The organism is Pseudomonas sp. TH31, from assembly GCF_016650815.1.
Lineage (GTDB): Bacteria > Pseudomonadota > Gammaproteobacteria > Pseudomonadales > Pseudomonadaceae > Aquipseudomonas.
Window position 1 is genome coordinate 122,843 of sequence record NZ_JAEKEZ010000005.1, and the last position, 115,343, is coordinate 238,185.

General features: G+C 60.5%; 85 protein-coding genes, 2 tRNA genes and 21 pseudogenes (2 of these 108 running past the window's edge). 64 read left to right on the forward strand and 44 right to left on the reverse strand.

Annotation, left to right across the window (positions count from 1 at the left end):
* The 4 genes and pseudogenes from speA to JFV26_RS02260 all read right to left on the reverse strand — a co-directional run.
* Positions 1 to 1,084, reverse strand: partial view of an arginine decarboxylase gene (gene speA / locus JFV26_RS02245; RefSeq protein WP_201189362.1) — the 5' portion only. 830 nt of this gene lie to the left of the window's left edge; only the first 1,084 of its 1,914 coding nucleotides appear in the window; the start codon lies at positions 1,082 to 1,084; its stop codon lies beyond the left edge, outside the window.
* A gap of 218 nt (positions 1,085 to 1,302) precedes the next feature.
* Positions 1,303 to 1,674: a translation initiation factor Sui1 gene (locus JFV26_RS02250; RefSeq protein WP_201189364.1), complete on the reverse strand. Its 372-nt coding sequence runs from the start codon at positions 1,672 to 1,674 to the stop codon at positions 1,303 to 1,305.
* 395 nt (positions 1,675 to 2,069) lie between these two features.
* Positions 2,070 to 2,627: an NUDIX hydrolase gene (locus JFV26_RS02255; protein ID WP_201189366.1), complete on the reverse strand. Its 558-nt coding sequence runs from the start codon at positions 2,625 to 2,627 to the stop codon at positions 2,070 to 2,072.
* Between the two features lie 3 nt (positions 2,628 to 2,630).
* Positions 2,631 to 3,697, reverse strand: a pseudogene (locus tag JFV26_RS02260) (DUF2333 family protein).
* Between the two features lie 454 nt (positions 3,698 to 4,151).
* On the opposite strand from JFV26_RS02260, the pseudogene gcbA reads away from it, so the two are divergent.
* The 15 genes and pseudogenes from gcbA to JFV26_RS02330 all read left to right on the forward strand — a co-directional run bounded on the left by gcbA (position 4,152) and on the right by JFV26_RS02330 (position 22,799).
* Positions 4,152 to 5,821, forward strand: a pseudogene (gcbA, locus tag JFV26_RS02265) (diguanylate cyclase GcbA).
* Positions 5,822 to 5,873: 52 nt separating this feature from the next.
* Positions 5,874 to 6,479 (forward strand): hypothetical protein, encoded by a 606-nt coding sequence (locus JFV26_RS34655; RefSeq protein WP_446739892.1) that lies wholly within the window; start codon positions 5,874 to 5,876, stop codon positions 6,477 to 6,479.
* A gap of 296 nt (positions 6,480 to 6,775) precedes the next feature.
* Entirely contained in the window at positions 6,776 to 7,819 is a 1,044-nt protein-coding gene (locus tag JFV26_RS34660) for a methyl-accepting chemotaxis protein (RefSeq protein WP_446739894.1), read from the forward strand.
* A 209-nt stretch (positions 7,820 to 8,028) separates the two neighbouring features.
* Positions 8,029 to 9,792 carry a protein-disulfide reductase DsbD gene (locus JFV26_RS02275; protein ID WP_201189368.1) on the forward strand — a complete coding sequence of 588 codons (1,764 nt, stop codon included), beginning with the start codon at positions 8,029 to 8,031 and terminating at the stop codon, positions 9,790 to 9,792.
* Positions 9,793 to 9,923: 131 nt separating this feature from the next.
* Complete coding sequence (gene aroQ / locus JFV26_RS02280) at positions 9,924 to 10,376, forward strand: type II 3-dehydroquinate dehydratase (RefSeq protein WP_201189370.1); 453 nt, start codon at positions 9,924 to 9,926, stop codon at positions 10,374 to 10,376.
* Positions 10,377 to 10,422: 46 nt separating this feature from the next.
* A complete protein-coding gene (gene accB, locus JFV26_RS02285; protein ID WP_140669630.1) occupies positions 10,423 to 10,881 on the forward strand; it encodes an acetyl-CoA carboxylase biotin carboxyl carrier protein in 459 nt (152 codons plus the stop codon).
* 17 nt (positions 10,882 to 10,898) lie between these two features.
* Positions 10,899 to 12,256: pseudogene (accC, locus tag JFV26_RS02290) on the forward strand (acetyl-CoA carboxylase biotin carboxylase subunit).
* Positions 12,257 to 12,484: 228 nt separating this feature from the next.
* Positions 12,485 to 13,363, forward strand: coding sequence for a 50S ribosomal protein L11 methyltransferase (gene prmA / locus JFV26_RS02295; RefSeq protein WP_201189373.1), 879 nt, complete (start codon positions 12,485 to 12,487; stop codon positions 13,361 to 13,363).
* A 30-nt stretch (positions 13,364 to 13,393) separates the two neighbouring features.
* Positions 13,394 to 14,614 carry a DUF3426 domain-containing protein gene (locus JFV26_RS02300; RefSeq protein WP_201189375.1) on the forward strand — a complete coding sequence of 407 codons (1,221 nt, stop codon included), beginning with the start codon at positions 13,394 to 13,396 and terminating at the stop codon, positions 14,612 to 14,614.
* 185 nt (positions 14,615 to 14,799) lie between these two features.
* Positions 14,800 to 15,810: a tRNA dihydrouridine synthase DusB gene (gene dusB, locus JFV26_RS02305; protein ID WP_201189376.1), complete on the forward strand. Its 1,011-nt coding sequence runs from the start codon at positions 14,800 to 14,802 to the stop codon at positions 15,808 to 15,810.
* The gene (fis, locus tag JFV26_RS02310; protein WP_007907419.1) at positions 15,807 to 16,127 is read left to right on the forward strand and encodes a DNA-binding transcriptional regulator Fis; all 321 of its coding nucleotides are present in this window, start codon (positions 15,807 to 15,809) and stop codon (positions 16,125 to 16,127) included. The genes dusB and fis overlap by 4 nt, the downstream gene beginning before the upstream one ends.
* Before the next feature lie 81 nt (positions 16,128 to 16,208).
* Positions 16,209 to 17,815 (forward strand): annotated as a pseudogene (gene purH, locus JFV26_RS02315) (bifunctional phosphoribosylaminoimidazolecarboxamide formyltransferase/IMP cyclohydrolase).
* 148 nt (positions 17,816 to 17,963) lie between these two features.
* Positions 17,964 to 19,259, forward strand: a complete 1,296-nt coding sequence (purD, locus tag JFV26_RS02320; RefSeq protein WP_201189378.1) for a phosphoribosylamine--glycine ligase — start codon at positions 17,964 to 17,966, stop codon at positions 19,257 to 19,259.
* Positions 19,260 to 19,358: 99 nt separating this feature from the next.
* Entirely contained in the window at positions 19,359 to 22,136 is a 2,778-nt protein-coding gene (locus JFV26_RS02325) for a response regulator (protein WP_201189380.1), read from the forward strand.
* 66 nt (positions 22,137 to 22,202) lie between these two features.
* Positions 22,203 to 22,799, forward strand: a complete 597-nt coding sequence (locus JFV26_RS02330; protein WP_054044032.1) for a MarC family protein — start codon at positions 22,203 to 22,205, stop codon at positions 22,797 to 22,799.
* Between the two features lie 97 nt (positions 22,800 to 22,896).
* Here the strand turns inward: JFV26_RS02330 and cobJ are convergent, their stop codons facing one another.
* The 4 genes and pseudogenes from cobJ to cobG all read right to left on the reverse strand — a co-directional run bounded on the left by cobJ (position 22,897) and on the right by cobG (position 27,259).
* Entirely contained in the window at positions 22,897 to 24,603 is a 1,707-nt protein-coding gene (gene cobJ, locus JFV26_RS02335; protein ID WP_201189630.1) for a precorrin-3B C(17)-methyltransferase, read from the reverse strand.
* Positions 24,603 to 25,334, reverse strand: coding sequence for a precorrin-2 C(20)-methyltransferase (locus tag JFV26_RS02340; protein ID WP_201189631.1), 732 nt, complete (start codon positions 25,332 to 25,334; stop codon positions 24,603 to 24,605). The genes cobJ and JFV26_RS02340 overlap by 1 nt, the downstream gene beginning before the upstream one ends.
* Positions 25,334 to 25,960: a precorrin-8X methylmutase gene (locus JFV26_RS02345; protein ID WP_201189382.1), complete on the reverse strand. Its 627-nt coding sequence runs from the start codon at positions 25,958 to 25,960 to the stop codon at positions 25,334 to 25,336. Before JFV26_RS02345 ends, JFV26_RS02340 begins: the two co-directional genes overlap by 1 nt.
* Positions 25,953 to 27,259, reverse strand: a pseudogene (gene cobG / locus JFV26_RS02350) (precorrin-3B synthase). The gene JFV26_RS02345 and the pseudogene cobG overlap by 8 nt, the downstream one beginning before the upstream one ends.
* A gap of 144 nt (positions 27,260 to 27,403) precedes the next feature.
* Between cobG and cbiE the strand changes: the two are divergent.
* The 24 genes and pseudogenes from cbiE to ureC all read left to right on the forward strand — a co-directional run bounded on the left by cbiE (position 27,404) and on the right by ureC (position 52,357).
* On the forward strand, positions 27,404 to 28,615 hold the full coding sequence (gene cbiE, locus JFV26_RS02355) for a precorrin-6y C5,15-methyltransferase (decarboxylating) subunit CbiE (RefSeq protein WP_201189384.1): 1,212 nt from the start codon (positions 27,404 to 27,406) through the stop codon (positions 28,613 to 28,615).
* Positions 28,608 to 29,705: a cobalt-precorrin-5B (C(1))-methyltransferase gene (locus JFV26_RS02360; RefSeq protein ID WP_201189386.1), complete on the forward strand. Its 1,098-nt coding sequence runs from the start codon at positions 28,608 to 28,610 to the stop codon at positions 29,703 to 29,705. Before cbiE ends, JFV26_RS02360 begins: the two co-directional genes overlap by 8 nt.
* Positions 29,702 to 30,448, forward strand: coding sequence for a cobalt-precorrin-6A reductase (locus JFV26_RS02365; RefSeq protein WP_201189388.1), 747 nt, complete (start codon positions 29,702 to 29,704; stop codon positions 30,446 to 30,448). Before JFV26_RS02360 ends, JFV26_RS02365 begins: the two co-directional genes overlap by 4 nt.
* Positions 30,449 to 30,493: 45 nt before the next feature.
* Positions 30,494 to 30,784: an addiction module antidote protein gene (locus tag JFV26_RS02370; RefSeq protein WP_201189391.1), complete on the forward strand. Its 291-nt coding sequence runs from the start codon at positions 30,494 to 30,496 to the stop codon at positions 30,782 to 30,784.
* A gap of 98 nt (positions 30,785 to 30,882) precedes the next feature.
* Positions 30,883 to 31,281, forward strand: a complete 399-nt coding sequence (locus tag JFV26_RS02375; RefSeq protein ID WP_201189393.1) for a DUF2946 domain-containing protein — start codon at positions 30,883 to 30,885, stop codon at positions 31,279 to 31,281.
* Between the two features lie 48 nt (positions 31,282 to 31,329).
* Positions 31,330 to 31,808 (forward strand): annotated as a pseudogene (locus tag JFV26_RS02380) (copper chaperone PCu(A)C).
* 21 nt (positions 31,809 to 31,829) lie between these two features.
* Entirely contained in the window at positions 31,830 to 32,255 is a 426-nt protein-coding gene (locus JFV26_RS02385) for a DUF2946 domain-containing protein (protein WP_201189397.1), read from the forward strand.
* Between the two features lie 248 nt (positions 32,256 to 32,503).
* Positions 32,504 to 34,620, forward strand: a pseudogene (locus JFV26_RS02390) (TonB-dependent copper receptor).
* Between the two features lie 147 nt (positions 34,621 to 34,767).
* Entirely contained in the window at positions 34,768 to 36,147 is a 1,380-nt protein-coding gene (locus tag JFV26_RS02395; protein WP_201189399.1) for a PepSY-associated TM helix domain-containing protein, read from the forward strand.
* A gap of 151 nt (positions 36,148 to 36,298) precedes the next feature.
* Complete coding sequence (locus tag JFV26_RS02400; RefSeq protein WP_201189401.1) at positions 36,299 to 38,419, forward strand: TonB-dependent receptor; 2,121 nt, start codon at positions 36,299 to 36,301, stop codon at positions 38,417 to 38,419.
* 273 nt (positions 38,420 to 38,692) lie between these two features.
* A pseudogene (locus tag JFV26_RS02405) lies at positions 38,693 to 39,480 on the forward strand (ABC transporter ATP-binding protein).
* Positions 39,477 to 40,424, forward strand: a complete 948-nt coding sequence (locus JFV26_RS02410; protein ID WP_201189403.1) for an ABC transporter substrate-binding protein — start codon at positions 39,477 to 39,479, stop codon at positions 40,422 to 40,424. Before JFV26_RS02405 ends, JFV26_RS02410 begins: the two are co-directional and overlap by 4 nt.
* Positions 40,421 to 41,431, forward strand: a complete 1,011-nt coding sequence (locus JFV26_RS02415; RefSeq protein WP_201189405.1) for a FecCD family ABC transporter permease — start codon at positions 40,421 to 40,423, stop codon at positions 41,429 to 41,431. Before JFV26_RS02410 ends, JFV26_RS02415 begins: the two co-directional genes overlap by 4 nt.
* A 396-nt stretch (positions 41,432 to 41,827) precedes the next feature.
* Positions 41,828 to 43,093, forward strand: a complete 1,266-nt coding sequence (urtA, locus tag JFV26_RS02420) for an urea ABC transporter substrate-binding protein (RefSeq protein ID WP_201189407.1) — start codon at positions 41,828 to 41,830, stop codon at positions 43,091 to 43,093.
* A 163-nt stretch (positions 43,094 to 43,256) separates the two neighbouring features.
* Entirely contained in the window at positions 43,257 to 44,759 is a 1,503-nt protein-coding gene (gene urtB, locus JFV26_RS02425; RefSeq protein ID WP_201189409.1) for an urea ABC transporter permease subunit UrtB, read from the forward strand.
* Positions 44,759 to 45,838, forward strand: coding sequence for an urea ABC transporter permease subunit UrtC (urtC, locus tag JFV26_RS02430; RefSeq protein ID WP_201189411.1), 1,080 nt, complete (start codon positions 44,759 to 44,761; stop codon positions 45,836 to 45,838). The genes urtB and urtC overlap by 1 nt, the downstream gene beginning before the upstream one ends.
* Complete coding sequence (gene urtD / locus JFV26_RS02435) at positions 45,835 to 46,704, forward strand: urea ABC transporter ATP-binding protein UrtD (RefSeq protein ID WP_201189413.1); 870 nt, start codon at positions 45,835 to 45,837, stop codon at positions 46,702 to 46,704. The genes urtC and urtD overlap by 4 nt, the downstream gene beginning before the upstream one ends.
* Positions 46,705 to 46,956: 252 nt before the next feature.
* Positions 46,957 to 47,654: pseudogene (urtE, locus tag JFV26_RS02440) on the forward strand (urea ABC transporter ATP-binding subunit UrtE).
* 30 nt (positions 47,655 to 47,684) lie between these two features.
* Positions 47,685 to 48,522: pseudogene (locus tag JFV26_RS02445) on the forward strand (urease accessory protein UreD).
* Between the two features lie 211 nt (positions 48,523 to 48,733).
* Positions 48,734 to 49,036 (forward strand): urease subunit gamma, encoded by a 303-nt coding sequence (ureA, locus tag JFV26_RS02450; protein ID WP_008085431.1) that lies wholly within the window; start codon positions 48,734 to 48,736, stop codon positions 49,034 to 49,036.
* A 9-nt stretch (positions 49,037 to 49,045) separates the two neighbouring features.
* Positions 49,046 to 49,579: a GNAT family N-acetyltransferase gene (locus tag JFV26_RS02455; protein WP_201189415.1), complete on the forward strand. Its 534-nt coding sequence runs from the start codon at positions 49,046 to 49,048 to the stop codon at positions 49,577 to 49,579.
* A 6-nt stretch (positions 49,580 to 49,585) separates the two neighbouring features.
* On the forward strand, positions 49,586 to 50,122 hold the full coding sequence (locus JFV26_RS02460; RefSeq protein ID WP_201189417.1) for a GNAT family N-acetyltransferase: 537 nt from the start codon (positions 49,586 to 49,588) through the stop codon (positions 50,120 to 50,122).
* Complete coding sequence (locus JFV26_RS02465; RefSeq protein ID WP_201189427.1) at positions 50,119 to 50,427, forward strand: urease subunit beta; 309 nt, start codon at positions 50,119 to 50,121, stop codon at positions 50,425 to 50,427. Before JFV26_RS02460 ends, JFV26_RS02465 begins: the two co-directional genes overlap by 4 nt.
* A 230-nt stretch (positions 50,428 to 50,657) precedes the next feature.
* A pseudogene (gene ureC, locus JFV26_RS02470) lies at positions 50,658 to 52,357 on the forward strand (urease subunit alpha).
* 57 nt (positions 52,358 to 52,414) lie between these two features.
* Here the strand turns inward: ureC and JFV26_RS02475 are convergent.
* Positions 52,415 to 52,591, reverse strand: coding sequence for a hypothetical protein (locus tag JFV26_RS02475; RefSeq protein ID WP_201189429.1), 177 nt, complete (start codon positions 52,589 to 52,591; stop codon positions 52,415 to 52,417).
* A gap of 138 nt (positions 52,592 to 52,729) precedes the next feature.
* On the opposite strand from JFV26_RS02475, the pseudogene JFV26_RS02480 reads away from it, so the two are divergent.
* The 4 pseudogenes from JFV26_RS02480 to JFV26_RS02495 all read left to right on the forward strand — a co-directional run.
* A pseudogene (locus JFV26_RS02480) lies at positions 52,730 to 53,853 on the forward strand (sensor histidine kinase).
* 168 nt (positions 53,854 to 54,021) lie between these two features.
* Positions 54,022 to 54,195, forward strand: a pseudogene (locus JFV26_RS02485) (ATP-binding protein); the annotation flags it as partial.
* Positions 54,196 to 54,363: 168 nt separating this feature from the next.
* A pseudogene (locus JFV26_RS02490) lies at positions 54,364 to 54,537 on the forward strand (ATP-binding protein); the annotation flags it as partial.
* Between the two features lie 168 nt (positions 54,538 to 54,705).
* Positions 54,706 to 54,879 (forward strand): annotated as a pseudogene (locus tag JFV26_RS02495) (ATP-binding protein); the annotation flags it as partial.
* 145 nt (positions 54,880 to 55,024) lie between these two features.
* Here the strand turns inward: JFV26_RS02495 and JFV26_RS02500 are convergent.
* Both JFV26_RS02500 and JFV26_RS02505 read right to left on the reverse strand, forming a co-directional pair.
* A complete protein-coding gene (locus JFV26_RS02500; protein WP_201189431.1) occupies positions 55,025 to 55,330 on the reverse strand; it encodes a chaperone modulator CbpM in 306 nt (101 codons plus the stop codon).
* Positions 55,331 to 55,357: 27 nt separating this feature from the next.
* On the reverse strand, positions 55,358 to 56,305 hold the full coding sequence (locus JFV26_RS02505; protein ID WP_201189432.1) for a DnaJ C-terminal domain-containing protein: 948 nt from the start codon (positions 56,303 to 56,305) through the stop codon (positions 55,358 to 55,360).
* Positions 56,306 to 56,759: 454 nt separating this feature from the next.
* Here JFV26_RS02505 and JFV26_RS02510 point away from each other — a divergent pair, with 454 nt between their 5' ends.
* On the forward strand, positions 56,760 to 58,034 hold the full coding sequence (locus tag JFV26_RS02510) for an Hsp70 family protein (protein ID WP_201189434.1): 1,275 nt from the start codon (positions 56,760 to 56,762) through the stop codon (positions 58,032 to 58,034).
* A gap of 116 nt (positions 58,035 to 58,150) precedes the next feature.
* Here JFV26_RS02510 and JFV26_RS02515 read toward each other — a convergent pair whose 3' ends face one another.
* From JFV26_RS02515 to JFV26_RS02525, 3 genes are all read right to left on the reverse strand, one after another.
* On the reverse strand, positions 58,151 to 59,164 hold the full coding sequence (locus JFV26_RS02515; RefSeq protein ID WP_201189436.1) for an AI-2E family transporter: 1,014 nt from the start codon (positions 59,162 to 59,164) through the stop codon (positions 58,151 to 58,153).
* Between the two features lie 171 nt (positions 59,165 to 59,335).
* Positions 59,336 to 59,641 (reverse strand): PsiF family protein, encoded by a 306-nt coding sequence (locus tag JFV26_RS02520; protein WP_201189438.1) that lies wholly within the window; start codon positions 59,639 to 59,641, stop codon positions 59,336 to 59,338.
* A 72-nt stretch (positions 59,642 to 59,713) separates the two neighbouring features.
* The gene (locus tag JFV26_RS02525) at positions 59,714 to 60,502 is read right to left on the reverse strand and encodes an AraC family transcriptional regulator (RefSeq protein ID WP_201189440.1); all 789 of its coding nucleotides are present in this window, start codon (positions 60,500 to 60,502) and stop codon (positions 59,714 to 59,716) included.
* Between the two features lie 98 nt (positions 60,503 to 60,600).
* On the opposite strand from JFV26_RS02525, the gene JFV26_RS02530 reads away from it, so the two are divergent.
* On the forward strand, positions 60,601 to 61,488 hold the full coding sequence (locus JFV26_RS02530) for a DMT family transporter (protein WP_201189442.1): 888 nt from the start codon (positions 60,601 to 60,603) through the stop codon (positions 61,486 to 61,488).
* Positions 61,489 to 61,576: 88 nt separating this feature from the next.
* Here the strand turns inward: JFV26_RS02530 and JFV26_RS02535 are convergent, their stop codons facing one another.
* A complete protein-coding gene (locus tag JFV26_RS02535; RefSeq protein WP_201189444.1) occupies positions 61,577 to 62,467 on the reverse strand; it encodes an esterase/lipase family protein in 891 nt (296 codons plus the stop codon).
* Positions 62,468 to 62,573: 106 nt separating this feature from the next.
* Positions 62,574 to 62,775, reverse strand: a pseudogene (locus tag JFV26_RS02540) (DMT family transporter); the annotation flags it as partial.
* On the opposite strand from JFV26_RS02540, the pseudogene JFV26_RS33270 reads away from it, so the two are divergent.
* Together JFV26_RS33270 and JFV26_RS02545 are read left to right on the forward strand one after the other, a co-directional pair.
* Positions 62,765 to 62,992, forward strand: a pseudogene (locus JFV26_RS33270) (LysR family transcriptional regulator); the annotation flags it as partial. The pseudogenes JFV26_RS02540 and JFV26_RS33270 sit on opposite strands and share 11 nt — an antisense overlap.
* A gap of 136 nt (positions 62,993 to 63,128) precedes the next feature.
* Positions 63,129 to 63,659 (forward strand): ferritin-like domain-containing protein, encoded by a 531-nt coding sequence (locus JFV26_RS02545; protein ID WP_201189446.1) that lies wholly within the window; start codon positions 63,129 to 63,131, stop codon positions 63,657 to 63,659.
* 100 nt (positions 63,660 to 63,759) lie between these two features.
* On the opposite strand, the gene JFV26_RS02550 is transcribed toward JFV26_RS02545, so the two are convergent.
* A complete protein-coding gene (locus tag JFV26_RS02550; protein WP_201189447.1) occupies positions 63,760 to 65,835 on the reverse strand; it encodes an AsmA family protein in 2,076 nt (691 codons plus the stop codon).
* A gap of 387 nt (positions 65,836 to 66,222) precedes the next feature.
* Between JFV26_RS02550 and JFV26_RS02555 the strand changes: the two genes are divergently transcribed.
* The 8 genes and pseudogenes from JFV26_RS02555 to JFV26_RS02585 all read left to right on the forward strand — a co-directional run bounded on the left by JFV26_RS02555 (position 66,223) and on the right by JFV26_RS02585 (position 71,525).
* A complete protein-coding gene (locus JFV26_RS02555; protein WP_201189449.1) occupies positions 66,223 to 66,732 on the forward strand; it encodes a hypothetical protein in 510 nt (169 codons plus the stop codon).
* 157 nt (positions 66,733 to 66,889) lie between these two features.
* Positions 66,890 to 67,522: a TetR family transcriptional regulator gene (locus JFV26_RS02560; RefSeq protein ID WP_201189451.1), complete on the forward strand. Its 633-nt coding sequence runs from the start codon at positions 66,890 to 66,892 to the stop codon at positions 67,520 to 67,522.
* Between the two features lie 252 nt (positions 67,523 to 67,774).
* Positions 67,775 to 68,275: an urease accessory protein UreE gene (gene ureE, locus JFV26_RS02565; protein WP_201189453.1), complete on the forward strand. Its 501-nt coding sequence runs from the start codon at positions 67,775 to 67,777 to the stop codon at positions 68,273 to 68,275.
* 77 nt (positions 68,276 to 68,352) lie between these two features.
* Positions 68,353 to 68,753 (forward strand): annotated as a pseudogene (locus JFV26_RS34665) (urease accessory protein UreF); the annotation flags it as partial.
* 6 nt (positions 68,754 to 68,759) lie between these two features.
* Positions 68,760 to 68,945 (forward strand): hypothetical protein, encoded by a 186-nt coding sequence (locus tag JFV26_RS34670; RefSeq protein WP_446739895.1) that lies wholly within the window; start codon positions 68,760 to 68,762, stop codon positions 68,943 to 68,945.
* A 38-nt stretch (positions 68,946 to 68,983) separates the two neighbouring features.
* Positions 68,984 to 69,598, forward strand: a complete 615-nt coding sequence (gene ureG, locus JFV26_RS02575) for an urease accessory protein UreG (RefSeq protein WP_201189455.1) — start codon at positions 68,984 to 68,986, stop codon at positions 69,596 to 69,598.
* Positions 69,599 to 69,633: 35 nt separating this feature from the next.
* Entirely contained in the window at positions 69,634 to 70,206 is a 573-nt protein-coding gene (locus tag JFV26_RS02580; RefSeq protein WP_201189456.1) for a HupE/UreJ family protein, read from the forward strand.
* Between the two features lie 182 nt (positions 70,207 to 70,388).
* Positions 70,389 to 71,525, forward strand: a complete 1,137-nt coding sequence (locus JFV26_RS02585) for an AGE family epimerase/isomerase (protein ID WP_201189458.1) — start codon at positions 70,389 to 70,391, stop codon at positions 71,523 to 71,525.
* 112 nt (positions 71,526 to 71,637) lie between these two features.
* Here JFV26_RS02585 and JFV26_RS02590 read toward each other — a convergent pair whose 3' ends face one another.
* The 10 genes and pseudogenes from JFV26_RS02590 to amaB all read right to left on the reverse strand — a co-directional run bounded on the left by JFV26_RS02590 (position 71,638) and on the right by amaB (position 83,411).
* Positions 71,638 to 72,543, reverse strand: coding sequence for a cation diffusion facilitator family transporter (locus JFV26_RS02590; protein ID WP_201189459.1), 906 nt, complete (start codon positions 72,541 to 72,543; stop codon positions 71,638 to 71,640).
* A gap of 204 nt (positions 72,544 to 72,747) precedes the next feature.
* The gene (locus tag JFV26_RS02595) at positions 72,748 to 73,518 is read right to left on the reverse strand and encodes an SDR family oxidoreductase (protein ID WP_201189461.1); all 771 of its coding nucleotides are present in this window, start codon (positions 73,516 to 73,518) and stop codon (positions 72,748 to 72,750) included.
* 104 nt (positions 73,519 to 73,622) lie between these two features.
* Positions 73,623 to 74,099, reverse strand: coding sequence for a hypothetical protein (locus tag JFV26_RS02600; RefSeq protein WP_201189463.1), 477 nt, complete (start codon positions 74,097 to 74,099; stop codon positions 73,623 to 73,625).
* 954 nt (positions 74,100 to 75,053) lie between these two features.
* Entirely contained in the window at positions 75,054 to 75,770 is a 717-nt protein-coding gene (locus JFV26_RS02610) for an ABC transporter ATP-binding protein (protein ID WP_201189464.1), read from the reverse strand.
* A complete protein-coding gene (locus JFV26_RS02615; RefSeq protein ID WP_201189466.1) occupies positions 75,767 to 76,639 on the reverse strand; it encodes an ABC transporter ATP-binding protein in 873 nt (290 codons plus the stop codon). Before JFV26_RS02615 ends, JFV26_RS02610 begins: the two co-directional genes overlap by 4 nt.
* Positions 76,636 to 77,919, reverse strand: coding sequence for a high-affinity branched-chain amino acid ABC transporter permease LivM (livM, locus tag JFV26_RS02620; protein ID WP_201189468.1), 1,284 nt, complete (start codon positions 77,917 to 77,919; stop codon positions 76,636 to 76,638). Before livM ends, JFV26_RS02615 begins: the two co-directional genes overlap by 4 nt.
* Before the next feature lie 3 nt (positions 77,920 to 77,922).
* Positions 77,923 to 78,837 carry an ABC transporter permease subunit gene (locus JFV26_RS02625; protein WP_201189469.1) on the reverse strand — a complete coding sequence of 305 codons (915 nt, stop codon included), beginning with the start codon at positions 78,835 to 78,837 and terminating at the stop codon, positions 77,923 to 77,925.
* Positions 78,838 to 79,008: 171 nt separating this feature from the next.
* Entirely contained in the window at positions 79,009 to 80,142 is a 1,134-nt protein-coding gene (locus JFV26_RS02630) for a branched-chain amino acid ABC transporter substrate-binding protein (RefSeq protein WP_201189471.1), read from the reverse strand.
* 361 nt (positions 80,143 to 80,503) lie between these two features.
* The gene (gene amaA / locus JFV26_RS02635) at positions 80,504 to 81,787 is read right to left on the reverse strand and encodes an L-pipecolate oxidase (protein ID WP_201189473.1); all 1,284 of its coding nucleotides are present in this window, start codon (positions 81,785 to 81,787) and stop codon (positions 80,504 to 80,506) included.
* A gap of 135 nt (positions 81,788 to 81,922) precedes the next feature.
* Positions 81,923 to 83,411 (reverse strand): annotated as a pseudogene (gene amaB / locus JFV26_RS02640) (L-piperidine-6-carboxylate dehydrogenase).
* A gap of 185 nt (positions 83,412 to 83,596) precedes the next feature.
* Between amaB and JFV26_RS02645 the strand changes: the two are divergent.
* The 3 genes and pseudogenes from JFV26_RS02645 (at position 83,597) to nadE (ending at position 86,834) form a co-directional block, all read left to right on the forward strand.
* Positions 83,597 to 84,499 (forward strand): LysR family transcriptional regulator, encoded by a 903-nt coding sequence (locus JFV26_RS02645; protein WP_201189475.1) that lies wholly within the window; start codon positions 83,597 to 83,599, stop codon positions 84,497 to 84,499.
* Between the two features lie 280 nt (positions 84,500 to 84,779).
* Positions 84,780 to 86,002 (forward strand): annotated as a pseudogene (pncB, locus tag JFV26_RS02650) (nicotinate phosphoribosyltransferase).
* Positions 86,003 to 86,006: 4 nt separating this feature from the next.
* Positions 86,007 to 86,834, forward strand: coding sequence for an ammonia-dependent NAD(+) synthetase (gene nadE, locus JFV26_RS02655; RefSeq protein WP_201189483.1), 828 nt, complete (start codon positions 86,007 to 86,009; stop codon positions 86,832 to 86,834).
* A 238-nt stretch (positions 86,835 to 87,072) separates the two neighbouring features.
* On the opposite strand, the gene azu is transcribed toward nadE, so the two are convergent.
* Positions 87,073 to 87,519, reverse strand: coding sequence for an azurin (gene azu / locus JFV26_RS02660; protein ID WP_201189485.1), 447 nt, complete (start codon positions 87,517 to 87,519; stop codon positions 87,073 to 87,075).
* A gap of 343 nt (positions 87,520 to 87,862) precedes the next feature.
* Here azu and JFV26_RS02665 point away from each other — a divergent pair, with 343 nt between their 5' ends.
* On the forward strand, positions 87,863 to 88,450 hold the full coding sequence (locus JFV26_RS02665; protein WP_201189486.1) for an LOG family protein: 588 nt from the start codon (positions 87,863 to 87,865) through the stop codon (positions 88,448 to 88,450).
* Positions 88,451 to 88,518: 68 nt separating this feature from the next.
* Complete coding sequence (locus tag JFV26_RS02670; protein WP_046044817.1) at positions 88,519 to 88,710, forward strand: hypothetical protein; 192 nt, start codon at positions 88,519 to 88,521, stop codon at positions 88,708 to 88,710.
* A gap of 73 nt (positions 88,711 to 88,783) precedes the next feature.
* Here the strand turns inward: JFV26_RS02670 and JFV26_RS02675 are convergent, their stop codons facing one another.
* The 12 genes and pseudogenes from JFV26_RS02675 to rnr all read right to left on the reverse strand — a co-directional run bounded on the left by JFV26_RS02675 (position 88,784) and on the right by rnr (position 106,169).
* On the reverse strand, positions 88,784 to 89,161 hold the full coding sequence (locus JFV26_RS02675) for an NUDIX hydrolase (RefSeq protein WP_201189488.1): 378 nt from the start codon (positions 89,159 to 89,161) through the stop codon (positions 88,784 to 88,786).
* Positions 89,162 to 89,297: 136 nt separating this feature from the next.
* Complete coding sequence (locus JFV26_RS02680; RefSeq protein ID WP_201189490.1) at positions 89,298 to 90,188, reverse strand: transglutaminase family protein; 891 nt, start codon at positions 90,186 to 90,188, stop codon at positions 89,298 to 89,300.
* Entirely contained in the window at positions 90,188 to 92,674 is a 2,487-nt protein-coding gene (locus JFV26_RS02685; protein WP_201189492.1) for a circularly permuted type 2 ATP-grasp protein, read from the reverse strand. The genes JFV26_RS02680 and JFV26_RS02685 overlap by 1 nt, the downstream gene beginning before the upstream one ends.
* Before the next feature lie 88 nt (positions 92,675 to 92,762).
* On the reverse strand, positions 92,763 to 96,038 hold the full coding sequence (locus tag JFV26_RS02690) for a transglutaminase family protein (RefSeq protein WP_201189494.1): 3,276 nt from the start codon (positions 96,036 to 96,038) through the stop codon (positions 92,763 to 92,765).
* Positions 96,039 to 96,340: 302 nt separating this feature from the next.
* A pseudogene (locus JFV26_RS02695) lies at positions 96,341 to 98,646 on the reverse strand (YgiQ family radical SAM protein).
* A 232-nt stretch (positions 98,647 to 98,878) separates the two neighbouring features.
* Positions 98,879 to 100,273 carry a replicative DNA helicase gene (gene dnaB / locus JFV26_RS02700; RefSeq protein WP_201189496.1) on the reverse strand — a complete coding sequence of 465 codons (1,395 nt, stop codon included), beginning with the start codon at positions 100,271 to 100,273 and terminating at the stop codon, positions 98,879 to 98,881.
* Positions 100,274 to 100,395: 122 nt separating this feature from the next.
* Positions 100,396 to 100,842 (reverse strand): 50S ribosomal protein L9, encoded by a 447-nt coding sequence (gene rplI / locus JFV26_RS02705; protein ID WP_054044100.1) that lies wholly within the window; start codon positions 100,840 to 100,842, stop codon positions 100,396 to 100,398.
* Between the two features lie 19 nt (positions 100,843 to 100,861).
* A complete protein-coding gene (locus JFV26_RS02710; protein ID WP_201189498.1) occupies positions 100,862 to 101,755 on the reverse strand; it encodes a hypothetical protein in 894 nt (297 codons plus the stop codon).
* A gap of 36 nt (positions 101,756 to 101,791) precedes the next feature.
* Entirely contained in the window at positions 101,792 to 102,022 is a 231-nt protein-coding gene (gene rpsR / locus JFV26_RS02715) for a 30S ribosomal protein S18 (protein WP_002551829.1), read from the reverse strand.
* Between the two features lie 28 nt (positions 102,023 to 102,050).
* A complete protein-coding gene (rpsF, locus tag JFV26_RS02720; RefSeq protein ID WP_054595362.1) occupies positions 102,051 to 102,473 on the reverse strand; it encodes a 30S ribosomal protein S6 in 423 nt (140 codons plus the stop codon).
* A 298-nt stretch (positions 102,474 to 102,771) separates the two neighbouring features.
* Positions 102,772 to 103,533, reverse strand: coding sequence for a 23S rRNA (guanosine(2251)-2'-O)-methyltransferase RlmB (gene rlmB, locus JFV26_RS02725; RefSeq protein WP_201189500.1), 762 nt, complete (start codon positions 103,531 to 103,533; stop codon positions 102,772 to 102,774).
* Positions 103,530 to 106,169, reverse strand: coding sequence for a ribonuclease R (gene rnr / locus JFV26_RS02730; RefSeq protein ID WP_201189502.1), 2,640 nt, complete (start codon positions 106,167 to 106,169; stop codon positions 103,530 to 103,532). Before rnr ends, rlmB begins: the two co-directional genes overlap by 4 nt.
* 226 nt (positions 106,170 to 106,395) lie before the next feature.
* Here rnr and JFV26_RS02735 point away from each other — a divergent pair.
* From JFV26_RS02735 to JFV26_RS02750, 4 genes are all read left to right on the forward strand, one after another.
* Positions 106,396 to 106,482: transfer RNA gene (locus JFV26_RS02735), tRNA-Leu, on the forward strand.
* Positions 106,483 to 106,647: 165 nt separating this feature from the next.
* A tRNA-Leu gene (locus JFV26_RS02740) sits at positions 106,648 to 106,734 on the forward strand.
* 326 nt (positions 106,735 to 107,060) lie between these two features.
* The gene (locus JFV26_RS02745; RefSeq protein WP_201189504.1) at positions 107,061 to 108,071 is read left to right on the forward strand and encodes an extracellular solute-binding protein; all 1,011 of its coding nucleotides are present in this window, start codon (positions 107,061 to 107,063) and stop codon (positions 108,069 to 108,071) included.
* Complete coding sequence (locus JFV26_RS02750) at positions 108,071 to 109,636, forward strand: ABC transporter permease (protein ID WP_201189506.1); 1,566 nt, start codon at positions 108,071 to 108,073, stop codon at positions 109,634 to 109,636. The genes JFV26_RS02745 and JFV26_RS02750 overlap by 1 nt, the downstream gene beginning before the upstream one ends.
* Before the next feature lie 110 nt (positions 109,637 to 109,746).
* Here JFV26_RS02750 and JFV26_RS02755 read toward each other — a convergent pair whose 3' ends face one another.
* From JFV26_RS02755 to hflC, 4 genes are all read right to left on the reverse strand, one after another.
* Positions 109,747 to 111,681, reverse strand: coding sequence for a methyl-accepting chemotaxis protein (locus JFV26_RS02755; RefSeq protein ID WP_201189508.1), 1,935 nt, complete (start codon positions 111,679 to 111,681; stop codon positions 109,747 to 109,749).
* Between the two features lie 148 nt (positions 111,682 to 111,829).
* Positions 111,830 to 113,122: an adenylosuccinate synthase gene (locus tag JFV26_RS02760; RefSeq protein ID WP_201189510.1), complete on the reverse strand. Its 1,293-nt coding sequence runs from the start codon at positions 113,120 to 113,122 to the stop codon at positions 111,830 to 111,832.
* Positions 113,123 to 113,176: 54 nt separating this feature from the next.
* Entirely contained in the window at positions 113,177 to 114,364 is a 1,188-nt protein-coding gene (locus JFV26_RS02765; protein WP_201189512.1) for an ATP phosphoribosyltransferase regulatory subunit, read from the reverse strand.
* A gap of 315 nt (positions 114,365 to 114,679) precedes the next feature.
* A protein-coding gene (gene hflC / locus JFV26_RS02770) for a protease modulator HflC (protein ID WP_201189514.1) crosses the window boundary here: on the reverse strand, positions 114,680 to 115,343 show its 3' portion. Its footprint extends 206 nt past the window's final position; 664 of the gene's 870 nt are visible here — the last part of the coding sequence; the start codon falls outside the window, past its right edge — the gene reads right to left on this strand; it ends in the stop codon at positions 114,680 to 114,682.

The window sequence follows — 115,343 nt, forward strand, 5'->3', positions numbered from 1 at the left end:
CATCGGTCACCTGCACCACCAGCATCGCGTGATGGGCCGTCAGGGAGCGCCCGCTCTCGGAGAAGATGTTCGGGTGCGGCAGGTTCTGCGCGTCGCAGAATTCCTTGAGCATCCCGACCACGACACCGGCGTAATCGTCCATGTCGTAGTTGATCGAGCTGGCGTTACGCGAGTGCGTACCGTCGTAGTCCACGCCCAAACCGCCGCCGACGTCGATGTGGTCCACCGGCAGGCCGAGGTTGCGCAGTTCGCCGTAGTAACGAATCGCTTCCTTGAAGCCGTGCTGGTAGTCCGCCAGGTTGGCGATCTGCGAACCCATGTGGAAATGCAGCAGGCGAATGCCCTGGTCCAGACCGGCCGCGCGGAAACGCTCGACCACCGACAGCAGTTGCGCCGCCGACAGACCGAATTTGGATTTTTCGCCACCGGTGTCAGCCCATTTGCTTGAGGCCAGGGACGACAGACGCACGCGCAGGCCAACCTGAGGCTTGACCTTCAGCGAGGCGGCCTCTTCGATCACCAGGCCAACTTCGGATTCTTTCTCGATCACGATGAACACGTTGTGGCCGAGCTTCTGGCCCATCAGCGCCAGACGGATGAACTCGCGATCCTTGTAACCATTGCAGACGATGGTGCCGCCCTTCGGTGCCAGGGCCAATACAGCCAGCAGCTCAGGCTTGGAGCCGGCTTCCAGGCCGATGGAGACGTCCTGGGTGGCGATGATGTTCTCGATCACCGCTTCTTGCTGGTTAACCTTGATCGGATACAGCGCGGTGTACTTGCTCTGGTATTCCAGGCGTTCGATGTTGGCATCGAAAGCGCCGGTCAACTGACGCACGCGGTCTTGCAGGATATCGGGGAACCGCACCAGCAATGGCAAGGACAAACCGCTTTGGCGCAGTAGGTCGACTTGCTCGAACAGGTCGATAGGCGAACTGGTCGGACCGTTCGGACGAACTTCGACGCGACCGGCGTCATTGATCGCGAAATATCCGGCCCCCCAATGGCGAATCCCGTAAACACTGCGGCTGTCCGCAACTGTCCATTGGCTGCCATCGTCTTTGCGTGTGCGTCTTACGGACATTGAAGTCCCCTATAAAGAAGTCATAGAGCGTCGCCTGGGTTCAGGCCGGCGCAGTCTAAAGAATGAAAATGACGGTTCGTCAACGAGGGGATAGACCTCGCTGACCGCAGTGAGTTTAGAAACCGGTCAGAACAGGCTCTGTGAAAACCATGTAGGCGACGCCAGGCCAGTATGAAATCGGGACTGGATCAAGCCGAGGGTGGTTTTCACAGAGGCTGCTAGCCGCCGGACTTCTTCGCCTTGAAACCCAGTTTGATCAGCTCGGCCAAGAGTAGCTCGACATGATCGCCCTGGATTTCGATGATGCCGTCTTTCAACGCCCCGCCGGTGCCGCAACGTTTCTTCAACGTGGTGGCCAGGGCCGTGAGCGCATCGAGGGCCAACGGCACGCCAGTGATGGTGGTCACCGTCTTGCCGCCACGGCCCTTGCTTTCGCGACGCACGCGAGCAATACCATCGCCGGCCGGGATCACGGTTTGTTTGCAGATACAGTCATCCACCGGTTTGCTGCAATCCGGGCAATGACGACCTGCGTCGGTGGAAAATACCAGGCCACCAAGGGCGGCGAAGGATGCGGCTTTTTTGGCCACCGGCAATCCTCTTGGGAGGACAAAGACTGGTCGCAGCACTTAGGCAAGGCTATCGACCGCGAAGCCCCACTCAGGCAGGGGCAGCGCTACTGAACCGTTACACATCTGTGTATGAGCGTCGGACCCGTAGGACCGTGGGACCCGTGGGACCGTGGGACCGTAGGAGCTGTCGAGTGCAACGAGGCTGCGATCTTTTGACTTTTCTTTGAATCAAGATCAAAAGATCGCAGCCTCGTTGCACTCGACAGCTCCTACGGTCCTACGGTCCTACGGTCCTACGGTCCTACGGTCCCACGGGTCCTACGAGTCCTACACAAGCAATACCGGTTCAGCTTGAAAAGGTCGCGCAGTGTAACGGCAAAAAGCCGACTTGCTAAGAGCCAATCGGCGCCAATTCATGCCTTCTTTGCGACGTCGCTTTGCTGAGCCTTCAGATAACGCTTCAGCGCGGCCAAAGAGTCCGGGCAGTAAGGCTTTTGGGTGATTTCCTGCATGACCTGATCAATCGGAATAAAGCGCGCTTCAAGCACCTCTTCCGGCTGCAGGATCAACGGACCGTCCCACACGGCCGAAAACGCCGAACACCACAGCCGATTGTCGGTGTCCTCGAAGAAAAAGTGATCATGGGCGGTCAGTTCCACACCGCTCACGCCCAATTCTTCTTCCAGTTCACGGGCGGCCGACTCGGCGTAACTCTCATCAGCCTGCACCATGCCCCCCGCCGCCACGTCCCAATAACCGGGATAAATGGCTTTGCTGAGGGTGCGGCGGTGCACGCAGAGCTCGCCGGCCGAGTTGAACAGCATGATGTAGGTGCCGCGTCCGATCAGCCCGCGCTCACGCAGGTCGCTGCGGACCAGGGCGCCGAGCAGGTTGTCCCGCTCGTCGACCCAGGCGATGTGCTCGGCATCCGAGGCCGCGCGGTGGGCGGCCTCTTTGGCGCTATCGACCATGACTCAGCCCTGATTGAGCAGTTGACGCAGATCGATCACGGCAGCGTTGGCCCGGATATGTAGTTGGCCATGACCAGCGAGTGGTTGGCCAAGATCCCGAAGCCGCTGCCATTGAGGATCATCGGGCTCCAGACCGGTGCTTGCGAAGCTTCCAGTTCACGGATGATCTGGCGCACGCTGACGGTAGCGTTTTTCTTCGCCAGCACATCGGCAAAGTCGACTTCAACGGCGCGCAGCAGATGGGACAACGCCCAGGCCTGACCGCGGGCTTCGTAGAACACGTTGTCGATCTGCATCCACGGAGTTTCGACGATTTCTTCGTCAACCTGCGGCACCTGGCCCGGCATCACCACTTCGGTTTTCAGCGCGGTGTTAAGCTTGACCCGGCCAACGCTGGCCGACAGGCGTTGCGACAACGAACCCAGACGGGTGCCGACATCGCCCAGCCAGTTGTTCAGGTTGTCGGCGCGGGCATAGAACAACGCATTCTTCTGCGCCGGATCGGACAAACGGGCCTGGTAGCGACTCAGGGAATTGATGCCTTCCTGGTACTCCGACTCGCTGGATGGCAGGACCCAGCTCTTGTTATCGAAGTTGAAACGCGGCTCGGCCTTGGCCAGATCAGCGTCTTCGGCCGATTGCGATTGCGAGCGCGCAAAGTCTTTACGCAGGGCGCGGGTCATGTCGCGGACCTGGACCAGCACGCCATATTCCCAACTCGGCATGTTGTCCATCCACAGGCCCGGCGGGAAGCGGTCATTGGAAATGTAGCCGCCCGGCTTGCTCAGCAAGGTGCCGGCGACGGTCTTGAGGGTTTCCACCGTGGTGTAGCCGACGACCATCTGCTTGCCTTCTTTCTCGGCAGCGACCTGGGCGTTTTGTTGAACCGGGAACAAGGCAGGCTCTTCACTCCAGTACCATCCGAGGCCAATGGTCACCAACAGGTACAGGCCGATCAAAGTGGCCAGCGCCCGGCTGAACAGCAGGCCACCGAAATAACTGCGGGTGGCCGATTTCGGTTCAGCGGCACGTTCGGGTGCGCTGCCCGCGCGGTTCTTCCAGTCCAGCATGGCGATATCCTTTCAATCACTTGAGTTCATCGGTTCGACCACAACCCTACGCCATCGTGCCTCAATTTGCCGCGCATTAATCTGCGCGAAACAACGAGCCATACAATCGCATCGATCGAGGCGACACTATAAATGAAGCTAGGATTTGTAGCAGCTGCCGCAGGCTGCGTTCGGCTGCGAAGCAGTCGTGAAATCAGGCGCCGCGGTGTTTCAGAAAGAACTCACACTCAGGTTTTACGACTGCTGCGCAGCCGAACGCCGCCTGCGGCAGCTGCTACACGAGCCGCGCACAGCCTGCGGCAGCCGCTACACAGATCCTGCGCGACCGACTGGTCATAAACTGAATGATGTCGCTTTGCAGATTATTGACATACGACACTGATGTGACTGAAAAGAGGTGCTAGCATAGAGCCACCAGTCGATCTCAGCATGCACCCTAACTAGTAGTCAGGATATGACCGAGCCAGAAGACCCCAGCCGTGAGCGCCTCAAGCACCACTTTGCCCAGCGGGTAATTCATCAGGCACGTCAGATTCTTGAGATATGGCAGCGCCTGCAGCGCAGCGAGTGGTCCACCACCGATTTGTCCGAACTGAGCGAGGCCAACCTGCGCCTGCTGCGCTTTGCCGAACGCTTTGAACAACCGGAACACTCGCAACTGGCGCGTCACATCGGCCAGTCACTGGAGGCTGTCGACGCCAATCGCGGACGCCTGAGCAGCGGCCTGATCACTGACCTCAACCGGTTGATGCAGCGCCTGTCCCGCACCGGCCTGCGTCACGGCGATCAGTTGGACCAAACCTTCCTGCCGTCGCTGCGCAAGCCGATCTACGTGATGCTGCAAGATCACGATCGTGCCGAGCGGCTGGCCAAGCAACTGGAGTTCTTCGGGCTCAGCGCCCAGTCGCTGGACAGCGTTTCGGCCTTTCGCTCCTCGATGATCGAGCGACTGCCGGCGGCGATTGTCATGGACGTGGACTTCAGCGGCCCGGGCATCGGCTTGAAACTGGCCGCCGAAGCCCAGGTCGGCCTCGATGAACCGTTGCCGTTGCTGTTCTTCAGCCTGCATGAAACCGACACCCCGACCCGCCTCGCCGCCGTGCGCGCCGGCGGCCAGGAATTCCTCACCGGCACCCTCGAAGCGTCGAGCCTGCTGGAGAAGATTGAAGTCCTGACCTGCGTCGCCCAGTACGAACCGTATAAAGTGCTGATCATCGACGACTCCCGCGCCCAGGCCTTGCACACCGAGCGCTTGCTCAACAGCGCCGGGATCGTCACGCGCACGCTGATCGAGCCGATCCAGGCCATGGCCGAACTGGCGGACTTCCAGCCCGACCTGATCATCCTCGACATGTACATGCCGGCCTGCACCGGTACGGAACTGGCCAAAGTGATCCGCCACAACGATCGTTACGTCAGCGTGCCGATCATTTACCTGTCGGCCGAAGACGACCTGGACAAGCAGCTTGACGCCATGAGCGAGGGCGGCGACGACTTCCTGACCAAGCCGATCAAGCCGCGGCACCTGATCACCACCGTGCGCAACCGCGCGGCCCGGCGCGCAACCTGAAAGCGCGGATGGTCCGCGACAGCCTCACGGGTTTGTACAACCACACCCACATTCTGCAGTTGCTCGAAGACTGCTCGTTCCGCGCCCGCCGCGAGAGCAAGCCGTTGAGCTTTGCGATGCTCGACATCGACCACTTCAAACGGGTCAACGACAGCCACGGCCACCCGATGGGCGACCGGGTGATCAAGAGCCTGGCACTGTTCCTCAAGCAACGCTTGCGCAAGACCGATTTCATTGGCCGTTACGGCGGTGAAGAGTTCGCGATTGTCATGCCCGACACCGATGTCGAATCGGCCCGCAAGGTGCTCGACGAAATCCGTCAGCGCTTTGCCGAAATTCACTACCCGGCCCAGCCGCAGGACCTTTGGTGCACGTTCAGCGCTGGCGTGGTCGAGCTGCGCGAAGATTCCGACAGCCTGATGATGGCCAGCCAGGCGGACGAGGCGCTGTACCGCGCCAAGGACGCCGGACGCAATCGCGTGCAAGCAGCGCGGGAGTCAAAGCAAAGTGCCACTTTTTCATCGAAATCCACCGACTCGGTCATAACGCTGTAACGCAAACGCAATAAATTCAGTCGCTTACCATTCTGCCGTTGGTAGACCCGTTATGCGCCTGAAGCTGCTGACCAACCTCAATACCCTCCTGCTCGTTGCCGTGTGCGTCGCCCTCGGTGCCACGCTGTGGTGGTCGCAAAAAGCCCTGGAGCGGCCCTATCTGTTGATGGAGCGCTACCTGGGTCTGTCCCAGCAATTTCAAAATCAAGTGGCGCGTAACGTCGAGGATTATCTGTCCAGCGGCGACGCCCTGCGCTTGAGCAGCGCCAGCCAGGCCATCGACGGCCTGCAAGAAGAACTCACTGAACTGCCCCCGGCACTGGCCGAGACCTTGCGCCCGAGCCTGTCCAGTCTCGAAGATTTCAGCAAGACCGAGCTGCTGGCCGCCGGCAAACTCGCCGGCGATCCGCAGGCGCTGTTGCTCCAGGCCGAACGGGAGTTGGGCGCCAGCCTCGATCAGCTCAGCCAATACGCCAGCGCAAACGCAACCTATTTGACACCGTTGCTCGCTGCCTCCCAGCACCTGGGCAAACTGTCCCTGGCCCGGACAAACTGGTCAGCAGCGGCCGCAGCGAACTGGCCGCCGATGTTGAGCGAGAAGTCGCCAGCATCCGCGCCCAAGCGACGCAACTGGATGCCTTGCCGCTGCTCGGCGTGACCGCCAGCACGGCATCGAGCACCGACGATTTCGCCTCGATGATGGGCCTGGAGAACACCGAAAAAGCCGCGACCGAAGATGCCGGGGTCGGTTTCAAGCGCGAACTCGACAGCCTGCTCACGCGCTATCCGGCTGAACTGGCGCGCACCCGCGATCAAATCCAGAAGCGCGCCGACCTGAGTGCCGCGACACACCTGAAAATCACCGCGGTGCAACAGGCCATCGCCGGGCTGGAACCGGTGGTGCGTGCCCAACACGGGCAGATCCAGGGCGAAGTTCGACTGATGCAGGGACTGATGATCGGCCTGATTCTGCTGATCGCGCTGCTGATCGACACCTTGCAGCGACGCCTGGCCCGAACCCTGACCAACCTGGCACCCGCGCTGTCGACCTGGGCCGAGGGCGACTTCAGCCAGGACATTCAGCTGGGCAAGACCAACCGCGAACTGCATGACATTCAAGCTTCGCTGAATCGCTTGCGGGCGTACCTGGTGGATTTGGTGGGGACCATTCGCCTCAACGCTGAACAGGTTGCCGGCAGCAGCCGCACATTGGCCGAGCTGAGTAACGACTTGCACAGCGGCGCCGAGCATCAGGCCGGCGACACGGCATTGATCCGCGACTCTCTCGGTGAGCTGGAAGCGACGATTCAACAAGTGGCCGGCGATGCCAGCCAGGCTGCCGACGCCAGTCGCAACGCCGGGCTGGCGGTGGAACATGGCCAGAAAGTCATCGGTTTGAGCCTCACCGGGCTGCATGCGTTGGTGGGCGAAGTCCAAGGCAACGCGCAGATGATCGAACACCTGGCCGAAGAGTCAGCGACCATCGGCGGCGTGCTGACGGTGATCCGTTCGATTGCCGACCAGACGAACCTGCTGGCCCTGAACGCCGCCATCGAAGCCGCCCGCGCCGGGGAAATGGGCCGAGGTTTTGCGGTGGTGGCTGAAGAAGTGCGCTCATTGGCGCAACGTACCGCCGGCGCCACGGCCGAGATCCAGACCTTGATCGCCGGCCTGCAAACCGCGGCACGGCAATCGGTGGAAGGCATGCGCGCCCAGGTCGAGCACGCCGAAGCCACGGCCAATCAGGCACAAGACGCAGATGGCGCGCTGGATAAAATTGTCGGGGCGATCCAGACCATTGCCGACACGGCGGTGCGCATTGCCGATGTCACGGCCCAGCAAAGCGGTGCCGTCAGCGAGATCCGTGATCACAGTGAGCGGATTCACCAGTTGGGCGGGGATAACTTGTTGCGTATTGGCCAGGGGCGTGAGCAAGGGGAGCATTTGTTGGTGCTGGGTGGGCGACTGCATACAGCCGTCCAGGCCTTCCGCGTCTGACAGAACCCCCATTTCTCCGGCCCCCATCACAATCCGCCGTAGGAGCTGCCGAAGGCTGCGATCTTTTGATCCTGATTTTGGCCGACTATTACATGGCCGAAGATCAAAGGATCGCAGCCTTCGGCAGCTCCTACGGGGTCGGGGTCGGCGTAGACGCATACGTTGCGCACTCAGCTATCATGCCCCCACTTCCGATACGCGAGATTGTCATGCGCCGTTTGCTCTGCCTGCTGCTTTTAGTGCTCGCCCTGCCGGCCTCCGCCACCGGGTTGCTGGACAGTCGGCCCAGTTCCACGCTGGGTTCGATCAATAACAGCGCCGACTTCCTGCCGGTGCGCGAAGCCTTTCAATTAAGCCTGGTAGAAAGCACGCCACAGTCGATCAAGCTGCGTTTCGTCGCCACCGAGGGCTACTACCTCTACCGTCACCGCTTCCAGTTCCGCGCCGATCCGGCCGATGTCGGCCTGGGCGCAGCGCAACTGCCCGACGGTGAAAAGAAGCACGATGAGTACTTCGGCGATGTCGAGGTTTACCACGGGATTCTCGATGTCGAGTTGCCGCGCACCCATCAACGCGCGTTCACCCTGGCGGTGACCTACCAGGGCTGCGCCGACCAAGGCCTGTGCTATCCGCCTGAAACCGAGCAATTGAGCATCGACGGCAGCGACATGGCTGTCGCCGACAAGGTCACCGCTGCGACGGCGAACTGGAGCTGGCGCGAACTGGCGCTGTTCTTCCTCGCCGGTATCGGCCTGACGTTTACCCCCTGCGTATTGCCGATGCTGCCGATCCTCTCCGGCGTCGTGTTGCGCGGCCAGGTTGGCGGGGCGCGTGGTTTCAACCTTTCCCTGGCTTACGTGCTGTCCATGGCGGCCTGCTTCGCTCTGCTCGGCGCGTTGATGGGCATGTTCGGCGCGCAGCTCAATCTTCAGGCACGCCTGCAATCGGCCTGGGTTCTGGTGCCGTTCGCGACGTTTTTTGCGGTGTTTGCGCTGGCGATGTTTGGGGTGTTCGAACTCAAGCTGCCCAACGCCATCAGCCATCGACTGCACCACATCGCCGGGCGCACCGAAGGTGGTTCACTGTGGGGCGCTGCGGTGTTGGGCGTGGTGTCCAGCCTGCTGGTTTCACCCTGTGTGTCGGCGCCACTGGCCGGGGCCCTGCTGTACATCAGTGCCAGCGGCGATGCCTTGGGCGGCGGGCTGAAACTGTTCTTGCTCGGCCTGGGCATGGGCACGCCGCTGTTGCTGGTGGCGACTGGCGGCGCGGCGTGGTTGCCGAAAAGCGGCCCGTGGCTGGTCTATGTGAAAAACGCCATTGGCGTGCTGCTGCTCGCGCTGGCGATCGGTCTTCTGAGCCGCGTACTGCCGGGCCAGGTGACGTTGTTGCTGGTCGGCTTGTTGTGGGGCGGCGTCGGCTTGTTTCTCGGCGCGCTGGAGTTTGTGTATAAACCACCGAGAAAACGTCTTGGCCAATTGCTCGGCCTGTTCCTGCTGTTTTATGCGATGGCCTGCTGGTACGGCGCTTTCAGCGGACAGAGCGACCTGCTGAACCCACTCGGCAGAACCACCGTCGTTGCCACCGGCAATCCGCTGCAAAACACCAGCACCTGGCAAACCGTCAGCACCCCGGCCGACCTCGACCGCGTCCTCGCCGACGCCAAAACCTCGGGCAACCCGCTGCTGCTGGACTGGTACGCCGACTGGTGCATCAGTTGCAAGGTCATCGAACACGAAGTGCTTAACGACGCCAAAGTCGTCGAACGGCTCAAGGGTTATCGGCTGATCCGCTTCGACATCACCGCGAGCAATGCCGAACAGCGCACCCTGCTCGACCGGTACAAGCTCTTCGGTCCGCCCGCGCTGATGTTTTTCGGCAAGGACGGCATCGAACGTGCCGATGTGCGGGTGATTGGCGAGATCAATGCGGCCGACTTCGCCGAACGTGTTGCGAAAGCAAATGACCGGATTTAATCACTCGGTCACAAATTTCGCGCAAACATCGGCCATCGTGCTGGCTATTGCATAGAACTGGACAGTCACAAAGGCTTTGCGGCATAGTCGCCGGGTTCTGACAATTGCACACGGATAACAAGGAACAGCAGATGGCGACGCTACTGGTTCTGCACGGACCCAACCTGAACTTGCTCGGCACCCGCGAACCGGGCACCTATGGCGCTACGACACTGGCGCAGATCAACCAGGACCTGGAACGCCGTGCCCGTGAAGCCGGCCATCATTTGCTGCACCTGCAAAGCAACGCCGAGTATGAATTGATCGACCGCATCCACGCCGCACGCGGCGAAGGTGTGGACTTCATTTTGATCAACCCAGCAGCTTTTACGCACACAAGTGTCGCATTACGTGACGCGCTGCTGGCGGTGAGCATCCCATTCATCGAAGTGCATTTGTCTAACGTGCACAAACGCGAACCTTTCCGCCATCACTCTTACTTCTCCGATGTAGCGGTGGGAGTGATCTGCGGCCTTGGCGCCAGCGGTTATCGACTGGCCCTGGAGGCTGCCCTGGAACAGCTTGAAAGACAGGCAACAGCTTGAACAACAAGCGTTACGCCCCTGACCGACCCTTGGGAGTTGATGATTCATGGATATCCGTAAAGTTAAGAAACTAATCGAATTGCTGGAAGAGTCCGGCATCGACGAGCTCGAGATCAAGGAAGGCGAAGAGTCCGTACGCATCAGCCGTCACAGCAAGACCCCGGCTCAGCAGTACTACGCTCCGGCTCCGATGCACGCTCCGGCGCCTGCGCCTGTTGCTGCAGCTCCCGTTGCTGCCGCACCTGCTGCTCCGGCCGCACCGGTTCTGAATGGCACCGTTGCCCGTTCGCCTATGGTCGGCACCTTCTATCGCAAATCTTCCCCGTCCTCGCCGTCCTTCGTTGAAGTTGGCCAGACCGTGAAGAAAGGCGACACCCTGTGCATCGTCGAAGCCATGAAGATGATGAACCACATCGAAGCTGAAACCAGCGGTGTGATCGAATCCATCCTCGTCGAAGACGGCCAGCCGGTTGAGTACGACCAACCGCTGTTCACCATCGTTTGAACCGCGGAGAGACTTTGATGACTGCGAAGTTGGAAAAAGTTCTGATCGCCAACCGCGGTGAGATCGCCCTGCGGATCCTGCGTGCCTGCAAAGAGATGGGCATCAAGACCGTCGCCGTTTATTCCACGGCTGACAAAGAGCTGATGCACCTGGGTCTGGCGGACGAATCCGTCTGCATCGGTCCGGCATCGGCTGCAAAGTCTTACCTGCACATCCCTGCGATTATCGCCGCTGCTGAAGTGACTGGCGCTACCGCCATTCACCCAGGCTACGGTTTCCTCGCGGAAAACGCCGATTTCGCCGAACAGGTCGAGAATTCCGGTTTCGCCTTCATCGGCCCGAAAGCCGACACCATTCGCCTGATGGGCGACAAGGTATCGGCCAAGCACGCCATGATCGCTGCTGGTGTTCCAACCGTTCCGGGCTCTGACGGCCCACTGCCGGAAGACGAAGAAACCGCTCTGCGCATCGGTCGCGAAGTCGGTTACCCGGTGATCATCAAAGCCGCTGGCGGCGGTGGTGGTCGCGGCATGCGCGTTGTGCATAAAGAAGAAGACCTGATTTCTTTCGCAAAACTGACCCGCACCGAAGCAGGCGCGGCGTTCGGCAACCCGATGGTCTACCTGGAAAAATTCCTGACCAACCCACGTCACGTGGAAGTCCAGGTGCTTTCCGACGGCCAGGGCCACGCCATCCATCTGGGCGACCGCGATTGCTCGCTGCAACGTCGTCACCAGAAGGTTCTCGAAGAAGCGCCGGCACCGGGCATCGACGAGAAGGCACGAGCTGAAGTCCTCGCACGCTGCGTCAAGGCGTGCATCGACATCAACTACCGTGGCGCAGGCACATTCGAGTTCCTGTACGAGAACGGCGCGTTCTATTTCATCGAAATGAACACCCGCGTTCAGGTTGAGCACCCGGTTTCGGAAATGGTCACCGGCATCGACATCGTCAAGGAGATGCTCAGCATCGCCGCTGGCAACAAGCTGTCGTACACCCAGGATGACGTTGTCATCCGCGGTCACGCACTGGAATGCCGGATCAACGCCGAAGACCCGAAAACCTTCATGCCAAGCCGGGTACGGTCAAGCATTTCCACGCGCCAGGCGGCAACGGCGTTCGCGTCGACTCGCACCTGTACAGTGGCTATGCCGTTCCGCCGAACTACGATTCGTTGATCGGCAAGCTGATCACCTACGGCGCAACCCGTGACGAAGCCATGGCGCGCATGCGCAATGCGCTGGACGAAATCGTTGTCGACGGGATCAAGACCAACATCCCGCTGCACCGCGACCTGGTCCGTGATGAAGAATTCTGCAAAGGCGGAGTCAACATCCACTACCTGGAACACAAGCTGGCTGGCGACAAGCACTAAGCTTTAGCTGGTAATCAACCAAGCCGCCTTCGGGCGGCTTGGTTGTTTCAGATCAAAAGATCGCAGCCTTCGGCAGCTCCTACAGAGGAAGGTGAACTCCTGTAGGAGCTGCCGAAGGCTGCGATCTTTGATTTTGCAGATGGTCGTCATCGGCCGCGCGCTCGCGTAAACTTGCGCGCTTCTCGCAGCCCGCTAGGCTGCAATCAATATTTTTCAAAGGTGCCCGCCATGCCTTGGCTGCAAGTCCGTCTCGCCATCAGCCCAGAACAAGCCGAAACCTACGAAGACGCTTTCCTTGAAGTGGGCGCCGTGTCGGTGACCTTCATGGACGCCGAAGATCAGCCGATCTTCGAACCGGAACTCAACACCACCCCGCTGTGGTCCCACACCCATCTGTTGGCCCTGTTCGAGGACGGCACCGAAGCCGCCAGCGTGCTGGCCCACATGGAATTGCTGACCGGCGGTCCGCTGCCCGAGCATCACAGCGAAATCATCGAAGACCAGGACTGGGAACGCAGCTGGATGGACGGCTTCCAGCCGATGCGTTTCGGTGAGCGCCTGTGGATTGTCCCGAGCTGGCACGCCGCGCCTGAACCCGACGCCGTGAACCTGCTGCTGGACCCAGGCCTGGCGTTCGGCACCGGCACCCACCCGACCACCGCGTTGTGCCTGGAATGGCTCGATGGCCAGGATCTGAAGGACTGCAACGTGCTGGACTTCGGCTGCGGCTCGGGGATTCTGGCGATTGCCGCCCTGCTGCTGGGCGCCAAGGAAGCTGTCGGTACCGATATCGACGTGCAAGCCCTGGAAGCCTCCCGCGACAACGCCGGGCGCAACAACATCGCCGAAGCGCTGTTCCCGCTGTATCTGCCGCAAGATCTGCCGCAAGTTCAGGCCGACGTGCTGGTCGCCAACATCCTGGCCGGCCCGCTGGTGTCCCTGGCGCCGCAACTGTCCAGCCTGGTCAAACCGGGCGGCCGCCTGGCACTGTCGGGCATCCTTGCCGAGCAAGGCGAAGACGTCGCCAGGGCCTACGCTCAAGACTTCGATCTGGACCCGATTGCCAATCGCGATGGCTGGGTGCGCATCACTGGCCGTCGGCGCTAGAATGAGCACCTGCATAATCCGGATCGCCGCATGACCGACAGCTTCGTCACCCAGTGCCCGCATTGCCAAACCAGCTTCCGTGTCAGCCACGCTCAATTGAGTGTGGCCCGTGGAGTAGTTCGTTGCGGCTCCTGCTTGCAGGTGTTCAACGCTGCCAAGCAACTGCTTGAGCAACGGGCCGGCCAGGACGCGGTCAAACCGGTCGCCCCGGCCATCGTCGAGCCGCCGGTACAGCGAGCCATCAGCCAAAAGCAGTGGACCGCTGCCGAGATGGATCTGGACAGCCTTGACCTGGACCAGGAACTCGCCCGGCTCGAACAGCGGGAAATCCAGCCGACCAAGGAATTCGGCCATCACCGCGAAGACGCCTTGAGCGCTCGCCGGGACAGCGTCGAGACCGGCGAAGAACCGTGGTCCGACAGCCTGTTCAGCGAATCGGCCGCCGATCGCGCCCAGGCTGCCGATTCCGCTGCCATGCCAGAACTGACGGACGAACCGGGCAAACACTCGCGCACCGAACCGTCGCTGTCCCTGGAACCGGTGGATCTGGACGACGAGCAGCAAGTGCCCAAACTGCACCTGCATGACCCCATCCCCGCCCCCGCTCACCACGAACGCCTGTCCGCTGCCGACGACATCGACGACAACCTGCCGCCCATCGAACCGCTGCGGCAAAAGCGCGAACGCAGCGAACCGGGCACGCGTGCTGAAGTCCTGCAAGACCTGACTGACGACCCGCTGCAACTGGACTGGCAGAAACGCCGCTCACCCTGGGGCCGCCGGTTTTTCTGGCTGGTGCTGATCCTGCTGGGCGCCGGCGCCCTCGCCGGGCAATACGTCGCGTACCATTTCGAGGAATTGGCCCGCCAGGATCAATACCGCCCCTGGTTCCAGGAGTTGTGCCCGCAACTCGGCTGTACGGTGCCGTCCAAGGTCGACATCGCCAAAATCAAGAGCAGCAACCTGGTGGTGCGCAGTCATCCGGATTTCAGCGGGGCACTCGTGGTGGATGCGATCATCTATAACCGTGCGGCCTTCTCCCAGCCCTTTCCGCTGCTGGAGTTGCGATTTGCCGACCTCAACGGTCACCTGATCGCCAGCCGTCGCTTCAAGCCCGGCGAGTACCTCAACGGCGACCTCGAAGGCCTGGCGGAAATGCCCCCGCAAACGCCGATCCACATCGCGCTGGACATCCTCGATCCTGGCCCGAAAGCGGTGAACTACAGCCTGAGCTTCCATTCGCCCGAGTGAAACGCTTCAGTGCTCAGGGATTGACGGCGGTTTTCTGACTTTGCCTGTACGGACCAAACCGCTGGCGATAACAGAATAACTGTTCAGATTTTGTTCAATTCAGCCTTTATCCAGTCATCGAGAGCGGGTATCATGCCAACCCTTTTTCGAACTCTCATGATCCGGCCCCACAACAGGGAAGTCCTATGTCGGCGGTACGCATCGGTCCATATACATTGCACAACGGCTTGATCCTCGCCCCCATGGCGGGTGTCACCGACCAGCCCTTTCGTCAGCTGTGCAAGCGACTGGGCGCAGGGCTTGTAGTCTCGGAAATGGTCACCAGCGACATGAGCTTGTGGAACACCCGCAAATCGCGGATGCGCATGATCCACGAAGGTGATCCCGAGCCACGCTCGGTACAGATCGCCGGCGGTGATGCGCAAATGCTGGCGGATGCGGCCCGGGCCAACGTGGAACTGGGCGCACAGATTATTGATATCAACATGGGTTGTCCGGCCAAGAAGGTCTGCAACAAGGCTGCCGGTTCCGCGCTGTTGAAAGATGAAGCACTGGTGACCGAGATCCTGCAGGCCGTGGTGGCTGCGGTTGATGTGCCGGTCACTCTGAAGATCCGCACGGGCTGGGACCGGGACAACAAAAACGGTCTGACCGTGGCGAAGATTGCCGAACAGGCAGGTATTACGGCGTTGGCGGTCCATGGCCGCACCCGAGCCGACCTGTACACCGGCGAGGCCGAATACGACACCATTGCCGCGATCAAGCAGGCAGTGTCGATTCCGGTCTTCGCCAATGGCGATATCGATTCACCCGAGAAGGCCCGGTACGTGCTCGACGCGACCGGTGCCGATGGCCTGCTGGTAGGCCGGGCTGCCCAGGGGCGGCCATGGATTTTTCGTGAGATCGACCATTTCCTGCGTACTGGCGAAAAACTGCCGGCGCCGGAGCTGATCGAGGTGGAACGTATTCTGCTTGAGCATCTGGCCGCGCTGCACGCCTTCTACGGAGATGTGATGGGCGTACGCATTGCTCGCAAGCATGTGGGCTGGTATCTCGCAACCCTGCCGGGCGCCAGGGAGTTCCGCGCCCACTTCAATCGTTTGGATGGTACGGAAACACAATGCGCCAACGTTCGGGAGTTTTTCGCCGAGCGTTACAAGAGCCTGACAGGGGACGAAGAAGGGGTGGCCGCATGACGATGATGACCGAGACTTTAGTGAGTGGAACAACACCCGTGAGCGACAACGTGAATTTGAAACAGCACCTCAATACGCCGAGCGAAGAAGGTCAGACCCTTCGCGGGAGTGTCGAGAAGGCGCTGCACAATTATTTCGCCCACCTTGAGGGCGCTGCCGTCACGGACGTGTACAACCTGGTGCTCTCCGAAGTCGAGGCCCCCCTGCTCGAGTGCGTGATGAATTACGTCAAGGGTAACCAGACCAAGGCCAGCGAGCTGCTCGGGCTAAACCGGGGCACGCTGCGCAAGAAACTCAAGCAGTACGATTTGCTGTAAGCATTCAATCAAACCAGAAAGGCGCCCGCGTAAAACCGGTCGCCTTTTTTGCTGACTCCTTTGCTTTTGATGGAAATTGAAATGACCGACCAGACTACCCGCCTGCCGATCCGCCGCGCCTTGATCAGTGTTTCCGACAAGACCGGGATCCTCGAATTCGCCAAGGAGCTTGAAGCTCTGGGCGTCGAGATCCTCTCCACCGGCGGGACGTTCAAGCTGCTGCGCGACAACGGCGTTGCCGCAGTGGAAGTCGCGGACTACACCGGTTTCGCAGAAATGATGGACGGTCGGGTCAAGACCCTGCACCCGAAAATCCACGGCGGGATCCTCGGTCGTCGCGGTATCGACGACGCGATCATGAACGAGCATGGCATCAAGCCGATCGATCTGGTTGCGGTCAACCTGTACCCGTTCGAAGCCACCATCAACAAGCCTGGCTGTGACCTGCCGAGCGCGATCGAGAACATCGATATCGGCGGCCCGACCATGGTCCGCTCGGCAGCAAAAACCACAAAGACGTGGCCATCGTGGTTAACGCCAGCGACTACGCCAACGTCCTGGAAGGCCTCAAGGCCGGCGGCCTGACCTACGCTCAGCGTTTCGACCTGATGCTCAAGGCCTTCGAACACACTGCTGCCTACGACGGCATGATCGCCAACTACATGGGCACCGTGAACCAGGCCGCTGAAACCCTCTCGACCTCCGGTCGCAGCGAGTTCCCGCGCACCTTCAACAGCCAGTTCGTCAAGGCTCAGGAAATGCGCTACGGCGAGAACCCGCACCAGAGCGCGGCGTTCTATGTTGAAGCCAGGCCAAGCGAAGTCGGCATCGCTACTGCCACCCAATTGCAAGGCAAGGAACTGTCGTACAACAACGTGGCCGACACCGATGCCGCGCTGGAATGTGTAAAGGGCTTCGTCAAGCCAGCCTGCGTAATCGTCAAGCACGCCAACCCGTGCGGCGTCGCCGTGAGCCCGGACGCCGAAGGCGGTATCCGTCAGGCCTACGAACTGGCTTACGCCACTGACACCGAATCCGCGTTCGGCGGCATCATCGCCTTCAACCGCGAGCTGGATGCTGAAACCGCCAAGGCCATTGTCGAGCGGCAGTTCGTCGAGGTGATCATCGCCCCAAGCGTCAGCGCAGAAGCCCGCGCCATCGTCGCGGCCAAAGCCAACGTGCGCCTGCTGGCCTGCGGCGAGTGGTCGACTGACCGTGCGGCTGCCTGGGACTACAAACGCGTCAACGGCGGTTTGCTGGTACAGAGCCGCGATATCGGCATGATCAGTGCCGATGACCTGAAAGTCGTGACCAAGCGTGCCCCGACCGAACAGGAAATCCATGACCTGATCTTCGCCTGGAAAGTGGCCAAGTACGTTAAGTCCAACGCCATCGTCTACGCCAAGAACCGTCAGACCATCGGTGTCGGCGCTGGCCAGATGAGCCGTGTGAACTCCGCCCGTATCGCCGCAATCAAGGCTGAACACGCCGGTTTGCAGGTACAGGGTGCAGTCATGGCCTCGGACGCATTCTTCCCGTTCCGCGACGGCATCGACAACGCGGCCAAGGTCGGCATCACTGCCGTGATCCAGCCAGGCGGCTCGATGCGTGATAACGAAGTGATTGCCGCTGCTGATGAAGCCGGCATCGCCATGGTATTCACCGGCATGCGCCACTTCCGTCACTGATACACCGCTCCCCCTGTAGGAGCTGCCGAAGGCTGCGATCTTTTGACTTTGCTTTTTACAATCAAGATCAAAAGATCGCAGCCTCGTTGCTCTCGACAGCTCCTACAAGGGTTTGCAGCGCACCCCATAGCTTCTTGAGGTTTTTGAAATGAATGTTTTGATCATTGGCAGCGGTGGCCGTGAACACGCCCTGGCCTGGAAAGTGGCTCAGGATCCGCGCGTGCAGAAGGTTTTCGTTGCTCCGGGCAACGCCGGCACCGCCATTGAAGCCAAGTGCGAAAACGTCGCCATCGACGTACTCGCCCTTGAGCAGCTTGCCGATTTTGCCGAGAAAAACGTCTCCCTGACCATCGTCGGCCCGGAAGTGCCACTGGTCGCAGGTGTTGTCGATCTGTTCCGCCAGCGTGGCCTGGATTGCTTCGGCCCGACCGCTGGCGCCGCTCAACTGGAAGGTTCGAAAGCGTTCACCAAGGACTTCCTGGCTCGCCACAAGATCCCGACCGCCGACTACCAGAACTTCACCGAGATCGAGCCGGCCCTGGCTTACTTGCGTGAGAAAGGCGCACCGATCGTGATCAAGGCCGATGGCCTGGCCGCCGGTAAAGGCGTGATCGTCGCCATGACGTTGGCTGAAGCTGAAGACGCCGTGCGCGACATGCTGGCGGGCAACGCTTTCGGCGAAGCCGGTTCCCGCGTCGTCATCGAAGAGTTTCTGGACGGCGAAGAAGCCAGCTTCATCGTCATGGTCGACGGCAAGAACGTACTGCCGATGGCCACCAGCCAGGACCACAAACGCGTCGGCGACGGCGACACCGGCCCGAACACTGGCGGCATGGGTGCTTACTCCCCTGCCCCGGTCGTGACCAGCGACGTCCACAAGCGCGTGATGGATCTGGTGATCTGGCCAACCGTGCGCGGCATGGCCGACGAAGGCAACGTCTACACCGGTTTCCTCTATGCCGGCCTGATGATCGACAAAGCCGGCAACCCAAAGGTTATCGAGTTCAACTGCCGTTTCGGCGACCCCGAGACCCAACCGGTGATGCTGCGTTTGCAGTCGAGCCTGGTGTTGCTGGTCGAAGCAGCCCTGGCGCAAGCCCTGGACAAGGTCGAAGCACAATGGGATCCACGTCCAAGCGTCGGCATCGTGCTGGCCGCTGGCGGCTATCCCGGTGACTACGCCAAAGGCGTGGCGATCAACGGTCTGGATGCAGCCGCAGGCCTGGAAGGCAAAGTCTTCCACGCCGGTACTGCACTCAAGGACGGCCAGGTGGTGACTGCCGGTGGTCGGGTGCTGTGCGCCACGGCGATGGGCGCCAGCGTTGATGCTGCCCAGCAGCAGGCTTACAAGCTGGCAGCCAGGATCGATTGGGAAGGCTGCTTCTATCGCAAGGACATCGGCTACCGCGCCATTGCCCGCGAGCGTGGCGAAAATCAGGAATAAGCCCTTCATTCGGCCAGGCAAGGGCGTGATGCCCTTGCCGGACTATTCCGGCGCCGCGCATAGTTATATTCTGGCATCAACCTACGAAGGGATTTCGCCGTGCGCTGGCTCAGGATTGCCATAGGCCTTACCGTCACTCTGTTGACCTTGCTCTGCATGCTCCCGGCCCAGGCCGCGCAAGGCAGTGGCTGGTCGGTTTTGCTCGACGAACAGGGCGACCTGCAGTTGAGCGACATCCGCTCCGCGCGCTTCACCAATCAATTCAGCCCCATCGAACTCGACCGCCTCACGGCCGCCGAGCCCGACGGCGCGTTATGGCTGCGCTTCAGGCTCGCACCCGGCAAGCACGAACAAGTGCTGCGCGTGTTCGCCCCTGACCTGTCGCACCTCAACCTGTATGTGCTGGACGGCGAAAAACTGGTCGAGCAACTGAACTCCGGCACCCAGCAACCTCAGGCCGAGCGGCCACTGCCCAGCAGCGACTTCATGTTGCCGCTGCCCCAAAGCGACAAAACCCTCGACGTCTACTTGCGACTGGTTTCCGAGCACCAGCTGCGGCCTTACATCACCCTGCAATCGGCGGTGATGACGGCGGCCAATCAGAACCTCACGCTGATCTACGGCCTGCTGTTCGGCTGCATCGGCATGCTGATCCTGCACAACGTCGTTCGTTACGCCTACACCCGCTCGCGCAGCAGTCTCTGGCTGGCTGCCTGCGAGTTTCTGCTGATGCTCAGTCTGGTTCTGCTGCTGAACCTGGCCGGCCCGTGGTTGCCGAACTGGCACGCCATCCAGACTCCCGGAGCCTACCTCGCCCTGTTGCTGACGGCACCGTGCGGCCTGATGTTCGCCTACCGCTTTTTTGCCCCGCTGGGCCCGCACCCGCTGAACAAACTACTGCTCGGCGACATCCTGTTCACGGTGGTCACCGGGCTGCTGCTGTTGTTCGTCAACACCCTGCCGCTGAACATCATCACCTACGTCCTGGTCGCACTCGCGGGCCTGAGCATGTTGTTCGTCAGCGGTTACCACTGGCAAAAAGGCTATCGCCCGGCCCGGCTGTTCGTCGTCGCCATGGTGGTGTTCAACATCGGCGCGCTGATCATCCTGCCGGCGCTGCTGGGGCTGACCCAGGTGGCACCGCAAGGCCTGATCATCACCCTGCTGGCGTTCATCTGCATCAGCGGCCTGTTGATGAGCATCGCCCTGGGCGAGCGCCAGCGCAGCATCACCGAAGACCGTTTCAGCGTCAGCCGCGACCTGGCGGCCAGCAATGCCGAGATCAATGCCAAGGCCGAGTTCCTGGCGAAGATCAGCCACGAAATCCGCACGCCGATGAATGGCGTGCTGGGCATGACCGAACTGCTGCTGGGCACGCCATTGTCGGTCAAGCAACGCGATTACGTGCAGACGATCCACAGCGCCGGCAACGAACTGCTGACCCTGATCAACGAGATTCTCGACATCTCCAAGCTCGAGTCCGGGCAGATTGAACTGGACGACGTGCAATTCGACCTCAATGCCCTGATCGAAGATTGCCTGAGTATTTTCCGCGCCAAGGCCGAACAGCAGAACGTCGAGCTGATCAGTTTTATCCAGCCGCAAGTGCCACGGGTGATCAGTGGTGATCCGACGCGACTGCGCCAGACCCTGCTGAGTCTGCTGGAAAACGCCCTGAAGAAAACCGACGAAGGCGAGATCCTGATTGTCGTCGCCCTCGACGAACGCAGCGCCAAACCACGCCTGCGTATCGCGGTGCAGGACAGCGGCGTGCCAATGGAGCCCGAAGAGCGCGATGCGCTGATGCACGCCGAACTGCACAGCAAGCACTTCCTGTCGGCCACTCGCCTGGGCGGTAACCTGGGACTGGTGATCGCTCGCCAACTGATCCGCCTGATGCAAGGGGAGTTCGGGATCAAAAGCGGCGCCAACCAGGGCAGCACCTTGTGGCTGACCCTGCCGCTGGACCCCGACCGTCTCGAGCACCCGACTTCCGACCTCGACAGCCCGTTGCAAGGCGCACGCGTACTGGTGGTGGACGACAACGACACCTGCCGCAAAGTGCTGGTGCAACAGTGCAGCGCCTGGGGCCTGAATGTCAGCGCCGTACCGTCCGGGAAAGAAGCCCTGGCGTTGCTGCGCACCAAGGCTCATCTGCGCGATTACTTCGATGTGGTCTTGCTCGACCAGAACATGCCCGGCATGACCGGCATGCAACTGGCGGCCAAGATCAAGGAAGACCCGAGCCTCAACCACGACATCCTGCTGATCATGCTCACCGGCATCAGCAATGCGCCGAGCAAGATCATTGCGCGCAACTCCGGGATCAAGCGCATCCTCGCCAAACCGGTGGCCGGCTACACCCTGAAAACAACCCTGGCGGACGAGCTGAACCAGCGCAACAAAGGCCTGGCAGTGCCGCACCACCTGCCCTCGGGCCCGACGTTGCCGGTCAAGGTACCCAGCGATTTCCGCATTCTGGTGGCCGAAGACAACAGCATTTCGACCAAGGTCATTCGCGGCATGCTGGGCAAGCTCAACCTGCAACCGGACACCGCCAGCAATGGCGAAGAAGCCTTGCAGGCGATGAAAGCCCAACGCTACGACCTGGTGCTGATGGACTGCGAAATGCCGATCCTCGACGGTTTCTCCGCCACCCAGCAATTGCGCGCATGGGAAGTCGGTAACCAACGGATTCGCACACCGGTGGTGGCGTTGACCGCACACATCCTCGCCGAGCATAAAGAGCGCGCGCGCCAGGCCGGGATGGATGGGCACATGGCCAAACCGGTCGAGTTGTCGCAGTTGCGCGAACTGATCGAACACTGGGTGGCCCAACGTGATCAGCAGAACCGGGCCACGACGCAAACGTCCTGAGCACCGACAGATGCCGTGGTGCCTGATAGACTCCGCTTCGACTTCCCTCGCCAGTGAGCTAGCACCATGCTCCACGTGTTATTCAGCGTTTACCTGAAGATGCTGGTGCTCTACAGCCCGTTCTTCGTGTTGTCCTGTTTCATCAGCCTGACCCGTGGCTACTCGCGCAAGGAACAACGCCGTCTGGCCTGGAAAGTGGCCGTCGCGACGCTGGTTTCCAGCGTGTTGCTGTACCTGTTCGGGCGAGTGATTTTCAGTGTGTTCGGGATTACGGTGGATGCGTTCCGCATCGGGGCCGGCAGTGTGCTGTTCATCTCGGCACTGGGCATGGCCCAAGGCAAGTCCGCGGTGCAGACCGACAACGTGCAGCAGGACGTGACGATCGTGCCGCTGACCATTCCGCTGACGGTCGGCCCTGGCACCATCGGTGCGCTGCTGGTGATGGGCGTGAGCCAGCCGCACTGGGATGACAAGCTCACCGCTATTCTCAGCATTGCCCTGGCCAGTTTTACGGTTGGGGTGGTGCTTTATCTGTCCAACCGTATCGAACGGATTCTCGGTGATCAGGGGTTACAGATTGTCAGCCGGTTAATGGGGTTGTTTGTGTGTGCCCTGGCGGCACAGATCATCTTTACCGGGGTCAAGGGTTACCTGGTGCCCTGAATGCACAAGGCCGAAGGATTTAAAGCCCTCGGCCCTGCTCGCACTGTTCAAATGACGCCGATTTCGGCGCATTGAGCGGCCCGCTGCGCCCAAAGGCTCAAGAGGCAGGTTTATCGCCATACCAACGCGGCGTGTAGACCCACTCGCCACCACTGGCTCGCGGGAACACGCAGGTGGTGGAAGAGCCGATCAAGACCATGGTCCGCATGTCGACCTGGTCCGGGGTCAATTGCCCCAGCGTGGTCACACGCAAGGTCTGGCCCGGGCGACCGATGTCACGCCCGAGCACCACCGGTGTTTCGGCAGTGCGATGCTGTGCGACGATTTCCAGAGCCCGGCCCAATTGCCACGGACGCGAACGGGAAATCGGGTTATAGAAGGCCAGGGCCAGGTCAGCCTGAGAGGCCAGATCCAGGCGTTTCTCGATAATCGACCACGGCTTGAGGTTGTCCGAGAGCGAGATCACGCAGAAGTCATGACCCAACGGTGCGCCGGCCTGAGCAGCCGTGGCCAGGGAGGCGGAAACGCCGGGGAGGATTTCCAGATCGACGTTGTGCCAGTTCGTATCGCTCGACTCGTGCAGGGCTTCGAGGACCGCAGCGGCCATGGCAAATACACCCGGATCGCCGGACGACACCACCACCACCGAACGCCCCTGGGCCGCGAGTTCGAACGCGTGACGAGCACGCTGCATCTCTTCGCGGTTGTCGGTGCAGTGCATGACCTGATCGGCGCGCAAAGGGCCGGCCATACGTACGTAGGTTTCATAACCCAACACGTCGTTGGCCCGGGCCAGTTCGGCCTTCACCGCAGGCACCATCAATTCAGCCGCGCCGGGGCCCAGGCCGATCACCGCCAGACGCCCACGAGGACGACCGATCAGCAGCGGATCAAGCGGTTCGGCGGCGACCGCTATGGCCATCGACTCATTGATTTCGATAGACGTGAGCAGCGACGGTGCAGCGCTCCGTACCTGTTCAAGCACGCTGCCGGAGCGAGCGCTAAAGCGCAGCGGCACCGCCAGTTCAAGCGCAGCTTCGCGCAATGCGCCGTTGACCATGTCGCCCTCGCCCGCCAACAGGCAAGCCAGCGACGGCAAAGCAATGTTCGCTTCATGCAGAGCCGTGCGAATGGCACCGGCCAGATCAGCCGCTCCCGCCGTCACCGCTACCAGCACATTGCGTGGATAAATCAGCAGCTCATTGGCACTTGGCTGCCGCTCGGCATGACCGACATGAATCGCCAATCGCGCCTGCTGATCTTGCGGCAAATGTGCCTCGGCCAACCACGGTGCCGGGCCTTCGATGCGCACCGACTCGCCCGCGAGCAAATCCGAGACGAAGCGCTTGCCCTGCTCCAGATCGTCGAGGGCATAACCCTTGGGCGGGTTAAGCAAACAGGTGCCAAAACGCAATTCACCGCTGGTGGTGATCGCCGCCGCGACGTCCAGCGCTGCCGCGATCTCCCGCGCCAACACGTTCACCCCGCCCAGGCCACCGAGCAGCGGCACCACGGCGCTGCCGTCTTCGGCCACGGCCAACACCGGCGGCTCGGCGCCTTTCTCCAGTAACAGCGGCGCCAGGGTGCGAATGACAATGCCGGCCGCGCACAGGGCGATGATCGGCGTGTCTCGCTGATAGAGCTCGCGCAGCGTCGCGCCGAACTCGTGATAGCGGCGGTCGGCACCTTCGACCCGCCCGGCCAGGCCGTGGATCAGCGCATCCGGGTAGCGCTGCTGAATCCGCCGCGCGGTAGCGAGGCTGCCATTACCGAGAATGACAATCGCTGGAGCAGGACGGCCGATCACCCTTGCCACCGTTCGCCGGGCACGATGATCAGCGAGAAGTACGGCGACGACATCGGCTCGACTTCATCCAGCGGGACGATTTTCTGGTTGGCCATGGTCGCGCGTTCAACGTACAGCGCGCGCCCGGCCATGCCGAGTTCCTCCAGCACCTGACGCACCTTGGGAAAGTTACGTCCCAGCTTCATGATCACCGCCGCATCGGCATCGGCCAGGCGACGTTTCAGTTCGTCATGAGGCAACACGCCGGACAACACCGACAGGCTCTGATTGCGATACACCAGCGGCGAACCCAGCACCGAAGCACTGCCGAGCATCGAGCAGACGCCCGGCACCACTTCGGCGACGTAACGCTCGGCCAGGCGATCGTGCAGGTACATGTAGGAACCGTAGAAGAACGGGTCACCTTCGCAGATCACCGCCACGTCGCGGCCCGCGTCCAGGTGTTCCGCCAACTGCCCGGCCGCCGTGTCGTAGAAGTCGCTGATCACTTGTTCGTAGGACAGCGGCGCCGGCAGCGCTTCAGTGGTCACCGGGTATACCAGCGGCAACAGGTTTTGCGCATCTGCAAGGTGCGCTTCGATGATGCCGAACGCATTGCCCTTCTTGCCCTTGGCAACGAAGTACGCCACCACCGGCGATTCGCGCAGCAAGCGCAGGGCTTTGACGGTAATCAGTTCCGGATCACCGGGGCCGACGCCCAGGCCGATCAAGCGTCCAGGTTGCTGCATCATTCGATCTCCGTGGCGAGGGCGTTGACGGCGGCGGCGGCCATGGCGCTACCGCCCAGCCGGCCCTGCATGATGACAAACGGCACACCGCGACTGTCCGCCGCCAGCATCGCCTTGGATTCGGCGGCCCCGACGAAGCCCACCGGGAAGCCAAGAATCAACGCCGGTTTTGGAGCGCCAGCGTCGATCATCTCCAACAAGTAAAACAACGCGGTCGGCGCGTTGCCGATCACCACCACGCTGCCTTCCAGGTATGGACGCCACAGTTCCAGCGCGGCAGCGGAACGGGTGTTGCCCAGCTCGCGGGCAAGCGCAGGAACGCTGTCATCGCGCAGGGTGCAAATCACCGGGTTGTTCGCTGGCAAACGCGCGCGGGTCACGCCTTCGCTGACCATCCGTGCATCACACAGGATCGGCGCACCGGCCGCCAGCGCATCACGCCCGGCCTTGCCGGCGCCTTCGGAGAATTGCAGACCGTCGATGGCCTCGACCATGCCGCACGCATGGATCACCCGCACCGCGAGTTTTTCCAGGTCGGCCGGGATGCGTGAAAGGTTAGCCTCGGCACGAATGATCGCGAAGGAGTTGCGATAGATCTCCTGACCGTCGCGGATGTAATCAAGCATCTAGGGGGCTCCGTGAGCAGGCGTCGAGCAAGGCTGCGACCGCTTCAATAGTAAGATTGCGTGCGTGCAACGCGCCGAAACCCGGCAGCGTGGCATCGCGAAAATAGAGGTCGTAGTGACCGGGTGACACCGCCAGCAGGGTGACTGGCGCGATGTGCGCAGCGGCGCAGGAACGTGGGCAGCCGGACAAGTGCAGATCCAGAATTTGGCCGTGACGTTGCCGCAACGCCGCCAGTTGCAGCGCATCGCTTTTGGTGTCGGACAGGCCCTTGCCGCAACCGGCGGAACCGGTGCAGGCGATCAGATGCGCCAAGGCATCATCTGCCGAACAGCGCAGTCCCAGATTTTCCAGGCTGTGGGTAACTTCAGCGGCGGCGCTTTCCTGGATACCCGGCAGCAGCAGGCTTTGCCATGGCGTGAAACGCAGACTGCCATCGCCGTGCTCGCGGGCCAGTTTGGCAGCTCCCCGGAGCATGGCAGGATCGAGCCGGCCCAGCGTTGGCACCGCGCCGATATAGACGCGAGCGGTTTCACGCTGTGGATGCGCGCCGATGTGCAGCGCCTCCGGGGACGCGACACGCTGCCAATAGGCGATGGACACCAGCGGCACACGTTCGGCCACTTTCGTGACAAACCCGGCCAACGGCTGTTCGGCCAGCAAATGACGCATGCGCGCCTGGTCGGGACGCGCCAGGTCGAGGAACAACTCAAGCACCGCCACCACCAGTGCGTGGCCATCGTCCAGCCGCACCGCACCGATCGGCGCATCCGTCGGGCATCCGGCCAGACCGAAGCCCAGCAGGCACTCGCCATCCTGTTCACCGGCGCTCAACCACAGGTCATGGTGATGCTCGAGCATCGCCAGGCCTTCGCCGCCATCGAGTTGCACAGCAAACTTGGCGCTCAACTCATGAAAACGCGGGTGGCTTTGCAGGCTGTCGAGGATCTGTTCGGCCAGCGGACGTGTATCGAACAGCATCTGCCGATCGATCCCGGCGCTCGGGCTGAGCATCAGGTTACGCACATCGTCGCCCGCTGCGGTCCGTGGCCCCAACCCGGCGGCCAGCAAGCTGTCGATCAAACCGGCCTGTTCACTGCCAATCCCGCGTATCTGCAGGTTGGCGCGGTTGGTCGCCTCGATCACGCCGCCCGCGTAACGCTGCGCCGCATCGGCGACGGCAACCGCCTGATCGGCGCTGATCGAGCCGCCATTCAACTTGATCCGACAGATCCCGCCATCCAGCGCCTGGACGATACGCAGCAACCCGGGCAGGCCGAGGGGCGTAGGGCGGTGGACATCGGGCGTTCGTTCAAGGGGGCGACCGGCAGAGTGGGAAAGGCGCTTCGCGGGCGAAGGCGCGGTATTATGCCTGCTTTGTCAGGCGGCATGAAAAGCCTGCCCGTCGGAACAGTCCGTTTGAGGACTATTTTTGAGGACTGTAGATGTCACCCTGGCTGACAGTAGTGGGAATCGGTGAAGACGGCTTCAAAGGCCTGGGCAAAAATGCCCGAAGGGCTCTGCTGGGCGCTTCGCGGATCATTGGCGGCCAGCGCCAACTGGATTTGTTGCCGGTGTGCATTCGCGGCGAGCGGCAATTGTGGCCCAGCCCGTTTTCCCTGGGACCGGTGCTTGAGCGTCATGGCGAACCGGTTTGCGTGCTGGCCAGCGGCGATCCTATGTTCTTCGGCGTCGGCGCCAGCCTTGCGCGGCACGTGCCCGCCGAACAGATGCTGATCCTGCCAGCACCCTCTTGCTGCTCCCTCGCGGCGGCGCGCATGGGCTGGCCGTTGCAGGACGTGGTGACGCTGTCAGTGGTGGCCCGTCCGGTCGCCGCGCTCAACGCGCAGTTGTTCAGTGGCGTGCGCTTGCTGGTGCTGAGCAATGACGGACAGAGCCCGACGGCCATTGCGGCGTTGCTGCGTGAACGTGGTTTTGGGCCGAGCCGGCTGACCGTTCTGGAACATTTGGGCGCTGATACCGAACGGCGAATCGACGGCGTTGCCTGCGACTGGACCTCATCAGGCGTTGCCGATCTCAACGTGATCGCCATCGAATGCATCGCCGAATCCGGCACCGCGCGGCTTTCTCGCCTGGCCGGTCTTGCGGATTCAGCCTTCCAGCATGACGGCCAACTGACCAAACGCGACGTGCGCGCCATCACCCTCGCCCGCCTCGCGCCGACACCCGGCGAACTTCTGTGGGACGTCGGCGCCGGCAGCGGCTCGATCGGCATCGAATGGATGCGCGCTCACCCGAGTTGCCGGGCATTGGCCATCGAGGCCGATGACAGTCGGCAACGGTTGATCGAACACAACCGCGATGCCCTTGGCGTTCCAGGCCTGCAATTGATTCGCGGCAGCGCGCCGCAAGCCTTGGCCGGGCTCGAGCGCCCGGACGCGATTTTCATTGGCGGCGGCGTGACCCGCGACGGCGTGCTCGACACCTGCTGGTCTGCGCTGAAACCCGGCGGCAGGCTGATCGCCAATGCAGTGACCCTGCAAAGCGAAATGACCCTGATGGCCTGGCGCGAACAGCAGGGTGGTGAGTTGACCCGCATTCATATCGCTCAGGCGCAGCCGCTGGGCGAGTTCGACACCTGGCGTCAGGCGTTGCCGATTACCTTGCTCGACGTGACGAAGCCGTTCGATGCGTGACGAAACCGCCGAACAACCTGCGCCCCTGCGCAGCGGCCTGACCACCGGCAGCTGCGCCACGGCTACCAGCCTCGCCGCTGCGCGACTGTTGCTCAGCGGCATGGCTGCCGACGCCGTGGAAATCGTTTTGCCCAAGGGCAAACAGGTGCAGATGCGCCTGGAGTTCTGCCGATTGATTGAGGACGGTGCCGAAGCCGGAACGATCAAGGATGCAGGTGATGATCCAGACGTGACGCACGGGGCGCTGCTCTATTCCCTGGTGCGGCTGGGTGCGGAGCCGGGCATTCGATTTATTGCGGGGCGGGGCGTCGGCACTGTCACCCGGCCGGGCTTGGTGTTGGCCGTTGGCGAACCGGCGATCAACCCGGTGCCGCGCAAGATGATCACCGATCACCTGACCTTGCTGGCCGAAGAACTCGATTATCACGGCGGTTTCGAGGTCACGGTCAACGTCGAAGGTGGTGAAGCCCTGGCGCTGAAAACCATGAACCCGCGCCTGGGGATTCTCGGCGGACTGTCGATCCTCGGCACCAGCGGCATCGTCCGGCCGTTTTCCTGCGCGGCCTACATCGCCTCGATCCACCAAGGCATCGACGTCGCCAAAACCAACGGCTACCTGCACATCGCCGCCTGCACCGGCAACGCCAGCGAAGACACCATGCGCCGGGTCTACAGCCTGCCGGAAATCGCCCTGATCGAAATGGGCGACTTCGTCGGCGCGGTGCTCAAGCATGTGCGCAAAGTGCCTGTGGACAAACTCAGCATTTGTGGTGGCTTCGGCAAGATCAGCAAACTGGCGGCCGGGCATATGGATTTGCACAGTCGGCATTCAAGCATCGACCTGCCGCAACTGGCTGAATGGGCGGCTACGATGAGGGCTGATGCCTCTTTGCAGCAATCGATCCGAGAGGCCAATACCAGTCAGCAGGCATTGGCCATGGCCAGCGCGGCCGGGATCGCGCTGGGTGATGAGGTGTGTCGGCATGCCCTGGAATTTGCCCGTAGCGTGGTGCCGGCGCAGGTTCAGGTCGAGGTGTTTGCGATTGATCGCCAGGGCGGGATTGTCGGGCATGCGGGAGCTTTTCAATGAAGCGCCTGTTGTTGCTCGGTGGCGTCACCGAAGCGCTGGCCATCGCCCGAACACTTGGGCCGGAACATATTTACAGCCTGGCCGGCGTTGGTCGGGTGCCGACAGACCTGACCTGTCAGGTTCGCGTCGGCGGTTATGGTGGGGCGCAAGGCCTGGCGCAGTTCATTCGAGATCAAGGCATTGAACTGCTGCTCGACGCGACCCATCCCTACGCCGCACAAATCAGCCAGAACGCCGCGAACGCCGCGCAATTGAGTGGCATCCCGTGCTGGGCGCTTCGGCGTCCGGCCTGGCAACCACAGGCTGGGGATGACTGGCGGGAAGTCAGCGACTGGGCCGAATTGATCGAGGCGCTGGAACCCTTCCACCGACCGCTGTTCACCCTCGGTCGCGAGCCTTTGCAGCATCTGCAGGAAATCCCCCCGGAGCAGTTCTGGACCTTGCGTGCACTCGACGTTTACCCCGGCAACGAACGCTGCGAAGTCATCGGCGCCCGTGGGCCGTTTGTGATCGAGGATGAACGCGAACTGTTCGAGCGTCGGCAGATCGACGTGCTGATCAGCAAAAACAGCGGCAGTACCGCCACCGAACCGAAGCTTGAAGTGGCGCGTGAGCGTGGAGTGCCGGTGTTGCTGTTGAAGCGGCCGGTGTTGGCGAGGGTTGAGCGGGAGTTTGGATCGGTCAAGCAAATGCTGGAAGCCCTGAACTTTCAATACTATTCCGAAGGTAATTCTGCGAATTAGCTGGCAAATTTTTAGGAAAGAGACATCGGTAATGAGGAGTCAGTCATGACCGAACAATTCACCCGCTTCGACGCTGCCGAGTTTCTCAAGACACCGGAAGAAATGGCCGCTTACCTGGATGCTTGCTTTGACGAAGATGCAGACGATGGAATCCTCATACGCGCTGCGCTCAACGACATTGCCCGGGCACAAGGCATGACCCAAGTCGCTCGTGATGCGGGCCTGGGTCGCGAGAGTCTGTACAAAGCGTCAGGCAGCACTGGCAATCCGGAATTCGAGACTATCATGAAAGTCATGAAAGCCTTGGGTCTGCGTCTGCATGCTGTTGCGCTCTGAGCATGCTGCGACACCGCACCGCACGCCGCTTTTTTACTTATCGGTCCTGATCAGGCTAAATAGCCACGCCTGATCGCCCACCCAACCGGATTTATCCCATGTCCCGACAACGGCTTGCATTTGCCTGGATCGCCTGCCTGGCAGTGCTGTTCAATATGCTCGCCATGCCGTTGACCGGAGCGATGGAGCAGTCGGCGAAATCACCCGCCGAGCAATTGCTGTGGGGCAGTTTCTGCACGTCCAGCGGCACCAGGATGGTGGCAATTTCCCTGGGCACGGTCGAGCACAAAGCCCCGCAGAACGACGATCATTCCAACATGCAGCATTGCTGGTGCTGCTCGGGTTCTGCGCCGTTGGTGGCGTTGCCGGGGCATGTGCCGCAGTTGTATTTCGCGCGGTTCGAGGCCAATCCAGGCCTGCCGCCCGCCTCTCTCGATACGCCGACACCGCGCCAGCAATGGCCGAGTCTCAACCCCCGCGCGTCCCCTCTGGTGTGACTCCTTCTCGCAATTGACCTGCGTTTTGAATCGTTCCGGAGAACTGCCATGTTGAACAAAATCATCGTTCTGGCCGCATTGCTGCTGCCTGCCTGTTTTGCCAATGCTCACGAATACAAGGCCGGCGAGCTCGAAATCGCCCATCCGTGGTCGCAAGAACTGCCACCGAACGCGCCAACCGTGGCGGCTTACTTCGTGATTCACAACAACGGTAAAATCGCTGACCGTTTGCTGAGCGTTGACTCGCCGATTTCCAGCGAAGCCCAGTTGCATGAGCACGTCATGCAGAACGATTTGATGAAAATGCAACAAGTGCCGAGCGTTGAAATCCCTGCCGGCGGCAACGTCACGTTTGCGCCGATGGCCTATCACGTGATGCTGCTGAACCTCAAGGACCGCAGCCTGTTGAGCGACGGCAAACACTTCCCGTTGACCCTGCATTTCGAGAAGTCCGGTGACGTGACGGTTGAAGTCGCAGTGCAAAAAAGGCCCCGGACAGCCTGCAAGGGCACATGCACGCCCAGTAATCGCCAACATAAAACACGCCCATGCACGCCTTTAGCGCCAGGTCATCCGTGCGCCGCCGTCAGCCCCTGAGCCTGACCCGCGGCAGCTGGATCAGCCTGTTCGCCATGTTGATGATCTTTATCGGCCCACTGATTTCTCAGTCGATGCCGATGAATCAACGCGCCTCGATGTCGATGTCGATGTCCATGAACATGTCGATGGACATGAGCATGGACGGGCACAGCGAGCATGCCCAGAAACAAGCCGCCGAGCATCACGCGCTCTGGGAAAAATGCGGCTATTGCAGCCTGCTGTTCAACTGCCCGGCGCTTACGGGCGGGCAGTCCTTCACGGCGTTCGATACGCCTCACGCCACGACCTTCACCACACCTGCCACCCGCCTGGGCCATCCCCGGCAAACCTTCTTCCCCGGCGCTCGAACCCGCGCCCCGCCTATCGCTTCGTAAACACGCCCCCGATCTCACACGGTCAGAAGACAGCCAAAGGCTTGATACCGGTCGGTTAAGGATTTGAACTCCGCAGTTCTTGTGGGGGGGTGAGCTCGCTCGCGATCACGGTCGTGCATTCAACACTTGTGTTGCCTGTCAGTCCGCTATCGCGAGCAAGCTCGCTCCCACATGGACCGCCCTTAACTTTCCGGGATTGCGCACGCGCTGCCGGCCGTGTCGTTTACGACTGTTCGATGGAAATTTTCATGTCCCGCTTTTCTACTGACACACGCTTGAGCTGCACCCCGACATCCTTTGCCCTGAACGAATCCCGACTTCGTTTCAGGCACGCTATCGCCGTCCTTTGCGGCGTTTTGCTGACCCCTATGGCGTTGGCCGATGAACACCCCGACCACGCCGAAGAACTGAGCCCGACCGTGATCACCGCCATCGCGCCAAGCTCGCCGCTGACCATCGTCACCAACCCCAAAGACCCGCGCCAACCGGTACCGGCCAGCGACGGTGGCGACTATTTGAAGACCATTCCCGGCTTCGCCCTGGTGCGCAATGGCGGCACTAACGGCGATCCGGTGTTGCGCGGCATGTTCGGCTCGCGGCTGAACATCCTCACCAACGGCAGCATGATGCTCGGCGCCTGTCCCGGCCGGATGGACGCACCAACCTCGTACATCTCCCCCGAGACCTACGACAAACTCACCGTCATCAAAGGCCCGCAAACCGTGCTCTGGGGGCCGGGCGCATCGGCCGGCACAGTCCTCTTCGACCGGGAGCCGGAACACTTCGGCGAACTCGGCACCTGGGTTAATGCCAGCGTGCTGGCCGGCTCCAACGGTCGCTTCGACAAAGTAGTGGACGCCGCTGCCGGCGGTGCTCTGGGCTACGTGCGGGTGATCGGCAACACCGCGCATTCAGACGACTACAAGGACGGCAACAACGACACCGTCGCGTCGCGTTACGACAAGTGGAACGGCGATGTCGCGGTGGGCTGGACCCCGGACGCCGACACCTTGCTGGAGCTGACCGCCGGCAAGGGTGATGGCCAAGCACGTTCCGCCGGACGCGGTATGGACGGTACGCAGTTCAAGCGTGAAAGCCTGGGCTTGCGGTTCGAGAAATCCAACATCGGCGAGGTGCTGGACAAGATCGAGGCACAGGTCTACTACAACTACGCCGACCACGTGATGGACAACTACACCCTGCGCACGCCCTCCGGCACCGGGATGATGGCAGGTCCCATGGCTTCCAATGTCGACCGCCGCACCCTCGGCGCACGGATCAAAGCCACCTGGCACTGGGCCGATGTGCAGTTGATCAGCGGCCTCGACGCGCAGACCAACGAACACCGTCAACGCAGCGCCATGGGCGTCGACACCTACAAAGACCAGCCCTACACCAAGGACGCCGACTTCCATAACTACGGCGCATTCGGCGAGCTGACCTGGTACGCCGCCGACCGTGACCGGCTGATTACCGGCGCACGCGTGGACCGTGCTTCGGCCAAGGATTATCGGCAGGCCATCGGCTCCGGGATGATGAGCATGCCGAACCCGACTGCCGACCAGACCCGCGCCGACACGCTGCCGAGCGGTTTCGTCCGTTACGAGCACGACTTGGCCGACAGCCCGACCACGCTCTACGCCGGCCTCGGCCACAGCCAGCGTTTCCCGGATTACTGGGAGCTGTTTTCGCCGAAGTCCGGCCCCGCCGGTTCGGTGAATGCCTTTGATTCGATCAAACCGGAAAAACCACCCAGCTCGACTTCGGCCTGCAATACAAGACCGAAGACCTCGAAGCCTGGGCCTCGGGTTACGTCGGTCAGGTGCGTGATTACATCCTGTTCAACTACACGCCAACCATGATGGGCACCACCTCTCAGGCGCAGAACATCGACGCGCGAATCATGGGTGGCGAACTCGGTGCTGCTTACAAACTGACCTCCAACTGGAAGGCCGACGCGACCCTGGCCTATGCCTGGGGCAAGAACAGCAGCGACGGTAAAGCGCTACCGCAAATGCCGCCGCTGGATGCGCGCTTCGGCCTGACCTACAGCGAAGACAACTGGAGCGCCGGGGCTTTATGGCGCGTGGTCGCGGCGCAAAACCGCATCGACCAGAACAAGGGCAACGTGGTCGGCAAGGACTTCGACAAGAGCTCCGGGTTCGGCGTGTTCTCGTTGAACGGCGCGTACCGCATCAACAAAAACTGGAAGGTCAGCAGCGGCGTCGACAACTTGTTTGGCAAGGCATACGCCGAGCATTTGAACCTGGCAGGGAATGCCGGTTTCGGCTACCCGGCCAATGACCCGCAAGCCATCAACGAACCGGGGCGCACGCTCTGGACCAAGGTGGACATGAGTTTCTAACAACAAGAAGTCAAAAGATCGCAGCCTTCGGCAGCTCCTACATGGGCAAGAATGCCGCAGCAATTGCGGGAGTACACACATCCCGCAGGAGCTGCCGGAGGCTGCGATCTTTTCAAGACACTTGAATCGCCAAGCGGAGCAAACCTGATGACAAAGCCCAAACCGAATTTCTACAACCTGGCCTGGCGTTGGCATTTCTATGCCGGGTTATTCGTCGCGCCATTCATGGTGATGCTGGCCGTGACCGGCACCATTTACCTGTTCAAACCGCAACTCGACCCGCTGATGTACGGCAGCCTGATGAACGTCCCGGCCGGACACCACACGGTATCCGCCGATGACTTGGCCAAGCGGGTGAAAGAGGCCTATCCACAAGGCCAGATCAAACAATACCTGCCGCCGCTCAACGCCGGACGCAGCGCGCAGTTTGTCGTGATAAACGGCGGTCACGAGCTCAACGTCTTCATCGACCCGTACCACGGCGACATCCTCGGCGAGCAAGACGCCAGGAAAAACCTGCAAGCCCTCGCCCGGGCGATTCATGGCGAGCTGATGATCGGCACCGTCGGTGATCGGCTGGTGGAACTGGCCGCTGGCTGGGGCGTGGTGCTGGTGGTGTCCGGGGTATTTCTGTGGTGGCCGCGCGGCCAGTATGCCGGCGTGTTGTGGCCACGTTTCAGCCGTCGCGGTCGTGTGCTGTGGCGCGACCTGCACGCCGTGACCGGATTCTGGGGCGCGGCATTCCTGCTAGTGATGCTGCTCAGCGGCATGACCTGGACCGGTTTCTGGGGCAAGCAATACGCCGAAGTCTGGAACCGCTTCCCGGCGGCGATGTGGAACGACATGCCAAAATCCGACGTCGAGGCCCGAAGCCTCAACAGCGCCGCGCGCCAGACCGTACCCTGGGCCATGGAAAACACGCCGATGCCAATGTCCGGCGACCATGCCGAGCACATGGCCCACGACGCCGCGCCGGTCGGTCCCGCCGCGCCGAGCATCAGCCTGCAAGACGTACAACACATCGCCGAGCAAAGCAAGGTTGAACCGGGCTACAGCATCACCCTGCCGACCACCGCCACCGGTGTGTTCACCATCGCCGTGTTCGCCGACGACCCGCGCAACGACGCCACCCTGCACGTCGATCAATACACCGGCAAGGTCCTCGCCGACGTGCGTTACGAGCAGTACGGCGCCGTCGCCCGGGCCACGGAAATCGGCGTGATGCTGCATGAAGGCAAGATGTTTGGTGCGCTCAATCAGATCATCGTGCTGCTGATCTGCCTGATGATTCTGCTCAGCGCCGTCAGCAGCGTGGTGATCTGGTGGAAGCGTCGGCCAACCGGCCAGTTCGGTGTACCGCCGTTGCGCCACGACCTGCCGAAATGGAAAACCGGCGTGGCGATCATGCTGGCGCTGGCGGTGATTTTTCCGCTGGTGGGGGCTTCGTTGATTGTGGTGTGGCTGCTGGATCGGCTGCTGCTGTCGCGCCTCAACCGACAAACTGAATCGGCCTCATCTTCATCATGAGTCAGGCGAGATGCGCGCATTAGAGGGATCTGTAGACTTCGCGCGCTTATCTCTCGGCCGTTTTTAGTGTTACTGTATAACACTAATTCGCCGCCCCGCCCGCGACAGGCATGTTGCGGGTTTTCTTTTGCAGAAGTGATTCACCGCCCCGATGAACAAGTACCTCGTGTCCAGCCTTTGCCTGTTTGCCTTGAACCACACTGCTCAGGCGCAAACGTTGACGTTGCCCACCGGCAGCATCACCGCGCAGGCGAATGACGACGAAACCGTCAGCCTCACCACCCCGACTACCGCCGGTTCGCGCCTGAACCTCACCGCGATGGAAACCCCGGCCAGCGTCGAAAGCCTGAGCGGCGAGCAGGTCCGCGTGCGCGGTGATCGCAGCGTGCAGGACGCGGTATCGCGCAGCACCGGGATCAGCCGCACCGGCACGCCGGGCGATGGCGGCACGTCGTTGTCGGCGCGGGGTTTTACCGGGCAGGGCTCGGTGATGCAGTTGTATGACGGCAACCGGATGTACAGCGGCATGGGCACCGTGACGTTCCCGGTCGACACCTGGTCGGTGGAGCGCGTCGACGTGCTGCGCGGCCCAGCGTCGGTGTTGTACGGCGAAGGCGCGACCGGGGCGGTGGTCAACGTGATCCCGAAAAAACCCTTTGAAGGCGAGATCGAAAACCATCTGCGCGTCGGCTACGGTTCCTACGACAGTCAGCAGCAAGCCTTCGACAGCGGCGGTTCGCTGACCGATACCTTGAGCTATCGCCTGAACCTCAATCGCCTGCGCAGCAACGGTTGGGTCGATCGCGGTGATTCCTCCAGCGACTTCATCAGCGCCGCCCTGCGCTGGCAGGCCACGGACGATTTGACGTTCACCCTGGCCCACGATTACGGTGATCAAACGCCGATGAATTATTTCGGCACGCCGCTGATCAATGGCCACTTCAAGGACAGCCTGCGGGACAAGAACTACAACGTCAGCAACGACAAGCAGCACTACAACGATCAATGGACGCGGCTGACCAGCGACTGGCAAATCTCCGACAACGTCAGTTCGAGCAACGAGCTGTATTACCTCAAGGCCCAACGCCGCTGGCAGAACGCCGAGAACTACAACTTCGACCGCGACACCCAGCAGCTCAGCCGCAGCGGTTATTTTGGCATCGGCCACACTCAGGAACAGGTCGGTGATCGTCAGACGTTCACCTTCAAACACACCCTGTTCGGCCTCGACAGCCAGACTGTGACGGGCGTCGATTACAACCGCATCCGCTTCCAGCTCGACAGCAACTCGCCGTTCAACGATGTGCTGGCGGGCAGGCAACCGCTGGATTTGTATCACCCGCAACCGGGTCGTTTTGAAAGCGCCGATCCGTATCGCAGCCAGTTCCAGAACACCACCAAACAGATGTCAGCCTTCGCTGAAAACCGCACGCAACTGAGCGAGCGCTGGTCGCTGGTGACTGGCGTGCGCCGGGATTACGTGCACGTGGATCGCACCGATCTGATCAACGACAGCCAAAGCGACAAGACCCTGACCGGCAATAACTGGAAGGCCGGACTGGTGTTTGCCGTGACCCCGGATACCTCGCTCTACGGCCAGTACGCCACCAGCACCGACGGCGTCGGCGGCTTGATTTCCCTGAGTCCGAACCAGCAGCATTACGATTTGTCGACGGCGAAACAGACCGAAATCGGCCTGAAGCAATTGTTCTGGGACCAGCGTGGCGAGTTCACCCTGGCGGCTTATCACATCGTCAAAAAGAAACTGCTGACCGACGACCCTAGCAACCCGACGCTCAAGCAGCAGGTCGGCCAGCAGTCGTCGAATGGGTTGGAAGCGAGCCTTGATCTGCAACTGCCGCATGCGTGGCAACTGCAAGCCAACGCGGCGATTGTCAAAGCCAGGTACGACGATTTTTCTGCGGTGGTGGACGGTGAAACGTTGTCGTATAACGGCAATCGCCCGACCGATGTACCGCGCCGTACCGCCAATCTGTGGCTGAGCAAAGCGATCAATGATGATCTGAAGGCTGGGGCGGGTGTGCGCTATGTCGATGCGCGGTTTGCGGACATGGCGAACCGGAATGAGTTGCCGAGTTACACCGTGGTGGATGCGACGTTGGCGTGGAAAGCGTTGCGCAATACGACGTTGGGGTTGCAGGTGAACAATCTGTTTGACCGGACGTATGCGCAAAGCCAATACAATGGAGGGCAGCAGTGGATTTTGGGGGAGCCGCGGTCGTTTTTTGTCACGGCGGATTATGCGTTTTGATTCAAGAGCCAGTCCTCACCCCAGCCCCCCCCAGAGGGGAGAGGGGGAAAGGGAGCCGATCTCCATGCTGTTCAAAACCTGAGTTCGGCTCGAATGCTCAAACCTGAGCTCGACTCGATTTTTTCAACCTGAGTTCGACTCGGTAGTTCAGGTCGATGTAACTCCAAGAACACCTCGGTCAGTCCCCTCGCCCCTTTGGGGAGAGGGTTAGGGTGAGGGGGTCGATCCAACTGATACACACAGCAATCACAATCACCACCCAACGGACCCCGCATGACCTCGCTCAACCTCACCCACCTCGCCTGGACACCCCTGGGCCACGGCCACTGCTATCACCAGTTCCAGCTGCGTGATGCCTCGTTGCACGTGGCTGCCGGTGAGTTTGTCGGGTTGATCGGCCCCAACGGCAGCGGCAAAACCAGCCTGCTGCGGTGCGCCTATCGCTTCAGCAAACCCGACAGCGGCGAGGTCTGGCTCGAGCACCACAACGTCTGGAAGCAATCCTCGCGCTGGTGTGCGCAACGCATTGCCGTGGTCCTGCAAGAATTCCCCGACGCCTTCGGCCTCACCGTCGAAGAAGTGATCGCCATGGGTCGCACGCCACACAAAAGGCTGTTCGATGGCGACACCCTCGAGGACCGAAACCTCGCCACTCAGGCCCTGGAATCAGTCGGCCTGAAAGGCTTCGAAGACCACGCCTTCGCCACCCTCTCCGGTGGTGAAAAGCAGCGCGTCATCCTCGCCCGCGCCCTGGCGCAACAACCACAATTGCTGATCCTCGATGAGCCGACCAACCACCTCGATCCACGCTATCAGCTCGAACTGCTGCAACGGGTCAAACGCCTGAACATCGGCACCCTGGCGAGCATCCACGACCTCAACCTGGCCGCCGCTTTTTGTGATCGGCTGTATGTAATCAACCACGGCCGCATCGTCGCCAGCGGCACACCCGAAGAAGTCCTGACCGCGCCGCTGCTGCGCGAAGTCTTCGGCGTCGAAGCGCTGATCGATGAACACCCCTCCACGGCTACCCACGAATCACCTGGATCACCCAACCATGACTGTGCGTTCCCTGCTGTGCATCGCTCTGTTGCTGGGCACTGCCCAAGCCTGCGCCGAGGCGACGAAATACCCGCTGACCGTCCAGAGTTGCAACCGCGAAGTGACGTTCAAGCAAGCGCCGAAACACGCGGTCAGCCACGACATCAACATGACCCAAATGATGCTCGCCCTCGGCCTCAAACCGTCCATGGCCGGTTACAGCGGCGTGACCGGCTGGAAATCCGTCACGCCCCAGATGCAGGCCATCCTCGACGGCCTGCCGGAGTTGGCGGCCAAGTACCCGTCGGTGGAAACCCTGCTCAACGCCAACGTCGATTTCTTCTTCGCCGGTTGGGATTACGGCATGCGCGTCGGCGGCGACCTGACGCCGCAGACGCTGCAACCGCTGGGCATCAATGTCTACGAGCTGACCGAGTCTTGCGCCTTCGTCATGCAGCGCCCGGCGGCCAGCCTCGACGATACCTACAACGACCTGCGCAACCTCGGCAAAATCTTCGACGTGCAGGACCGCGCCAATGGCTTGATCGCCGAGATGCAGGCGCAAGTCGCGCAAGTGCACAAAGATCTGCCCGCCGACAAACCCCGCGTGTTCCTCTACGACAGCGGCGAAGACCGGGCCATGACTTCCGGGCGTCTCGGCATGCCGCAAGCGCTGATCGATGCGGCGGGCGGGCAAAATATTCTCGATGACGTCGAGGCCAGTTGGACCCGGGTTAACTGGGAGAACGTGGTCGAGCGCAATCCGCAGGTCATCGTGATCGTCGACTATGGCGAAGTCACCGCCGAGCAGAAAGAGCAATGGCTGCGGAGCAACAAAGCCCTGCAATCGGTGGACGCGATCAAGAACCAGCGCTTTATCGTCATCCCGTACGTGCAAGCTACGCCGGGGATCGACAATGTGTTGGCCGTTGAAACCCTGGCCAAAGGGTTCCACGGCGAATGATCGATCGTCGCTATGCATTGTTGCTGACCGCCCTCGGCGCGCTGTTGCTGGTGTCGTGTGTGGTGTCGCTGGGCTTCGGTCCGGCGCGTGTGCCGGTGGACGTGGTGTGGCGGATTTTGCTGCACAAGCTCTTCGGGTTCGGCGTGCCTGATTGGGCCGCCGGGCAGGAACATATCGTCTGGCTGATCCGCGTGCCACGCATGTTGCTCGGGGCTTTGGTGGGTGCCGGGCTGGCGTTGATCGGCGCGGTGTTGCAAGCGGTGACGCGTAACCCGCTGGCCGATCCACACTTGCTTGGGGTGACGTCTGGCGCCACGTTGGGCGCGGTGATTGTGGTGCTGCATGTCGGGGAGATTGTCGGGTTGCTGACCCTGCCGATTGCGGCGTTTATCGGCGCGTTGGTGAGCATGTTGATCGTGCTGATGATCGCCAATCGCAATGGGCGGCTGGACAGTGACCGGTTGCTGCTGTGCGGCGTGGCGGTGTCGTTCGTGATGATGGCGATTGCCAATTTTCTGCTGTTTCTGGGGGATCATCGCGCGAGTTCGGCGGTGATGTTCTGGATGCTTGGCGGGCTTGGGTTGGCGCGCTGGGAGTTGCTGGCGGTGCCGGCGGCGAGTGTGTTGCTGGGGTTGGTGCTGCTGCTGGGGATGGCCCGGCCGTTGAATGCGTTGATGGCGGGTGAGCAGACTGCGGTGACGCTGGGGCTCAATGCCCGCACGGTGCGGTTGCGGGTGTTTTTGATCGCCTCGCTGATGACCGGCGTGCTTGTTTCGATCAGTGGCTCTATCGGGTTTGTCGGGCTGATGGTGCCGCACATGTCCCGGCGTCTGGTCGGCGCGGAACATCGCCGATTGCTGCCCGTTTGCGTATTGCTCGGCAGCCTCTTCCTCGTTTGGGTCGACGTCGCCGCCCGCACCCTGATCGCCCCCGAAGACTTGCCGATTGGCGTCGCCACCGCAGCCATCGGCGGCCTGTTCTTTATCGGCCTCATGCGCCGCCGCTGATCACACAAACACACAATGCCCCGTAGGAGCTGCCGAGTGAAACGAGGCTGCGATCTTTTGATCTTAAAAAAATCAAGGTCAAAAGATCGCAGCCTCGTTTCACTCGGCAGCTCCTACGGGGTTCTTCGTAGTTCACAGATTCCGTGCACAACACAAATCCACTGTGGGAGCGAGCTTGCGCCCACAGGATTGTGCATTCCTTCGCCCCGATGTGGCGCATCCCGATGCACCGCCGTCCTGACCCCGTCCTCTTATGGTGCGCTACCCTCCCCGCACAACCGCTCTAACACGACATTTCCTTATCAAAACCCGACCGGGCACAGCCCTTGCTAAAGACACTGTCAGTAGTCCGCCTCTGCCAACCAAAAAAAATCAAATGTTCTCGGAGATCGCACAATGAAGCGTCGCAGCTTGATCAAGGCTTTCACACTCACGGCATCCATTGCCGCGATGGGCATGACCTGGACTGTCCAGGCCGCAGAGACCATTAAAGTCGGCATCCTGCACTCCCTGTCCGGGACCATGGCGATCTCCGAAACATCCCTCAAAGACATGGCGTTGATGACCATCGACGAAATCAACGCCAAGGGCGGCGTCAACGGCAAGATGCTGGAACCGGTGGTGGTCGACCCGGCCTCCAACTGGCCGCTGTTCGCCGAAAAGGGCCGCCAGTTGCTGACCCAGGACAAGGTGGCCGTGGTGTTCGGTTGCTGGACCTCGGTGTCGCGTAAATCGGTGTTGCCGGTGTTCGAAGAGCTCAATGGCTTGCTGTTCTACCCGGTGCAATACGAAGGCGAAGAGATGTCGCCGAACGTGTTCTACACCGGCGCCGCGCCGAACCAACAAGCGATTCCGGCGGTGGAATACCTGATGAGCGACGAAGGTGGCAGCGCCAAGCGCTTCTTCCTGCTGGGCACCGACTACGTCTACCCGCGCACCACCAACAAAATCCTGCGCTCGTTCCTGCACTCCAAAGGTGTAGCGGACAAGGACATCGAAGAGGTCTACACCCCGTTCGGCCATGCCGATTACCAGACCATCGTGGCCAACATCAAAAAATTCTCGGCCGGCGGCAAGACCGCCGTCATCTCGACCGTCAACGGCGATTCCAACGTGCCGTTCTATAAAGAGCTGGCCAACCAGGGCCTGAAAGCCACCGACGTTCCGGTCGTGGCGTTCTCGGTGGGTGAAGAAGAACTGCGCGGCATCGACACCAAACCGCTGGTGGGCAACCTCGCGGCGTGGAACTACTTCGAATCGGTCGAGAACCCGGTGAACAAGAAGTTCGTCGCCGACTGGAAAGCCTACGCCAGGAAACACAACCTGCCGGGCGCCGACAAAGCGGTGACCAACGACCCGATGGAAGCCACTTACGTCGGCATTCATATGTGGGCGCAAGCGGCTGAGAAGGCCAAGTCCACCGATGTCGACAAAGTCCGCGAAGCCCTGGCCGGCCAGACCTTTGCCGCGCCGTCCGGTTACACGCTGACCATGGACAAGACCAACCACCACCTGCACAAGCCGGTGATGATCGGCGAAATTCAGGCCGACGGTCAGTTCAACGTGGTGTGGCAGACCGAAGGGCCGGTCCGCGCCCAGCCGTGGAGCCCGTTTATCGATGGCAATGACAAGAAGCCGGATTATGCGGTGAAGAGCAACTAAGCCACTGGGTGTCAGGCCCTGAATCCCCAACTCAGGCCTGACGCAATTCCCTGTGGGCGCGAGCCTGCTCGCGAAGACTCCAGCACATTCGACATCTATGTGCCTGATACAGCGCATTCGCGAGCAGGCTCGCTCCCACAAAATCCGCGCAAGGCGACTGTCCATGCCCACTGCCCTTTACCGACTTATCCTCGCCCTCGCGCTGCTGTTGCCGATGGCTACCCACGCCGGTGACGCCGAAGACTTCGTCGCCGCCAATCCCGTGCAGCAAGCCAAACTTCTGGAAACCTGGGCCGCGCAGCCCGAGCCGGCCCGTGTCGAACTGATCAACGCCTTGCAACAAGGTGAACTGACTGTCGACGGCCAACCGAAAACCCTGCGCCTGAATAACCGCCTGCGGGGTCTGATCGACACCGCGCTGGCCAGCCACCAGTTGCTCGCCGCCGACGCCAACATCCGTCTGGCCGCCGCGCAGCAATTGCAGAAAAGCGCAAAACCGGCGCAGCTGAAATTCCTCGACCAGCAATTGGCTGGCGAAAAAGATGAAAGCGTTCACGCCGCCCTGGGCCTCGCGCTAGCCAACCTGCAATTGGTGGACACCGACCCGGCCGTGCGCCTCGCCGCCGTGCGCTTGCTCGGTGAAACCGGCGATCCGCTGGCGCGTACGCGCCTCGAAGGTCTGCTCGAACCCGGTGTCGAAGCCGATGCCGGCGTGCGCACCGCCGCCGAAACCAGTCTGGCCCAGGTCAAACACAAACTGCTGATCGGCGAGATTCTCGGCGAGGCCTTCAGCGGCATGTCGCTCGGCTCGATCCTGCTGCTCGCGGCATTGGGACTGGCGATCACGTTCGGCCTGCTGGGCGTGATCAACATGGCCCACGGCGAGATGCTGATGCTTGGCGCCTACTCGACGTATGGGGTGCAACTGATGTTCCAGCGCTTCGCCCCGCAAGCCATCGAGTTCTATCCGCTGATCGCATTGCCGGTGGCGTTTTTCGTCACTGCCGCCATCGGCATGGCGCTGGAGCGCACGGTGATTCGGCACCTCTACGGCCGCCCGCTGGAAACCTTGCTCGCGACCTGGGGCATCAGCCTCATGCTGATTCAGCTGGTTCGATTGGTGTTCGGCGCGCAGAACGTTGAAGTGGCCAACCCGGCCTGGCTCTCGGGCGGGATTCAGGTGCTGCCCAATCTTGTGCTGCCGTACAACCGCATCGTGATCATCGCCTTCGCGCTGTTCGTGGTGGTACTGACCTGGCTGCTGCTGAACAAGACGCGCCTGGGTCTGAACGTGCGCGCCGTCACCCAGAACCGCAACATGGCGGCGTGCTGCGGCGTACCGACCGGGCGCGTGGACATGCTCGCCTTCGGCCTCGGCTCGGGCATCGCCGGCCTCGGCGGTGTGGCGCTCAGCCAGATCGGCAACGTCGGCCCGGACCTCGGTCAGAGCTACATCATCGACTCGTTCCTGGTGGTGGTACTCGGCGGTGTCGGCCAGTTGGCCGGTAGCGTGCTGGCGGCGTTCGGCCTCGGCATCGCCAACAAAATCCTCGAGCCGCAAATCGGTGCCGTACTCGGCAAGATCCTGATCCTCGCGCTGATCATTCTGTTTATCCAGAAACGTCCGCAAGGCCTCTTCGCACTGAAAGGACGGGTAATCGACTGATGAACCAGCCTCTTATGGTCACCGCCTCGCAAAAGGCCGGCCCCAAAGTCACCCTTGCCATCGGCGCGGTGATCCTTGTTTTGCTGTTGGCGTTGCCGCTGCTGTCGCTGTTATCGCCGGTCAGTGTTTTTCACGTCTCGGCCTACACGCTGACGCTGGTGGGCAAGATTCTTTGTTACGCCATCGTCGCCCTCGCCCTCGATCTGGTCTGGGGTTACGCCGGGCTGTTGTCACTGGGTCACGGCCTGTTCTTCGCCCTCGGCGGTTACGCCATGGGCATGTACCTGATGCGCCAGGCCTCGGGCGATGCCTTGCCGGCGTTCATGACGTTTCTGTCGTGGACCGAATTGCCGTGGTACTGGACCGGCACCAGCAGCTTCCTCTGGGCCATGTGCCTGGTGGTGCTGGCGCCGGGGTTGCTGGCGTTGGTGTTCGGCTTCTTCGCCTTCCGTTCGCGGATCAAAGGCGTGTATTTCTCGATCATGACCCAGGCCCTGACGTTCGCCGGGATGCTGCTGTTTTTCCGTAACGAAACCGGGTTTGGCGGCAACAACGGCTTTACCAACTTCCGCACCATTCTCGGGTTTGGCATTACTGAGCCGGGCACTCGCGCGGTGTTGTTCTTCGCCACGGTGGTGTTGCTGGTGGCGAGTCTGTTTATCGGCTGGCGCCTGGCGCAGAGCAAGTTCGGTCGGGTCCTGACCGCGTTGCGCGATGCGGAAAACCGGCTGATGTTCTGCGGTTACGACCCACGCGGTTTCAAGTTGTTTGTCTGGGTGTTGAGCGCGGTGTTGTGCGGCTTGGCCGGTGCGTTGTACGTGCCGCAAGTCGGGATCATCAACCCGAGCGAAATGTCGCCGACCAACTCGATTGAAGCGGCGGTGTGGGTGGCGTTGGGCGGTCGCGGCACATTGATCGGTCCATTGCTCGGTGCCGGCGTGGTCAACGGCATGAAGAGCTGGTTCACCGTGGCGTTCCCGGAATACTGGCTGTTCTTCCTGGGTGCGCTGTTCATCGTCGTGACCTTGTATCTGCCTGAAGGCGTGATCGGCCTGCTGAAAAAAAGGAGTGGACAATGAGAGTCACTGCCACGGCGCAATTCATGCTCGAACCGGCCTTTTTCCCTGTGGAACCGAACAAGGACGCCGGCAGCAGCCGCGACGCCATCGGCCTCGGCCAACGGGTCGGCCCCGGTCTGGATACGCGCCACGGTACGATCCTGACCCTGGAAGACATCAGCGTCAGTTTTGACGGCTTCAAGGCGTTGAACGCTCTGAACCTGTACATCGGCGTCGGCGAATTGCGCTGCATCATCGGCCCCAACGGCGCGGGCAAGACCACACTGATGGACGTGATCACCGGCAAGACTCGGCCGAGTCACGGCAAGGCGTGGTTTGGTGAAACCATGGATTTGACGCTGATGAGCGAAGTGCAGATCGCCCAGGCCGGCATCGGCCGCAAGTTTCAGAAGCCGACGGTGTTCGAAGCCTTGAGCGTGTTCGAAAACCTGGAGCTTGCGCAGAAAACCGATAAGTCGGTTTGGGCCAGCTTGCGGGCTCGCCTGAGTGGTGAACAGAAAGATCGCATCGCCGAAGTCCTGGAAACCATCCGCCTGACGGCCTCGGTCAATCGCCCGGCGGGGTTGTTGTCCCATGGGCAGAAGCAGTTTCTGGAAATCGGCATGTTGCTGATGCAAGACCCACAATTGCTGCTGCTCGATGAACCGGTGGCGGGCATGACCGACGCCGAAACCGAATTCACCGCTGAGCTGTTCAAGCGCCTGGCCGGCAAGCATTCGCTGATGGTGGTGGAGCACGACATGGGCTTCGTCGGCTCGATTGCCGACCACGTCACCGTGTTGCATCAGGGCAGTGTGCTGGCGGAAGGGTCGCTGGAGCAGGTACAGGAAAACGAACGGGTGATCGAAGTGTATTTAGGCCGGTAGCTCGCATTCTGTAGGAGCCGTAGGAGCCGTAGGAGCCGTAGGAGCTGTCGAGTGAAACGAGGCTGCGATCTTTTGATCTTCAGCGATGCCAGAAAAGATCAAGATCAAGATCAAGATCAAAAGATCGCAGCCTCGTTTCACTCGACAGCTCCTACCAGCCCCTACCAGCCCCTACCAGCCCCTACCAGCCCCTACCAGCTCCTACAAGAGCCGATTACGAGCCGGATTGTGTGGAACAGATGGAGTTTGAACATGCTGCAAGTCGACAAGCTGCACCAGTACTACGGCGGTAGCCACATCCTGCGCGGCCTTTCGTTTGAGGTGAAGGTCGGCGAAGTCACTTGCCTGCTCGGGCGTAACGGCGTAGGCAAGACCACGCTGCTCAAATGCCTGATGGGGCTGTTGCCGTCCAGGGAAGGCGCGGTGAATTGGGAAGGTAAGCCGATCACCACGTTCAAACCGCATCAACGGGTGCACGCCGGGATCGCCTACGTGCCTCAGGGTCGGGAGATTTTCGGCCGGCTGACCGTGGAAGAAAACCTGTTGATGGGCCTGTCGCGGTTTCCCGGCAGCGAGGCGAAAGAAGTCCCGGCGTTCATCTATGAGTTGTTTCCGGTGCTGCTGCAAATGAAGCAACGGCGCGGCGGTGACTTGTCCGGTGGCCAACAGCAGCAACTGGCAATCGGCCGGGCCTTGGCCAGCCGTCCGCGCTTGTTGATCCTCGACGAACCTACCGAAGGTATCCAGCCCTCGGTGATCAAGGAGATCGGCGCGGTCATCAAGAAGCTCGCGGCCCGGGGCGACATGGCGATTTTGCTGGTGGAGCAGTTCTACGATTTCGCCGCCGAACTGGCCGATCAATACCTGGTGATGTCCTGGGCGAGATCGTGCAACAGGGTCGCGGAGAAAATATGGAAGCCGAGGGTGTGCGCGGTCTGGTTACGATCTAGTCTGTAGCGTCCTAACGATCATTAGAAATTATGAATTTACCTGCCCCTACTGTCCTGTTTACCCCGAGCTGGCACGCCGAGCTGGAGCTGGGCTACGCCCGTTTCGGCGACAGCACGCGCCCGGTCCAACGCCGGCACAAAGGCCCGCTGCGGGTGCAAAAGCACCTGTACGCCGAAGGGCCCGAGGTGTGCCAGCACATCATCGTTCACCCGCCGGGCGGGATTGCCGGGGGGATCGGCTGGACATTTCGGCCAGCGTCGGCACTGACGCCTGGGCGCAAATCACCAGCCCGGAGCGGCCAAGTGGTATCGCGCCGCCGGCCCCGCTTATCAGCAGCTGGAGTTGAAAGTGGCGGCGGGTGCAACACTGGAATGGCTGCCCCAGGAGACGATCATTTTCAGCGCGGCCCAGGCTGAACTCAGCACCTCGATTGACCTTGAAGGCGATGCGCGGTTGTTTTACTGGGACGTGGTGGCGCTGGGTCGCCCGGCCAGTGGCGAGCGTTTTGACCTTGGGCATTTTCAGGCACAGCTGGATATTCGCCGCGACGGCCAGTTGCTCTGGCACGAACGTCAGCGCATTGTCGGCGGTGATGGATTGCTCGACTCGCCGATCGGGCTGGACGGACAACCGGTGTTTGCGACGTTGTTGGTGACCGGGGAGATCGACAGTGCACTGCTGGAAACCTGTCGCTCGCTGCCCAATGACGTGCGCGGGGATTTGACCCAGTTGCCGGGGTTGTTGGTGGCGCGGTGCCTGGCCAGTGAGGCGTTGTTGGCACGGGGTTGGCTGATCGAATTATGGCGATTGCTCCGCCCGGCGCTGCTAGGCCGCCAAGCCGTGCCCCCAAGAATATGGAGCACCTGAACACCAATCCCCCTGTAGGAGCTGGTAGGAGCTGGTAGGGGCTGGTAGGGGCTGGTAGGAGCTGTCGAGTGAAACGAGGCTGCGATCTTTTGATCCTGGCCTTTTTCGGAGCCGCCGAAGATCAAGATCAAGATCAAAAGATCGCAGCCTTCGGCAGCTCCTACGGGTTTAAGACGCAAAATTTTTATTCTGCCAACAATGGATTCCAACGATGGACCTGACCCCACGCGAAAAAGACAAGCTGTTGATCTTCACCGCCGGCCTCGTCGCCGAGCGGCGTTTGGCTCGCGGCGTGAAACTCAATTACCCGGAAGCCATGGCCTACATCTCCGCGGCGCTGCTTGAAGGCGCCCGTGACGGTCGTACCGTGGCGGAACTGATGCACTTCGGCACCACCCTGCTCAGCCGCGAACAAGTGATGGAAGGCATCCCGGAAATGATCCCGGAGATCCAGGTCGAGGCGACATTCCCCGACGGCACCAAACTGGTCACCGTTCACCAACCCATCGTCTGAGGCCGGGTCATGACTTATCTCATTCGCGATGCGCTGCACGCAGACCTGCCGGCGATCCGCGACATCTACAACGATGCGGTACTTAACACCACGGCGATCTGGAACGAACAAGCGGTGGACCTGGGCAATCGCCAGGCGTGGTTCAGCGCCCGGCAGTCCCAAGGCTATCCGATCCTGGTGATTGTCGACGGCGACAACGCAGTGCTGGGCTACGCTTCATTCGGGGACTGGCGGCCGTTCGACGGGTTTCGCCACACCGTCGAGCACTCGGTGTACGTGCGCAGCGACCAGCGCGGCAACGGCCTCGGCCCGCAATTGATGAGCGTGCTGATCGAGCGCGCCAAAGGCTGCGACAAACACATCATGGTCGCCGCCATCGAAAGAGGTAACGCCGCGTCTATTCGTCTGCATGAGCGCGCCGGTTTTGCGATCACCGGGCAGATGCCCCAAGTGGGCACCAAGTTCGGGCGCTGGCTGGACCTGACCTTCATGCAACTGACCCTCAACCCAGGCGCGGAGCCGCCGAACGCCAACAAGGAGTAACACCCGATGAACGCCGCCCAACTGCGCCGCGTGAATGTTGAAAGCTTTGCGCACTATCGCCAGGGTTTGATTGATTTGCTGTTGGACGCCGTGGGCTATGGCGCCAGCGTTGGTTTCATGGCTGACCTGGACGCGACCCAGGCCCGGGCTTATTTCGATGACGTCCAGGCCAACCTGATCAAGGGCACTGTGTTGCTGTGGGTAGTGGTCAAGGACGAGCAGGTTCAAGCCAGCGTACAACTGACCCTATGCCAGAAAGCCAATGGCCTGAACCGCGCCGAAGTGCAGAAGCTGCTGGTGCGCGAACACGCCCGTCGTCGGGGCCTGGGCCAGCAATTGATGAGCGCCCTGGAACTCGCCGCCCGCCAGCACAAGCGCGGCATGCTCTACCTCGACACCGAGGCTGGCTCCCCCGCCGAAGACTTCTACAAGGCGCTGGGTTACACCCGCGCCGGTCAAATCCCCGACTACGCTTGCGACCCGGCCGGCAATTACCGGCCAACCGCCCTCTACTACAAGATTCTGCAAGGAGTGAATGGATGATTCCCGGTGAATACCAGATCCAGCCCGGCGACATCGAACTCAACGTCGGCCGGCGCACGACCAGCCTGAAGGTGGCCAACAGCGGCGACCGGCCAATCCAGGTCGGCTCGCATTACCATTTTTTTGAAACCAACGACGCCCTGAGCTTCGACCGCGCCGCCAGCCGCGGCATGCGCCTCAACATCCCGGCCGGCACCGCCGTTCGCTTCGAACCGGGGCAGAGCCGCGAGGTTGAATTGGTCGACCTGGCCGGGCATCGCCGGGTGTTCGGGTTTGCCGGGCGGATCATGGGTGACCTCGATTGATGTCTGCGGTGCGTTCAAAAGATCGCAGCCTCGCTTCGCTCGACAGCTCCTACAGAGGTCGCACACACCGCAATTTGTGGTGTGTACACCGGACATCTGCGGCGCGATCACCCTACGGCAGCCGAAATTTCGCGCTCGTACGCCCCCTGTAGGAGCTGTCGAGCGCAGCGAGGCTGCGATAGCGAGCGACGCGAGCGGTCTCAACCCCAATTGAATCCCAAGGCAAACACATGAAGATTTCCCGTCAAGCCTACGCCGACATGTTCGGCCCCACCGTCGGTGACAAGGTCCGCCTGGCCGACACCGAGCTGTGGATCGAAGTGGAAAAAGACTTCACCACCTACGGCGAAGAAGTGAAATTCGGCGGCGGCAAAGTCATCCGCGATGGCCAGGGCCAGAGCCAGTTGCTCGCCGCTGAAGTGGTCGACACGGTGATCACCAACGCTCTGATCATCGACCACTGGGGCATCGTCAAAGCCGACGTCGGCCTCAAGGACGGGCGCATCGCCGGCATCGGCAAGGCCGGCAACCCGGATGTGCAGCCGAACGTCACCATGGCCATCGGCGCCAGCACCGAAGTCATCGCCGGAGAAGGCATGATCCTCACCGCCGGCGGCATCGACACCCACATTCACTTCATCTGCCCGCAGCAGATCGAAGAGGCGCTGATGAGCGGCGTCACCACCATGATCGGCGGCGGCACCGGCCCGGCTACTGGCACCAATGCGACGACCTGCACCTCCGGGCCATGGCACCTGGCGCGGATGCTTCAAGCGGCGGATGCGTTCCCGATGAACATCGGCCTCACCGGCAAGGGCAACGCCAGCCTGCCGGAGCCGTTGATCGAGCAGGTCAAGGCCGGCGCTATCGGCCTCAAGTTGCACGAAGACTGGGGCACCACCCCGGCGAGCATCGACAACTGCCTGAGCGTCGCCGATCAGTACGATGTGCAGGTAGCGATCCACACCGACACCCTCAACGAATCCGGCTTCGTCGAAACCACCCTCGCCGCGTTCAAGGGCCGCACCATCCACACCTACCACACCGAAGGTGCGGGCGGCGGTCATGCGCCGGACATCATCAAGGCCTGCGGGTTTGCCAACGTGCTGCCGAGTTCGACCAACCCGACCCGGCCATTCACCCGCAACACCATCGACGAACACCTGGACATGCTGATGGTCTGCCATCACCTGGACCCGAGCATTGCCGAAGACGTGGCGTTCGCCGAAAGCCGCATCCGCCGCGAAACGATTGCTGCCGAAGACATCCTCCACGACCTCGGTGCGTTCTCGATGATCAGCTCCGACAGTCAGGCCATGGGCCGCGTCGGTGAAGTCATCACCCGTACCTGGCAAACCGCCGACAAGATGAAAAAACAACGCGGTGCGCTACCGGGCGACGGCGAAGGCAACGACAACTTCCGCGCCAAACGCTACATCGCCAAGTACACCATCAACCCGGCGATCACCCACGGCATCAGCCATGAAGTGGGCTCGATCGAAATCGGCAAATGGGCCGACCTGGTGCTCTGGCGCCCGGCGTTCTTCGGCGTCAAGCCAACGCTGATCCTCAAGGGTGGCGCGATTGCGGCCAGCCTGATGGGCGACGCCAACGCCTCGATCCCGACACCACAACCGGTGCACTACCGCCCGATGTTCGCCAGTTATGGTGGCTCGCTGCATGCCACCAGCCTGACCTTTATCAGCCAGGCAGCGCAGGACGCCGGGTTGCCCGAAGCGCTGGGCTTGAAGAAAAAATCGCCGTGGTCAAAGGTTGCCGCCAAGTGCAGAAAACCGACCTGATTCACAACGATTACCTGCCGAACATCGACGTCGACCCACAGACCTATCAGGTCAAGGCCGACGGCGTGTTGTTGTGGTGTGAGCCGGCAGAAACCCTGCCGATGGCCCAACGTTACTTCCTGTTTTAACAAGCGCCCAAAAAAGCCCCGGACGCAGCCAGAAACTGCGCACCCGGGGCTGATCAATCAACGCATGTTCTTATTTATTCGACCCGCAAACAGCGTTTCATCCATATCCGGTTTTGCCCAGGCCACGGCGTCTTGGGTCAACGTCTTCAATAACGGGTCCATCTCGTCGAGCCGCGCCGCAAGCTTTCGAGAACCGCTGCCGCGTAACAGATCGCCGTTCGGCCACGCGAACATCCAGCTCGACCTTTAACTGAAATACCGCATATATATAAATACCACCCGACCTCCCCGCGCCTCATTCATCGGTGTTTACCCGACCGCGAAGGCGCTAAGATGCGGCTGTCCTACCCGCCATTTGCCCGGGTATCGTTCATGCGTTTAAGCGAATTCATCGTGGTTGAGGTAGAACGGATCGTTGATGAATGGGAGCAATTCGCCCGCACAATCACCCCCGACGACAACCTGGATCGCCCCATCTTGCGCGATCACGCCCGCTCCATTGTCCTGGCCGCCGCACGGGACATGAACACCGTACAGACCGCCCGGGAACAAGCCGCCAAGGCCAAAGGTAACGGGCCGGAAAAACCCCGAGTCTGGACCAGGCCGCCGCCAGCCATGGAGAATTGCGGCACACCGTCGGTTTTGATCTGGTGCAGATGACCTCCGAATTCCGCCACCTGCGCGCCTGCGTCATCCGCCTGTGGGTCAACAGCCTGCATACGCCTGAGCTGGATTACTTCCAGGATATGATTCGCTTCAATGAAGCCATCGACGAAGCCCTGGCCGAGTCGACCGCCGCCTATGCCGAGCAGGTCAACCACTCGCGGGACATCTTCCTGGCCATCCTCGGCCACGACTTGCGCGCGCCGTTGCAGGCGGTGAGCATGTCCACCGAGTTGCTGCTACGCAGAACCAGCCTCGAAGGCGACGCCCTGACCTGCGCGCAGCACATCAAGCGCGGCACGCGGCACATGGCGGTGATGGTCAGCGATTTACTGGAATTGGTGCGCAGCCGGCTGGGCAAGCGCCTGCCGGTCGAGCCAGTGCCCATGGACCTCGCCGATGCGGCGCGTGAGGCGATCGCCGAAGCCTGCGCCGGCAACCCGGAGTGCGATCCAACGCTTGAGGTCACGGGAGACACCCGAGGTTTCTGGGACGCCGGGCGGCTTAATCAGCTGTTGCAGAACCTGATCGGCAACGCGTTGCAGCATGGCTCGAACAAACGAGACGTCACGATCACCCTCAGCGGTGAACCTGACGTGGTGCGCCTGACAGTGCATAACGATGGTGTACCGATTCCCGAAGAAGCGATCGGCACGATCTTCGACCCGCTGGTGCGCAGCGCCGACAAAGCACTCGGACAGCCGTCGACCAGCCTTGGCCTGGGGCTGTTTATCGTCAAGGAAGTGGTGACTGCGCATCAGGGGACGATTGAGGTCAGCTCCAATGAAGCCGATGGGACGCTGTTTACCGTGGTGTTGCCCAGAAAGGCTTGAAAGCTCGCACTGACTCTGTAGGAGCTGCCGAAGGCTGCGATCTTTTGATCCTGTCTTTGATCTTTGGCGCCCGGCAGGCCAATGAAAATCAAGATCAAAAGATCGCAGCCTTCGGCAGCTCCTACAGGGAGCAGGTAGCGCCGCGTTATTCGACGACCAATCGCCCCATTCGACCCGCTGGTGCGCAGCGCCGACGAAGCACTCGGACAGCCGTCGACCAGCCTTGGCCTGGGGCTGTTTATCGTCAAGGAAGTGGTGACTGCACATCAAGGGACGATTGAGGTCAGTTCCAATGAAGCCGGTGGGACGCTGTTTACCGTGGTGTTGCCGCGTAAGGCTTGAAAGCTCGCACTGACTCTGTAGGAGCTGCCGAAGGCTGCGATATTTTGATCCTGTCTTTGATCTTTGACGCCCGGCAGGCCAATGAGAATCAAGATCAAAAGATCGCAGCCTTCGGCAGCTCCTACAGGGAGCAGGTAGCGCCGCGTTATTCGACGACCAATCGCCCCATTCGACCCGCTGGTGCGCAGCGTCGACGAAGAACTCGGGCAGCCGTCGACCAGCCTTGGCCTGGGGCTGTTTATCGTCAAGGAAGTGGTGACTGCACATCAAGGGACGATTGAGGTCAGTTCCAATGAAGCCGGTGGGACGCTGTTTACCGTGGTGTTGCCGCGTAAGGCTTGAAAGCTCGCACTGACTCTGTAGGAGCTGCCGAAGGCTGCGATATTTTGATCCTGTCTTTGATCTTTGACGCCCGGCAGGCCAATGAGAATCAAGATCAAAAGATCGCAGCCTTCGGCAGCTCCTACAGGGAGCGGGTAGCGCCGCGTTATTCGACGACCAACCGCCCCATTCGATCCGCTGGTGCGCAGCGCCGACGAAGCACTCGGACAGCCGTCGACCAGCCTTGGCCTGGGGCTGTTTATCGTCAAGGAAGTGGTGACTGCACATCAAGGGACGATTGAGGTCAGTTCCAATGAAGCCGGTGGGACGCTGTTTACCGTGGTGTTGCCGCGTAAGGCTTGAAAGCTCGCACTGACTCTGTAGGAGCTGCCTAAGGCTGCGATCTTTTGATCCTGTCTTTGATCTTTGGCGCCCGGCAGGCCAATGAAAATCAAGATCAAAAGATCGCAGCCTTCGGCAGCTCCTACAGGGAGCAGGTAGCGCCGCGTTATTCGACGACCAATCGCCCCAACCGCTGCTTGAGCATGCGGTTCTCGGCCCGCAGTTGCTGGACTTCTTCAAGCAAGTCCAGCGCCAGGGCGACACCTTCCCATTCCAGCTCCAGGTCGCGCCGCAGTTTGGCGGCGCGCTTGGCCAGCACCAGTTCGTAATCGTTGAAACGCCAGTCCTTGGGCAGTGCGCCCTGAGGTTCGAGGATGCCGTGTTCGACAATTTCGATCACGTAGACGTCCGACAGGTCGGTCGCCTCACAGAATTCTGCCATGTCCAGTTGAACGATCAGGGGACTGCTCATAGTCAGTAGCTCCAGGGTTCTAGCGGATCAAAAGTTTTCTCTTGGGTCGAAAGCGGCTTTCTTCGCCAGCTCCTGCCACAACGCCTTGACCTCATCGTCCGAGGTTTTCGGCATGACAGCCTTGAGTTGCACGAACAGGAAGCCACGCTCGCCCTTCTTGTTCAGCAGACCGTGGCCCTTGGCGCGCATGCGTTGGCCGTTCTGGCTGCCGGCCGGGACCTTGAGATTGATCTTGCCGCTCAGGGTCGGCACGGCCACTTCGGCGCCCAGCGCCAATTCCCACGGCGCCAGCGGCAAGGTGATGATCAGGTTCTCGCCTTCAACATCGAATTTAGGATGCGGGGCGAAGCGGATGATCAGGAACAGGTCGCCATTGGCACCGCCACCGATCCCCGGAGCCCCTTGGCCCTTGAGGCGAATACGCTCGCCGTCGGCCACACCGGCCGGGATCTTCACGTTCAGGCTTTTGCTGGTATTGCTGACATGCTGGCCGGCCGGGTTGTACTGCGGCACCTGGAAGGTGACCTTCTTCGATTCGTTCGAGAGGGTTTCTTCCAGAAAAATCCCAAGTTCCATTTCCACGTCTTGCCCTCGACGTCCAGCGCTGCGGCCCGACTGTCCACCATCAAAACCCGGACCACGGTTGCCGAAAATCGAACTGAAGAAGTCCGAAAAGTCGCCCGAGTCCTGACCACCACCGAAACCACCGCCGCCACGACCCTGCCAGCCTGGAGGGCCCTGGAACGGCTGGCCGTGCTGGCCGTATTTGCGCAAGTCGTCGTATTCGGCGCGCTTGTCGGCACTTTTCAGCGCTTCATAGGCTTCCGAGGCGTCCTTGAACTTTTCCTCGGCGTCTTTTTCCTTGCTGACGTCGGGGTGGTATTTGCGTGCCAGCTTGCGATAGGCGGCCTTGATCGCCTTATCGTCTGCGGTCGGCTCCACACCGAGAATCTTGTAATAGTCTTTGAAGTCCATCTAAGGATCACCATCCGTTATCAAAATCGCGCCGCTAACGCCAGCATGCACGTATTACCCGCCGCTGGGTTGACCGATCTCTAGTGCCCTGCCTCAAGAATACGTTCCTTTTTGACGAGTGGCTGTTGCTGCCAGGCAAGTCGCCGCGACGAGTCATAGCCCGCTATGGCGAGGAGCGGCAACGCAGCATGGCAGAAACAGACGCCGTCAAAAAGGAACAGTATTTGTGAGGCAGGGTACTCGTGTGACCGGGCCGCGCATCAGAAGTTTATCGGCAGCAGTCAGCGGTTCTTTCGACCGTCCTGAGGCTGCCAGGGTCAATGCAGACAAGTTTGGGGCATCCGGCCAGCTTATCAAGGCGTTATTCGTGGCGATTTAGCGGATAGTCGGCCTTCGATTCTGCGCCGCACTGGCATACACTGCGCGGCCGTTTTTTAACCGGAACTTGAAAGACATGAAAAACGCATCCCCAGCCCGTGCCTGTGGTATCGACTTCGGCACGTCCAACTCCACCGTCGGCTGGCTACGCCCCGGCATGGAAACGCTGATCGCGCTGGAGGACGACAAGATCACCCTGCCCTCGGTGGTCTTCTTCAACATCGAAGAACGCCGCCCGGTGTACGGCCGGCTGGCGCTGCACGAGTACCTGGAAGGCTACGAAGGCCGGCTGATGCGCTCGCTCAAGAGCCTGTTGGGTTCCAAGCTGATCAAGCACGACACCAGCGTCCTCGGCACGGCGATGCCGTTCAAGGACCTGCTCGGCTTGTTCATCGGCCAGTTGAAGAAGCGCGCCGAAACCGCCGCCGGTCGGGAGTTCGATGAGGTGGTGCTGGGGCGCCCGGTGTTTTTCGTCGATGACGATGAAATGGCCGACCAGGAAGCCGAAAACACCTTGGTGGATGTGGCGCGCGCTATTGGCTTTAAAGACGTGTCGTTCCAGTACGAGCCGATTGCGGCCGCGTTCGACTACGAGTCGACCATCGAAAAAGAAGAACTGGTGCTGATTGTCGACATCGGCGGTGGTACGTCCGACTTCTCGCTCGTGCGCCTGTCCCCTGAGCGCCGGATGCACGACAACCGCCACGATGACATCCTCGCCACCGGCGGCGTACACATCGGCGGGACCGATTTCGACAAGCAACTGAGCCTGCAAGGCCTGATGCCGCTGTTCGGCTACGGCAGCCGGATGAAGAGTGGCGCCTACATGCCCACCAGCCACCATATGAACCTGGCGACCTGGCACACCATCAACTCGGTCTACTCGCAGAAGTCGACCCTGTCCCTGGGCAGCATGCGCTACGACATCGAAGACACTGGCGGCATCGATCGCCTGTTCAAGCTGATCGACCAGCGCGCCGGCCACTGGCTGGCCATGGAAGTGGAAGAAACCAAGATCCAGCTGACCCACGCCGACAGCCGTCACGTGCCGCTGGACCGCATCGAACCGGGCCTGAGCGTAGAGCTGACCCGAGCGCTGTTCGAATCCGCCATCGATAACCTGCTGGAGCGGGTGCGCAACAGCGTCACGCAGTTGCTCAACGATGCCAACGTGCGCGTCGATCAGGTCGATACGGTGTTCTTCACCGGTGGTTCGAGCGCGATCCCGGCGCTGCGCGGCAGCGTCTCGGCGATGCTGCCGAACGCGCGGCATGTGGAAGGCAACATCTTTGGCAGCATCGGCAGTGGCTTGGCGATTGAAGCCATGAAACGCTACGGCCCGATGGATTGATCTGACACCGAGTCGCCCCCATCGCGAGCAGGCTCGCTCCCACATTGGAATGCGTTCCCCTGTGGGAGCGAGCCTGCTCGCGATGAAGCCTTATCAGGCAATACACATCTACCTGATCAAACCATCCCGATCTGCCTCAACTCGCTCTTCAAATACGCGTAATAAATCGGCCCCGCCACCACCCCCGGCAAGCCGAACGCGGCTTCGAACACCAGCATCGCCAGCAGCAACTCCCACGACTTGGCACTGATCTGCCCGCCGACAATGCGCGCGTTGAGGAAGTATTCGAGCTTGTGGATAAACATCAGGTAACCCAACGCTGCCACCGCGACCCAGATCGACAGCGACAAGCCGACAATGGTGATCAGCGTGTTGGACATCAGATTACCAATCACCGGCAGCAGACCGAGCAGGAAGGTCAGCACGATCAGGGTTTTGGTCAGCGGCAGTTTAATGCCAAACATCGGTAGGACCAGCGCGAGGAAAATCGCGGTGAAGAAGGTGTTGAGCAGGGAAATCTTGATTTGCGCGAACACGATATTGCGAAACGCCTGCACCAATAAATGCAAACGATCGAACAGCGCGGCGGCCAGCGGCTTGCGCTTGGTCACGTCGGGCACGCGTTGCAAGGCGATGATCGCCCCCAGCACCATGCCGATCAGCAGCGTCACGAACATGTGCGCCGCGTCCTTGCCCACCAATTGCAAATCGCTGAGGTGTTTGGTCATCCATTCGCCGATAGCCACGCGGAACTCGGCCGCGCTGGCCGGCAGGTAAACATCGATGAACGGTGGCAATTGCCCGCGAGCGCGGTCAACCACGTGCATGAATTTGTCGAGGGAAGCCCCGGGGTTTTCCGCTTCATGCAGCAGAAAGCTGATAGCGCCGGCAAAGATCAGCGCCAGCACGCTGACCACCAAAGTGCCCAGCAACGCCACCGCCAGCCAACGGGCGCGGCGACCTTCGATCAGCCGCTGCAATTGCGGCGTGAGCATGTTGACCAGTTCGAACACCAACAACCCGGCCAACAGACTGGGCAGCAGGCGCAGAGGGATGACCAGTAGCAAACCACCGAAGATGATGACCCAACTGATTAACAGCAAGACGTGACGTTGAGAAAACGTTGGCATACAGCCTCAAAACGAACGGCGTAAAAGGATGGGCAGTCTGCCAGCGATCCGGCGGTGAAGCGAGCGGATGACTCACGAACGGTGTCGCGCCGAAAGATCGCAGCCTGCGGCAGCTCCTACAGGGATCGCGGTCTCATGTAGGAGCTGCCGAAGGCTGCGATCTTTTGATCTTTATTTTTTCTTCAGGCAATCACTCATGAAGGTTTTACGCGCATCGCCCTTCAGCGCCTGGGTGGCGGCGGTAGCGTTGCAGGTTTTCATTTTCTCTTGCTGCGGGGTCAGGACTTTGGCGTCATTGGCGGCCGGCGCGGCTTTGAGGCACGTGCTCATGAATGTTTTGCGCTCATCGCCCTTGAGGCTTTTGGCGGCAGCGTCGGCATTGCAGGTGGTCATTTTGTTCTGTTGGGCCGTGGCGGCGAAGCCCTGGGAGCAGAGCAGCAAACCGATCATCAACAAAGGGACACGCAACATCTTCATGGAGTTTTCTCCTTGTTACCGCACCGAGGGGTGCGGCCTCGCCCTGAAGTGTAGACAAAGCCTGTTACACCTTCATCTGTTCTCGAGATGACTGCGTCGATACTGTTCCGGCGTGCACCCGGCCTGGCGCTGAAACATCGCGATAAACGCCGAACCGGTGCTGTAGCCCATGTCGAAGGCGATGTCCTGAATGCTGCGCTGGCTGTCCAGCGCCTGGATTGCCGCCAGAAACCGCAAGCGTTGCCGCCATTCGCCGAAGCTCATGCCCAATTCGCGCACAAACTGCCGGGCCAGGGTGCGCTCGCTGACGTGAATCTGCGCCGCCCAACCGGACAACGGCCGGTTATCCCCAGGCTCGGCCTGCAAGGCTTCGAGTATCCCGAGTAGCCCAGGACTGCTGGCGTAGGGCAAATAACAGGCGTGCTCCGGTGCTTGTTGCAACTGATCCACCAGCACCTGAGCCAATCGGATATCGGTGTCCCGCTCGGGAATCTTCACGTCCCGGGCGGCGAAGTCCTTGAGGATTGCCTTGAGGATGTCGCTGATGGCCAGGGTGCAGGCCTGTTGCGGCAGATCCCGGCACAGCGACGGTGCCAGGCACACCGCGCGGTAGTTGATCGGCTGGTTGCTGTAGAAGCTGTGCTCGGTCTGCGGCGGTACCCAAACGGCGTACTGTGGCGGCGACATGAAGCGACTGCTGCCGATTTCCATGTGCAACACACCGTTGGCCGAATACTCCAGCGTGCCCCACGGGTGGCGGTGAGCCGAGGCGTATTCGTGGGTGTCGAAGTCGGCATAGCGGAAGTACACCGGGGCCGGCAGTTCGCTGAAATCCAGCAGATCGATGTGTTTACTGCTCATGCTGTCCGTCATCAAGGGCCGATTGTCTGGATCGAAGTATAGGCTTTGATACAGACAAGCGGATAATTGCGCCTCATCAACGTTCTGGTTTCTCTCCCATGCAATATGCGTTTCCCCTGCTGGCCATTTTCATTTGGGCCGGCAACACCGTGATCACCAAAATGTCGGCCGGCGCGATTTTCCCCGCCGAGATCGGCTTCTACCGCTGGCTGCTGGCCGGGATTTTGTTCACCCCGTTCATGCTCAAACCGGTGATTGCCCACTGGCCAATGATCCGCCCGAACCTGGGCAAGATTTTCGTCCTCGGCGTGCTCGGCATGGCGGTCTATCAGAGCCTGGCGTACTTCGCCGCGAGCCTGACCACCGCCACCAACATGGGCATTATCCTGTCGTTGATGCCGTTGATGTCCCTGGCGATGGCGATCGTCAGCCTCGGCCAACGCCTGACTGCCGGTGCGCTGGCCGGTGCGGGGCTTTCCTTTGCGGGTGTGCTCGTGGTGGTGTCGTCCGGCAGCCTGGGCGCCTTGCTGGAGCACGGGGTGAATCTGGGTGACGCGATGATGCTGATCGCAACCCTGGCCTACGCGATCTACAGCACGCTGCTGAAAAAATGGCAGCTGCGCCTGCCGCCGCTGGTGTTGCTGTATTTGCAGGTGTTGGTGGCGGTGGTGGTGCTGTTTCCGCTGTTTGTAGCTTCACCGAAAACTGGCCCGACCCTGCAGAACATTCCATTGGTGCTCTACGCCTGCCTGCTGGCTTCGATGATTGCGCCATTGGCGTGGATGCAAGCGGTGGTGCGCCTGGGCCCAAGCCGGACCACGCAGTTTTTCAATTTGCTGCCGTTGATTACCGCCCTGATTGCGGCGGTGGTGCTGCATGAGCAGTTGGCTATGTATCACTTGGTGGGTGGGATGTTGACGCTGGGTGGGGTGATTCTTTCCGAGCGTTGGACCACGGTGTTGGGCCGCAAGATTCGCGTTGCCTGATAGAAAAGATCGCAGCCTTCGGCAGCTCCTACATGGATCGCGTATACCCGTAGGAGCTGCCGCAGGCTGCGATCTTTTGATCTTGATCTTACAAACCCGCCGTTTTTAGGCGGGCCGCATGCTCGACAAACAGCCGCACCGGGTCCGCGCCCTTCCCCACCAGCCCCAGCGATTGATTGACGATGTCGAAGTGATCCATCGGGTATTCGTCGCCAATCACCGTCCCCAGGTGCGAGCTGTAACGCCCGACCATCCCGTCGCAATGCCCGACTTCACGCACGAAGGTCGTGGCGAACAACCGGCAACTGCGGTTGGTCCCGTCGAACAGATTGCCGCCGCGATCCGTCTTGCCAGGCTGCAAGGTCCCGGACCAGGAGTAATAGCGCACGCCGTTGACCTCTTCCGGCCCGTGTCCGCCCCAGGTTTCGGGCAGGCCCTGTGGATAACGCTGGTTGAACAGCGCCACGCCCGCAGTGGTCAGGGCTTCATGGGAAGCATGAATATCCACCGGCAGTTTTGGTCCGCGATAACCGGTTTCCAGCAGGCTCATCAAGGCGCCGATCATCCGCAGCAAAACGGCGAGCAAACGGCCCTTCACACTGTCTGCCGGGTAGTGTTTGTGCAGGTAATCCGCCAATTCAGAGCCATGATTGGGCCCGGCCACCGAAGTCACTGAGGCCACCCGATCCGGGCGTTTGGCGGCCGCATAACGCGCCGTCAGCGAACCCTGGCTATGACCGATCAGGTTGACCTTCTCGGCGCCGGTTTCGCGCAGGATCTCATCGATTCGCGCCAGTAACTGCTCGCCCCGCACCTGCGTGGAGTTGAGCGGCGATACCTGCACGGCAATCACGGTCGCCCCACCCCGGCGCAGCGCCGAGATGATCCCGTACCAATACGGGTACAGCAGCAAGCGGATAAACCCGAGCATTCCCGGAACCAGCACCAACGGGTAACGCGTGGCGGAACCTTGCGACATGGGCGGACATCCTTGTAATCGGCGAGATGACGCAAGGCGGGACGCAAGACATCAGCCAAGCATCGCCAGCGAAGATGACCAGTCTATGACAGCCGCCACACACGCGTTACTTCAACCCCACCACCCCAGCCACTATCAACCCGACCGACAGCAGTTTCACCGCGGTCAGGCTCTCGCCCAGTAGCGCAAGAACCGATAGCGGTCCAGATCGGATAAGCGATGCTCACCGGCAACTCGCGCATGACCAGGGTCAGGAAGTAAATCCCGCCCACCGCCGCCACGACCGTGATCGCCGACGGCCAAGGCCGGGTGCTGGCGAGCAATATTCTGGTGTCCGAGAGCGTAGCCAGCGGGTTGCTGCTGGCTTACAGGGGCGAGGTTCAGATCGATGGCGCCGGCTACAGCGCATTGTGCGTGCCGGGGCGGGCGTTTTTTGCATGGTTGCAGGAGGAAGCAGCGTTGTCAGGCCTATTGCCAAGATCGCAGGCTTCGCCAGCTCCTACAGGAGAACGCATTCCCTTGTAGGAGCTGCCGAAGGTTGCGATCTTTTGCGGCCGTCAAATTACATCAAACTTTTTGCACTGCTCATCACTCACACCTTAGGTAGCGATCACGTCCCTAGAGGCGTGACGTCAACCGGATTAGCCTCCAGGAGATTGAGATGAGCGACATGCATTTGTCTGATGTAACCACCCTGCGTGAGCGGGCCCGCAAGAACGTCGAGAACGGTGCCGTGACCGAAAGCTACAGCGCCGACATCGATGAAGTGCTGCGCCTGCTCAACGAATCGCTGGCCACCGAACTGGTCTGCGTGTTGCGCTACAAGCGCCACTACTTCATGGCCACCGGCCTGAAAGCCCATTTTGCCGCCGACGAGTTCCTCGAACACGCGAACCAGGAAGCCGAACACGCCGACCGTCTGGCCGAGCGCATCGTGCAACTGGGCGGTGAGCCCGAGTTCAACCCCGACCTGCTGTCGAAAAACTCCCACGCCCAGTACGTGGCGGGCAAAGACCTCAAGGAGATGGTCTATGAAGACTTGGTCGCCGAGCGAATCGCCATCGACAGCTACCGCGAGATCATCCAGTACATCGGCGAAAAAGACCCGACGACGCGGCGCATCTTCGAAGACATCCTGGCCCAGGAAGAAGAGCATGCGGATGACATGGCGGACATTCTGAAAGACCTTTAAGCCTAAAAGCAAGAGATCGCAGCCTTCGGCAGCTCCTACAGAGGACCGCATTCTCATGTAGGAGCTGCCGAAGGCTGCGATCTTTTGATCTGCTCTCCTCTTATTTGGTTGGCTTGACGGTAACGGGCGCCTTGCCCGACTTCATCTGCTCCAGCAACGGCGCACACTGGTTCGGCTCGCCACCACTGGGCGCTACCAACGCCAACAACCCCGCCGCCGGCCCCGCGATCACGCCCAACGCCAGCATCCCGGCCCCGCGCAGCAACAGCGGCACCGCTTTCACCCCCGCGTCCGGCTTGATGAACTTGCCCCGCACATACAGCGGCGAACGCAGCGATATCAAACGCCAGCCCTTGGATTGCGGCGTAACGGTCAAGTCCAGTTGCTCAGTCGCCATGTTCGCGGTGCCATCGATGTAGATGATCGCGTTCTCGGTATCGAAGACAAACAACTGTGTGGTCGCCAAACCGGTCTTGATATCGAAATCAGCCGCCGCGCAGTTGATCTTCACTTCTTTGTCGCCAAAGATTTTGCCAACCACATAGTTGCCGACGTTGAGCCCCGCCAGCTCCATCAACTCGCGACTGATGGCGCCGTCGTTGATCAGCATTTTCAGCTTGCCGTTGGCGCTGCCCATCAACTTGGCCACCGAGTTGCCACGGCCAGCGATATCAGCGTCACCATTCAACTCGCCGAAACTGGTTTTCATCGGTTCAAAGGTCGGGAACAGCTGCTTGAGTTTGAAACCACGAGCGGTGAGTTTTGCCTGACCTTCCAACGGCTCGTTGCGGCCATTGAGGCGAATCTGCGCATCGAGCTTGCCACCGGCCACGCCGAAACGCAGCGGCTCCAGGCTGAGCAGACCGTCAGTCAGCACCAGGTGGGTATAAAGGTCGGTGAACGGCAGTTTTTCGCTGTGGACGATGCGTTTGCCGGTGAATTCGACGTCGGCGTCCATATCGCGCCAGCGCTCGGTCTTGAACTCTTCGACTGGCAAGACCTTGTCCGTCGGCTGCTTGCTTTCACCGCCCCGAGCCTTCTGCTTGGCGTTGGAATCGGCACCGATCAACGGCGCCAGGTCGGCAAACAGCAATTGATTGGAGACCAGCGCGCCGCTGAGTTTGGGCCGTGGCTGACTGGCGACGTACGTCAGGTCGCCATGAATGTCGCTGTCGCCGATCTTGCCGTTGAAGCCTTCATAGCGAAACTGCGCGCCGGCCGCGTCATGCAACCTGGCGCTCAAGTGACCGTCCGTGGCGTAGGGCGGCGAGGCCGGCAGGGTCACGCCGGTCAACGGGTAAAGGTTGGCCAGGCTGGTGCCGGCCAGCTTCAGGCGCAAGTCCAAGGCCCCCAGGTTCAGCGGGTCTGTCAGCGTGCCCGCCAGATCGACGCTGGTATCGGCGATTTTGACCCGGGCCTGGAGCGGAAACGGCTTGGCCGCGTCCTGCAAGGCCAGCAGGCCGCCAATCTTGCCTTCACCGGCGAGTTTCTGTTGGTGGTATTGGCCTTTCACCTTGATGGCGAAGGCGTAGTCCTGGGGCGCGCCGCCCTTGTCGAGCGCGGTTTTTGCCGCTTTGTCGCCGACGATATCGCTGAACGGAATCGGTTTGCCCAGCGGGTCGATCAGCACGTCGAGCTGGGTTTTCAGGCTCTGGTCGTCGAGGGTGACGTGGCCCTTGTCGAATCCGATGGCGCCGATGTCCACCACCCACGCTGACGGTTCGGCATTCGGGTCCTTGGGATCGAACTTGAAGGTCCAGTTGGCGCGACCGTCAGCCAGGCGCTGGAGGCCGGCATTCGGTTCGGTCAGGTCTATGCGCGGGATCACCACCCGTTGAGCCAGCAAGGCCAGGGGCGAGATACGCAACTCGACACGCTTGAGGGTGACCATCTGCGCCTGCTTCGACCAGTCCGGGTTGCCCAGGCTCAAGTCTTCGGCCACCACATGCGGCCACGGCACCCAGGCCCGCCAGCCGCCTTCAGCGAGTTCGCGCCGCCACACCACCGCCAGGTTGCCATTAATGGCGAACGGACGGTGCAGCTCTTCGGATACTTTGGCATTGAGCGCGGGTTTGATCCGGTTCCAATCGAAGAACACGATAATCAGAACCAGTACCGCCAGCAGCACAACCAGGCTGGCGAAGGTCCAGGTCATTATTTTTGAAGTGCGCGTCATTGCACAGGGCTCCTGAGTACGACTGAGCGCCCTGACTGCGACGCACGTGTGAAACGTTAGGCCAGAACCGGCCTGCCATGGAATCTACGACTGGGAAATGGCTCGCAGGTTTAACCGAAATACTGTTTAACGCTCAAATAATCCATTCGGGACACTCTGCTCCCGTATCTGGCGTTACCGACTCCGCACTTTTGTGCGGCACGAGTGAGTCGAAAATACCCACCTCAGTGCAAAACAACCCGCCGGAAACACCCGTTCTAGAGCGCCCGCACGGAACAATCAATTCTGTTGATTATTACCATTGCGTTTATGAACTTTTATATCGACTTATCGAGAGTAGCATTGCCCTCGTACCCACTTTATCGCCCTCCCAAGGAGCAACCCATCATGAAACGCCAATTACTGCTTAGCCTGACCCTCTCGATGCTGGCCAGCACCGCTTTTGCTCTACCAGCCGCTGATCAGGCCACACCGCAAGTCAAAACCAATCATTCGGTCTTCAGCCAAACCGTCGCCGCCGATGGCTCGGACCGCACGCCACAAGGCCAGACCCTTGCCGAAGGTGGTAATGATCGCCTGAAAGAGAAAGGCTTGATCACCCAGGATGGCTACGACAAAACACCACAAGGTCAATTCGTAGCTGAAGGTGGCCGTGATCGTCTGGAAGAAAAAGGCCTGGTTCAAGATGGCTCGGACCGTACCCCACAAGGCCAGACCCTTGCAGCTGACGGTTCCGACCGCACGCCACAAGGCCAGACCCTCGCTGCTGACGGTTCCGACCGCACTCCACAAGGTCAAACCCTTGCCGCTGATGGTTCTGATCGCACCCCACAAGGCCAAACCCTTGCTGAAGGTGGTGGTGACCGTGTAATCGAACGCAACAGCGCTGTGAGCTAAGCCCATGGCGGCCCTGAAAAAAGCCCAATCCCCGGATTGGGCTTTTGACTTTGACAGAAGCACGCTTGTTCTTCGCTTGAACCCCGATCCCCGTTCGACGCCGGCAAAGCCGATTTGCTAGAGTGCGCCGCTGTCCTGTCCAGAAAACACCCTTGCGATGCTGCCCCGCGCCGAACAGAAACAACAGACCCGCAACGCCCTGATGGACGCCGCCCGCCATTTGATGGAATGCGGCCGAGGATTCGGCAGCCTGAGCCTGCGCGAAGTGGCGAAAACCGCCGGGATCGTACCCACCGGTTTCTACCGGCATTTTGCCGATATGGATGAACTTGGCCTGGTGCTGGTCAGCGAAGTCGGCCAGACCTTCCGCGAAACCATCCGCCTGGTACGCCACAACGAATTCGTCATGGGCGGCATCATTGATGCGTCGGTGCGGATCTTCCTCGACGTGGTCAGCGCCAATCGCTCGCAATTCCTGTTTCTTGCCCGTGAGCAATACGGCGGTTCGCTGCCGGTGCGTCAGGCCATTGGCCGTTTGCGCGAAGACATCAGCTCCGACCTGGCATCCGACCTGTCGCTGATGCCGAAGCTGCAGCACTTGGACATTGCCGGGCTGGCCGTCATGGCGGACCTGATCGTTAAGAGTGTGTTTGCCACACTGCCGGATATCATCGACCCGCCGGTAGAAGCATTGCCGGAACATCTGACGCCCCAGGCGAAGATCACCCAGCAGTTGCGCTTCATCTTCATCGGCCTCAAGCATTGGCAGGGGCTCGGCAGTACCGAGTAGTCCGCCTTAAAAGATCGCAGCCTTCGGCAGCGCCTACGGGGAGCGCATTCCTTTGTAGGAGCTGCCGAAGGCTGCGATCTTTTTTGTGCGCCGCAAATCAGTGCATGACAAATCCTTCACGCACCAACATGACTCAAAATCCTGCAACATCTTGCAACAACTACTAAGCTCCGACAGGGTTTTCCTACATCTCACCCGATTGGCAAGCCCCTTGCTCTAGCCTGAGCATTGTCCTTTGCTGGAAGCTTTCCGATGCTGGTGATTCATCGCAGAATCGACCCTCAACCCGTCTGGGCCGCCGAGTTGTACCTGAACTTCGAAGCGCGGAGCAAAAGCCGTTTGCGCTGTTTCAGTACCGAACAGGAAGACGTCGGGTTGTTTTTGGAGCGCGGCCAGCCGCCGCTGTATGACGGCGAATGCCTACAGGCCGAAGACGGACGCATCGTGCGCGTCTGCGCTCGTCCCGAACAATTGCTGCACGTCACCTGCGCCAATGCCTTCGAACTGACCCGCGCGGCCTATCACTTGGGCAACCGCCACGTCGCTCTGCAAGTCGGCGATGGCTGGCTGCGCCTGCTCGATGATTACGTACTCAAGGCCATGCTCGAACAGCTGGATGCCAAGGTCGAAAACATCGAAGCCCCGTTCCAGCCGGAACACGGTGCTTACGGTGGCGGTCACCACCATTCGCGGCACGGCGACGAAGATTTCAACTATCCGCCGAAACTACACCAGTTCGGCGTGCGTTTATGAACCCCGCCTGGGCGCTGCTGCGCCTGGCCAGCCCGCAGTTGCCGATTGGCGGCTACAGCTACTCCCAAGGCCTGGAAATGGCGGTGGATAACGGCCGGGTGACGGATGCCGACGGCGCTCGCCGCTGGATCAGTGATCAGTTGCTGCTCAACCTCGCGCGTTTCGAAGCACCATTGCTGCTCGCCCATTGCCTGGCCGCCGACGACGACAACTGGGCCGAGCTGCTGCAACGCTGCGAAGAACACCGCGCCAGCCGGGAAACCCGCGAACTGCATCAGGAAAGTCGGCAGATGGGCTATTCGTTGCAGCAACTGCTCAACGGTTTGCCGGAACTCGATGCGCCGGCCCGGCCTTTCTCGAACAACGGCCAGAGCCGCACCTGGCCCTCGGCTGGGCGCTGGCCGCTCGTGCCTGGGGAATCATGCCGCAGGATGCCTTGGCCGCCTGGCTCTGGAGCTGGCTGGAAAACCAATTGGCGGTGTTGATGAAAACCCTGCCGCTCGGCCAGCAAGCCGCCCAGCGCCTGACCAGCCAACTGCTGCCGCTGTTGCAGCAAGCCCAGCAGAACGCTACCCGAATCAATCCCGAACACTATGGCAGCGCCGCTTTCGGCCTGTCCCTGGCGTGCATGGCCCATGAGCGCCAGTACAGCCGTCTGTTCCGTTCCTAGGGCCTGTTATTTTGGGCCTGTTATTTTGGAGAAGCAGCATGAACACACAACCTCTGCGCATCGGCATCGGCGGCCCGGTCGGTTCCGGTAAAACCGCCCTGACCCTGGCCCTGTGCCTGGCGCTGCGTGATCGCTACAACCTGGCGGTCGTGACCAACGACATCTACACCCGCGAAGACGCCGACTTTCTGGTGCGCAACGAAGCCCTGGCGCCGGAGCGGATCATCGGTGTGGAAACCGGCGGCTGCCCGCACACGGCGATTCGCGAAGACGCCTCGATCAACCTCGAAGCCGTCGATCAACTGAACCGCCGCTTTCCGGGACTGGACCTGATTATTGTGGAGTCCGGTGGCGACAACCTGTCGGCGACCTTCAGCCCGGAACTGTCCGACTTGACCATCTATGTGATCGACGTTTCCGCTGGCGACAAGTTGCCGCGCAAGGGCGGACCGGGGATCTGCAAATCCGATTTGCTGGTGATCAACAAAGTCGACCTCGCGCCCTTGGTGGGAGCATCGCTGGAGTTGATGGACAGCGACACCAAGCGCATGCGCAACGGTAAGCCGTTCGTCTTCAGCAACCAGAAGACCGGCCTTGGCCTGGAAGAAATCATCGCCTTCATCGAACGCCAGGGCCTGCTGATCGCCGCCTGATCACGTTCAATTTTTATCAACAAGGAAGCTTATCCATGACACTGAAACGCATCCTGGGCGCCCTGGCCCTGCTGCTGACCCCGGCCATTGCCTTCGCCCACCCAGGGCATGGTGATAACGGTTTGATCGCCGGTATCAGCCACCCGATCAGCGGTATCGATCACTTGCTGGCGATGGTCGCGGTGGGTTTGTGGGCGGCGCAGCACAAAGGCGCGGCGCGCTGGGCGCTGCCGTGCACGTTTGTCGGCACCATGCTGATCGGCGGCTTGTTCGGTTTTGAAGGGCTGGACCTGCCGGCGCTGGAAAGCGGGATTGCCGCGTCGGTGTTGGCGCTGGGCCTGGCGGTTGCGTTGGCGGTGCGTCCGCCGTTGTTTGTGGCGGTCGGTGCGACGGCGTTGTTTGCACTGTTCCATGGTGTGGCCCATGGTCTTGAGCTGCCGGATATGTCGAGCCCTTGGGCGTATGCCGCCGGGTTTGTAGCGGCGACCGCGGCGTTGCATGCGGCCGGTTATGCGCTGGTTCGCGTATTGCCTCAAGCAGCGGCGCCGTTGGTTCGAGTCGCGGGTGCGGCTTCGGCGGCGACTGGGGTTTGGTTGTTGGCGGGCTAAGTTTTCAATCGCCTGTCATGGCCCCTTCGCGAGCAGGCTCGCACCCACAGTGGTTCTGTGCATGCAGGAGTAATGTGGGAGCGAGCCTGCTCGCGATGGCGGCCTGACAGACACCGCCTCTCTCAGGCCGGCCTCTCTGCTAACATGTCGCGCAATCGCCCCTGCCGTGACGACGCCAGCCAATGCCGCATGCTTCCCGCTCTGCCTCCCAGCCTGAATTGACCGCCCTGTTCGCCTCGGTGCAACAGCATTTCCAGGACGTCATCGTGCCGCTCTGGCAAGGCCCCGGCTGGAACACCGACATGGCGTTGCCCTATGAGGCGCTCGACGCGGAGCATCAACCACTGCCATCGCAACGCTATCGCGCCATGGCCTGCGCCCGTCAGCTGTACCTTTTTTCGAGCCTGATCGGCCAGGTGCCGGCGGCCGAAGCCCGGGCGGCGGCGCTGTTCCGCTCCTTGCAGCAGCATTTTCACGATGCCGAGCACGGCGGCTGGTTCTACAGCATCGACCCGCAAGGCGCGCCACTGGATCAGCGCAAAGACCTCTACACCCACGCGTTCATCCTGTTCGCCTGCGCCCATTACTGGGACAAGGTTCGCGAGCCGCTGGTGGAATCGGTGCTCAACGCGGCACTGGAAGTCGTGGCCCAACGCTTCGCCACGGACGACGGCCTGTACGAAGCGTGCCTGGACCGTGACTGGTCTTCACTCAAGACCGGGCCGCTGCAGAACCCGCTGATGCATTTGGCCGAAGCATTTCTCGCCACCCTGTCAGTGCGTGAAGACATCGCCGTGCAGCACAGCTTGCTGGCGCTGTGTGCCGGGATGCAGAAGAAATTCGTCGTCCCGCAGGAAGGCGTTTTGATGGAAAAACCACTGGGGGCTGTGGATAACTGGTTCGAACCGGGCCATCAGTTCGAGTGGTATTTCCTGCTGGAGTCTTCTTCGTTGCTGCGTGACAGCAAACTGCATCGTTCCCTGAGCCGGGCGTTCAGCTACACCGAGCAGTTAGGCGTGGTCGAGCACAATGGCGCCGTTCGAGCCATGCTCGACCTGGAGAGCGATGCCCGTCGTCCTCGCGACAGCACCCAACGCATCTGGGCTCAAGCCGAATACCTGCGCGCCCTGACCCTGCGACCGGACAGCGAAGCCGCGGTGCTGCGCCAATTGCAGGCATTGCAGCAGCGCTTCCTGCATGCGGGGGGTTGGTATGAATGCCGTGATGAAGAAGGCGAGGTCAGCCGCAAGGACATGCCTTCTACCACGCCGTATCACTTGGCGACCTGTTATCGCGGGTTGGTCGAGTATCTCGGTTGACCCTTTAAAAGATCGCAGCCTGCGGCAGCTCCTACAGGGGAATGCGCTCGGCGTAGGAGCTGGCGAAGGCTGCGATCCTGGCGATGGAACATCCGACAATTAACTCAAAGTCTTACACAATCCACTTCCGATCCCCGGTAAAACTGATCGTCAGCCAGCGCGCCGCATCCGCCTTGCCCAACTTCGCGGAAATCTCCTCGCGCAACACATCCAGTTGCCCAACGTTTTCCAGTCGGTAATCCGCCGGCAACACCACATGAATCTCGATAAACCGCGCCCGCCCGTGCTTTTGCACGTAGGAGATGTAGTCGTCGAAACCATGCTCGACCTTGGCCGCGTCCATCACCTGGCGCACTTTGTCGTCCAGTTGATCCGGGGCAATGCCCAGTACATCACGTAGCGCCGGGCGCAGGATCTTGAAGGCCGGCGCCAGCATGCTCAGGGCCAGCAGAATCAGGATCAGCGGGTCGACGTAGACCGCCCACTGCCCATAACCCTGGGACTTGAGCAACAGCGCCGTCAGGAAACTCACCAGCAAACCCACCGACAGCATCGCGTCCACCAGCCAACTGATGTTGTCGAACTGGATCAGCGTTGATTTGAGCTTTCGGTTGCGATGACGAACGTAGAAGAAATACGCGAACTCGACGACGGTAAACACCGCCGCGTAGATGATCACCAGCCCCAGCTCAATCTCGCGGCCGCCATTGATGATGCCGAACACGCCGTTGAGAAAAGCATAGATCGCGATCAGAAACAGGAAACTGCCTTCGATCAGCAACACCATCGGCTCCAAGTGCCAGAAGCCGAACTGGAAGCGGTGATTACTTTCTTTGGCGATCAACTTGGCGGTGATCAGCATCAGGACCTTGATGAAGGTCGCGATCAACGAAAAAAAACCATCAAACAGGATGGATTGGGCCCCCGAAACAAAACCGGTAACGATCCCGGCGATCGCCACGGCGAACATCAGGATGGTCGATTGTTTGAGCAGCGACTGCTCACCTCGGTTACTCACGTAGCCTCCTCTAAAAACCTTGAAAACCGCAGGGTGCGGTGGGGTTGTTGGGGGAGGAGTCTACCTTATGTGCTGTTTTGCCAGTTCGGGCCCCTTCGCGAGCAAGCCCGCTCCCACAGGGGAAATGTGTTGTGTCCAAGATTGCAGACACACCATAAATCCAATGTGGGAGCGGGCTTGCTCGCGAAGAACGATGACTCGGTTTTACGCCTTGCCACCATTACGCTCAATGGAAAAACCCGCCCAGGTCTGGCTCACCGGCATCAGCTCCAGGCTGTTGATGTTGATGTGCGCCGGCGCGTTCAGCACCCAGAAAATGGTGTCGGCGATGTCTTGCGGCTGAATCGGCTCGGCACCGGCGTAGGTGGCGTTGTAGCGATCCTGGTCACCGGCAAAGCGCACCAGCGAGAACTCGCTCTCGCACAGGCCCGGTTCGATGTTGCTGACGCGCACGCCCGTGCCTTGCAGGTCGCAACGCAGGTTCAGGGAGAACTGTTTGACGAACGCCTTGCTCGCGCCATACACGTGGCTGCCCGGGTACGGGTAGTTGCCGGCGATGGAGCCGAGGTTGACGATACCGGCACCGCGACCGTGGGCGATCAGGCGAGGCAGCAGCAGGCGAGTGCTGTACATCAGGCCTTTGATGTTGGTATCGACCATGGTGTCCCAGTCGTCCAGATCACACTTGGGGGCCGGGTCGACGCCCAGGGCCAGGCCAGCATTGTTGATCAGCCCGCGCAACTTGGCGAAGGACGGCGGCAGGTTGGCAATCGCCTCCTCCATGGCCTTGCGATCACGCACGTCGAGCACCAGGCCATGGACTTCGGTCTGCTTCGACAACTCGGCGCACAGGGCGTTGAGGCGCTCTTCACGACGGCCGGTCAGCACCAGTTTCCAGCCCGCCTCGGCAAAACGACGGGCGCAGGCTTCGCCAAAACCGGAGGTCGCGCCGGTGATAAACAGGGTGTTGGACATCGTGTTCTCCTTGCTTCGGCTGATCGGCAGCCATTGGAATGGACAATCAGCAGCCAGCATGCCCGGCCCGGAGCACAGCGGCAACCCGGTGTTGTTGATCGACCTTACAGGCCCCGAGTGCAGGCGATCTGCGCGAAGCTGCCACCACTGAGTGTCACCACCGTGGCGCTGGTCTTTTCGATTTCGCCTGGAGGCGTCAGGTGCAATTGCTTGACGGCGACGCCGGCGTCCTGCCAGAGGATTTTCTTGTAGCTGACGTACCCGGAAGCCTCGCCGCCGCCGGTAACGATGCGGATCGTGCTGCCGCCGGGCCGGTAGTAAACGGTGGTACTGGCCCCGGTACAAACGTAGGCAAAATCCTTTTGCGCGGTCGGCAGCAACGTCCCGGCCATCCCCTCCACCACGCTGAACAACACACCACCGACCAGAAAAATAGCCGCCAGCCCCGCCACTACCGTCACCCGCCCGGTATACGCCCCAAAGCGTGATGACGGGCGAAGCGCCGGGCCACTCGACTCTGCGGTAATCACCTCAATCGTCGGTTCTGGCGCTGCGCTGCTCAACTTCTGCGGCGCTATCACTACTGCGCTGCTCAGCAATGGCGGTTGCTGCCGGGTTCTTCTGGAACAAAAGCGGGACTATCGGTCATGCAGTTGCTCCAGGTCTTCCACTGACAAAGACCCCACCAGCTGTGGGGCTATGCGCGCAGAGTATCCGAACGTAAAATCGGCAAAATGAAGATTTATTCATCCTGACTGTACAAAAAACACTCACCTGCCGCCAGCCCTTGCCAGGCCTCGCTTGTAGCCATGTGCACGCACGTTATCCACAGGCCGGTCCACAGTCTTTGGGGGCAAGTGCAAAACAGCGTGAGCCGCTGCCCTCAAGGCTTTGCGAGCCGGTCAGAAAGTTTTTTGCTTGACCCTCAAGATCCCACCGTGTAGCCCATGGCATTTTGCACGATCGACCGCGCAAACCGACGATGGCGCCAAGCCAGTAACGACGGCCCTCAGCCGAGTCTTTCCAGAGTTTAACCACAGACTTATCCACAGGCTGGCGCACGGTGGATCCGGCCGTTTTTGCTGACAACAAAAAGGTTGACAACGCCGGCTCATGGTCCAGCAAAAACGCCTGATCAAAAAACAACCACAACTCTGCAAGCCACGGTTTCAAAGGCGCTCAGCCAGCTACTCCCACGTTATTCACAGCCGGCTCCACAGCAAACGGGGACAAGTCAAAACCGTGACAAAACAACTATTTGCAGCGGCTTTATGTCGCGGTTTGAGAGCTTGTGAATATTGTTTTCCACAATTTCCATTTACCCACACCACTCCCCCTGTAGGAGCTGTCGAGAGAAACGAGGCTGCGATCTTTTGATCCTGTTTTTTACAAAGCAAGATCAAAAGATCGCAGCCTCGTTTCACTCGGCAGCTCCTACCAGCTCCTACCGGTCCTACAAGTTCCTACCAAACCTGGGGCATAAAAAAACGCCCTGACGTTGAGTCCGTCAGGACGTTTTTATGTTCTCGAAGGGTTTAGTGCCCGCCGAGATAGGCGTTACGCACCTCCTCGTTCACCAGCAGCTCCTTGCCGGTGCCTGTGAGGCGGATCTCGCCGTTGACCATCACGTACGCCCGGTCCGACAGTTTGAGCGCGTGGTTGGCGTTCTGCTCGACCAGGAAGATGGTCATGCCGGTTTTCGCCAGTTCCCGCAGGGTCGCGAAGATCTGTTTCACCACAATCGGTGCCAGGCCCAGGCTCGGCTCATCCAGCAGCAGCAATTTCGGCCGGCTCATCAACGCCCGGGCGATGGCGAGCATTTGCTGCTCGCCGCCGGACATGGTCATGGCCCGCTGGGTACGCCGCTCTTCGAGCCGCGGAAACAGCTCGAACATGCGCTGCATGTCTTCTTTGGCGTACTTGTCGCCAATCGGGATGGTGCCCATCAGCAGGTTTTCCTCGACGGTCATGTCGGGGAACACCCGCCGGCCTTCCGGCGATTGGGCGATGCCGTGGGATGCGATGTAGTGGGACGACTTGTGGGTGATGTCCACCCCCTGATAGATGATCTGCCCGTCGGCCGCCCGAGGCTGGCCGAAGATCGACATCAGCAGGGTAGACTTGCCGGCCCCGTTGGAGCCGATCAGGCTGACGGTTTCGCCTTCGTTGATGTACAGCGAGACTTTCTTCAAGGCCTGGATCGGCCCGTAGAACACGTCCAGCTCCTTGAGTTCGAGGATCGGTTGACTCATACCAACTCCTCTTCATCGGCGCCCAGGTAGGCCGCAATCACTTTCGGGTCATTGCGAATCGCATCAGGTCCGCCCTCGGCAATGACGATGCCGTGGTCCAGTACCACGATGTGGTCGGAAATACTCATAACCATGCCCATGTCGTGTTCGATCAGCACCACGGTCAGATCGTGCTCGTCGCGCAGCAGCCGGATCATCGCGCTCAGCGCTTCGGTTTCCTGAGGGTTGAGGCCGGCGGCCGGTTCGTCGAGGCAGATGATCTGCGGCCGCGTGCACATGGCCCGGGCGATTTCCAGACGACGTTGCTGCCCGTAGGACAGTTCGCCGGCCAGACGGTTGGCGCAGTCCACCAGGTCCACCACTTCCAGCCAGTAAAAGGCGTGGTCCAGTGCATCGCTTTCGGCCTTGCGGTAACCCTTGGTGTTGAGGATGCCGGCCAACATGTTGCGGTTGACCCACATGTGCTGGGCCACCAGCAGGTTTTCCAGCACCGACATTTCCTTGAACAGGCGAATGTTCTGGAACGTGCGGGCCAGGCCGGCACGGTTCACCAGGTGGGTGCCGCCGAACATCTTGTAGTACAGCCGGCTGAGGAAGGATTTCGGCGAGACGAAATCGACCGGCTTGAACGACTCACCCAACAGTTTGATGACGTTAGTCTGCTCGCCACGCACATTGAGTTCGATCTTGCCGCCCGAGGCCTTGTAGAACCCGGTCAGGCAGTTGAACACCGTGGTCTTGCCGGCACCGTTGGGGCCGATCAGGGCGAAGATCGAGTTGCGTTTGACCTTCAGGCTGACATCGCTCAGCGCCTTGATGCCGCCGAAGTGCATCATCAGCTTCTCGACCGAGAGTACGACTTCGCTCATGGCGCTACTCCTTTACGCGGGGTCACACCGGTACGGCTGATCCGAATCAGGCCGCGCGGTCGCCAGATCATCATCAACACCATCAACACGCCGAACAACAGCACGCGGTATTCCGCGAAGCCACGCAGCAGTTCAGGGGCGACGGTCAGCACGAACGCCGCAATCACCACGCCGATAGTCGAGCCCATGCCGCCGAGTACCACGATGGCGAGAATCAAGGCCGATTCGAAGAAGGTGAACGAGGTCGGGTTCACGAAGCCTTGATAGGTGGCAAAGAACACACCCGCCAAACCGGCCGTCGATGCACCGATGGTGAACGCAGAGAGCTTGACCAGCACATGGTTCAGGCCCATGGAGCGGCAAGCGATTTCGTCTTCACGCAGTGCTTCCCAGGCGCGACCGACCGGCATGCGGGTCAGGCGATGCTTGATATACAGCACGGCCAGCACGACCAGGAACAACACCGCGTAGATGAAGTAGTACTTCACGTCCGGGTTGTAGGCGATGCCGAAGAACTCATGGAACGGTATTCCTCCTTCCTTCGCTCTTTTGCCGAATTCAAGGCCAAAGAAGGTTGGCAACGGAGCCGCCATGCCATTCGGGCCGCCGGTCAGGGACAGCCAGTTGTTGAGGATCAGCCGGATGATTTCACCGAAGCCCAGGGTCACGATCGCCAGGTAGTCACCGTGCAGGCGCAGCACCGGGAAACCGAGGATGCAACCGGCAAGCCCCGCCGTGATTGCCGCCAGCGGCAGTACCGTCCAGAAACCCAGCCCGAGGTATTGATAACCGAGCGCCAGGCCGTAGGCGCCGATGGCGTAGAACGCCACGTAACCGAGGTCGAGCAGGCCGGCCAGGCCGACCACGATATTCAACCCCAGGCCCAGCAGCACATAGATCAACCCAAGGATGACCACGCCCAGCAAATACGAGTTGGAGAAGAACGGGAAGACCACGGCGATGACGATCACCAACGGCACAACCCAGCGCAAACGGGATTTGTAATCGGGCGGCAGTACGTGAACCCCGGAGCCGGTGGTTTCAAAGCCTTCGAGGATTTTCAGGCCCTTGGGCGATTGCAGGAACAGGCTCAGGGCAAAGCGGCCAGCCATGACGATGGCGACCAGCCACGCCACACGGGTCGGCTGCAGGTTGAAGCTGTAGCCTTCAAGGACCACACCGACAATCGGGCCGAACACAATCAGGGCAACGAGGCCGGCAAGAATCGCGTCAACCAGGCTTCTTTTGACATCAATGGTTTTTTTAGTGGTTGAAGACATCGCTTACACCTTCGACACAAGAGGACGGCCGAGCAGGCCTTGAGGCCGAAAGACCAGTACGAGAACCAGCAGCGAGAAGCTGAAAACGTCCTTGTAATCCGAATTCACCAGACCCGAGAACAACGACTCGGAGATCCCGAGGATGATCCCACCGAGCATCGCGCCAGGCAGCGAGCCGATCCCGCCGAGTACCGCTGCGGTGAACGCCTTGATGCCGATGACGAAACCTGCGTAGAAGTCGAACGTGCCGTAGTTCATGGTGATCAGCACGCCGGCCAGGGCCGCCATCGCTGCACCAATGATGAACACGTAGGAAATCACCCGGTCGGTGTTGATCCCCAGGATCGAGGCCATTTTGCGGTCTTGCTGGGTAGCGCGGCACATGCGGCCGAGCTTGGTGTACTTGATGACGTAGGTCAGCAGGCCCATGCCGGCAAACGCTGCGACCAGAATGAAGATCTTGGTGTAGGTGAGCTGGACGAAGCCAGTGCCTATGTCGACGCGCCATGCACCGGTCAGCAGTGTCGGAACACCCTGTTGCCGAGCACCCTGGGCGATTTGTGCATAGTTTTGCAGGATCAGCGAAATACCGATGGCGCTGATCAGCGGTGCCAGTCGTGTGGAGTTGCGCAGCGGTTTGTAGGCGACACGCTCGATGACCCAGCCATACACCGCCGTGACGACGATGGTGAAGATCAGTGTGCCGAGCATCAGCAGAGGGAAGGATTCAATACCGAAGTAAGCCAGCAGAGCCAGACTGATCGCCGCGAGGTAAGCGGAAATCATATAAACCTCGCCGTGGGCGAAGTTGATCATGCCGATGATGCCATAGACCATTGTGTAGCCGATGGCGATCAGGCCATAGACAGACCCGAGAGTCATGCCATTGACCAGTTGCTGCAGGAAAATACCATCCATAACGCAATCTCACGCATTTGAGAGACTGCACGGAAGCGGTTTGCAACGGACCGGGGTTCAGCCGCCAGTGCAACACGGTTACGTGCAGCTCTACGAGAAAAGACAGGTACTGCACGGACATGTTCTTTGACTGCCCGGCGCACTCGGCGCCGGGCAAGTCAGCAGGTCATATCACTTCTGTTTTTCAAGCTGGTGGTATTTGCCGTCCTTGTCCCACTGGTAAACCACGTAGTCGGAGACTTTCAGGTCGCCCTTGGCGTCCCAGGTTTTCTCGCCCATCACGGTTTTGACCGGGTGTGCTTTCAGCCATTTGGCAGCGTCTTCGCCCTTGTTGGACTTGGCACCGTTGAAGGCAGCCGCCAGGGTCTGGACCGAAGCGTAGGCGTACAGGGTGTAGCCTTCTGGCTCGGTGCCGGCCTTGCGGAACTGCTCGACCACAGTCTTGCTGTCTGGCAGCAGGCGCGGGTCGGCGCCGAAGGTCATCAGCACGCCGTCGACGTATTGCGGGCCGCCAGCGGTGGTTACCAGTTCGTCGGTCACGATGCCGTCATCGGACATGAATTTCACGTCCTTGAGGCCTTCGGTACGCAGTTGTTTAACCAGTGGACCAGCCTCTGGGTGCAGACCGCCGAAGTAGACGACGTCGGCGCCAGCAGCGCGGATTTTGGTGACCAGGGCGCTGAAGTCTTTTTCACCACGGGTCAGGCCTTCGTAGATCACCGGGGTCACCCCGCGTTTGATCAACTGAGCCTTGGTGGCATCAGCCAGGCCTTGGCCGTAGGTGTCTTTGTCGTGGATGACCGCGACTTTCTTGCCTTTGAGCACGTCGACGATGTAGTCACCGGCCACGATGCCTTGCTGGTCGTCACGCCCGCACATACGGAACATGGCGCTCAGGCCGCGTTCGGTAACTTGTGGGTTGGTGGAACCTGGAGTGATCGCGATGATGCCCGCTTCGTCATAGATCTCGGAAGCCGGGATGGTCGACGAGGAGCAGAAGTGACCGACCACGCCGGCGACTTTCTGGTTGGTCAGGTCCTTGGCGACCGTCACAGCCTGCTTCGGTTCGCAGGCGTCATCGCCCTTGACCAGTACGATTTTTTCCCCGTTGACGCCGCCCGATGCGTTGATGGCGTCGGCCGCTGCCTGCGCACCCTTCATGTATTGCAAGCCAAATGCCGCGTTAGCGCCAGTCATTGGACCTGCCACACCGATTTTCACATCGGCTTGTGCAAACGCAGAAACACCCAAAGCAGTTGCCACTGCGAGGGCCAGAAAGCCTTTCTTGTAAAACGTCTGGGACATGAGGTGGTGCTCCAAGGTTTTTTTAGTTGGCACTGCGACTTCACTGAATGCTCAGAGCAAGGGCCGTGCCATCGGTTTTTTATTCTGAAAAAGTCGCTGCTTTATTGTTATTTCGACTGTTTCGATCCCATTTTCATTGGGCGTGCAACCGTCTAAACCGCGGGAGGTGAAACCTTTTCTTTTTGAGGGCGCAACCCGCATGCGCCATCATTGCAACCGCGGCGTTAAACGACGTGCAACCGGCCTGTAACAACGTGCGTCACCGAAGTGCACACTGCTGGTGCGCAACTGCTACAACTCGCACCATTACAGGCTAGTCGCTGCGCGAAAAAGCGCCGCTTCCAGCAACAAAAATCAACAATCAAATGACGATCCGCAAGCACTGGCCTGCGTGATACAGCGAAAAACCGGCCTCATACAGGCAACTGCGCAGGCCAACACCTGCCAATGGCTGCATCGGAGCGAACGGAATCGGTAGCGCCTGAGGATTTCCGTTACACAAATAGTCGGCAAAGGCTTTGCCGACAACGGTGCCAGTAGTGACGCCCCGGCCGTTGTAACCGGTGACTGCCACTATTCCGGGCGCCGGTTCGAACAGACGCATCAGATGATCGGGGGTAAAAGCGATGCAACCGGTCCAGGTGCACTCCCATTCCACCGGTTTCAGGTACGGGAAGTAGTGCTGCTGAACCCGATCGGCCCAGGCCTTCAAAAACCAGGTCGGTTTCTGATTGCCATTGCCGAGACTGCCGAGCAATAGACGCCCGTCCTTGTCGCGACGAATGCTGCTCAATACTTGTCGGGTGTCCCAGGAGCCTTGGCCGCCGGGCAGAATTTGTTGCGCTGCGTCTTCGGTCAGCGGCACCGAGGCCACTTGGTAGTAATAACCGGGGAAGAAGTTGCGGCGCAGCTCTGTCCAGTCGCCTTCGGTGTAGGCGTTGGATGCGATCACGACTTGCTCGGCGAGCACCGAGCCTTGGGCCGTTTGCACCGACCAGCGTTGGCCCTGACGTTCAAGTCTTGTTACAGGCGAATGATCGAACAACTGACCACCGAGACCGATGGCCGCTTTGGCCAGCCCCGTGGTGTAGGCCATCGGGTTGAGAGTGCCTGCACGCCGATCCAGCAACGCGGCGGCGATTTTCTTGGTGCCAGTCGCTTGTTCACAGGCTTGGCCGGTCAACAGTTCAACTGGCGCCCCACGGCGTTTCCATTGTTCTTCACGACTGCGCAAGTCGGCTTCGCCACGGGCGTTGTGCGCCATATGCAGCGTGCCTTCGCGGCGCAGCTGGCAATCGATGTTGTACTTGTCCACAAGGCTGAACACCAGGGACGGTGCCGCACCGAGCATGCGGTTGAGCTGACTGCCAACTGCTTCGCCGAACCCGGCTTCGATCTCGTCCGGCGGGATCCACATTCCGGCGTTGACCAGCCCGACGTTGCGCCCGGAGCCGCCATGACCGGCGCGATGGGCTTCCAGCACGCAGACGCTTTTACCCTGTTCCAACAAATGCACGGCCGCCGACAGCCCGGTAAAACCGGCGCCGATGACACAGACATCAACCTTCACTTCACCCTTGAGCGCCGTATTGTCGGGCCTTTGTGGCGTCAGTTTTTCCCACAGACACTCTTCGCGTAACGGCATTGCCAGACTCCAATCAGAAACCTAACCAAGCCGCCAAAAAGATCGCAGCCTTCGGCAGCTCCTACAAAACCGCAGCCAGGCGTAGTCCCGTAGGAGCTGCCGAAGGCTGCGATCTTTTCAGGCACACCCTTTTTATCAGTCGAACGTAATCCCCTGAGCCAACGGCAACTCCAGCGAATAGTTCACGGTGTTGGTCTGGCGGCGCATGTAGCCGCGCCATGCATCGGAGCCGGATTCACGACCACCGCCCGTTTCCTTCTCGCCACCAAACGCCCCGCCGATTTCTGCACCGCTCGGGCCGATGTTGACGTTGGCGATGCCGCAGTCGCTGCCGACCGCCGACATGAACTGCTCGGCTTCACGCACGTCGGTGGTGAAAATGCACGACGACAGGCCTTGTGGCACGGCGTTGTTCAGGCGCAGGGCTTCGGCGAAATCGTTGTAGCCAACCACGTAGAGGATCGGCGCGAAGGTTTCGTTGCAGACCACATCACTCTGCTCAGGCATTTCCACGATGGCCGGGGCCACGTAGTAGGCATTCGGGAACTTGTCTTCCAGTTGACGCTTGCCGCCAAACACCCGGCCGCCTTCGCTCAGGGCTTGTTCCAGCGCATCCTGCATGTTCTCAAAGCTGTGCTTGTCGATCAGCGGGCCGATCAGGTTGCCTTCCAGCGGGTTGCCGATGCGAACCTTGGAGTACGCCGCCTTCAGGCGTGTGACGATTTCTTCTTTCACCGATTCATGGGCAATCAGACGGCGCAGCGTAGTGCAACGCTGGCCGGCAGTGCCGACGGCGCTGAACAGGATGGCGCGAACGGCCATGTCCAGGTCGGCGCTTGGGCCGAGGATCATCGCGTTGTTGCCGCCCAGTTCCAGAATACTGCGAGCGAAGCGCGCGGCGATTTTCGGTGCCACTTCGCGGCCCATGCGGGTGCTGCCGGTGGCGCTGATCAGCGCGACACGCGGGTCATCGACCAGAGCTTCGCCAGCATCGCGGCCGCCGATTATCACTTGGCTCAGGTGCGGGGGCATCACTGAAGTTTTTCAGTACGCGGTCGAACAGCGCCTGGCAGGCCAGAGCGGTCAGCGGGGTTTTCTCCGACGGTTTCCAGATCACCGGGTTACCGCAGACCAGCGCCAGCGCGGTGTTCCAGGCCCAGACTGCGACCGGGAAGTTGAACGCACTGATCACGCCGACAACGCCCAGCGGGTGCCAGGTTTCGCGCATATGGTGGCCTGGACGCTCGGAAGCGATGGTCAAACCGTACAGCTGACGGGACAGACCGACGGCGAAGTCGCAGATGTCGATCATTTCCTGAACTTCGCCCAGGCCTTCCTGAGTGATCTTGCCGGCTTCCCAGGAGACCAGCTCACCCAGATCAGCCTTGTATTCACGCAGGATGTCGCCCAATTGGCGCACCAGTTCGCCACGGCGCGGGGCCGGGACCTTGCGCCATAACTCGAACGCATGATCTGCGCGACTGATGTGTTGCTCGACTTCAGCCGCGCCTTCCCAGTTGACGGCGGCAATCCGGCTGCCATCGATTGGAGAGTGCACCGGCACTTTGCCGTTCTGGTACAGGGCCGGGTTCACACCAAGACGATCAAGCAATGCGGCAACCATGGGTTACTCCTCAAGCAGAAAACAGAAATCGTGCAGCCGGAAAATCACGGCTGATCAGGCCTGTAGTTGTAGCGCCCCCAAGACGAGCCAACAAACGACCATTAAGCGAGATATCATTCCGTTTATTCATGCTTCGCAGTTGCCGGTAAAAGAAAAGCATAGAGCAACAAGAAAAAGGACCACCCATGCTGAATAAACGCTACTTGCCGTCGATCACCGCGTTGCAGTGTTTCGAGGCCGTGACCCGGCATTTGAGCTTCACCCGGGCCGCCGAAGAGCTGAACCTGACCCAGAGCGCCGTCAGCAAACAGGTCGCGCAACTCGAGGAGCTGCTGCAGCACTTGCTGTTCCGCCGGGTGCGCCGACGCCTGCAAATGACCCCGGCCGGTGATTTGTACCTGGTGGAGGTACGAAAAATCCTCACGCAGGTCGAGATGTCGACCCATTACTTGCGCTCCTACGGCGGCGATACCGAAGTCCTGCGCGTTTCCACGCCCCCGACCTTCGGTGCGCGCTGGCTGGTGCCGCGCCTGAAAGGCTGGCGCCTGCGTCACCCCTCGATTCACCTCGATTTGTGCAGCGAGCAGGAAGCCGACGATTTGCTGCAAGGTCGCAGCGACCTGGCGTTCTATTTCGGCCAAGGCTCACGTCCAGGCACTGAAAGCCTGAAGTTGTTCGGTGAAGAGTTGGTGCCAGTCTGCGCACCGGGCAGCCTGCCGGACACGCCATTCACCGACCCGACACAACTCACTGACCTGGTCCTGCTGCAAAACGCCTCCCGGCCCCAGGCCTGGCACGATTGGTTCGACAGTCAGGGCTATCACACCGAGCACAGCTATCACGGCCCGCGCTTCGAAACCTTTTATATGTGCATCCGCGCAGCCCAGGTCGGTTGCGGCGTGGCGCTGTTGCCGCGGTTTCTGGTGGAAGAGGAGCTGGCCGACGGCAAACTGGTCATTCCCTGGCAGCATGCAATGCCCAGCTCCGACGCCTACTACCTGGCCTACCCGGAACATTCGGCGGAAGTGCCCAAGGTGCGGGATTTTGTGAAGTGGATGCTGGAGCAGATCGACAACCCCACTGAATAAACACCTGTAGGAGCTGGTAGGAACTGGTAGGAACTGGTAGGAGCTGCCGAGTGAAACGAGGCTGCGATCTTTTGATCTTAAAAAAAAGCAAAATCAAAAGATCGCAGCCTCGTTTCACTCGTCAGCTCCTACACAGTTCCGACACCGCGCCTACAAGGGCAACTGCGTCGGTGCAAAAATCGCTGGCAATCCGCACCTCTGATATGCGCCACTAGCCCCATTCACTGAAACAGCTGAAACGTCGCGACCACGGGCCGCGGCCAGCATGGAGAGACCCGTTATGAGCGAGAGCGTATTTGGCGATCGCATCGTGCAGAACCTGCTCGACACCGACTTCTACAAACTGACGATGATGCAGGCGGTGCTGCACAACTACCCTAACGTGGAAGTCGAATGGGAGTTTCGTTGCCGTAACAGTGAGGATTTGCGCCCGTACCTGGCGGAAATCCGCTACCAGATCGAGCGCCTGGCCGAGTTGAGCCTGAGCGCCGACCAGTTGAGTTTCCTGGAGCGCATCAGCTTCATGAAGCCGGATTTCCTGCGGTTTCTCGGTTTGTTCCGCTTCAACCTGCGCTACGTTCACACCGGTATCGAAAACGGCGAGTTGTTTATCCGCCTGCGCGGGCCGTGGCTGCATGTGATTCTGTTCGAAGTGCCGATGCTGGCCATCGTCAGCGAAGTACGTAACCGCTATCGCTACCGGGAAGTCGTTCTGGAACAGGCTCGCGAGCAGCTCTATCGCAAGTTCGACTGGCTGACCGCCAACGCCAGCAGCGACGAATTGTCCGAGTTGCAGGTCGCCGATTTCGGTACCCGTCGTCGCTTCTCCTACCGCGTGCAGGAAGAAGTGGTGAACGTGCTCAAGCACGATTTCCCGGGCGCTTTGTCGGCACCAGCAACGTGCATCTTTCCCGTGAGCTGGACATGAAACCCCTGGGCACCATGGCCCACGAGTGGATCATGGCCCATCAGCAACTCGGCCCACGGTTGATCGACAGCCAGATTGCCGCCCTCGATTGCTGGGTTCGCGAATATCGCGGTTTGCTGGGGATTGCCCTGACCGACTGCATCACCACCGATGCTTTCCTCGGCGATTTCGACCTGTATTTCGCCAAGCTCTTCGACGGGCTGCGCCACGACTCCGGTGACCCGGTGCTCTGGGCGGAAAAAGCCATCGTCCACTACCACAAGCTCGGCATCGACCCGATGAGCAAGACGCTGGTGTTCTCCGACAGCCTGACGCTGCCCAAATCCCTGGAAATATTCCGGGCGCTGCGGGGTCGGATCAATGTCAGCTTCGGTATCGGCACCAACCTGACGTGTGATATTCCGGGTGTCGAACCGATGAGCATCGTGCTTAAAATGACCGCCTGCAACGGTCAGCCCGTGGCAAAGATTTCTGATGAGCCTGGCAAGACTCACTGCAAAGACCCGAATTTCGTCGCCTATTTGCGACACGTTTTCAAAGTTCCTGCCCTTTCCAGCCTTTCTAGCAAGGAGTGAATTCATGCAAGCCGTACAGCGTGAGATTGCTGATCAGCTCAAGGTTCAGCCGCCGTTCGTCGATCAAGCAGCCCTCGAGGCGGAAGTCGTCCGGCGGATTACCTTTATCCAGGATTGCCTGGTCAATTCCGGGCTCAAGACCCTGGTGCTGGGCATCAGTGGCGGCGTCGATTCCTTGACTGCCGGCCTGCTGGCCCAGCGCGCCATGCGCCAATTGCGCGAGCGCACCGGCGAGGCGAGCTACAAGTTCGTCGCCGTGCGCCTGCCGTACGAAACCCAGTTCGATGAACACGATGCTCAGGCCTCGGTGGATTTCATCGCCCCGGACGAACGCCACACGGTGAACATCGGCCCGGCGGTCAAATCCCTGGCCAGTGAAGTCGCCGCGTTCGAAGGCAAGCACGCCGTCTCGGTGGATTTTGTACTCGGCAACACCAAGGCGCGGATGCGCATGGTCGCCCAATACACCATCGCCGGCGCCGCCCACGGCCTGGTGATCGGCACCGACCATGCGGCGGAAGCGGTGATGGGTTTCTTCACCAAATTCGGTGATGGCGCTTGCGATCTGGCTCCGTTGAGCGGCCTGGTGAAAAATCAGGTCCGGGCGATTGCCCGCAGCTTCGGTGCGCCGGAATCGCTGGTGGAAAAGATCCCGACGGCCGACCTTGAAGACTTGTCGCCGGGCAAGCCGGACGAGGCGTCCCACGGCGTGACCTATGCCGAGATCGACGCGTTCCTGCACGGCGAACCGGTGCGCGACGAAGCGTTCAAGATCATCTGCGACACGTACAAAAAGACTCATCACAAGCGAGTGATGCCGTTTGCGCCTTAAGTCCTCCCCATAGGACCATAGGACCGTAGGACCGTAGGAGCTGTCGAGTGAAACGAGGCTGCGATCTTTTGATTCTGTTTTTAAAAGCAAGATCAAAAGATCGCAGCCTCGTTTCACTCGACAGCTCCTACGGTCCTACGGTCCTACAGTCCTACAGTCCTACAGGCATCCCGCAGCGACGGGCGTTGAGCAAAAAAAAGCGTCCTGATCGGGACGCTTTTTTATGCGCGGGATTCGATTACTTAAGGGTAACCGTGCCTTTCATCATCGAGATGTGGCCCGGGAACGAGCAGAAGAAGCCGTAGCTTTCGCCGGCGGCCAGTTTCGACACGTCGAAAGTCACCGAATCTTTCTCCCCAGCACCGATAATTTTGGTGTGGGCGATGATGCGTGCATCACCTTCCGGCAGGTAGTTCTTGTCGATGCCCGCAGCCATGCCCGCGGTGGCGATCGGCTGCATGTCAGCCTCTTTGCTCAGCACCCAGTTATGGCCCATGACGTTTTTCGGCAGGCTGCCGGAGTGGGTCAACTCAACGGTGAAGGTCTTGCAGCTTTTGTCGATTTCAATGGCCTTGCTGTTGAAGGACATCTGGTCAGTGGAGTCGATGGTGGTCTTGCACTCGGCAGCCATCAATTGGCTGCTGGCCAGCGCCAGCAGGGATACCGCAACAAGTTTGGCAAACATGGTGAATCTCCAAGGCAGGGTTAACAAAATCGCGAATGGACAGAAGACTGCCTGAAAACTTCGCAAGTTCCTATGACTTGAATCAAAAATTGTATACAACTTTCGGGCTATGACACTCATCGAAACAAACTAACAGCCACGCATCCAGGTCGGCCCTATCCTCAGGTCGTCATCACTCATCTGGAGCGCCGGTCATGTCCTTCAACAGTCTGTTGTGCAGCTTGCTCGCCACCTACGCTTGTGGCGCCAGCGGCACCTGCGAAACACCAAAACGCGAGGTTTAACCCTTGGAGCGTCGCTTGCCTACCTTTACTCTGTGGCCATCCTGACCCTGGAGCAAGGCATGTCTATAGCGTCCGTCTGTGTATTTTGCGGTGCCAGCACTGGCACCAACCCGGCTTATCGTGAAGCGGCTGTCGCCTTGGGGCGAGCATTGGCCGAGCGCAAGCTGACCCTGGTCTATGGCGGGGGCGCCGTCGGGCTGATGGGGATCGTCGCCGATGCCGCCCTGGCGGCCGGTGGCGAAGTGATCGGGATCATCCCGCAAAGCCTCAAGGACAAGGAAATCGGCCACAGCGGCCTGACGCGCCTGGAAGTGGTCGACGGCATGCATGCGCGCAAGGCGCGGATGGCCGAACTCAGCGACGCGTTTATCGCCCTGCCTGGCGGCCTCGGCACGCTCGAAGAACTGTTTGAAGTCTGGACCTGGGGCCAGCTCGGCTACCATGGCAAGCCTCTCGGTTTGCTCGAAGTAAACGGTTTCTATAGCAAATTAACCGCTTTTCTTGATCATATCGTCGGCGAAGGCTTCGTTCGCGAACCACACCGTGACATGCTGCAAGTGAGCGAATCGCCGCAAACCCTGCTCGATGCCCTGGACGCCTGGCAACCCTCGATCCTGCCAAAATGGGCCGAGCAAAAACCCAGCTAACGGCTAGGCACCGATACAGGGCAGAATATGCGCCGCTCAACCTCACCTTCGACCCCAGAGGATCGCCCATGGCTAAACCTAATTATTCCTTCGCCAAACGTCAGAGAGACTTGGCCAAGGAGCAGAAGAAAGAGGAAAAGCTTCAGCGCAAGAAAGCTACAGCTGAAGAAGAAGCAGCAGCACTGAACCCGGATGCAGAAGGTGAAGTGGCGGCAGAAGATGATGTTGAAACACCGAAAGATCAGGCGCCTGACGCCTGAGACCCTCAGAGCCCGATGATCTGATCAGGCTCACCGGATCTGTGTCCAGGGTCAGCAGTCCTGCTGCTGACCCTCACAGGCCCAGCGCTTTATAAATCGAATCGCGATACCCCTTGGGCAAGTTGGCCGGCAAGTTCGCCGGATCAAACAACCCGATCTCCTTGTGTTCATGACTGATCGTCGGCACAAAACCGCCCGGCAACTGGCAGCGGTAAGTCGAGATGAACACGTGTTTGCCGGGGATGACCTCGAACAAATACGAATCCAGCGGCGCTCCCACCTCCACCTCGACGTCCAGTTCCTCGGCGATTTCCCGTGCCAGGCAATCCGGTGCCGTTTCGCCCAGTTCAATTCGCCCGCCGGGTAACTCCCATTCGTCACGCTCGTTGAGCATCAGCACGACCAGGCCGTCGGGGGATTGCAGGACGCCTTTGATTGAGACCGGGAACATTGGACATCTCCTTTCACCGCAAAATCAAAAGATCGCAGCCTTCGGCAGCGCCTACAGGGTACATGCGTTTCATGCAGGAGCTGCCGAAGGCTGCGATCCTGGCAATTTCCCAATCACCACCTATCCAGGAACAGTGTTAATCCAGTGGCATCACCGTCACCCGAACTTCCGGGTCATGGTTACCACCGCCAAGAATCACCCCGCGCAACGGCGAGACATCGGAAAAATCCCGCCCCCAGGCCAGCGTGATGTGTTCCAGCGCCGGTTGCACGTTGTTGGTTGGATCGAAATCCACCCAGCCGAGCACCGGACAAAACACCGAGACCCAGGCGTGGGATGCGTCGGCGCCAATCATCCGTGGTTGCCCCGGTGGTGGCTGGGTCAACAAATAACCACTGATGTAGCGCGCCGCCAAACCACGGGAACGCACACACGCCAGCATCAGGTGCGCGAAGTCCTGACAGACGCCGCGCCGACGCTCCAGCACCTCCACCAGCGGCGTGGCCACCTGGGTCGCCTCGGCATCAAAGGTGAACTCGCTGAAAATCTTCTCCATCAATGCCTGGACGCCCAACAGTAATGGCCGCCCCGCAGGAAAGCAGCTTTCGGAAAACTCGACGAAGTTGCGCTTCAAATGCACGTACGGCGATTCGAAACGATAACGACAGGCTTCGAGCAGTTCGGGCGACAGCGGCTGACTGCTGTAAGTCAGCGCATTGCGGGTGTCTTCCCAGGCCGGCGATAGATTGAAATCCAGGGTCGGCCGGGCCAGTACTTCGACGGTTAGCTGCGCGTTCACCAGCAACTCATCGTGGGGACGCTCGAACGCCAACCGAGTAAGCGGATTGCCAAACACGTCCAGTTCATCCCGCCGGGTCGTCGGGTCCGGGCTGATCAGCAACGCCTGCGCAGTGCAGCGTTGCCAGGTGCAGGCGCGCGGCCACAAGTGCGCCAGTTGCTGCGCCAGGGACACCGGGCTGTCGTAGTGATAATGGGTGTCGTGGAAAATCTGGTAACGGGCATTCATCAGACGGACACCGTGCGCTGGCTGACATCATCGACATGGGCAAAATGGCGTAAAGCCAGGCGATCGGAAACCTGGCCGCTGGCATCGGCGATCTCTTGCAGTAGATCGGCCAAGCCCTCGACAGCCGCGTGGACACTGGCCTCACCAAACAGCGAGTTCTCCAGGCAGCCCAGATCAAAGTGCGCCAGACGCTCCACCAATTGCGGCAACCCGGCCTCTCGCGGGGCGCCGAAATCGTCGTTCAAGCGCTTCAGTGTGCGGGTCACCAGTTTCAACTGGAACAACACCGCATGGGGGTTTTGCTCATCCAGCAGCAACAGGTCGAGCACCGGGATCAATTGCGCCACGGCCAAATACCGCGAGCGGTAGGTGATGCTGCTGTTACCCAACTCCAGCAGCCATTCCAGCCCGGCCTGATCGAAAGCGCCGGTACCGCGCAGAAACGCCGCCAGACTCCCACTGAGAAACTGCAGTCGCTCGATCCGGCGGCCGATCATCAGGAAGCGCCAGCCTTCGTCCCGGGTCATGTCGTCCAGGGCAAAACCGGACAGCGCCGCCAGCGACATGACCAAGCGGTTGAGGAAATCCAGCAACTCGCCGAAATCCGGATCTTCGGTTTCCAGTTCGATAGCCTCGCGCTGCAACTCCACCAACGCTTGCCAGTTTTCCCGCGAGAGCTTGCCGCGCACTTGCGAGGCCGCCCACTGCAAACGTTGCAGGTTGGAACGCAGGCTGAACGGCCAGTCATCGCCAAGCAGCGCCGCCAGCAAACGCTCCGGCAACTCGCCTTCGTCGGGCAGCAGATTCAGACGCTCACCGAGATCGACCGCCGCCTCCAAGGCTTGCGGGTCATCGCCGTCGACATAACGCGCGAGCATGATCCGCAGCAACCGTGCACTGTCATCGCAGCGCTCGCAGTACCGACCAAACCAGAACAGATTCTCGACCACCCGCGACGGCAGATAGGGATCGCGTCGCACCAGATCGTGAACGCCGATCGTGCGTTGGGTTTTCCATTGTTCACCGCTGGGGGCTCGCTCGCCAAGCACCCACGTATCCTTGCTCGCGCCACCACGCTGCATCGACACCACTTCGGCATCGGCCTCGGCCGCCACCCGGGTCAGGCCGCCGGGCAACACCCGATAGCCATCGCGACTGGCCACCGCGTACACGCGCATGCCAATGGCACGGGGTTGCAACTGACCATCCTCGGCTTGCCAGATCGGCGCCTGGGACAGTTGCGCCAGTTCTTGCGCGACATAGGCGTAAGGCCGCGCCTGCATGCGCTCGGCCAGTGCTTGACGCTGCTTTTCACTCAAATCACGGCCAAACACCGGCGCGAAGCTCTGGGACGGAAATGCCGGTTTGATCAGCAACTCCGGCAACTTTTCCAAAGCTTGAGCCAACACTGGCGCTTCACCACACCACCACGTGGCGATGGACGGCAGGATCAGTTCTTCGCCGAACAGGAACTGATTGATCCTTGGCAGAAAGCCCAGCAGACCCGGCGACTCCAGCACGCCGCTGCCCAATGCGTTGGCTACCAGCACCCGGCCCTGACGCACCGCTTCCAGCAACCCCGGCACGCCGAGGGCCGAGTCGGTGCGCAGCTCCAGCGGATCGCAGAAGTCATCGTCCAGGCGCCGCATGATCGCGTGAACCCGGCGTAGCCCGCTCAAGGTTTTCAGGTAGACGGTGGCATCGCGCACCGTCAGGTCGCCGCCCTCCACCAGTGGATAACCGAGTTGGCGCGCCAGGTACAAATGTTCAAAATAGCTTTCGTTGAACCGACCTGGTGTCAGCAGCACCACCAGCGGCACTTCATCGTCACTCGGTGCCTGACGGGCCAGGGTTTCCTGCAACGTGCGGAAGAATCCGGCCAGGTGCTGCACCTTCAAATCGCGGTACAGCTCGGGAAAGGCCCGGGACACGATGGTGCGGTTTTCCAATGCGTAACCGGCACCGGACGGCGCCTGGGTCCGGTCCGCCGTCACCCACCAACGGCCGTCGGGAGTGCGCGCCAGGTCCACGGCATACAAGTGCAGAAACGCCCCGTCCGGCGGCGCAATACCCTGACACGGCCACAGGAAGTTGTTGTGACCGAACACCAGTTCGGCCGGCAGCAGCCCTTCGGCGATCAAACGTTGCGGACCATACAAATCCGCCAGCACGGCATTGAGCAGCCGCGCCCGCTGAGCAATCCCGGCGGACAATTGCTGCCACTCATCAGCCGCAATCACGTGAGGCAACAGGTCCAGTTCCCACGGACGATCGGCGCCCTTGGGGTCGGCGTAGACGTTGTAAGTCACGCCGTTTTCCTGGATCTGCCGGGTCAGCAAAGCCTGGCGCTGCACCAGTTGCGTCGGGGTGCTGCGTTGCAATTGATCGAACAGCCGACGCCAATGCGGGCGCACGGCGCCGCTGTCGTCGAGCAGTTCGTGGTAAGTGCCCGCCGTCAGCGGGTAGCGGTCAAGCAGGTCAGGCATGGAAAGCTCGGCAGACAGCAAAGAACGGTCAGACTAACGCAGGCTCATGACGCCCGGATATATGAAAAATCCGAGCGTCGCGCAGGGCTTAGAAACGTCGCAAATCGAGTGTCATCGGCAGCTCGTCGTTAATCGTCACGTTCGGTATGGGAAGTTTCCCTGGGGTGTGTCCGATTCGGAAGAATCGCGCCATCCTTCGGCTCTCGGCCTCATTGGCATTCACCGGCAGACTGTCATAGTTGCGCCCGCCCGGATGGGCGACGTGGTACTGACAGCCACCCAGCGATCGCTCCATCCAGGTATCGAGCAAGTCGAACACCAGTGGCGCGTGGACCGGGATCGTCGGTTGCAGGCAGTTGGACGGTTGCCAGGCCCGGAAGCGCACGCCTGCGACGAACTCGCCGACCCGCCCGGTGGGTTGCAACGGCACCGGGATGCCGTTGCAGGTCAACAGATAACGCTGCGGCGCCAGGCCGGTGAGCTTGACCTGCAAGCGCTCCAGCGACGAATCCACATAACGCACCGTGCCACCGACCGCGCCTTCCTCGCCCAGCACATGCCAAGGCTCCAGCGCCTGACGCACTTCCAGCGCGATGCCACTGACGACGTAATCGCCGACCTTCGGAAAGCGGAATTCCAGGTGCGCGGCAAACCACTCGGCCCGCACCGGATAACCGGCCGCGTTCAAGTCGACGATGACATCGGCGAAGTCCTGCTCGATAAAGTGCGGCAACAGGAAGCGATCGTGCAGCTCGGTGCCCCAACGCGCGAGTTTCGGCGGCGCATAAGGCTCACGCCAGAACCGCGCCACCAGCGCTCGCAACAATAACTGCTGAGCCAGGCTCATGCGTGCGTGAGGCGGCATTTCAAAGGCACGCAACTCGAGCAATCCGAGACGCCCGGTGGCGCCGTCCGGAGAATAGAGTTTGTCGATGCAGAACTCGGCGCGGTGGGTGTTGCCAGTGACATCGATCAGCAGGTTACGCAGTAGGCGATCCACCAGCCACGGCGCGCACTCTTCGCCCGGTTCCGGCATCTGGGCGAAGGCGATTTCCAGCTCATACAACGCGTCGTTACGCGCCTCGTCCACCCGCGGCGCCTGGGAGGTCGGGCCGATGAACAATCCGGAAAACAGGTAGGACAAGGCCGGGTGGTTATGCCAGTAACTGATCAGGCTGCGCAGCAAATCCGGGCGGCGCAGGAATGGTGAGTCAGCCGGGGTCGCACCACCGAGTACGAAATGGTTACCGCCGCCGGTGCCGGTGTGCCGACCGTCGATCATGAATTTCTCGGTGGTCAGCCGGGTCTGGCGCGCTTCTTCGTACAGAAATTCAGTGCGCTCAACCAATTCGTCCCAAGTCGCGGACGGCTGCACGTTGACTTCGATCACGCCCGGATCCGGGGTGATGCGAAAATTGCTCAGGCGCGGATCGCTCGGCGGTTCATAGCCTTCCAGCAACACCGGGCAATGCAGTTCCTGAGCCGTGGCCTCGATGGCGGTGACCAGTTCCAGGTAGTCCTCGACCCGTTCCAATGGCGGCATGAACAGGTACAACCGCCCTTCCCGCGCCTCGGCGCAGAATGCGGTGCGGGTCAGCCAGTCGGCGGACTCGTCGATTTTCGGTTCGCGCTCAACCGCTTCGGCCGGCACGCCCGGACTGTTCAATGCGACGGTGTCGGGAAGTATCGGGAATTCCTGGTTCGGATCATTGGGATGGATAAACGGATACTCCGCCGCTTTCACCCAAGGCTGTGAACCGAGCGGTAAGCGATAACCCAGCGGCGAATCCCCCGGCACGAGCCGGCAATGTTCTTCGCGCAGGTACCAGCGACCGCTTTGCCATTGATCACCCTTGGCGGTGCGCGCCAGCGGCAGGACCTGGCCGATGACCTTGTCCAACCCCTGGCTGAAGACTTTGCGCAGCCGCGCACGCTCCAAAGGTTCTTCCAGACGTGAGTCTTCGGCGCTGACGTTCTGCGGCAACGTGCCTTCGCGCCAGAGGTAATAGAAATTGTCTTCGTAGGCTGGAAACACAAAGCGTGTCGCAATTTTCAGGCGTTCGGCGACACTCGCCAGAAAACGCCCGGCCAGTTCGCCATCGGCGCCGTAGTCTTCCTGTTCATCGGCGATCAGCGCGCTGTTGTGCCAGATCGGCACGCCATCACGGCGCCAGTAGCAGTTCAGCGACCAGCGCGGCAGTTGTTCGCCGGGATACCACTTGCCCTGGCCGAAATGCACCAGGCCTTTGGGCGCGTAATGTTTGCGCATCCGCTGGAACAATTCGGCGGAGAGGCGACGCTTGTCCGGCCCAAGCGCTGCGGTGTTCCACTCGGCGCCGTCCGGATCATCGATCGACACGAAGGTCGGCTCGCCGCCCATGGTCAGGCGTACGTCACCTTCCAGCAGGTCGGCATCGATCTGCCGGCCCAGCGCCTGGATCGCCAGCCACTGGTCCTCGGTGTAGGGTTTTGTTACCCGTGGCGCTTCCCAAATCCGCTCCACGGACATTTCGTGGGTGAATTCGCACTCGCACGGTTCCACCAAGCCACTGATCGGTGCCGCAGAGCCCGGATCGGGGCTACATGCCAACGGAATATGTCCTTCACCGGCAAATAGCCCTGAGGTCGCGTCCAGGCCTATCCAGCCGGCGCCGGGCAAATAGACCTCGCACCAGGCGTGCAGGTCGGTGAAATCCACGTCAGTGCCGGACGGGCCGTCGAGGCTTTTGACGTCGGCAGTCAGTTGGATCAGGTAGCCAGAGACGAAACGTGCCGCCAGCCCGAGGTTGCGCAGCAATTGCACCAGCAACCACGCCGAATCGCGGCAGGAGCCGCAAGCATGTTCGAGGGTGAATTCGGGGGTTTGGACGCCGGGTTCCATGCGGATCAGGTAACCGATGTCTTCGCTCAGACGCTGGTTGAGCGCCACCAGGAAATCCACACTGGGCAACGGTGTGCGGTCGATGCCGTCCAGATAGGCCTTGAACTTCGGCGTCAGGGGCAAGGTTTCCAGGTACGGCGCCAGTTCTTTGCGCTCATCGGCGGCGTAAGTGAAAGGAATCTTTTCTGCGTAGGGCTCCAGGAAGAAATCGAACGGATTGAAGACTGCCATTTCCGCCAGCAAGTCGACTTCGATCCGCAGTTCATCGGTTTTCTCCGGAAACACCAACCGCGCCAGGTAGTTGCCCTGAGGGTCCTGCTGCCAGTTGATGAAGTGCTGCTCGGGCGAGACTTTCAGCGCATAGGACAAAATCCGCGTGCGACTGTGGGCGGCCGGGCGCAGGCGAACGATCTGCGGACCGAGCTCGACGGCGCGGTCGTAGCGGTAATGCGTGACGTGATGCAATGCGACATGAATCGACACGGCGTGCCTCCTGCGAGCCTAAAGCGTATTCGAAAGCGCGCAAGACTTATGCCACCCAGCAGCGCTGGCGCTTTCACAGATTTGCTTAGGGCAGTACAGCACCAAAATCGGGCAATGCGGGAATTTGGTTTGAGGGGATTGCACGCAAATGTGGCGAAGATCAAAAGATCGCAGCCTTCGGCAACGCCTACATGGAATCACGAATGCCTGTAGGAGCTGCCGAAGGCTGCGATCTTTTGATCTTGATCCACAACGCAAAACGCCAACCCGAAGGTTGGCGTTCTGTTCAGCTCAAGCGAGGCTTAGCGCGGTACAACCGGCTTGCGCGCAGGCTTTGGCCCCTTGCCTTTGGCCGCATCCTTGCGGTCCTTGGCGGCTTGCTGGTTGCGGGCGAACGCCGCAGCCTTGGCCTGTTCACGCTTGTCCCACGGGTTGCCACCGTCGCTGGCACGCGGCGGCAGGCCGGTGTGCTGGGTCAGGATCTTGGTGGTCTTTTCAGTTGCCGCCACTTTATGGCTGCCAGCCGGCGTCGAATTTTTGCGACGGGCGCTCTGGTAGCTGTCGGTGGCCGGTTGATGCAATGGGATCAACTGGGTCTTGCCCGGCCCGATCAGGTCGGCGCGGCCCATGCGGGTCAGCGCTTCACGCAGCATCGGCCAGCCTTTCGGGTCGTGGTAACGCAAGAACGCCTTGTGCAGACGACGCTGCTCTTCGCTCTTGACGATGGTCACGGCGTCGCTCTTGTAAGTGACCTTGCGCAGCGGGTTCTTGCCCGAGTGGTACATGGCGGTGGCGGTGGCCATCGGCGACGGGTAGAACGCCTGCACCTGGTCGGCGCGGAAGCCGTTGCCCTTGAGCCACAGGGCCAGGTTCATCATGTCTTCGTCGGTGGTGCCCGGGTGGGCAGCGATGAAGTACGGAATCAGGTACTGCTCTTTCCCGGCTTCCTTGGAGTACTTCTCGAACATGCGCTTGAACTTGTCATAGCTGCCAATGCCCGGCTTCATCATCTGGTTGAGCGGACCTTCCTCGGTGTGTTCCGGGGCGATCTTCAGGTAACCACCGACGTGGTGGGTCACCAGTTCCTTGACGTATTCCGGCGACTCGACCGCGAGGTCGTAGCGCAGGCCGGAAGCGATCAGGATCTTCTTCACCCCCGGCAAGGCACGGGCGCTGCGATACAGCTGGATCAACGACGAGTGGTCGGTGTTCAGGTTCGGGCAAATGCCAGGGAACACGCACGATGGCTTGCGGCACGCGGATTCGATTTCCGGGGTCTTGCAGGCGATGCGGTACATGTTCGCGGTCGGGCCGCCGAGGTCGGAAATGACGCCGGTGAAGCCTGGGACCTTGTCGCGGATCTCTTCGATTTCGCGAATGATCGACTCTTCGGAACGGTTCTGGATGATCCGGCCTTCGTGCTCGGTGATCGAGCAGAAGGTGCAGCCACCGAAGCAGCCACGCATGATGTTCACCGAGAAGCGGATCATGTCGTAGGCCGGAATTTTTCCTTGCCATACGCCGGGTGCGGAATCCGTGCGTAAGGCATGCCGAACACGTAGTCCATTTCTTCGGTGGTCATCGGAATCGGCGGCGGGTTGAACCAGACGTCGACTTCGCCATGCTTCTGTACCAGCGCACGGGCGTTGCCCGGGTTGGTTTCCAGGTGAAGCACGCGGTTGGCGTGAGCGTAGAGAACCGCATCACCACGAACCTTCTCAACCGATGGCAGACGAATCACGGTTTTATCGCGAGTCATCTTCGGGCTGGCCAGGATCTGTACGACCTTGGCTTCTTCCGGATCCTCGACCGGTCCCTTTTCCTGCTCGATGGCGCAGGCCTGAGTGTCCTGGGTGTTCACGTACGGGTTGATGATCTTGTCGACCTTGCCCGGACGGTCGATACGCGTGGAATCGACTTCGTACCAGTCTTTCGGCGTATCGCGACGGATGAACGCGGTACCGCGCACGTCGGTGATGTCTTCGATCTTGTGACCATAGGACAGACGCTGGGCGACTTCGACGATCGCACGCTCGGCATTGCCGTACAGCAGGATATCGGCACAGGCATCGATCAGGATCGAGTTACGCACCCGATCCTGCCAGTAATCGTAGTGGGCGATGCGGCGCAGGGAAGCTTCGATGCCACCGAGGACGATCGGCACGTTTTTGTAGGCTTCTTTACAGCGTTGGCTGTAGACCAGGCTTGCGCGGTCCGGACGTTTGCCCGCCATGCCACCGGGGGTGTAGGCGTCATCGGAACGGACTTTCTTGTCGGCGGTGTAGCGGTTGATCATCGAGTCCATGTTGCCGGCCGCGACACCGAAGAACAGGTTCGGCTCACCGAGCTTCATGAAGTCGTCCTTGGACTGCCAGTTCGGCTGGGCAATGATCCCGACGCGGAAGCCCTGGGACTCCAGCAGCCGGCCGATGATTGCCATGCCAAACGACGGATGGTCAACGTACGCATCACCGGTGACGATGATGATGTCGCAGGAATCCCAGCCGAGCTGATCCATCTCCTCCCTGCTCATGGGCAGGAATGGCGCTGGCCCGAAACATTCGGCCCAGTACTTGGGATAGTCAAATAACGGCTTGGCTGCTTGCATCATGTCGATAACCGGTGTTGGCTTTCATTGAATTTCGCGGGCGCGGAATATAGCACAAAAAATAACCAATTCCGACGGCTATGGTCGGAAATTGGTGTTGACTCAAACACGGGGGCATAAACGGGAACCGCATTATCGTTCATCGCGAGCAAGCTTTGCTCCTACAGGTCGTTTGCGAATACCTGTAGGAGCAAAGCTTGCTCGCGATGAGGCCACACCAGACGCCGAATAATTACTCGTCGTCGAAGTTGTAGCTGCCCGGCGCAAGGTTTTCGAAGCGGGTGTACTTACCGATGAACGCCAGTCGTGACGTACCGATCGGGCCGTTCCGCTGCTTGCCGATGATGATCTCGGCGATTCCCTTGTGCTCGGTTTCCGGGTGATATACCTCGTCCCGGTAGACGAACATGATGACGTCAGCATCCTGCTCGATCGCTCCGGACTCCCGCAAGTCGGAGTTGATCGGGCGTTTGTTCGGCCGTTGCTCCAGGGAGCGGTTGAGCTGGGACAACGCCACCACCGGGCAGTTGAATTCCTTGGCCAGGGCTTTCAAGGAACGGGAAATTTCGGAAATCTCGTTGGTCCGGTTGTCGCCGCTCGAACCCGGGATCTGCATCAGTTGCAGGTAGTCGATCATGATCAAGGCGACGTCGCCGTGCTCACGTACCAGGCGTCGGGTCCGCGCACGCATCTCCGAGGGGCTGATACCGGCGGTATCGTCGATAAACAGCTTGCGGTCATTGAGCAGATTGACGGCCGAGGTCAGGCGCGGCCAATCGTCATCTTCCAGGCGACCGGCCCGGACTTTGGTCTGGTCGATACGGCCGAGGGACGACAACATACGCATGATCAGCGATTCACCTGGCATCTCCAGCGAGTAAACCAGTACGCACTTGTCGCTGCGCAACACGGCGTTTTCCACCAGGTTCATCGCAAAGGTGGTTTTACCCATCGATGGACGGCCGGCGACGATGATCAGGTCAGACGGCTGCAGGCCGCTGGTCATGCCGTCGAGGTCGGTGTAACCGGTCGACAGGCCGGTAATGGCGTTGTCGGTGTTGAACAAGGTGTCGATACGGTCGATGGCCTTGGTCAGCAGGTCATTCACACTCACCGGGCCGCCGGTTTTTGGCCGGGCCTCAGCGATCTGGAAGATCTGTCGTTCGGCTTCGTCGAGAATCTCTTCCGCCGTGCGGCCTTCGGGGTTGAAGGCGCTGTCGGCAATTTCGGAGGCAATGCCGATCAGTTGGCGCAAGGTCGCCCGCGCGCGGACGATCTGGGCATACGCCTTGATGTTCGCGACGGACGGCGTGTTTTTCGCCAGCTCACCGAGGTAGCCGAGGCCGCCAACTTGCGAAGTCTGACCTTCCTTGTCCAATTGCTCGGCCAGGGTCACGACGTCGATTGGCGAGTTCTGATCCGCCAGCTTGGCGATCGCACGGAAGATCAGGCGGTGGTCATGCCGATAGAAATCGCCATCCGAAACCTGATCGAGCACGCGTTCCCAGGCATTGTTGTCCAGCATCAACCCACCGAGCACAGCCTGTTCGGCCTCGATGGAGTGCGGCGGCACCTTCAGGGAAGCGGTTTGCAGATCATATTGCTCGGGAGCGGAGATATCGTTCATGGCCACTTGAATTAGTATTTTGAAAATCAGGAACTGCAGAAAGACAAAGGGCACGACCTGTAAACAGGATCGTGCCCGATGTTACCGACAAGCACCCGAGGGTGCCAGCCGACAAGTGCTGCTTAAGCTGCTACCACGACAACGCGTACGGTGGCTTCAACTTCAGCGTGCAAGTGCACGGCTACGTCGAATTCGCCTACGTTGCGGATGGTGCCGTTCGGCAGACGAACTTCGCTTTTTGCAACTTCAACGCCAGAGGCGGTCAGTGCATCAGCGATGTCGTGAGTACCGATCGAACCGAACAGCTTGCCTTCGTCACCAGCGGTGGCAGTGATAGTCACTTCCAGCTCAGCCAGTTGGGCGGCGCGGTTTTCAGCCGAAGTTTTACGGTCTGCTGCGGCTTTTTCCAGCTCAGCGCGACGCTCTTCGAACGCAGCCACGTTGGCAGCGGTCGCAGCGGTTGCTTTGCCGTAAGGCAGCAGGTAGTTACGACCGTAACCAGCCTTAACGTTCACTTTGTCACCCAGGTTGCCCAGGTTGGTGACTTTTTCCAGAAGGATCAGTTGCATGTGAAAATCCTCTTAACTTTTAACCTTCACCGTTCGCGTTATCGGCGTCTTTCGGCGCCAGACGACCGCGAAAATCAATCAGGCTGTCGACGATGGCCAAGACCACCAGCAACGGATAGATCAGTTGCATAAACAGCAACAGCGTCACGTACAACCCCACCAGCCAGAACCTGGCCAGTCGCTTTTGCGCCACCAGCCCGTGAATCAGGGCCAGCCCGGCGAACACCAGCGGTACACTGCACAACGGCGTCAACATGGCCATCTGTGAACCGAAATTCGGCCCCAGCAGCATGAACGCCAGCAGTAACATCGCCAGCCCCAGCGGGAATCGGATGGCGCGAAACTCGCGACCAAAACCACCCGGGTTGTACAACAACGCCTGCCAGTAGCGCCCGACAAGCAGGCTCAGCACACTGACGATTTGCAACAAGGCCGCAATCAGGCCGGTCAGGACCGGTGCAATCAGGGACGCGAAACGCGCTTGCTCGTCTACCGACAACTTCTGGTAGACATCACCGAGTAGCGACGGCATGACCTTTATCAAGGCCTGCGCCAGCATCTCGATTTGGGGAGCAAAAGCTGTCCCCAGCACCACCGAAAACACCACCCCCATCGCTATGCTGACCAGCAGCACGCGGTTCCAGGACTCACTTGCGCGCAAAACCAACGCAAGGCTCCAAGACCCCAGCAGCACCAGAAGTGCCCGTGGGTCGTCGGAGTAAAGCCACCAGACCAATGCCGGCAGCAATCCCAGAGCAAGTACGCCAATGGCGTCCTTCAATCCGCGCCGCAGGAGCACAAGGCATCCCGCGGCAGCACCCAACCAATACAACAACGGCAACGTTGCGCATCCGGCCACTACCAGAGTGGCCTGCATACGGCCGCGCATGATGAACTCAGCTATGGCGCGCATGCATTCAATCCTTTGCTACGTGTCGACTGCCCGGTCTCAGCGGCCGTGGCTGTCGGTGTAGGCCAGCAGGGCCAGGAAGCGGGCGCGCTTGATAGCGGTGGCCAGCTGACGCTGATAACGAGCTTTGGTACCGGTGATACGGCTTGGAACAATTTTGCCGGTCTCGGATACGTATGCTTTCAGGGTGTTGAGATCTTTGTAATCGATCTCTTTCACGTCTTCAGCGGTGAAGCGGCAGAATTTACGACGACGGAAGAAACGTGCCATGTAATAGGCTCCTCAAAAGGTCCGTGGATTACTCGTCAGCGTTATCGCTGTTGTCGCTGTCATCACTGTCAACGCTTTCAGCGCCTTCGTGCTCAGGACGGTCGCGACGCTCACGGCGCTCACTGCGGTTTTCTTCAGCCTTGAGCATCTCGGATTGGCCGGTAACGGCTTCTTCGCGACGGATGACCAGGTTACGGATCACTGCATCGTTGTAGCGGAAGTTGTCTTCCAGCTCGGCCAGGGCCTTGCCAGTGCATTCAACGTTCAGCATCACGTAGTGAGCCTTGTGAACATTGTTGATTGCGTAGGCCAGTTGACGACGGCCCCAATCTTCCAGACGGTGGATTTTGCCGCCGTCTTCTTCGATCAGCTTGGTGTAACGCTCTACCATGCCGCCGACTTGCTCGCTTTGATCCGGGTGGACCAAAAAGATGATTTCGTAATGACGCATGAATGCTCCTTACGGGTTGTAGCCTGCCGCTCAAAAGCGGTCAGACAAGGAGTGAATGACACTTATGGACTTGCCGGCGATAGACACATGCGTGCCTGCCGTCACAGCAAGGGGCGCAATTGTAGAGAAGGGGCAGGAAGGGTGCAAGGCAATTGGTGATTATTTGAACAATCACCAGGATTAAAGCCGAACACCTGTAGGAGCTGCCGAAGGCTGCGATCTTTTGATCTTGAAAAATCAAAAGATCGCAGCCTCGTTTCACTCGACAGCTCCTACACAGCGCCTACAAGGGGGAGTGTCAGGACTTTTTGGTGGCAGCCTTGACGCTACGCTGGCGCTGAGCTTCAAACAGGCACACGCCGGTCGCCACGGAAACGTTGAGACTGCTGACACTGCCGGTCATCGGCAAGTGCACCAGGTAGTCGCAAAGATCGCGAGTCAGGCGACGCATGCCGCTGCCTTCAGCGCCCATGATCAGGATGGTCGGGCCGGTCATGTCTTGCTGATACAGACTCTGCTCAGCCTCGCCTGCCGTACCGACAACCCACAAGCCGCGCTGCTTGAGTTTTTCCAGGGTCCGCGCCAGGTTGGTCACGGCCACCAACGGAATCACTTCCGCCGCGCCGCAGGCCACTTTACGCACCGTCGGGGTCAGGGTAGCTGACTTGTCCTTCGGCACGATCACTGCCAGCGCACCGGCCGCATCGGCCGAACGCAGGCAAGCACCGAGGTTGTGCGGGTCGGTCACGCCGTCGAGCACCAGCAATAGCGGTGCGCCTTCGCTGCGATCGAGCAGTTCGTCGAGCATCGCCTCGCCCCAGACCTGGCTCGGACTCACATCCGCCACCACGCCCTGGTGCACGCCATCAACCCAGGCATCCAGCTCGCGACGCTCAGCATTGCCGACAGGCACGCGGTTTTCGTTCGCCAGCGTGATCAGCGTCTGAACCCGCGGTTCACTGCGGCCTTCAGCCAGCCAGATCTGCTTGACGCGTTTTGGGTGATGACGCAGCAACGCTTCTACCGCATGCACGCCGTAGATTTTTTCCAACTGACTCATGACTTGGCCTTAGGTTTACGTGCCCCGCCGCTTTTGGCAGCTGGAGCCGAACCCGCTTTTGGCGGGCCTTTACGGTGTTTACTCGGTTTCGCTGGCTTGCCGCCGGGAGCCTTGTCAGGCGCCGACCGCCCGGTCTTTCCCCCAGACGCCGCTTTACCGCCGCTTTTCGCTTCAGACAGCAACGCCTGCTTCATTTCACGGCTTTTGCGCAGCTCGGCATTTTTCGCCGCCGCATCGCTTGGGCGATAGGCTTCGACAGCCTTTTCCTTGGCAGGACGACGACCGGTTTTCGCCGGAGCCGGTTCTGCCGCTGCTTTTGCAGCAGAGGCCGCAGGTGCGGTGGCTTCAGTACCGCGTTTCTTGCGACCGATCGGCGCGCTGATGGTCTTTTCAGCCATCTCGAAGTCGATCTTGCGTTCGTCGAGGTCAACGCGCATCACGCGCACTTCAACGGTGTCGCCCAGGCGGAAGCTGCGACCGGTACGCTCACCGGCGAGGCGGTGGTGCACAGGATCAAAGTGGTAGTAATCACCCGGCAGCGCGGTGACGTGCACCAGGCCTTCGACATAAATATCGGTAAGCTCGACGAACAGGCCGAAACCGGTCACGGCGGTGATCACACCCGGGAACGACTCGCCCACGCGGTCTTTCATGAACTCGCACTTGAGCCAGTTCACAACGTCGCGGGTCGCTTCGTCGGCACGGCGCTCGCTCATCGAGCACTGCTCGCCGAGCTGCTCCAGGGTCGCTTCGTCGTACGGATAGATGCGCGCCTTCGGAATGCTCATCGCGCCAGCGCGGCGAACGTGCGGGGTGTCCATTTTCGAATGGATGACGCTACGAATCGCCCGATGCGTGAGCAAGTCCGGGTAGCGGCGGATCGGCGAAGTGAAGTGGGTATAGGCTTCGTAATTCAGGCCGAAGTGGCCCTGGTTATCGGCGCTATAAACCGCTTGGCTCAACGAACGCAGCATGACGGTCTGGATCAGGTGGAAATCCGGACGATCCTTGATGCTCGCCAGCAATGCCTGGTAATCCTTCGGCGACGGGCCGTCCTTGCCTTTGTGCAGGGACAGGCCAAGCTCGCCAAGGAAGGCGCGCAGTTTTTCCAGGCGCTCCGGCGGCGGACCATCGTGGACGCGATACAGCGCCGGGATTTCGTGCTTCTTCAGGAATTCAGCCGTGGCCACGTTGGCCGCCAGCATGCACTCCTCAATCAGCTTGTGCGCATCGTTACGAACGGTTGGACGGATTTCGGCAATCTTGCGCTCGGTCCCGAAGATGATCCGGGTTTCCTGCGTTTCGAAATCGATCGCGCCACGCACGTGACGAGCAGCCAGCAGCACTTTGTACAGTGCGTAAAGCTGCTTGAGGTGCGGCAGAACGTCGGTGTACTCGCCACGGAGCTGACGCGCCTCGGTGAGTTTCGGCGTTTCGAGCATCGCGCTGACTTTGTTGTAAGTCAGGCGAGCGTGGGAATGGATCACCGCTTCGTAGAAGCAGTAGTCGGTCATCTCGCCGGATTTGGAGATGGTCATCTCGCAAACCATGGCCAGGCGATCGACGTGCGGGTTCAGCGAGCACAGGCCGTTGGACAGCTGCTCTGGCAGCATCGGCACGACGCGCTCGGGGAAGTACACCGAGTTGCCGCGAACCTGGGATTCGTTGTCCAGCGCAGAACCGATCTTCACGTAGCTGGAGACGTCGGCAATGGCCACGTACAACTTCCAGCCACCGGAGAACAGGCGCAGCTTGCCCGGCTTGGATTCGCAGTAAACCGCGTCATCGAAGTCGCGCGCATCTTCACCGTCGATGGTCACGAACGGCAGATGACGCAGGTCGATGCGCTTCTCTTTGTCTTTCTCTTCGACTTCCGGCTTGAGCTTGGCGGCTTCTTTGAGCACCGCCTCAGGCCAGACGTGAGGAATGTCGTAGGTGCGCAGGGCAACATCGATTTCCATGCCCGGCGCCATGTAGTTACCCACGACCTCAACCACGTCGCCCTGCGGCTGGAAGCGTGGCGTCGGCCAGTGAGTGATCTTCACTTCGACGAATTGACCGATCTGGGCGTCGGCATTGCGGCCCGGCGTGACCAGCACTTCTTGCTGGATCTTCGGGTTATCCGCGACGACGAAGCCGATACCGCCTTCTTCGAAGTAACGGCCGACGATGGTCTCGTGGGCACGGGATACCACTTCGACGATCATGCCTTCGCGGCGACCGCGACGGTCCAGGCCGGAAACACGGGCCAGGGCACGGTCGCCGTCGAATACCAGACGCATTTGCGCCGGGCTCATGAACAGGTCGTCACTGCCGTCGTCCGGGACCAGGAAGCCGAAGCCGTCACGGTGACCGCTGATGCGGCCCAGGATCAGGTCGAGCTTGTCCACCGGCGCATAAGTGCCGCGACGGGTATAGATGAGTTGAGCGTCGCGCTCCATGGCGCGCAGGCGGCGGCGCAGGGCTTCGATCTGGTCTTCCGTGGTCAGACCAAACTCTTCGACCAGCTGCTCGCGGTTAGCAGGCGAACCTCGATCAGCAAGGTGCTGAAGGATCAGTTCGCGGCTAGGAATAGGGTTTTCATATTTTTCCGCTTCACGAGCGGCCTCGGGATCGAGGGACTGCCAATCGGCCATTAGAGAGTTTTCACCTTGTCTATATGCGGGTTAGTTTGGCATAGGCGTAATGAAACGGGAAATTTCAGGCTGTGACAGCCCATCTAAAGCCCTTTATCGACACCGCGAAGCTGATTTAAATGCCACTGGCGAAATATTCCAGGTTTTTTTGATGCCGGGGGTTTACAGTTAAAAAGACGCTCCGTATAGTGCGCGCCATCGACGACGCACTAGCGTTGCCGATACTGCCCAGATGGTGAAATTGGTAGACACGCCAGCTTCAGGTGCTGGTGACCGCAAGGTCGTGGAAGTTCGAGTCTTCTTCTGGGCACCAATTCAGAGCTTGAGATTAGATCAATTTCAAGGCTCACACAAAAACCCGCGAAAGCGGGTTTTTGCATTCTGGACATCTGGTTTATTAAAACCAAATCAGGGGTTTACAGATCAAACAGCTCTCCGTATAGTGCGCCACATCAACAGCGGCAACGCTGAAGATTATGCCCAGATGGTGAAATTGGTAGACACGCCAGCTTCAGGTGCTGGTGACCGCAAGGTCGTGGAAGTTCGAGTCTTCTTCTGGGCACCAATTCAAATTTCAGAGTTCGCTCTGGAATTTCACAAAAACCCGCGAAAGCGGGTTTTTGCGTTTCTGGTATTTGAAAGTTTCTTGAATATGCCAACACGATCTCTGTAGGAGCTGCCGAAGGCTGCGATCTTTTGATCTGTCGCAATTTCAGCTCCGCCATCATTCAAGATCAAAAGATCGCAGCCTTCGGCAGCTCCTACGGGGGTCAGCGTTGTGCCCGGGACTGCTCCAGCAGAGCCTTGTCCCGCCCGCGAGACGCACTTGAGAAACAATATCGTTTATCATTGTTGCAAGTTTTTGCAATGCGACAGTGAGGAACCCTGCGAATGATGTTTCGAAATACCCTGCGCCGCGGCCTGACCTTTACCCTCCTCGGCCTGGCACTCGCCACTCCCCTCACCCAAGCCGCCGACCCGGTTTCCCTGACGCTCTATAACGGCCAACACAAGGAAGTCGGCGACGCTGTCGCCAAAGCCTTTGAAGCCAAGACCGGGATTCACGTCAATGTGCGTAAAGGCAGCAGCAACCAGCTCGCCAGCCAGGTCGTCGAAGAAGGCGATCGCTCCCCCGCCGACGTGATCTACACCGAAGAATCGCCGCCCCTGAACAAGCTCGGCGAACAGGGCTTGCTGGCCCAGACCGATGCCGCCACTCTCGCCGTTCTGCCGAAAGACTACGTTGCGGGCAATGGTACCTGGATCGGCATCACCGCCCGGGTCCGCGTGATCGCCTTCAACCCGAAACTGATCGATGAAAAAGACCTGCCGAAATCGGTCATGGAATTCTCCGACCCAAAATGGCAAGGCAAGGTCGGTTTCGTACCGTCCAGCGGTGCCTTCCAGGAACAAGCCGTGGCGATCATCAAGACTCACGGCATGGACGCCGCCGAAGAATGGCTGACCGGCCTGCGCGCGTTCGGCAAGGTCTACAGCAACAACATGGTCGCCCTCAAAGCCGTGGAAAATGGCGAAATCGCGACCGTGCTGGTGAACAACTATTACTGGTTCGCCTTGCAGCGCGAAAAAGGCCAGCTCGACTCGAAACTGCATTACTTCACGGGCGGCGACGTCGGCGGGCTGATCACCGTTTCCAGCGCGGCCGTGCTGAAGTCCAGTAAACATCCAAAAGAAGCCCAGCAATTGCTCGCCTACATGGCCAGCGAAGAAGGTCAGCGCGTGATCACCCAGACCACCGCCGAATACCCGTTGCACAAAGGCATGGCATCGGATCGCGAGCTCAAGCCGTTCAGCGAACTCGAAGCGCCCAAAGTCACCCCAGCCGACCTCGGCAATGCCGAAGAAGCCCTGGACCTGGAACGCGACGTTGGCTTGAACTGATGAGCGCATCGCTACCCGCCCCCGCCGTGCGCGGGGGTTACGTGCCACGGCGCAAGCGGCCGCCGATCTGGCTGTTGCTGCCGGTGGTGTTGCTGGTCGTACTCAGTTTGTTGCCGCTGGCCTATGTCGGGCTCAAGACCTGGCAAGCAGGCTGGGCCGAGGCGCTGCACCTGCTGTGGCGACCGTATGTGTTTGGCCTGCTGCGCAACACCCTGTCGCTGATGGTCGGCGTAACGCTGGCTTGCGGCGTGATTGGCCTGTCGCTGGCCTGGCTGCTGGAGCGCAGCAACCTGAAGGGACGACGGCTGTGGGGCGTGATCCTGTGCTTGCCGTTCGCCGTGCCGGCGTTCGTCAGCAGCTTTACCTGGGTTTCCCTCAGTGCTCATTTCGAAGGCTTGGGCGGGGCGATTCTGGTAATGACCTTGTCCAAGTATCCGCTGGTGTTTCTGCCGGTGGCGGCAACGCTGCGCAATCTTGATCCTTCGCTGGAAGAGTCCGCCCGTACCCTGGGGCAGAACCGCTGGGGTGTGTTTTTCAGAGTTACCCTGCCACTGCTTTGGCCGTCCTTGCTGGCCGGCTCGCTGCTGATCGCGCTGCACATGCTGGTGGAGTTCGGCGCGCTGTCGATCATCGGCCTGCAGACGTTCACCACGGCGATCTATCAACAGTTCGAACTGGAATTCAGCAACGCCAATGCGGCGATGCTCTCGGCGGTGCTTCTGGCGCTTTGCCTGGTGTTGCTGTGGCTTGAACTGCGCGTGCGCGGCAAAGGGCGCCATGTACGCACCGGCCAGGGCGCGGCGCGGCATGCAGAACAGGTTCGCCTGGGGCCTTGGGCTGCCGCCGGACAGGTTTATTGCGTGACGCTGGCGATCATCGGCAGCGGCATTCCGCTGGGAATGCTGGCGTACTGGCTGGCGGTCGGCTCATCGGCGGCGTTCCCGGTCGCGGCGATCAGCGAGGCATTGCTGTCGTCCCTGGCGCTCTCACTGGGTGGCGCGGCGCTGTGCCTGGCGCTGGCGGTGCCGGTGGGGTTGCTGGTGGTGCGCTACAAAGGTCAGCTGGCGATCTGGGCCGAGCGCCTGCCGTATCTGCTACATGCGCTGCCAGGCCTGGTGATCGCACTGACCCTGGTGTATTTCGCCCTGCACTATGTGCCGGCGCTGTACCAGACGTCGATGCTGCTGCTGATCGCTTATGCGCTGCTGTTTCTGCCGCTGGCTCAGGCGCCGATTCGCACGGCGCTGAACAAGGCGGCACCGCAACTGGAAGAGGCCGCTCGCACGCTGGGGGCGTCGTCGTTCAGCGCGTTTTGCCGGGTGACCTTGCCGATCATTTTTCCGGCACTCGGCGCAGCGTTTGCGCTGGTGTTTCTGGATGCGATGAAGGAACTCACGGCGACGTTGCTGCTGAGCCCGACCGGGCTGAATACGCTGGCGACGGAAGTCTGGGCGCATACCGCGAACGTGGAGTTTGCGGCGGCGGCGCCTTATGCGGCGTTGTTGATAGTGGTGTCGGGGTTGCCAGTTTATCTACTGACGACGCGGATGTATTTGAGCCGTTGATAAAGCAAAAGATCGCAGCCTTCGGCAGCTCCTACATGGGAATGTGTACACCCTGTAGGAGCTGCCGAAGGCTCGGGCCGCGTTCGGACGATCTTTTGATCTTAAAAGGCTTAAGCCCTGAACTGCCCCAGGCTCGCCTTCAACTGCGCTGCCAACCCATCCAGCACCTTCCCACTGGCCGTGGTCTCCACCACCGCCTGAGCCGCTTTCTCAGCCTGGGCATGAATGGTTTCAACCCGGCCACGCACCGCTTGCGCGCCTTGCGCCTGATGCGCCGCTGCCTGGGTCGCCAGGCCAATCGCCGCATGCACCTGCTCGACCGATGCCTGCACCGACTGCTGCAACCGCGCGCTGTCACGCAATACCAGCAAGCCTTCGCTGGCCTGACGCCCGGCCTGACCAATCGCCGCCACCGCCTCACGCGCACCTTGCTGCAAGGCCACGATATGCGCCTGGATGTCGCCGGTCGAGCTTTGAGTCTTGCTCGCCAGCGCCCGCACTTCGTCCGCCACCACGGCGAACCCGCGCCCGGTCTCGCCGGCCCGCGCCGCTTCGATGGCCGCGTTCAGCGCCAGCAGGTTGGTTTGCTCGGCGATCCCGTGAATCACCGTCAGCACCACTTCAATCTGTTCACTTTGTTGCGCCAGGCGTTCGATAACCTTCGCGCCCGTATCAACCTGCCCGGCCAACGCCTCGATCAAGCTGCCGACCTTCGCCGAGGTCCGGGTGTTCTCATCGGTGGCCGAACGAATGTCCACCACTTGCTGTAACGCCGCCTGCATCGCATGACTTTCAGACTGAGCTTCATCGGCCATTTGCGACAACGCGCGCAGGCTCTCGGCCACCTCATCGCGCTGCATGCCGGCCGCCGCATCGGCCCCGGCATTACGCAGGGTCATGGCGCCAATTTCTACGCCGGTACGCTGGGCGACATCGCCCGCTTCACGCACGATCGGCTGCAACTTATCCACAAAGCGATTGACCGCCGAGGCCATGTCGCCGATTTCGTCCTTGCTGTTGATCTGCACACGCTTGGTCAGGTCACCCTCACCCGCCGCCAGATCATCCATGGCCGCGATCAGCATTTTCAAGCGATTGACCACTCGACGACCCAACACCACGGCCAGCAACAGCAACACACCGAGACCTACAATCGCCAGGCCCATGCCGATGCGCCAGCGCAAGGTGCCCGCCGCTTCCTGCACGGTGCCGGTGGTGTTGGCTTGCATTTCAGAGGCTGTGGACTGCGCCGACTGCAAACGCGCACCCATCGCTGCCGCACTGTCAGCCGCCGCACCCTTGAGGCTGTCGCCGACCAGTTGATCACTGCTGGCGATCAGCGCCGAGAAGCGTTTGTCCAGAGCCGCCAGATCGGTTTCCACCGAAGCAGTGGAAACGCCCATCAATACTTTGCCGATTTCCACGCCATTAGGGCTGATCGAGGCTTCGAGGTAGTAGACCGACTGATCGTTCTTCGCCGCATCCAGCACCTTGTCCAGCGCTCGCTCGCCCTGGCCCTTCTCCAGCAGCGCCTTGTTGATCGGGTTCTCCCGATTCAGGTAGCGCGTCAGGTGCTGGCCGGTGGCGTCGTCGTAGACCACGAACAACACGTTCGGATTGCGCTGGGCCCGGCGGGCAAATTCGGACAGGGTCGGAACGTCGCTGTCCCACATGGCGCGGGGTGCGACCGAGGCCAGGAGCTGCGCCATATCATTGGCGGAGTCCTTCAGGTCTTTTTCCAATGTCGTACGCAACTGCGCCTGCTCGTCCTTCAGACGTGAAGACAGGCCGGCGGTGAGTCGCTGACGGGTGTTGGTGGACAAGCTGTCCAGGCTCGACGTGACTTCACGCCCCGCCTGCTCGAGTTCGCCGGAGAGCTTTTGACTGTCGGCGCCCAGGCGCTTACCCAGATCAGCCTCCAATGCAGTCACTGTGCTCCGGGTCAGAGCGACGGCCACCAACACTTGCACCAAAAGGGCGATACCAAGGGTAACGAACACGGGCCGCAGAAGCCGGCTTTGTAACAATGAGAGAATGGCTGACACTTAAAATCCCTCTGCTTGGCGCCATTAAATTGATGGCACGCTGGAAGCGATGCTTTAATCAACTTCACAGCAAGGGTCGTGCCGCCCGACAGACAGAAACGACAAAGGCCCCGATTAAGGGGCCTTTGTGTTTTACATCAACGACTTATTAAGCGAACGGGTGACGCAAAACGATGGTCTCGTTGCGGTCCGGGCCCGTCGAAATAATGTCAATCGGCGCGCCGACCAACTCTTCGACGCGTTTGATGTAGTTGCGAGCCGCTTGCGGCAGCTCTTCCAGCGTCTTGGCACCAACAGTGGATTCGGTCCAGCCTGGCATCTGTTCATACACTGGCTCGAGGCCGATGTAGCTGTCGGCGTCGGTCGGGGCGTCGATCACGGCACCGTCCTGGTTCTTGTAGCCAACACAGATGTTGATGGTTTCCAGGCCATCCAGCACGTCCAGCTTGGTCAGGCACAGGCCCGAAATGCTGTTGACGTCGATAGCGCGACGCAGGATAACGGCGTCGAACCAGCCGCAACGACGGGCACGGCCGGTGGTAGCACCGAACTCGTGGCCACGCTTGGCCAGGAACGCGCCAACGTCGTCGAACAGCTCAGTCGGGAACGGACCCGAACCCACGCGAGTGGTGTAGGCCTTGGTGATGCCGAGGATGTAATCCAGGTACATCGGACCAAAACCCGAACCGGTGGCGATGCCGCCCGCCGTGGTGTTGGAGCTGGTGACGTACGGGTAGGTCCCGTGGTCGATGTCCAGCAGGGAGCCTTGGGCGCCTTCGAACATGATGTCTTTGCCAGCGCGACGCAGCTCGTGCAGTTCAGCGGTGACGTCGAGCATCATCGGCTTGAGCAGCTCGGCGTATTCCATGCACTCGTCGAGTGTTTTCTGGAAGTCGATCGCCGGCTCTTTGTAGTAATTGACCAGCACGAAGTTGTGGTAATCCAGCAACTCGCCCAGCTTGGCGGCGAAACGCTCACGGTGGAACAGGTCACCGATGCGCAGACCGCGACGGGCAACTTTGTCTTCGTAAGCAGGGCCGATGCCGCGACCGGTGGTGCCGATCTTCAGCTCGCCACGGGCCTTTTCACGCGCCTGGTCCAGCGCTACGTGATAGGACAGGATCAGCGGGCAGGAAGGGCTGATACGCAGGCGCTCGCGCACCGGTACACCTTTCTCTTCCAGCTTGATGATCTCGCGCAGCAGAGCGTCCGGTGCAACCACCACGCCGTTGCCGATCAGGCACTGCACGCCTTCGCGCAGTACGCCCGACGGGATCAGGTGCAAGACGGTTTTTTCGCCGTCGATCACCAGGGTGTGGCCCGCGTTGTGGCCACCTTGGTAGCGCACTACGGCGGCAGCATGTTCGGTCAGCAGATCAACGATCTTGCCTTTGCCCTCATCACCCCATTGGGTGCCCAGGACTACGACATTCTTACCCATAACACTTGTCCTCATTCGCGCAAACTTGGTGCCGGCAGCCGCCGGCAGGAAAACTCAAGAAGCCAGCGGCAATACTTGCCAAAGCCCGTTCTGCTGAATCAATTGCCGGTCGCAGTCCGCTTCACGGGCGGCGGCCAATGGCTGCCCAGGCAATGCCTGAACGACACGCTGACCCTCACTGCGCAACTGACAAACCTGCTGCCAGAGTGCCGCATCCGTACTGTCAGGCATCCAGATACCGCCAGACGGTAGCTCGATCTCAGCACGCCCCAGGGTCACCAGGGTTTTTAAATCGGTAGAGAAACCAGTTGCCGGGCGGGCACGACCGAAGTCGGCGCCGATGTCGTCGTAACGACCGCCCTGGGCAATGGATTGGCCAACACCCGGTACGAACACCGCGAACACTACACCGGTGTGGTAGTGGTAGCCGCGCAGCTCGCCCAGATCGAAGTAAAGCGGCAAGTCCGGGAAACGCGTAGACAGACGGTCGGCAATCGCCAGCAAGTCTTCCAGCGCAGCCAGTACCGGTGCCGGCGCATGGGCCAGGCGTTCACGGGCAGCACTCAACACTTCACGACCGCCACACAGGTCGACCAGCGCTCGCAACATGCCCGACAGATCGGCAGGCAGGCCTTCGGTCAAGGTAATGACCTCGTCGATAGCCTTGCGTTGCAATGCATCGAACAATTGTTGCTCGACTTCACCGGACAAACCGGCGGCGCGGGCCAGGCCACGGTAGATGCCTACATGACCGAGGTCCATGTGCACATCCGGCACATCGGCCAGTTGCAGCATGGCCAGCATCAGGCTGATGACTTCCACGTCGCTGCTCGGACTGGCGTCGCCGTACAACTCGGCGCCCAACTGGATCGGGCTGCGCGAAGACGACAAGGCCCGCGGCTGAGCATGCAGCACGCTGCCGGCATAGCACAGACGGCTCGGGCCTTCGCGACGCAGGGTGTGTGCATCGATACGCGCCACCTGCGGCGTGATGTCCGCACGGAAACCCATCTGCCGGCCCGATTGCGGGTCGATGACCTTGAAGGTACGCAGATCCAGGTCCTGGCCCGCGCCGGTCAGCAGGGATTCCAGGTACTCGATATGGGGAGTCACGACAAACTCGTAACCCCAGCTCTGGAACAGATCCAACACCTGGCGGCGCGCTACTTCAATGCGCGCCGCTTCTGGTGGCAGTACTTCTTCGATGCCATCTGGCAGCAGCCAGCGGTCTACCGTTGCCATTACGCCATTCCCCTATGATCCGGGCGGCCAGCCGTTGGGCGAGCCTTGAGTGAAGCAGAAAATGATCGGCTCATGTGCAAACCTCGCGCATGAACGACGTGGCGAAAAGCCTGAAACCGGCTTCGCCAATCACTTTCCTCGAAAAACCTGTCGAGTCATTCAACTCGGACGCCTGCCAAAAAACCGCAATCAAACGTGCAGACGCAAAAAAGCCGGGAATTTCCCGGCTGCCGCATCATACACACGTTTTCCCAAAGGATCACCCCGCCGCAGGTTTTAGCCGCCAGGCGGGGGATGATTCAGGTCAACGCTGTATCAAGGCTTGGACTTTTCCAGATAACGGAAGAAGTCGCTGCTTGGGTCGAGGACCATGACATCGGTTTTGTTCGCGAAGCTTTCACGGTAGGCACGCAGGCTACGGTAGAAACCGTAGAACTCCTGATCCTGGCCGTAGGCCTTGGAGTAGATCGCAGCAGCCTGGGCGTCACCGTCACCGCGAACCTCTTCGGATTCACGATAGGCTTCAGCCAGCAACACGCGGCGTTGACGATCAGCGTCGGCACGGATGCCTTCAGCCAGCTCGTTACCCTTGGCGCGGTGCTCGCGAGCTTCACGCTCACGCTCGGTGCTCATACGTTCGAACACGCTGCGGTTTACTTCTTTCGGCAGGTCGATGGCCTTGACCCGAACATCGACCACTTCGATGCCCAGTTCTTTTTCCGCCATCTTGTTCAGCGAAGCGGTAATGTCAGCCATCAGCGCGTCACGTTCACCGGAAACCACTTCATGCAGGGTGCGCTTACCAAACTGGTCACGCAGGCCCGATTCCAGACGACGGGACAGACGCTCGTCAGCAATCTGCTTGAGGCCGGATGTCGCGGTGTAGAAGCGCTCGGCATCTTTCACGCGCCACTTGGCGAAGGCGTCAACCATGACGGCTTTCTTTTCCAGCGTCAGGAAGCGTTGTGTCGGTGCATCC

Bases quoted from the DNA above. Each gene is read 5' to 3' on its own strand.
- JFV26_RS02750 (WP_201189506.1), top strand. From the start codon at position 108,071: ATGAGCGCATCGCTACCCGCCCCCGCCGTGCGCGGGGGTTACGTGCCA.
- JFV26_RS34655 (WP_446739892.1), top strand. From the start codon at position 5,874: ATGCGCCTGAAGCTGCTGACCAACCTCAATACCCTCCTGCTCGTTGCC.
- fis (WP_007907419.1), top strand. From the start codon at position 15,807: ATGACGATGATGACCGAGACTTTAGTGAGTGGAACAACACCCGTGAGC.
- JFV26_RS02550 (WP_201189447.1), bottom strand. From the start codon at position 65,835: ATGACGCGCACTTCAAAAATAATGACCTGGACCTTCGCCAGCCTGGTT.
- JFV26_RS02475 (WP_201189429.1), bottom strand. From the start codon at position 52,591: ATGTTCGCGTGGCCGAACGGCGATCTGTTACGCGGCAGCGGTTCTCGA.
- dusB (WP_201189376.1), top strand. From the start codon at position 14,800: ATGTCGGCGGTACGCATCGGTCCATATACATTGCACAACGGCTTGATC.
- ureE (WP_201189453.1), top strand. From the start codon at position 67,775: ATGCTGGTGATTCATCGCAGAATCGACCCTCAACCCGTCTGGGCCGCC.
- JFV26_RS02580 (WP_201189456.1), top strand. From the start codon at position 69,634: ATGACACTGAAACGCATCCTGGGCGCCCTGGCCCTGCTGCTGACCCCG.
- JFV26_RS02745 (WP_201189504.1), top strand. From the start codon at position 107,061: ATGATGTTTCGAAATACCCTGCGCCGCGGCCTGACCTTTACCCTCCTC.
- JFV26_RS02710 (WP_201189498.1), bottom strand. From the start codon at position 101,755: ATGCGCGCCATAGCTGAGTTCATCATGCGCGGCCGTATGCAGGCCACT.
- urtD (WP_201189413.1), top strand. From the start codon at position 45,835: ATGAGAGTCACTGCCACGGCGCAATTCATGCTCGAACCGGCCTTTTTC.
- JFV26_RS02610 (WP_201189464.1), bottom strand. From the start codon at position 75,770: ATGAGTCAACCGATCCTCGAACTCAAGGAGCTGGACGTGTTCTACGGG.
- JFV26_RS34660 (WP_446739894.1), top strand. From the start codon at position 6,776: ATGATCGGCCTGATTCTGCTGATCGCGCTGCTGATCGACACCTTGCAG.
- JFV26_RS02455 (WP_201189415.1), top strand. From the start codon at position 49,046: ATGACTTATCTCATTCGCGATGCGCTGCACGCAGACCTGCCGGCGATC.
- JFV26_RS02630 (WP_201189471.1), bottom strand. From the start codon at position 80,142: ATGTCCCAGACGTTTTACAAGAAAGGCTTTCTGGCCCTCGCAGTGGCA.
- JFV26_RS02465 (WP_201189427.1), top strand. From the start codon at position 50,119: ATGATTCCCGGTGAATACCAGATCCAGCCCGGCGACATCGAACTCAAC.
- JFV26_RS02615 (WP_201189466.1), bottom strand. From the start codon at position 76,639: ATGAGCGAAGTCGTACTCTCGGTCGAGAAGCTGATGATGCACTTCGGC.
- dnaB (WP_201189496.1), bottom strand. From the start codon at position 100,273: ATGAACGATATCTCCGCTCCCGAGCAATATGATCTGCAAACCGCTTCC.
- nadE (WP_201189483.1), top strand. From the start codon at position 86,007: ATGCAAGCCGTACAGCGTGAGATTGCTGATCAGCTCAAGGTTCAGCCG.
- JFV26_RS02360 (WP_201189386.1), top strand. From the start codon at position 28,608: ATGCGTGACGAAACCGCCGAACAACCTGCGCCCCTGCGCAGCGGCCTG.
- JFV26_RS34670 (WP_446739895.1), top strand. From the start codon at position 68,760: ATGAAAACCCTGCCGCTCGGCCAGCAAGCCGCCCAGCGCCTGACCAGC.
- JFV26_RS02530 (WP_201189442.1), top strand. From the start codon at position 60,601: ATGCAATATGCGTTTCCCCTGCTGGCCATTTTCATTTGGGCCGGCAAC.
- JFV26_RS02645 (WP_201189475.1), top strand. From the start codon at position 83,597: ATGCTGAATAAACGCTACTTGCCGTCGATCACCGCGTTGCAGTGTTTC.
- cbiE (WP_201189384.1), top strand. From the start codon at position 27,404: ATGTCACCCTGGCTGACAGTAGTGGGAATCGGTGAAGACGGCTTCAAA.
- JFV26_RS02585 (WP_201189458.1), top strand. From the start codon at position 70,389: ATGCCGCATGCTTCCCGCTCTGCCTCCCAGCCTGAATTGACCGCCCTG.
- JFV26_RS02680 (WP_201189490.1), bottom strand. From the start codon at position 90,188: ATGAATGCCCGTTACCAGATTTTCCACGACACCCATTATCACTACGAC.
- rnr (WP_201189502.1), bottom strand. From the start codon at position 106,169: ATGGCCGATTGGCAGTCCCTCGATCCCGAGGCCGCTCGTGAAGCGGAA.
- JFV26_RS02400 (WP_201189401.1), top strand. From the start codon at position 36,299: ATGAACAAGTACCTCGTGTCCAGCCTTTGCCTGTTTGCCTTGAACCAC.
- JFV26_RS02515 (WP_201189436.1), bottom strand. From the start codon at position 59,164: ATGCCAACGTTTTCTCAACGTCACGTCTTGCTGTTAATCAGTTGGGTC.
- rpsR (WP_002551829.1), bottom strand. From the start codon at position 102,022: ATGGCACGTTTCTTCCGTCGTCGTAAATTCTGCCGCTTCACCGCTGAA.
- rlmB (WP_201189500.1), bottom strand. From the start codon at position 103,533: ATGAGTCAGTTGGAAAAAATCTACGGCGTGCATGCGGTAGAAGCGTTG.
- JFV26_RS02765 (WP_201189512.1), bottom strand. From the start codon at position 114,364: ATGGCAACGGTAGACCGCTGGCTGCTGCCAGATGGCATCGAAGAAGTA.
- JFV26_RS02520 (WP_201189438.1), bottom strand. From the start codon at position 59,641: ATGAAGATGTTGCGTGTCCCTTTGTTGATGATCGGTTTGCTGCTCTGC.
- JFV26_RS02255 (WP_201189366.1), bottom strand. From the start codon at position 2,627: ATGGTCGATAGCGCCAAAGAGGCCGCCCACCGCGCGGCCTCGGATGCC.
- JFV26_RS02365 (WP_201189388.1), top strand. From the start codon at position 29,702: ATGAAGCGCCTGTTGTTGCTCGGTGGCGTCACCGAAGCGCTGGCCATC.
- aroQ (WP_201189370.1), top strand. From the start codon at position 9,924: ATGGCGACGCTACTGGTTCTGCACGGACCCAACCTGAACTTGCTCGGC.
- JFV26_RS02560 (WP_201189451.1), top strand. From the start codon at position 66,890: ATGCTGCCCCGCGCCGAACAGAAACAACAGACCCGCAACGCCCTGATG.
- JFV26_RS02675 (WP_201189488.1), bottom strand. From the start codon at position 89,161: ATGTTCCCGGTCTCAATCAAAGGCGTCCTGCAATCCCCCGACGGCCTG.
- amaA (WP_201189473.1), bottom strand. From the start codon at position 81,787: ATGCCGTTACGCGAAGAGTGTCTGTGGGAAAAACTGACGCCACAAAGG.
- JFV26_RS02330 (WP_054044032.1), top strand. From the start codon at position 22,203: ATGCTCCACGTGTTATTCAGCGTTTACCTGAAGATGCTGGTGCTCTAC.
- ureA (WP_008085431.1), top strand. From the start codon at position 48,734: ATGGACCTGACCCCACGCGAAAAAGACAAGCTGTTGATCTTCACCGCC.
- JFV26_RS02685 (WP_201189492.1), bottom strand. From the start codon at position 92,674: ATGCCTGACCTGCTTGACCGCTACCCGCTGACGGCGGGCACTTACCAC.
- urtC (WP_201189411.1), top strand. From the start codon at position 44,759: ATGAACCAGCCTCTTATGGTCACCGCCTCGCAAAAGGCCGGCCCCAAA.
- azu (WP_201189485.1), bottom strand. From the start codon at position 87,519: ATGTTTGCCAAACTTGTTGCGGTATCCCTGCTGGCGCTGGCCAGCAGC.
- JFV26_RS02460 (WP_201189417.1), top strand. From the start codon at position 49,586: ATGAACGCCGCCCAACTGCGCCGCGTGAATGTTGAAAGCTTTGCGCAC.
- JFV26_RS02665 (WP_201189486.1), top strand. From the start codon at position 87,863: ATGTCTATAGCGTCCGTCTGTGTATTTTGCGGTGCCAGCACTGGCACC.
- JFV26_RS02525 (WP_201189440.1), bottom strand. From the start codon at position 60,502: ATGAGCAGTAAACACATCGATCTGCTGGATTTCAGCGAACTGCCGGCC.
- urtA (WP_201189407.1), top strand. From the start codon at position 41,828: ATGAAGCGTCGCAGCTTGATCAAGGCTTTCACACTCACGGCATCCATT.
- JFV26_RS02625 (WP_201189469.1), bottom strand. From the start codon at position 78,837: ATGGATGGTATTTTCCTGCAGCAACTGGTCAATGGCATGACTCTCGGG.
- JFV26_RS02300 (WP_201189375.1), top strand. From the start codon at position 13,394: ATGACCGACAGCTTCGTCACCCAGTGCCCGCATTGCCAAACCAGCTTC.
- JFV26_RS02670 (WP_046044817.1), top strand. From the start codon at position 88,519: ATGGCTAAACCTAATTATTCCTTCGCCAAACGTCAGAGAGACTTGGCC.
- JFV26_RS02375 (WP_201189393.1), top strand. From the start codon at position 30,883: ATGTCCCGACAACGGCTTGCATTTGCCTGGATCGCCTGCCTGGCAGTG.
- JFV26_RS02370 (WP_201189391.1), top strand. From the start codon at position 30,494: ATGACCGAACAATTCACCCGCTTCGACGCTGCCGAGTTTCTCAAGACA.
- livM (WP_201189468.1), bottom strand. From the start codon at position 77,919: ATGTCTTCAACCACTAAAAAAACCATTGATGTCAAAAGAAGCCTGGTT.
- JFV26_RS02760 (WP_201189510.1), bottom strand. From the start codon at position 113,122: ATGGGTAAGAATGTCGTAGTCCTGGGCACCCAATGGGGTGATGAGGGC.
- JFV26_RS02410 (WP_201189403.1), top strand. From the start codon at position 39,477: ATGACTGTGCGTTCCCTGCTGTGCATCGCTCTGTTGCTGGGCACTGCC.
- JFV26_RS02595 (WP_201189461.1), bottom strand. From the start codon at position 73,518: ATGTCCAACACCCTGTTTATCACCGGCGCGACCTCCGGTTTTGGCGAA.
- JFV26_RS02345 (WP_201189382.1), bottom strand. From the start codon at position 25,960: ATGCTTGATTACATCCGCGACGGTCAGGAGATCTATCGCAACTCCTTC.
- JFV26_RS02535 (WP_201189444.1), bottom strand. From the start codon at position 62,467: ATGTCGCAAGGTTCCGCCACGCGTTACCCGTTGGTGCTGGTTCCGGGA.
- JFV26_RS02545 (WP_201189446.1), top strand. From the start codon at position 63,129: ATGAGCGACATGCATTTGTCTGATGTAACCACCCTGCGTGAGCGGGCC.
- ureG (WP_201189455.1), top strand. From the start codon at position 68,984: ATGAACACACAACCTCTGCGCATCGGCATCGGCGGCCCGGTCGGTTCC.
- JFV26_RS02505 (WP_201189432.1), bottom strand. From the start codon at position 56,305: ATGGACTTCAAAGACTATTACAAGATTCTCGGTGTGGAGCCGACCGCA.
- JFV26_RS02385 (WP_201189397.1), top strand. From the start codon at position 31,830: ATGCACGCCTTTAGCGCCAGGTCATCCGTGCGCCGCCGTCAGCCCCTG.
- JFV26_RS02510 (WP_201189434.1), top strand. From the start codon at position 56,760: ATGAAAAACGCATCCCCAGCCCGTGCCTGTGGTATCGACTTCGGCACG.
- accB (WP_140669630.1), top strand. From the start codon at position 10,423: ATGGATATCCGTAAAGTTAAGAAACTAATCGAATTGCTGGAAGAGTCC.
- JFV26_RS02340 (WP_201189631.1), bottom strand. From the start codon at position 25,334: ATGCAGCAACCTGGACGCTTGATCGGCCTGGGCGTCGGCCCCGGTGAT.
- JFV26_RS02395 (WP_201189399.1), top strand. From the start codon at position 34,768: ATGACAAAGCCCAAACCGAATTTCTACAACCTGGCCTGGCGTTGGCAT.
- rplI (WP_054044100.1), bottom strand. From the start codon at position 100,842: ATGCAACTGATCCTTCTGGAAAAAGTCACCAACCTGGGCAACCTGGGT.
- JFV26_RS02500 (WP_201189431.1), bottom strand. From the start codon at position 55,330: ATGAGCAGTCCCCTGATCGTTCAACTGGACATGGCAGAATTCTGTGAG.
- prmA (WP_201189373.1), top strand. From the start codon at position 12,485: ATGCCTTGGCTGCAAGTCCGTCTCGCCATCAGCCCAGAACAAGCCGAA.
- JFV26_RS02275 (WP_201189368.1), top strand. From the start codon at position 8,029: ATGCGCCGTTTGCTCTGCCTGCTGCTTTTAGTGCTCGCCCTGCCGGCC.
- urtB (WP_201189409.1), top strand. From the start codon at position 43,257: ATGCCCACTGCCCTTTACCGACTTATCCTCGCCCTCGCGCTGCTGTTG.
- JFV26_RS02555 (WP_201189449.1), top strand. From the start codon at position 66,223: ATGAAACGCCAATTACTGCTTAGCCTGACCCTCTCGATGCTGGCCAGC.
- purD (WP_201189378.1), top strand. From the start codon at position 17,964: ATGAATGTTTTGATCATTGGCAGCGGTGGCCGTGAACACGCCCTGGCC.
- JFV26_RS02415 (WP_201189405.1), top strand. From the start codon at position 40,421: ATGATCGATCGTCGCTATGCATTGTTGCTGACCGCCCTCGGCGCGCTG.
- rpsF (WP_054595362.1), bottom strand. From the start codon at position 102,473: ATGCGTCATTACGAAATCATCTTTTTGGTCCACCCGGATCAAAGCGAG.